Annotated in this window: 97 protein-coding genes, 1 tRNA gene and 6 pseudogenes (1 of these 104 only partly in view); 53 read left to right on the forward strand and 51 right to left on the reverse strand. The window is 72.9% G+C overall.

Features of this window, described 5'->3' with window-relative positions; genetic code table 11:
- Nucleotides 1-450: 450 nt before the first annotated feature.
- The 6 genes from ACZ60X_RS35295 (at nt 451) to ACZ60X_RS35320 (ending at nt 7,544) form a co-directional block, all read left to right on the forward strand.
- On the forward strand, nt 451-1,215 hold the full coding sequence (locus tag ACZ60X_RS35295; RefSeq protein WP_469607508.1) for an IclR family transcriptional regulator: 765 nt from the start codon (nt 451-453) through the stop codon (nt 1,213-1,215).
- Nucleotides 1,216-1,593: 378 nt separating this feature from the next.
- Nucleotides 1,594-2,388, forward strand: coding sequence for an MIP/aquaporin family protein (locus tag ACZ60X_RS35300; protein ID WP_469607511.1), 795 nt, complete (start codon nt 1,594-1,596; stop codon nt 2,386-2,388).
- Between the two features lie 87 nt (nt 2,389-2,475).
- Nucleotides 2,476-4,014, forward strand: coding sequence for a glycerol kinase GlpK (glpK, locus tag ACZ60X_RS35305; protein ID WP_469607514.1), 1,539 nt, complete (start codon nt 2,476-2,478; stop codon nt 4,012-4,014).
- A 41-nt stretch (nt 4,015-4,055) separates the two neighbouring features.
- The gene (locus ACZ60X_RS35310; RefSeq protein ID WP_469607516.1) at nt 4,056-5,672 is read left to right on the forward strand and encodes a glycerol-3-phosphate dehydrogenase/oxidase; all 1,617 of its coding nucleotides are present in this window, start codon (nt 4,056-4,058) and stop codon (nt 5,670-5,672) included.
- A 145-nt stretch (nt 5,673-5,817) separates the two neighbouring features.
- A complete protein-coding gene (locus ACZ60X_RS35315) occupies nt 5,818-6,489 on the forward strand; it encodes a FadR/GntR family transcriptional regulator (protein ID WP_469607520.1) in 672 nt (223 codons plus the stop codon).
- Between the two features lie 143 nt (nt 6,490-6,632).
- Nucleotides 6,633-7,544: a PAC2 family protein gene (locus ACZ60X_RS35320; RefSeq protein ID WP_469607523.1), complete on the forward strand. Its 912-nt coding sequence runs from the start codon at nt 6,633-6,635 to the stop codon at nt 7,542-7,544.
- A gap of 61 nt (nt 7,545-7,605) precedes the next feature.
- Here the strand turns inward: ACZ60X_RS35320 and mshC are convergent, their stop codons facing one another.
- The 4 genes from mshC to ACZ60X_RS35340 all read right to left on the reverse strand — a co-directional run bounded on the left by mshC (nt 7,606) and on the right by ACZ60X_RS35340 (nt 11,165).
- Entirely contained in the window at nt 7,606-8,835 is a 1,230-nt protein-coding gene (mshC, locus tag ACZ60X_RS35325; RefSeq protein WP_469607526.1) for a cysteine--1-D-myo-inosityl 2-amino-2-deoxy-alpha-D-glucopyranoside ligase, read from the reverse strand.
- Nucleotides 8,836-8,963: 128 nt separating this feature from the next.
- Complete coding sequence (locus tag ACZ60X_RS35330) at nt 8,964-9,803, reverse strand: SCO1664 family protein (RefSeq protein WP_469607528.1); 840 nt, start codon at nt 9,801-9,803, stop codon at nt 8,964-8,966.
- Nucleotides 9,767-10,357: a DUF3090 domain-containing protein gene (locus ACZ60X_RS35335; protein ID WP_469607531.1), complete on the reverse strand. Its 591-nt coding sequence runs from the start codon at nt 10,355-10,357 to the stop codon at nt 9,767-9,769. The genes ACZ60X_RS35330 and ACZ60X_RS35335 overlap by 37 nt, the downstream gene beginning before the upstream one ends.
- Nucleotides 10,358-10,466: 109 nt before the next feature.
- Nucleotides 10,467-11,165, reverse strand: coding sequence for a histidine phosphatase family protein (locus ACZ60X_RS35340; protein WP_469607534.1), 699 nt, complete (start codon nt 11,163-11,165; stop codon nt 10,467-10,469).
- A gap of 99 nt (nt 11,166-11,264) precedes the next feature.
- On the opposite strand from ACZ60X_RS35340, the pseudogene ACZ60X_RS35345 reads away from it, so the two are divergent.
- Nucleotides 11,265-11,694 (forward strand): annotated as a pseudogene (locus ACZ60X_RS35345) (magnesium transporter CorA family protein); the annotation flags it as partial.
- 7 nt (nt 11,695-11,701) lie between these two features.
- Here the strand turns inward: ACZ60X_RS35345 and ACZ60X_RS35350 are convergent.
- Both ACZ60X_RS35350 and ACZ60X_RS35355 read right to left on the reverse strand, forming a co-directional pair.
- Nucleotides 11,702-12,490 (reverse strand): annotated as a pseudogene (locus ACZ60X_RS35350) (ferritin-like domain-containing protein).
- A gap of 245 nt (nt 12,491-12,735) precedes the next feature.
- Nucleotides 12,736-13,791 carry an LLM class F420-dependent oxidoreductase gene (locus ACZ60X_RS35355; RefSeq protein WP_469607537.1) on the reverse strand — a complete coding sequence of 352 codons (1,056 nt, stop codon included), beginning with the start codon at nt 13,789-13,791 and terminating at the stop codon, nt 12,736-12,738.
- Between the two features lie 187 nt (nt 13,792-13,978).
- On the opposite strand from ACZ60X_RS35355, the gene ACZ60X_RS35360 reads away from it, so the two are divergent.
- Nucleotides 13,979-14,962 carry an aldo/keto reductase gene (locus ACZ60X_RS35360; protein ID WP_469607540.1) on the forward strand — a complete coding sequence of 328 codons (984 nt, stop codon included), beginning with the start codon at nt 13,979-13,981 and terminating at the stop codon, nt 14,960-14,962.
- Between the two features lie 263 nt (nt 14,963-15,225).
- On the forward strand, nt 15,226-17,619 hold the full coding sequence (locus ACZ60X_RS35365; RefSeq protein ID WP_469607543.1) for a helix-hairpin-helix domain-containing protein: 2,394 nt from the start codon (nt 15,226-15,228) through the stop codon (nt 17,617-17,619).
- A 90-nt stretch (nt 17,620-17,709) separates the two neighbouring features.
- Here ACZ60X_RS35365 and ACZ60X_RS35370 read toward each other — a convergent pair whose 3' ends face one another.
- Nucleotides 17,710-18,471: a hypothetical protein gene (locus ACZ60X_RS35370; protein WP_469607546.1), complete on the reverse strand. Its 762-nt coding sequence runs from the start codon at nt 18,469-18,471 to the stop codon at nt 17,710-17,712.
- Between the two features lie 47 nt (nt 18,472-18,518).
- Between ACZ60X_RS35370 and ACZ60X_RS35375 the strand changes: the two genes are divergently transcribed.
- Entirely contained in the window at nt 18,519-18,707 is a 189-nt protein-coding gene (locus tag ACZ60X_RS35375) for a DUF5703 family protein (RefSeq protein ID WP_067050609.1), read from the forward strand.
- A gap of 69 nt (nt 18,708-18,776) precedes the next feature.
- Here ACZ60X_RS35375 and ACZ60X_RS35380 read toward each other — a convergent pair whose 3' ends face one another.
- The 3 genes from ACZ60X_RS35380 to ACZ60X_RS35390 form a co-directional block, all read right to left on the reverse strand.
- On the reverse strand, nt 18,777-19,592 hold the full coding sequence (locus ACZ60X_RS35380; protein ID WP_469607549.1) for a chaplin: 816 nt from the start codon (nt 19,590-19,592) through the stop codon (nt 18,777-18,779).
- Between the two features lie 132 nt (nt 19,593-19,724).
- The gene (gene chpH / locus ACZ60X_RS35385; RefSeq protein WP_469607552.1) at nt 19,725-19,958 is read right to left on the reverse strand and encodes a chaplin ChpH; all 234 of its coding nucleotides are present in this window, start codon (nt 19,956-19,958) and stop codon (nt 19,725-19,727) included.
- Nucleotides 19,959-20,106: 148 nt separating this feature from the next.
- The gene (locus ACZ60X_RS35390) at nt 20,107-21,432 is read right to left on the reverse strand and encodes a M20/M25/M40 family metallo-hydrolase (protein WP_469607556.1); all 1,326 of its coding nucleotides are present in this window, start codon (nt 21,430-21,432) and stop codon (nt 20,107-20,109) included.
- 214 nt (nt 21,433-21,646) lie between these two features.
- Between ACZ60X_RS35390 and ACZ60X_RS35395 the strand changes: the two genes are divergently transcribed.
- From ACZ60X_RS35395 to polX, 4 genes are all read left to right on the forward strand, one after another.
- Nucleotides 21,647-21,734 (forward strand) — tRNA-Leu (locus ACZ60X_RS35395).
- Nucleotides 21,735-21,996: 262 nt separating this feature from the next.
- The gene (locus ACZ60X_RS35400) at nt 21,997-25,857 is read left to right on the forward strand and encodes a Pls/PosA family non-ribosomal peptide synthetase (protein WP_469607559.1); all 3,861 of its coding nucleotides are present in this window, start codon (nt 21,997-21,999) and stop codon (nt 25,855-25,857) included.
- Between the two features lie 65 nt (nt 25,858-25,922).
- Nucleotides 25,923-27,260 (forward strand): M1 family metallopeptidase, encoded by a 1,338-nt coding sequence (locus ACZ60X_RS35405; RefSeq protein ID WP_469607562.1) that lies wholly within the window; start codon nt 25,923-25,925, stop codon nt 27,258-27,260.
- Between the two features lie 10 nt (nt 27,261-27,270).
- Nucleotides 27,271-28,992: a DNA polymerase/3'-5' exonuclease PolX gene (gene polX, locus ACZ60X_RS35410; RefSeq protein WP_469607566.1), complete on the forward strand. Its 1,722-nt coding sequence runs from the start codon at nt 27,271-27,273 to the stop codon at nt 28,990-28,992.
- Between the two features lie 6 nt (nt 28,993-28,998).
- Here the strand turns inward: polX and ACZ60X_RS35415 are convergent, their stop codons facing one another.
- A complete protein-coding gene (locus ACZ60X_RS35415) occupies nt 28,999-29,310 on the reverse strand; it encodes a dsRBD fold-containing protein (protein ID WP_469607568.1) in 312 nt (103 codons plus the stop codon).
- A 91-nt stretch (nt 29,311-29,401) separates the two neighbouring features.
- Here ACZ60X_RS35415 and ACZ60X_RS35420 point away from each other — a divergent pair, with 91 nt between their 5' ends.
- A complete protein-coding gene (locus tag ACZ60X_RS35420; protein WP_469607570.1) occupies nt 29,402-29,776 on the forward strand; it encodes a YchJ family protein in 375 nt (124 codons plus the stop codon).
- 7 nt (nt 29,777-29,783) lie between these two features.
- On the opposite strand, the gene ACZ60X_RS35425 is transcribed toward ACZ60X_RS35420, so the two are convergent.
- Complete coding sequence (locus ACZ60X_RS35425) at nt 29,784-30,485, reverse strand: FadR/GntR family transcriptional regulator (RefSeq protein WP_469607573.1); 702 nt, start codon at nt 30,483-30,485, stop codon at nt 29,784-29,786.
- Nucleotides 30,486-30,625: 140 nt separating this feature from the next.
- Between ACZ60X_RS35425 and ACZ60X_RS35430 the strand changes: the two genes are divergently transcribed.
- The 4 genes from ACZ60X_RS35430 to ACZ60X_RS35445 all read left to right on the forward strand — a co-directional run bounded on the left by ACZ60X_RS35430 (nt 30,626) and on the right by ACZ60X_RS35445 (nt 34,444).
- On the forward strand, nt 30,626-31,141 hold the full coding sequence (locus tag ACZ60X_RS35430; RefSeq protein WP_469607576.1) for a gluconokinase: 516 nt from the start codon (nt 30,626-30,628) through the stop codon (nt 31,139-31,141).
- 73 nt (nt 31,142-31,214) lie between these two features.
- Complete coding sequence (locus ACZ60X_RS35435) at nt 31,215-32,612, forward strand: GntT/GntP/DsdX family permease (RefSeq protein WP_469607579.1); 1,398 nt, start codon at nt 31,215-31,217, stop codon at nt 32,610-32,612.
- Between the two features lie 10 nt (nt 32,613-32,622).
- The gene (locus tag ACZ60X_RS35440) at nt 32,623-33,387 is read left to right on the forward strand and encodes an SDR family oxidoreductase (RefSeq protein ID WP_469607582.1); all 765 of its coding nucleotides are present in this window, start codon (nt 32,623-32,625) and stop codon (nt 33,385-33,387) included.
- A 37-nt stretch (nt 33,388-33,424) separates the two neighbouring features.
- Nucleotides 33,425-34,444 carry an L-idonate 5-dehydrogenase gene (locus tag ACZ60X_RS35445; protein WP_469607584.1) on the forward strand — a complete coding sequence of 340 codons (1,020 nt, stop codon included), beginning with the start codon at nt 33,425-33,427 and terminating at the stop codon, nt 34,442-34,444.
- Between the two features lie 4 nt (nt 34,445-34,448).
- On the opposite strand, the gene ACZ60X_RS35450 is transcribed toward ACZ60X_RS35445, so the two are convergent.
- The 3 genes from ACZ60X_RS35450 to ACZ60X_RS35460 all read right to left on the reverse strand — a co-directional run bounded on the left by ACZ60X_RS35450 (nt 34,449) and on the right by ACZ60X_RS35460 (nt 36,887).
- Nucleotides 34,449-35,075 (reverse strand): cytochrome b/b6 domain-containing protein, encoded by a 627-nt coding sequence (locus ACZ60X_RS35450; RefSeq protein WP_469607587.1) that lies wholly within the window; start codon nt 35,073-35,075, stop codon nt 34,449-34,451.
- The gene (locus ACZ60X_RS35455; RefSeq protein ID WP_469607590.1) at nt 35,059-35,787 is read right to left on the reverse strand and encodes a molybdopterin-dependent oxidoreductase; all 729 of its coding nucleotides are present in this window, start codon (nt 35,785-35,787) and stop codon (nt 35,059-35,061) included. Before ACZ60X_RS35455 ends, ACZ60X_RS35450 begins: the two co-directional genes overlap by 17 nt.
- Nucleotides 35,788-35,888: 101 nt before the next feature.
- Nucleotides 35,889-36,887, reverse strand: a complete 999-nt coding sequence (locus tag ACZ60X_RS35460) for a hypothetical protein (protein ID WP_469607592.1) — start codon at nt 36,885-36,887, stop codon at nt 35,889-35,891.
- 329 nt (nt 36,888-37,216) lie between these two features.
- Between ACZ60X_RS35460 and ACZ60X_RS35465 the strand changes: the two genes are divergently transcribed.
- From ACZ60X_RS35465 to ACZ60X_RS35485, 5 genes and pseudogenes are all read left to right on the forward strand, one after another.
- Nucleotides 37,217-38,113 carry a DMT family transporter gene (locus tag ACZ60X_RS35465; protein ID WP_469607594.1) on the forward strand — a complete coding sequence of 299 codons (897 nt, stop codon included), beginning with the start codon at nt 37,217-37,219 and terminating at the stop codon, nt 38,111-38,113.
- 21 nt (nt 38,114-38,134) lie between these two features.
- Nucleotides 38,135-38,650: pseudogene (locus tag ACZ60X_RS35470) on the forward strand (NUDIX hydrolase).
- A gap of 98 nt (nt 38,651-38,748) precedes the next feature.
- Complete coding sequence (locus ACZ60X_RS35475) at nt 38,749-39,048, forward strand: hypothetical protein (RefSeq protein ID WP_469607598.1); 300 nt, start codon at nt 38,749-38,751, stop codon at nt 39,046-39,048.
- A gap of 132 nt (nt 39,049-39,180) precedes the next feature.
- A complete protein-coding gene (locus ACZ60X_RS35480; protein WP_469607600.1) occupies nt 39,181-40,203 on the forward strand; it encodes a phosphotransferase family protein in 1,023 nt (340 codons plus the stop codon).
- Between the two features lie 7 nt (nt 40,204-40,210).
- A complete protein-coding gene (locus ACZ60X_RS35485; RefSeq protein WP_469607603.1) occupies nt 40,211-41,425 on the forward strand; it encodes an acyl-CoA dehydrogenase family protein in 1,215 nt (404 codons plus the stop codon).
- Nucleotides 41,426-41,905: 480 nt separating this feature from the next.
- Here ACZ60X_RS35485 and ACZ60X_RS35490 read toward each other — a convergent pair whose 3' ends face one another.
- Genes ACZ60X_RS35490 through ACZ60X_RS35500 form a run of 3 tightly spaced genes read right to left on the reverse strand, consistent with a single transcriptional unit; the run spans nt 41,906 to nt 44,966 of the window.
- Nucleotides 41,906-42,499 (reverse strand): TetR/AcrR family transcriptional regulator, encoded by a 594-nt coding sequence (locus ACZ60X_RS35490; protein WP_469607859.1) that lies wholly within the window; start codon nt 42,497-42,499, stop codon nt 41,906-41,908.
- A gap of 26 nt (nt 42,500-42,525) precedes the next feature.
- The gene (locus ACZ60X_RS35495) at nt 42,526-44,196 is read right to left on the reverse strand and encodes a class I adenylate-forming enzyme family protein (RefSeq protein ID WP_469607607.1); all 1,671 of its coding nucleotides are present in this window, start codon (nt 44,194-44,196) and stop codon (nt 42,526-42,528) included.
- Nucleotides 44,193-44,966, reverse strand: coding sequence for an SDR family oxidoreductase (locus tag ACZ60X_RS35500; RefSeq protein WP_469607610.1), 774 nt, complete (start codon nt 44,964-44,966; stop codon nt 44,193-44,195). The genes ACZ60X_RS35495 and ACZ60X_RS35500 overlap by 4 nt, the downstream gene beginning before the upstream one ends.
- Before the next feature lie 105 nt (nt 44,967-45,071).
- Between ACZ60X_RS35500 and ACZ60X_RS35505 the strand changes: the two genes are divergently transcribed.
- Both ACZ60X_RS35505 and ACZ60X_RS35510 read left to right on the forward strand, forming a co-directional pair.
- Nucleotides 45,072-46,295, forward strand: coding sequence for an exo-beta-N-acetylmuramidase NamZ family protein (locus tag ACZ60X_RS35505; RefSeq protein ID WP_469607612.1), 1,224 nt, complete (start codon nt 45,072-45,074; stop codon nt 46,293-46,295).
- Between the two features lie 92 nt (nt 46,296-46,387).
- Entirely contained in the window at nt 46,388-47,680 is a 1,293-nt protein-coding gene (locus ACZ60X_RS35510; protein WP_469607615.1) for a serine-threonine protein kinase, read from the forward strand.
- A 202-nt stretch (nt 47,681-47,882) separates the two neighbouring features.
- Here the strand turns inward: ACZ60X_RS35510 and ACZ60X_RS35515 are convergent, their stop codons facing one another.
- Nucleotides 47,883-50,672: a penicillin acylase family protein gene (locus tag ACZ60X_RS35515; protein WP_469607619.1), complete on the reverse strand. Its 2,790-nt coding sequence runs from the start codon at nt 50,670-50,672 to the stop codon at nt 47,883-47,885.
- A 240-nt stretch (nt 50,673-50,912) separates the two neighbouring features.
- Here ACZ60X_RS35515 and ACZ60X_RS35520 point away from each other — a divergent pair, with 240 nt between their 5' ends.
- From ACZ60X_RS35520 to ACZ60X_RS35530, 3 genes are all read left to right on the forward strand, one after another.
- Entirely contained in the window at nt 50,913-51,515 is a 603-nt protein-coding gene (locus ACZ60X_RS35520; RefSeq protein WP_469607622.1) for a hypothetical protein, read from the forward strand.
- Between the two features lie 114 nt (nt 51,516-51,629).
- Nucleotides 51,630-52,343, forward strand: coding sequence for a 3-keto-5-aminohexanoate cleavage protein (locus tag ACZ60X_RS35525; RefSeq protein ID WP_469607625.1), 714 nt, complete (start codon nt 51,630-51,632; stop codon nt 52,341-52,343).
- 74 nt (nt 52,344-52,417) lie between these two features.
- The gene (locus ACZ60X_RS35530) at nt 52,418-53,485 is read left to right on the forward strand and encodes an RNA ligase (ATP) (protein ID WP_469607628.1); all 1,068 of its coding nucleotides are present in this window, start codon (nt 52,418-52,420) and stop codon (nt 53,483-53,485) included.
- Between the two features lie 43 nt (nt 53,486-53,528).
- Here ACZ60X_RS35530 and soxR read toward each other — a convergent pair whose 3' ends face one another.
- The gene (soxR, locus tag ACZ60X_RS35535) at nt 53,529-53,987 is read right to left on the reverse strand and encodes a redox-sensitive transcriptional activator SoxR (RefSeq protein ID WP_469607631.1); all 459 of its coding nucleotides are present in this window, start codon (nt 53,985-53,987) and stop codon (nt 53,529-53,531) included.
- Nucleotides 53,988-54,116: 129 nt separating this feature from the next.
- Between soxR and ACZ60X_RS35540 the strand changes: the two genes are divergently transcribed.
- Nucleotides 54,117-54,578: a MaoC family dehydratase gene (locus tag ACZ60X_RS35540; protein ID WP_469607634.1), complete on the forward strand. Its 462-nt coding sequence runs from the start codon at nt 54,117-54,119 to the stop codon at nt 54,576-54,578.
- A 12-nt stretch (nt 54,579-54,590) separates the two neighbouring features.
- Here the strand turns inward: ACZ60X_RS35540 and ACZ60X_RS35545 are convergent, their stop codons facing one another.
- The 3 genes from ACZ60X_RS35545 to ACZ60X_RS35555 all read right to left on the reverse strand — a co-directional run bounded on the left by ACZ60X_RS35545 (nt 54,591) and on the right by ACZ60X_RS35555 (nt 56,798).
- A complete protein-coding gene (locus ACZ60X_RS35545) occupies nt 54,591-55,214 on the reverse strand; it encodes a TetR/AcrR family transcriptional regulator (protein ID WP_469607636.1) in 624 nt (207 codons plus the stop codon).
- 83 nt (nt 55,215-55,297) lie between these two features.
- Nucleotides 55,298-55,585, reverse strand: a complete 288-nt coding sequence (locus ACZ60X_RS35550) for a YiaA/YiaB family inner membrane protein (RefSeq protein ID WP_469607639.1) — start codon at nt 55,583-55,585, stop codon at nt 55,298-55,300.
- A 61-nt stretch (nt 55,586-55,646) separates the two neighbouring features.
- A complete protein-coding gene (locus ACZ60X_RS35555) occupies nt 55,647-56,798 on the reverse strand; it encodes an acyl-CoA dehydrogenase family protein (protein ID WP_469607862.1) in 1,152 nt (383 codons plus the stop codon).
- Nucleotides 56,799-56,903: 105 nt separating this feature from the next.
- Here ACZ60X_RS35555 and ACZ60X_RS35560 point away from each other — a divergent pair, with 105 nt between their 5' ends.
- Nucleotides 56,904-57,560 carry a TetR/AcrR family transcriptional regulator gene (locus ACZ60X_RS35560; protein ID WP_469607643.1) on the forward strand — a complete coding sequence of 219 codons (657 nt, stop codon included), beginning with the start codon at nt 56,904-56,906 and terminating at the stop codon, nt 57,558-57,560.
- 41 nt (nt 57,561-57,601) lie between these two features.
- Nucleotides 57,602-58,315 (forward strand): ArsR/SmtB family transcription factor, encoded by a 714-nt coding sequence (locus ACZ60X_RS35565; RefSeq protein WP_469607645.1) that lies wholly within the window; start codon nt 57,602-57,604, stop codon nt 58,313-58,315.
- Nucleotides 58,316-58,503: 188 nt separating this feature from the next.
- Here ACZ60X_RS35565 and ACZ60X_RS35570 read toward each other — a convergent pair whose 3' ends face one another.
- From ACZ60X_RS35570 to ACZ60X_RS35600, 7 genes and pseudogenes are all read right to left on the reverse strand, one after another.
- Nucleotides 58,504-59,586, reverse strand: a complete 1,083-nt coding sequence (locus ACZ60X_RS35570; protein ID WP_469607647.1) for a Zn-dependent alcohol dehydrogenase — start codon at nt 59,584-59,586, stop codon at nt 58,504-58,506.
- A 16-nt stretch (nt 59,587-59,602) separates the two neighbouring features.
- Complete coding sequence (locus ACZ60X_RS35575; RefSeq protein WP_469607650.1) at nt 59,603-60,991, reverse strand: aldehyde dehydrogenase family protein; 1,389 nt, start codon at nt 60,989-60,991, stop codon at nt 59,603-59,605.
- A gap of 390 nt (nt 60,992-61,381) precedes the next feature.
- Nucleotides 61,382-62,095 (reverse strand): class F sortase, encoded by a 714-nt coding sequence (locus ACZ60X_RS35580; protein ID WP_469607654.1) that lies wholly within the window; start codon nt 62,093-62,095, stop codon nt 61,382-61,384.
- A pseudogene (locus ACZ60X_RS35585) lies at nt 62,082-63,488 on the reverse strand (SLC13 family permease); the annotation flags it as partial. The pseudogene ACZ60X_RS35585 and the gene ACZ60X_RS35580, both read right to left, overlap by 14 nt.
- A gap of 124 nt (nt 63,489-63,612) precedes the next feature.
- The gene (locus tag ACZ60X_RS35590; RefSeq protein WP_469607657.1) at nt 63,613-65,844 is read right to left on the reverse strand and encodes a molybdopterin oxidoreductase family protein; all 2,232 of its coding nucleotides are present in this window, start codon (nt 65,842-65,844) and stop codon (nt 63,613-63,615) included.
- A gap of 100 nt (nt 65,845-65,944) precedes the next feature.
- A complete protein-coding gene (locus ACZ60X_RS35595) occupies nt 65,945-66,562 on the reverse strand; it encodes a TetR/AcrR family transcriptional regulator (RefSeq protein ID WP_469607659.1) in 618 nt (205 codons plus the stop codon).
- Nucleotides 66,563-66,640: 78 nt separating this feature from the next.
- Nucleotides 66,641-67,258, reverse strand: coding sequence for a hypothetical protein (locus ACZ60X_RS35600; RefSeq protein ID WP_469607662.1), 618 nt, complete (start codon nt 67,256-67,258; stop codon nt 66,641-66,643).
- Nucleotides 67,259-67,442: 184 nt separating this feature from the next.
- Between ACZ60X_RS35600 and hmgA the strand changes: the two genes are divergently transcribed.
- The 3 genes from hmgA to ACZ60X_RS35615 are packed head-to-tail and all read left to right on the forward strand — an operon-like array spanning nt 67,443 to nt 70,729.
- Nucleotides 67,443-68,753 (forward strand): homogentisate 1,2-dioxygenase, encoded by a 1,311-nt coding sequence (gene hmgA, locus ACZ60X_RS35605; protein WP_469607664.1) that lies wholly within the window; start codon nt 67,443-67,445, stop codon nt 68,751-68,753.
- A 45-nt stretch (nt 68,754-68,798) separates the two neighbouring features.
- The gene (locus tag ACZ60X_RS35610) at nt 68,799-69,548 is read left to right on the forward strand and encodes a GntR family transcriptional regulator (RefSeq protein ID WP_469607667.1); all 750 of its coding nucleotides are present in this window, start codon (nt 68,799-68,801) and stop codon (nt 69,546-69,548) included.
- Between the two features lie 26 nt (nt 69,549-69,574).
- Complete coding sequence (locus ACZ60X_RS35615) at nt 69,575-70,729, forward strand: type ISP restriction/modification enzyme (RefSeq protein ID WP_469607670.1); 1,155 nt, start codon at nt 69,575-69,577, stop codon at nt 70,727-70,729.
- 188 nt (nt 70,730-70,917) lie between these two features.
- On the opposite strand, the gene ACZ60X_RS35620 is transcribed toward ACZ60X_RS35615, so the two are convergent.
- A complete protein-coding gene (locus ACZ60X_RS35620; protein ID WP_469607673.1) occupies nt 70,918-71,628 on the reverse strand; it encodes a TetR/AcrR family transcriptional regulator C-terminal domain-containing protein in 711 nt (236 codons plus the stop codon).
- A 63-nt stretch (nt 71,629-71,691) separates the two neighbouring features.
- On the opposite strand from ACZ60X_RS35620, the gene ACZ60X_RS35625 reads away from it, so the two are divergent.
- Both ACZ60X_RS35625 and ACZ60X_RS35630 read left to right on the forward strand, forming a co-directional pair.
- Nucleotides 71,692-72,648 carry an ATP-binding cassette domain-containing protein gene (locus tag ACZ60X_RS35625; protein ID WP_469607676.1) on the forward strand — a complete coding sequence of 319 codons (957 nt, stop codon included), beginning with the start codon at nt 71,692-71,694 and terminating at the stop codon, nt 72,646-72,648.
- Nucleotides 72,645-73,424 (forward strand): ABC transporter permease, encoded by a 780-nt coding sequence (locus ACZ60X_RS35630; RefSeq protein ID WP_469607679.1) that lies wholly within the window; start codon nt 72,645-72,647, stop codon nt 73,422-73,424. Before ACZ60X_RS35625 ends, ACZ60X_RS35630 begins: the two co-directional genes overlap by 4 nt.
- Before the next feature lie 302 nt (nt 73,425-73,726).
- Here the strand turns inward: ACZ60X_RS35630 and ACZ60X_RS35635 are convergent, their stop codons facing one another.
- The 3 genes from ACZ60X_RS35635 to ACZ60X_RS35645 form a co-directional block, all read right to left on the reverse strand.
- Nucleotides 73,727-74,008: a hypothetical protein gene (locus ACZ60X_RS35635; RefSeq protein ID WP_399072507.1), complete on the reverse strand. Its 282-nt coding sequence runs from the start codon at nt 74,006-74,008 to the stop codon at nt 73,727-73,729.
- Nucleotides 74,009-74,134: 126 nt separating this feature from the next.
- Nucleotides 74,135-74,962: an anti-sigma factor gene (locus ACZ60X_RS35640; protein WP_469607682.1), complete on the reverse strand. Its 828-nt coding sequence runs from the start codon at nt 74,960-74,962 to the stop codon at nt 74,135-74,137.
- Complete coding sequence (locus ACZ60X_RS35645; RefSeq protein WP_469607864.1) at nt 74,959-75,501, reverse strand: sigma-70 family RNA polymerase sigma factor; 543 nt, start codon at nt 75,499-75,501, stop codon at nt 74,959-74,961. Before ACZ60X_RS35645 ends, ACZ60X_RS35640 begins: the two co-directional genes overlap by 4 nt.
- Nucleotides 75,502-75,838: 337 nt before the next feature.
- Here ACZ60X_RS35645 and ACZ60X_RS35650 point away from each other — a divergent pair.
- Nucleotides 75,839-76,084, forward strand: a pseudogene (locus ACZ60X_RS35650) (serine/threonine protein kinase); the annotation flags it as partial.
- A gap of 290 nt (nt 76,085-76,374) precedes the next feature.
- On the opposite strand, the gene ACZ60X_RS35655 reads toward ACZ60X_RS35650, so the two are convergent.
- Nucleotides 76,375-77,178: an SGNH/GDSL hydrolase family protein gene (locus tag ACZ60X_RS35655; protein ID WP_469607684.1), complete on the reverse strand. Its 804-nt coding sequence runs from the start codon at nt 77,176-77,178 to the stop codon at nt 76,375-76,377.
- A gap of 266 nt (nt 77,179-77,444) precedes the next feature.
- On the opposite strand from ACZ60X_RS35655, the gene ACZ60X_RS35660 reads away from it, so the two are divergent.
- The 5 genes from ACZ60X_RS35660 (at nt 77,445) to ACZ60X_RS35680 (ending at nt 84,652) form a co-directional block, all read left to right on the forward strand.
- Nucleotides 77,445-77,879, forward strand: a complete 435-nt coding sequence (locus ACZ60X_RS35660; RefSeq protein ID WP_469607687.1) for a hypothetical protein — start codon at nt 77,445-77,447, stop codon at nt 77,877-77,879.
- Between the two features lie 391 nt (nt 77,880-78,270).
- The gene (locus ACZ60X_RS35665) at nt 78,271-79,092 is read left to right on the forward strand and encodes a glycosyltransferase family 2 protein (protein WP_469607690.1); all 822 of its coding nucleotides are present in this window, start codon (nt 78,271-78,273) and stop codon (nt 79,090-79,092) included.
- A complete protein-coding gene (locus tag ACZ60X_RS35670) occupies nt 79,089-80,078 on the forward strand; it encodes a glycosyltransferase family 2 protein (protein ID WP_469607692.1) in 990 nt (329 codons plus the stop codon). Before ACZ60X_RS35665 ends, ACZ60X_RS35670 begins: the two co-directional genes overlap by 4 nt.
- On the forward strand, nt 80,071-80,871 hold the full coding sequence (locus ACZ60X_RS35675) for a polysaccharide deacetylase family protein (protein ID WP_469607695.1): 801 nt from the start codon (nt 80,071-80,073) through the stop codon (nt 80,869-80,871). Before ACZ60X_RS35670 ends, ACZ60X_RS35675 begins: the two co-directional genes overlap by 8 nt.
- Nucleotides 80,864-84,652: a lipopolysaccharide biosynthesis protein gene (locus ACZ60X_RS35680; protein WP_469607699.1), complete on the forward strand. Its 3,789-nt coding sequence runs from the start codon at nt 80,864-80,866 to the stop codon at nt 84,650-84,652. The genes ACZ60X_RS35675 and ACZ60X_RS35680 overlap by 8 nt, the downstream gene beginning before the upstream one ends.
- Before the next feature lie 21 nt (nt 84,653-84,673).
- On the opposite strand, the gene ACZ60X_RS35685 is transcribed toward ACZ60X_RS35680, so the two are convergent.
- Nucleotides 84,674-86,092 (reverse strand): GH39 family glycosyl hydrolase, encoded by a 1,419-nt coding sequence (locus ACZ60X_RS35685; protein ID WP_469607702.1) that lies wholly within the window; start codon nt 86,090-86,092, stop codon nt 84,674-84,676.
- A gap of 132 nt (nt 86,093-86,224) precedes the next feature.
- On the opposite strand from ACZ60X_RS35685, the gene ACZ60X_RS35690 reads away from it, so the two are divergent.
- Both ACZ60X_RS35690 and ACZ60X_RS35695 read left to right on the forward strand, forming a co-directional pair.
- Entirely contained in the window at nt 86,225-87,334 is a 1,110-nt protein-coding gene (locus ACZ60X_RS35690; protein WP_469607704.1) for a DUF5925 domain-containing protein, read from the forward strand.
- Nucleotides 87,335-87,349: 15 nt separating this feature from the next.
- Nucleotides 87,350-88,120 (forward strand): DUF72 domain-containing protein, encoded by a 771-nt coding sequence (locus ACZ60X_RS35695; RefSeq protein ID WP_469607707.1) that lies wholly within the window; start codon nt 87,350-87,352, stop codon nt 88,118-88,120.
- A 46-nt stretch (nt 88,121-88,166) separates the two neighbouring features.
- On the opposite strand, the gene ACZ60X_RS35700 is transcribed toward ACZ60X_RS35695, so the two are convergent.
- Nucleotides 88,167-88,541: a GntR family transcriptional regulator gene (locus ACZ60X_RS35700; protein WP_469607710.1), complete on the reverse strand. Its 375-nt coding sequence runs from the start codon at nt 88,539-88,541 to the stop codon at nt 88,167-88,169.
- 70 nt (nt 88,542-88,611) lie between these two features.
- Between ACZ60X_RS35700 and ACZ60X_RS35705 the strand changes: the two genes are divergently transcribed.
- Entirely contained in the window at nt 88,612-89,535 is a 924-nt protein-coding gene (locus ACZ60X_RS35705; protein ID WP_469607713.1) for a GNAT family N-acetyltransferase, read from the forward strand.
- Nucleotides 89,516-90,016, forward strand: coding sequence for a ribonuclease FAU-1 family protein (locus tag ACZ60X_RS35710; RefSeq protein WP_469607715.1), 501 nt, complete (start codon nt 89,516-89,518; stop codon nt 90,014-90,016). The genes ACZ60X_RS35705 and ACZ60X_RS35710 overlap by 20 nt, the downstream gene beginning before the upstream one ends.
- 70 nt (nt 90,017-90,086) lie before the next feature.
- Here the strand turns inward: ACZ60X_RS35710 and ACZ60X_RS35715 are convergent, their stop codons facing one another.
- Complete coding sequence (locus ACZ60X_RS35715; protein ID WP_469607718.1) at nt 90,087-90,710, reverse strand: class I SAM-dependent methyltransferase; 624 nt, start codon at nt 90,708-90,710, stop codon at nt 90,087-90,089.
- Between the two features lie 111 nt (nt 90,711-90,821).
- Between ACZ60X_RS35715 and ACZ60X_RS35720 the strand changes: the two genes are divergently transcribed.
- Complete coding sequence (locus ACZ60X_RS35720) at nt 90,822-90,956, forward strand: hypothetical protein (protein WP_469607722.1); 135 nt, start codon at nt 90,822-90,824, stop codon at nt 90,954-90,956.
- Between the two features lie 13 nt (nt 90,957-90,969).
- Here the strand turns inward: ACZ60X_RS35720 and ACZ60X_RS35725 are convergent, their stop codons facing one another.
- Together ACZ60X_RS35725 and ACZ60X_RS35730 are read right to left on the reverse strand one after the other, a co-directional pair.
- Nucleotides 90,970-91,419: a GNAT family N-acetyltransferase gene (locus ACZ60X_RS35725; RefSeq protein ID WP_469607725.1), complete on the reverse strand. Its 450-nt coding sequence runs from the start codon at nt 91,417-91,419 to the stop codon at nt 90,970-90,972.
- Between the two features lie 169 nt (nt 91,420-91,588).
- A complete protein-coding gene (locus ACZ60X_RS35730; protein WP_469607728.1) occupies nt 91,589-92,452 on the reverse strand; it encodes an esterase/lipase family protein in 864 nt (287 codons plus the stop codon).
- 374 nt (nt 92,453-92,826) lie between these two features.
- Between ACZ60X_RS35730 and ACZ60X_RS35735 the strand changes: the two are divergent.
- Nucleotides 92,827-93,010: pseudogene (locus tag ACZ60X_RS35735) on the forward strand (cupin domain-containing protein); the annotation flags it as partial.
- Here ACZ60X_RS35735 and ACZ60X_RS35740 read toward each other — a convergent pair.
- The 8 genes from ACZ60X_RS35740 to ACZ60X_RS35775 all read right to left on the reverse strand — a co-directional run bounded on the left by ACZ60X_RS35740 (nt 92,994) and on the right by ACZ60X_RS35775 (nt 104,126).
- On the reverse strand, nt 92,994-94,007 hold the full coding sequence (locus ACZ60X_RS35740) for a DNA polymerase Y family protein (protein WP_469607731.1): 1,014 nt from the start codon (nt 94,005-94,007) through the stop codon (nt 92,994-92,996). The pseudogene ACZ60X_RS35735 and the gene ACZ60X_RS35740 sit on opposite strands and share 17 nt — an antisense overlap.
- Nucleotides 94,004-97,480, reverse strand: coding sequence for a DNA polymerase III subunit alpha (locus tag ACZ60X_RS35745; protein ID WP_469607734.1), 3,477 nt, complete (start codon nt 97,478-97,480; stop codon nt 94,004-94,006). Before ACZ60X_RS35745 ends, ACZ60X_RS35740 begins: the two co-directional genes overlap by 4 nt.
- 477 nt (nt 97,481-97,957) lie before the next feature.
- Nucleotides 97,958-98,857 (reverse strand): S1 family peptidase, encoded by a 900-nt coding sequence (locus tag ACZ60X_RS35750; protein WP_469607737.1) that lies wholly within the window; start codon nt 98,855-98,857, stop codon nt 97,958-97,960.
- A 168-nt stretch (nt 98,858-99,025) separates the two neighbouring features.
- Nucleotides 99,026-99,820 (reverse strand): DUF1684 domain-containing protein, encoded by a 795-nt coding sequence (locus ACZ60X_RS35755; RefSeq protein ID WP_469607740.1) that lies wholly within the window; start codon nt 99,818-99,820, stop codon nt 99,026-99,028.
- Nucleotides 99,821-99,844: 24 nt separating this feature from the next.
- Nucleotides 99,845-100,723 (reverse strand): LLM class oxidoreductase, encoded by an 879-nt coding sequence (locus ACZ60X_RS35760; RefSeq protein WP_469607743.1) that lies wholly within the window; start codon nt 100,721-100,723, stop codon nt 99,845-99,847.
- Entirely contained in the window at nt 100,720-101,481 is a 762-nt protein-coding gene (locus tag ACZ60X_RS35765) for an amino acid ABC transporter ATP-binding protein (RefSeq protein WP_469607745.1), read from the reverse strand. The genes ACZ60X_RS35760 and ACZ60X_RS35765 overlap by 4 nt, the downstream gene beginning before the upstream one ends.
- Before the next feature lie 33 nt (nt 101,482-101,514).
- Nucleotides 101,515-103,272 carry an FAD/NAD(P)-binding protein gene (locus ACZ60X_RS35770; protein WP_469607748.1) on the reverse strand — a complete coding sequence of 586 codons (1,758 nt, stop codon included), beginning with the start codon at nt 103,270-103,272 and terminating at the stop codon, nt 101,515-101,517.
- Nucleotides 103,269-104,126, reverse strand: coding sequence for an amino acid ABC transporter permease (locus ACZ60X_RS35775; protein ID WP_469607751.1), 858 nt, complete (start codon nt 104,124-104,126; stop codon nt 103,269-103,271). Before ACZ60X_RS35775 ends, ACZ60X_RS35770 begins: the two co-directional genes overlap by 4 nt.
- A 433-nt stretch (nt 104,127-104,559) precedes the next feature.
- Between ACZ60X_RS35775 and ACZ60X_RS35780 the strand changes: the two genes are divergently transcribed.
- Complete coding sequence (locus ACZ60X_RS35780; RefSeq protein ID WP_469607754.1) at nt 104,560-105,456, forward strand: ABC transporter substrate-binding protein; 897 nt, start codon at nt 104,560-104,562, stop codon at nt 105,454-105,456.
- Between the two features lie 185 nt (nt 105,457-105,641).
- On the opposite strand, the gene ACZ60X_RS35785 is transcribed toward ACZ60X_RS35780, so the two are convergent.
- Entirely contained in the window at nt 105,642-106,775 is a 1,134-nt protein-coding gene (locus ACZ60X_RS35785) for a DUF5685 family protein (protein WP_469607757.1), read from the reverse strand.
- Nucleotides 106,776-107,043: 268 nt separating this feature from the next.
- On the opposite strand from ACZ60X_RS35785, the gene ACZ60X_RS35790 reads away from it, so the two are divergent.
- Nucleotides 107,044-107,481, forward strand: coding sequence for a cell division protein SepF (locus ACZ60X_RS35790; RefSeq protein ID WP_469607760.1), 438 nt, complete (start codon nt 107,044-107,046; stop codon nt 107,479-107,481).
- A 36-nt stretch (nt 107,482-107,517) separates the two neighbouring features.
- On the opposite strand, the gene ACZ60X_RS35795 is transcribed toward ACZ60X_RS35790, so the two are convergent.
- Both ACZ60X_RS35795 and ACZ60X_RS35800 read right to left on the reverse strand, forming a co-directional pair.
- Nucleotides 107,518-108,708: an acyl-CoA dehydrogenase family protein gene (locus ACZ60X_RS35795; RefSeq protein WP_469607763.1), complete on the reverse strand. Its 1,191-nt coding sequence runs from the start codon at nt 108,706-108,708 to the stop codon at nt 107,518-107,520.
- Nucleotides 108,709-108,796: 88 nt separating this feature from the next.
- Nucleotides 108,797-110,416: an MFS transporter gene (locus ACZ60X_RS35800; RefSeq protein ID WP_469607765.1), complete on the reverse strand. Its 1,620-nt coding sequence runs from the start codon at nt 110,414-110,416 to the stop codon at nt 108,797-108,799.
- Between the two features lie 283 nt (nt 110,417-110,699).
- Between ACZ60X_RS35800 and ACZ60X_RS35805 the strand changes: the two genes are divergently transcribed.
- The gene (locus tag ACZ60X_RS35805) at nt 110,700-111,902 is read left to right on the forward strand and encodes a glycosyltransferase family 39 protein (RefSeq protein ID WP_469607767.1); all 1,203 of its coding nucleotides are present in this window, start codon (nt 110,700-110,702) and stop codon (nt 111,900-111,902) included.
- 238 nt (nt 111,903-112,140) lie between these two features.
- Nucleotides 112,141-112,872, forward strand: the 5' portion of a protein-coding gene (locus ACZ60X_RS35810) for a phosphatase PAP2 family protein (protein WP_469607769.1). It continues 300 nt past the right edge of the window; only the first 732 of its 1,032 coding nucleotides appear in the window; the start codon lies at nt 112,141-112,143; its stop codon lies beyond the right edge, outside the window.

The raw sequence follows: 112,872 nt of genomic DNA on the forward strand, positions 1-112,872 counted from the left end.
GGGCCTGGAGCATCGTGCCCATGGCCCCGTCGGCGACCACCACACGCGTGGCGAGCGCCTCTCGGAGCGCGGACGCACGGGTCCGGCTGTCGGCGGAAGGGGACGGCGGCAACGAGGCCATGAAGGGGCTCCCTAGATGCGACGGCTGTCGGCTATGCGGCGTCCTGCCGGGCAGGCGGGATGCCGCACGGCGCCAGCGTAGCCGGGAGTCGGCTTGGATGGGCAGCGGCGTCCACGAGGCGGACGGGGGTGGCCGCTGCGTCACGCTCCGGCCACGTGTGATGTAACAGGTGTCGACCGACCATTAGCGGGAGGTCGACATGGACCGGTAGTGTTCGACATTGCCGAACGATGGGTAGCACGATGCACAACGGTGTCCGACGCGGTCGGCACCGATGGACGGCTCGCCCGCGTTCGTCGGCAGTCGAAGGGGACGGAGGCAGGACGGCGATGGCACGGAACATCCAGTCGCTCGAACGGGCGGCCGCGATGCTGCGGCTGCTCGCGGGCGGCGAGCGCAGGCTCGGCCTGTCGGACATCGCCTCGTCACTGGGCCTCGCCAAAGGCACCGCCCACGGCATCCTGCGCACCCTCCAGCAGGAGGGGTTCGTCGAGCAGGACGACACCTCCGGGCGCTACCAGCTGGGCGCGGAGCTGCTGCGCCTCGGCACCACCTACCTGGACGTGCACGAGCTGCGCGCGCGGGCGCTGGTGTGGACCGACGACCTGGCACGCTCCAGCGGGGAGAGCGTCTATCTGGGGGTGCTGCACCAGCAGGGCGTGCTGATCGTGCACCACGTCTTCCGGCCGGACGACAGCCGGCAGGTGCTGGAGATCGGCGCCATGCAGCCACTGCACTCCACCGCGCTGGGCAAGGTGCTCTCGGCCTACGACCCGGTGGCGCACAGTGAGGCACTGGACACGGAGCGCAAGCCCTTCACGGACCGCACGGTGTGCGAGCACGAGGACTTCGAGCACCTCCTCGACATCACGCGCGCGCGTGGGTACGCGGCCGACGTGGAGGAGACCTGGGAGGGCGTGGCGTCCGTCGCCGCGCCCATCCACGACCGGCGCCGGATGCCCGTGGGCGCGGTGGGCATCACCGGCGCCGTGGAGCGGCTGTGCCGGGACGGCGAGCTGCGGCCGGAGCTGATCGCGGCGGTGCGCGACTGCGCCCGCGCGGTCTCCAGGGACCTGGGCGCGGGGCGCTTCTGAGGCACGCCCGCACCAGGGCAAGGCCAGTGCATCACCGCGGGTTGACCGGGGCGCCGGGCGGCGTTCCGGTTCTCGCCCTACCCTGAAACGAACATATCGGACGTAAGGGCCTGGTTGACGCCTCTATGGGGCGCACGATCAGCGATAACCGGAAACGATCAATAACGATCCGATTTTCGATAACGGAACTCTTGACGCATGTGTGGCGCCAAAGCAAGACTCCCGTCCATCGGTCGGCATTGTCGAACACCTACCGGCAATACGCGCTAGAGTGTGACAACGCCAAGGGCCGGCATCGCTCTCACCCCCGAGGGCGCCAGAACTCCCGGAGGGACCCGGGGTTCGGTTACCCCTGGACGAAGGACAAAGGAGTCGCGGGTGTCCAGCTCCGACATCTTCATCGGCGAGACCATCGGTACCGCCATACTCATCCTGCTCGGCGGCGGCGTCTGCGCGGCCGTCACGCTGAAGGCCTCCAAGGCCCGTAACGCCGGCTGGCTCGCCATCGCCTTCGGGTGGGGCTTCGCCGTCATGACGGCCGTCTACATCTCCGGACCGCTCTCCGGGGCGCACCTCAACCCGGCCGTCACCATCGCCCTCGCCATCAAGAACAGCGACTGGACCAACGTCCCGGTCTACCTCGCCGGCCAGCTGCTCGGCGCGATGATCGGCGCGGCCCTGGTGTGGGTCGCCTACTACGGCCAGTTCCACGCGCACCTGACCGACAAGGAGATCGTCGGCGGTCCGGGCGCGCAGGCCACCTCGGCCAAGGCCGTCGAGGCCCAGGAACAGGGCGCCGGCCCCGTCCTCGGCGTCTTCTCCACCGGTCCGGAGATCCGCAACGTGGCGCAGAACCTGGCCACGGAGATCATCGGCACCGTGGTGCTGATCCTCGCGGTGCTCACCCAGGGCCTGAACGACAAGGGCAACGGGCTCGGCGTCCTCGGCGGACTGGTCACCGCTCTCGTGGTGGTGTCGATCGGTCTGTCCCTCGGCGGCCCGACGGGCTACGCCATCAACCCTGCCCGTGACCTGGGTCCGCGCATCGTGCACGCCCTGCTGCCGCTGCCCAACAAGGGCGGTTCCGACTGGTCCTACGCCTGGATCCCGGTGGTCGGTCCGCTGATCGGCGGCGCGATCGCCGCCGGCATCTACAACGTCGCATTCGCTTAAGAAGCAGTCAGTTTCGCTGAAGAAGCAGCAGTCTTCCGGCACGCGCCGTACGGACAGCCCTCACCACGGATCTTCCAGGAGCACACAGTGACCGACGCCCACACCGCAGGCCCCTTCATCGCCGCGATCGACCAGGGCACGACCTCCTCGCGCTGCATCGTCTTCGACAAGGACGGCCGGATCGTCGCCGTCGACCAGAAGGAGCACGAGCAGATCTTCCCCAAGCCGGGCTGGGTCGAGCACAACGCCAACGAGATCTGGACCAACGTCCAGGAAGTCGTCGCCGGAGCCGTCTCCAAGGCCGGCATCACCCGCGACGACATCAAGGCCATCGGCATCACCAACCAGCGCGAGACGACCGTGCTGTGGGACAAGAACACCGGTGAGCCCGTCTACAACGCCATCGTCTGGCAGGACACCCGCACCGACGCCCTGTGCCGGGAGCTGGGCCGCAACGTCGGCCAGGACCGCTTCCGCCGCGAGACGGGCCTGCCGCTCGCCTCGTACTTCTCCGGGCCCAAGGCCCGCTGGCTGCTCGACAACGTCGACGGTCTGAAGGAGCGCGCCGAGGCCGGCGACATCCTCTTCGGCACCATGGACACCTGGGTCATCTGGAACCTGACCGGCGGTGCAGACGGCGGCAAGCACGTCACCGACGTCACCAACGCCTCCCGCACCCTGCTGATGAACCTGCACACCATGGAGTGGGACGAGCGCATCTGCGAGTCCATCGGCGTGCCGCAGCAGATCCTGCCCGAGATCCGCTCCTCCGCCGAGGTCTACGGCGAGATCAAGGGCGGCAAGCTCGGCGAGCTGCTCGGCGGCATCCCGGTCGCCTCCGCGCTCGGCGACCAGCAGGCGGCCCTGTTCGGCCAGTGCTGCTTCGCCGAGGGCGAGACCAAGTCCACCTACGGCACCGGCACCTTCATGGTGATGAACACCGGTGACAAGATCATCAACTCCTACGCCGGTCTGCTGACCACCGTCGGCTACAAGATCGGCGACCAGCCGACGGTGTACGCCCTGGAGGGGTCGATCGCCGTCACCGGCTCCCTGGTGCAGTGGATGCGCGACCAGATGGGCCTCATCTCCACCGCCGCCGAGATCGAGACGCTCGCGCTCTCGGTCGAGGACAACGGCGGCGCCTACTTCGTGCCGGCCTTCTCCGGTCTGTTCGCCCCGCACTGGCGCTCCGACGCCCGCGGTGTGATCGCCGGTCTGACCCGGTACGTCACCAAGGCGCACCTCGCGCGCGCCGTCCTGGAGGCCACCGCCTGGCAGACCCGGGAGATCGCCGACGCCATGGTGAAGGACTCCGGCGACGAGCTGGTGGCCCTGAAGGTGGACGGCGGCATGACCTCCAACAACCTGCTGATGCAGACGCTCGCCGACGTCCTGGACGCGCCGGTGGTGCGCCCGATGGTCGCCGAGACCACCTGCCTCGGCGCCGCCTACGCCGCCGGCCTGGCCGTCGGCTTCTGGTCCAGCACCGACGAACTGCGCGCCAACTGGCGCCGGGCCGCCGAATGGACCCCCCAGATGGACGCGGAGACCCGCGACCGTGAGTACAAGAACTGGCTCAAGGCCGTCGACCGGACCATGGGCTGGATCGAGGACGAGGACTGAGCTGCCCCCACGACAGCTCTGACGAGGAGTAAGTACCCGACATGACCAGTCAGTCCACCCTGAGTTCCGTGCCTGCCCTGGGGACGCACCCGGCCTCCGGCTCCAACCCGAGCCGCGCCGAGACCAGGGAGCAGCTCTCCAAGGCGTCGTACGACCTTCTGGTGATCGGCGGCGGCATCCTGGGCATCTCCACCGCCTGGCACGCCGCGCAGTCCGGCCTGAGGGTGGCTCTGGTCGACGCCGGCGACTTCGCCGGTGCCACGTCCTCCGCCTCCTCCAAGCTGCTCCACGGCGGCCTGCGCTACCTGCAGACCGGTGCGGTGAAGCTCGTGGCGGAGAACCACTTCGAGCGCCGTGCGGTCTCCCGTCAGGTGGCCCCCCACCTGGCGAACCCGCTCACCTTCTACCTCCCCGTGTACAAGGGCGGGCCGCACGGCGCGGCGAAGCTCGGCGCGGGCGTGTTCGCCTACTCGGCGCTCTCCGCGTTCGGCGACGGCGTCGGCCACCTGCTCTCCCCCGCCAAGGCGGCGCAGGACGTGCCCGAGCTGCGCACCGAGAACCTCAAGGCCGTGGCCGTGTACGGCGACGACCAGATGAACGACGCGCGCATGGCGCTGATGACGGTCCGCGCGGCCGTCGAGGCGGGCGCGGTCGTCATCAACCACGCCGAGGTCACCGGCCTGCGCTTCACCAAGGGCCGGGTGACCGGCGCCGACCTCAAGGACCGCCTGTCCGGCGACGAGTTCGGCGTGAGCGCCCGCCTGGTGCTCAACGCGACCGGCCCCTGGGTCGACCACCTGCGGAAGATGGAGGACCCGAACGCGGCCCCGTCCATCCGCCTCTCCAAGGGCGCGCACCTGGTCCTCAAGCGCACCTCCCCGTGGAAGGCCGCGCTCGCGACCCCGATCGACAAGTACCGGATCACCTTCGCCCTCCCCTGGGAGGACATGCTGCTGCTCGGCACCACCGACGAGGAGTTCGAGGGCGACCCGGCGGACGTCGCGGTCAACGACAAGGACATAGCCCAGATCCTGGACGAGGCCGCGTTCTCCGTCCGGGACCAGCAGCTGTCCCGCGATCTGATCACCTACGCCTTCGCCGGTCTGCGCGTGCTGCCGGGCGGCCCCGGCGACACCGCCAAGGCCAAGCGCGAGACCGTGGTGACCGAGGGCAAGGGCGGCATGCTATCCGTCGCGGGCGGCAAGTGGACCACCTTCCGGCACATCGGCCGCACGATCATGAAGAAGCTGGAGGCGTTGCCGGGCCACCCGCTCGGCGACGACTTCGAGCCGATCTCCTCGCTGCCGAAGAAGCTGCCGCTGCCGGGCGTCGCCAACCCGCGCGCCGTCGCCCACCGCCTGCTGGTGGACCACCCGGCGCCCGGCCCGCGCATGGCCGCCGACACGGCGAAGCACCTCGCCACCCACTACGGCTCCCTGGCCTTCGACATCGCCCGGCTGGCGAACGAGAACCCGGAGCTGGCCGAGCGCGTGCACCCCGAGGCGCCGGAGATCTGGGCGCAGGTGGTCTGGGCCCGTGACCACGAGTGGGCCGAGACGCCGGACGACGTGCTGCGCCGCCGTACGACGCTGACGATCCGCGGCCTGGCCACGGACGAGGTCCGCGGGAAGGTGCAGGACCTGCTCGACAGGAAGTAGGCCCGGCCCGGCGAGGGGCGGCTCCACCGTGGGTGGGGCCGCCCCTCTTCGTCCGGACGACCGCGGACAGGGCCCGCATAATGTGCCCTGAGACATCCGAGGTCTGAGCGCGTGCGCTCAGGGGGCGGGCGACAGGAGGCCGGTCATGGCAGTCACCGACGAGGCGATCGAGAAGATCAAGGACATGATCGTCTCCGGTGCGCTGCGCCCCGGCGACCGGCTGCCGAAGGAGAGCGAACTGGCCGCCGCGCTCGGCCTGTCCCGCAACTCGCTGCGGGAGGCGGTAAGAGCCCTGTCGCTGATCCGGATCCTCGACGTACGCCAGGGCGACGGCACCTACGTCACCAGCCTGGATCCGCAACTGCTGCTGGAGGCCATGAGTTTCGTCGTGGACTTCCACCGCGACGACACCGTACTGGAGTTCCTCGCGGTGCGCCGCATCCTGGAGCCGGCCGCGACGGCGATGGCGGCCTTCCGGATCAGCGAGCAGCAACTGGACGCGCTGTCCGCCCAGTTGGACGCGCTGGGCGCGGAGCCCTCGGTGGAGGAACTGGTCGCCGCCGACCTGGAGTTCCACCGCGGCATCGTGCGCGGCGCGGGCAACTCGGTGCTGTGCTCACTGCTGGACGGCCTGTCGGGCCCGACCACGCGGGCCAGGATCTGGCGGGGCCTCACCCAGGAGGACGCGGTCGGGCGCACGCTGCGCGAACACCGGGCGATCCTGGCGGCGCTGCGCGACCGCGACGCGGAGGCGGCCCGCTCCTGGGCGACCGTGCACATCGCGAGCGTGGAGCAGTGGCTGCGCTCCACGCTGTGAGGTCCCGGCCGACCGGGGGTGTTCCGCACAGGCGATCGGGGCAGTGATCCGTTCACTCCCCCGTGCAAGGGGGCTGCGGGCGCCCCCGCCGGACGCCGTAAGGTTGGTGGGTCAAGCGAGGGCACGTCGGAAGGAGGCACTGGGTGATCGAGCTGGAGGGGGTTCCCGAGCTGATCGACCCAGTCATGGTGGCCGCGTTCGAGGGCTGGAACGATGCCGGTGACGCCGCCTCCACGGCGGTCGCGCATCTGGAACGCGAGTTCAAGGGCGAGGTGTTCGCGGCGCTGGACGCCGAGGACTACTACGACTTCCAGGTGAACCGCCCCACGGTGTTCATGGACGGCGGCGTGCGCAAGATCACGTGGCCGACGACCCGGCTGTCGGTGGTCCGGGTCGGCGGCGAGAAGCCGCGCGATCTGGTGCTGGTGCGCGGCATCGAGCCGTCCATGCGCTGGCGTTCGTTCTGCAACGAGCTGCTGGGCTTCGCACACGAGCTGGGTGTGGAGCTGGTGGTCATCCTGGGCGCCCTGCTCGGTGACACCCCGCACACGCGTCCGGTGCCGGTCAGCGGGGTCACGTCCGACCCGGACCTGGCCCAGCGGATGGACCTGGAGGAGACCAAGTACGAGGGGCCGACGGGCATCGTCGGCGTGCTCCAGGAGGCGTGCACGCACGCGGGCGTCCCGGCGGTGTCGCTGTGGGCGGCCGTACCGCACTACGTCTCCCAGCCGCCGAACCCGAAGGCCACGCTGGCGCTGCTCAACCGCCTGGAGGACCTGCTGGACGTGCGCATCCCGCAGGGCGAGCTGCCTGAGGACGCACGCGCCTGGCAGGTGGGCGTGGACCAGCTGGCCGCCGAGGACAGCGAGGTCGCCGAGTACGTGCAGACGCTGGAGGAGGCCCGGGACACCGCCGAGCTGCCGGAGGCGTCGGGCGAGGCGATCGCCCGCGAGTTCGAGCGGTATCTGCGACGCCGGGACGTGGGCCCGCCGGGCGGCAAGCCGCGGCCTTCTCCCGGCGGCGCCAAGGACGACGAGGACGACGCGGAGGACTGAGGGTACGGAAAAGAGGCGGTCTCCCCGAGGGGAGCCGCCTCTTCGCCGTAGGTCGCGGGGTTTACAGGGCGACCCCGAGCAGTGCGTCCACCGCCCGTGTCACCAGGCCCGGCGCGCCCGTGTCCGTGCCGCTCTCCGACTCCTGGCGCTCGGCCCACCGGTCCACGGCGGCCAGCGCGGCCGGGGCGTCGAGGTCGTCGGCGAGTGCCTCGCGGATCTCCTCCACCAGCGCGTCGGCGGACGGGCCGTCGGGGCGGGAGACGGCGGCGCGCCAGCGGCCGAGGCGGGCCACGGCGTCCTGCAGGACCTGGTCGGTCCACTCCCAGTCGGCGCGGTAGTGGTGGGCCAGGAGGGCGAGCCGGATCGCGGCCGGGTCGACGCCGTCGCGGCGCAGCCGGGAGACGAAGACCAGGTTGCCCTTGGACTTCGACATCTTCTCGCCGTTCAGGGCGACCATGCCGGCGTGTACGTAGGCCCTGGCCATGGGGAACTCACCGGTGAGCACCTGGGCGTGCGAGGCGCCCATCTCGTGGTGCGGGAAGGCGAGGTCGGAGCCGCCGCCCTGGACGTCGAAGCCCATGCCGAGGTGGTCCAGGGCGATGGCCACGCACTCGATGTGCCAGCCGGGCCGGCCGGGGCCGAGGGAGCGGCCGTCCCAGCTGGGCTCGCCCTCGCGGGCCGCCATCCACAGCATCGGGTCCAGCGGGTTCTTCTTGCCCGGACGGTCCGGGTCGCCGCCGCGCTCGGCGGACAGCAGCCGCATCGCGGCCGCGTCGAGGTTCGAGACCTTGCCGAAGTGCGGGTCGGACTCGACGGAGAAGTAGATGTCGCCCTCCAGCTCGTAGGCCGCGCCGAGTTCGCGCAGCCGCTCCACGAGCGGGACGATGCCGGGTATCGCCTCGACGGCACCTATGTACTGCTGGGGCGGGAGCATCCTGAGGGCCGTCATGTCCTCGCGGAAGAGGGCCGTCTCCTTCTCGGCGAGGGCGACCCAGTCGACGCCGTCCCGCTCCGCGCGCTCCAGCAGCGGATCGTCGACGTCGGTGACGTTCTGGACGTAGTGGACCTGCCGCTTGGTGTCGAGCCACACGCGCTGAACGAGGTCGAACGCGTTGTAGGTCGCCGCGTGCCCCATGTGGGTGGCGTCGTACGGCGTGATGCCGCAGACGTAGAGACGGGCGACGGGACCGGGGTCGAGGGTGACCGGACCGCCGGTCGCGGTGTCGTGGATCCTCAGGTCGCGGCCCTGACCAGGCAGGGCGGGGACCTCGGAAGCGGGCCAGGCATGCATGTACATGAGCCTAACCGGCCACGAGCTGCGTATACGAACGGGATCGGCGTGGATGGCCGGTTAGACGGTCTTGTGCATCCGTGCCGCGTGTGCTTGCCGGCGCCGGCATCCGGCCCGCACGCGCCGGCTCACACCGGCGGCCACGGGATCGCCGGCCACTCCCCGCCGGGCTCGGGATGCACGCCGGAGGCGAGCAACGCCTCGACACGCGCGCGCGTGGCGTCGATCTCGGCCGGTGTGATCAGTGCGGCGAGCCGCTCGCCCAGCGGCCCGCCCAGCCCCTCGCGCAGGCTCTGAAGGACGTCGACCGCCTCGCCGGTCAGCGGCTCCCCGGCCCAGCCCCACAACAGGGTGCGGAGCTTGTTCTCGACGTGGAAGGCGACTCCGTGGTCGATGCCGTAGAGGCGGCCCTCGGGGGTGGGCAGCAGGTGTCCGCCCTTGCGGTCGGCGTTGTTGATCACCGCGTCGAGGACGGCGAGCCGGCGCAGCCGCTCGTCGTCGGCGTGCACCAGCAGCGCGGTGCGGCCCTCGCCGACCTCCGCGAGGCCGATCGCCTTCCAGCCCGGCTCCGGCTCCTCGGCGTCGACCAGGGCCAGCAGCTCGGCCTCGGCCTGGACGTCGATCCACAGCTGGCACATGCCCTCGCCGTACGGCCCCGCGCGCAACACGGTCGGCGGGACCAGGCCCCAGCCGGTGGCCTCGGAGACCTCGTAGGCGGCCGCCTCGCGGCCGGCCAGGGTGCCGTCGGGGAAGTCCCACAGGGGGCGCTCCCCGGCCACCGGCTTGTAGACGCAGGAGGCTTCCTGCCCGTCGAGGGCGATGGTGCAGAACAGCGCGGCGTTGGACGCCTCGCGGATCCGGCCGCGCACGGTCAGCTCACCGCGCGCGAGCAACTCGGCGACGGCCGAGTCCGCTGCGGCGTCGATGGGCGTCACGCTCCGCGGCGGTATCCGTTCTGGCGCGGACATACGTGTCCTTCCGGATCGAGCGGGAGGCTGCACAGCGGGCACGGCGGCCGCCCGGCGTTGACGACGTCCAGGGCGCGCTTGGCGAAGGCCCTGGCCTGCGCGCCGGTCAGCCGGACCCGCAGCATCGGGGGCCCGTTCTCCTCGTCCTGGAGCAGTCGCTCCTCGGCCTCGGCGAGGTCCTCCTCGGTGTCGGCGTCCAGCTCCACCAGGGCCTGCGCCTCGACGATCATGCGCTGCTCCTCGCCGTCCCAGGCGAGCGCCATGGTGCCGACGCGGAACTCCTCGTCGACGGGGGTCTCCAGCGGGGCGGTGTCGGCGATCTCGGTGGGCGCCATGGCGGGGACGGCGGCGCTGCCGCCACTGCGCCGGACCACCTCGTCGAGCAGTTCGTCCATGCGCTCGGCGAGCGCGGCCACCTGGGTCTTCTCCAGGGCCACACTGGTCACCCGGGAGCCTGCGGTGGCCTGGAGGAAGAACGTACGGCGCCCGGGCAGTCCTACCGTGCCGGCCACGAAGCGGTCCGGCGGGTCGTAGAGGAACACCTGACGGGACACGTCCTGATCTCCATTGGGTTCGAGAGCTTCAGCGGTGCGGGCCACGCGGGTGCGCGACTCCCGGTGGATCCGGTTGCGGTGGATCGCTTCACCCTACTGCGGCCGACGATCACGGTGCGCCCGCACCACCCCCGACCGGTGCGTCGCCCTCGCCGGTGTCCCCGCCGGGTTCCTCGCGCGGGGCGAGGGAAGCGAAGTCCCCGGTGTCGCCGAGCCGGATCAGGAAGGGCCGCAGGCGGGTGTAGCGGATCGCGGTGACGGAACAGGGCTCCACGGAGATCCGCTGGAAGAGGTCGAGGTGAAGTCCGAGGGCGTCGGCGACCAGGGACTTGATGATGTCCCCGTGCGAGCACATGAGGTAGACGGCGTCGGCGCCGTGGTCGCGCTCCACGCGCGCGTTCCACTCGCGTACGGCCTCGGCGGCGCGCGTCTGCATGGCGCGCAGGGACTCGCCGCCGGGGAAGGCGGCGGCCGACGGGTGGGCCTGGACGACCTCCATCAGCGGCTCGTCCTTCAGCTCGGCGAGCTTGCGGCCGGACCAGTCGCCGTAGTGGCACTCCCCGATCCGTTCGTCGGTGTGGGCGCGCAGGCCGGGGCGGGCCTCCAGCAGCGGCCGTACGGTCTCCTGGCAGCGCTGGAGCGGGCTGGCGACGACCTCGGAGATCGGCAGGCCCGCGAGCCGCGCGGGCAGCGCGGCGGCCTGGGCGGCCCCCCGCTCGTCCAGGGCCACCCCTGGCGTCCATCCGGCGAGCACGCCGGAGGTGTTGGCGGTGGAGCGTCCGTGCCTTACGAGGATCAGCGTGGGCATGCGGCCCAGGGTAGGCGTATCGGCGTGCGCGCCGCTGGGCGGGCGGAAGGAGAATGCGCTCCATGATCGTGGACTGCCCCGTCTGCCGGCACGGGCACCGCGGCGAGGGCCCGGGCCGGAGGAGGACCCGGAGATGCTCGACAAGGCCCCGCCTCGGTGCTGTACGCGATCTCGGACGCCGTCGTCGGCCGCTGCCTGGAGGTGGCGACGGAGCTGCAGACCGCTCCGGAGGAACTGGAGGCGGAGGTGTCCGAGCCGGAGCGGGGCGGCTCGCGCCACACCGCGTCCCGGATCTGCACTTTCAAGCGGCAGGTCCTGGCCGGCACCGGCGCGCCCGGCGGCCCGGTGCCCTTCGTGCACGACACGGCACGGCCCTTGTTCCGGGACGTCGGCGACCACCTGCTGCGCCATGAACTTCGACCACATGCCGGAGCTGCACCGGGTGTGGTCGTATCCGGCGGTGATCCTGCTGACGGCCGCGCTGGGGGTGCTGCTGCACCGCCTGTCCAGGCGGCGCGCGTGGCTGTGAGTCCCGCTCAGGCGAACTCCGCCGCGGGGGTGGCGGGCCCGCCGAGGGCGTCGCGCCGCTCGGGCATGCGCAGCGTGGTCATACGGCGCCGGCCGGCGAGGCGTTCGTAGCCGTACACGGCGCGGATGGCGGCCGCGAAGAGGGCGGATCGTGCCCGGGACCAGCCGAGGACGCGGCCCATGCGCGCCATGACGGCGAGGCTGACGTCCGGGTGGACCGCGATCTCGGCGAGCGCGCACGCGCGCAGGGTGCGCTGGATCCGCCGGCCGTGCCCGGCGGCGGCGAAGCCCAGCAGTTCCTCGTGGGTGTAGGCGAGGTGGCCGGCCTCGCCGGCGGAGATCATCCGCACGGCCTTGCCGACCTCCGGGTGGCCGGCGAAGTACCGGCGCAGCAGCGCCATCTGCTCGGCGGCGCGCTGCTCGGTGACGCGGCTGTGGGAGAGGTGGACGATGATGTCCCGCACGGTCAGCGGCTCGTCGCGCCGGCGTCTGTCGTGGGCGAGACCGATGCCGCGCCGTTCCAGGAGCATCGTGTAGTCGGTCTCGGGCGGTATGGGGGCGGGCGTGAGTCCGCGCTTGCGCAGCAGGGCGTGGAAGATGCGGCCGTGCTTGTCCTCGTCGGTACGTGGCGGGCGATCTTCGGGGCGAGGGCGCGTTGGCTCTCCGGGACCCAGCGCGGCGATCCTTCCGTTCTCCCAGCCGCCCTGGGACTCGCCGCCGGCGGCGGTGGAGCAGAACAGCCGGAAGGACTCGTCGTGGTCGAGGATCTCCTGGAACAGACTCCTGGCCGAGAGCATCGGCGCCACCTCTCCGCAAGATGCAAGACTTCGCAGCATGCGCGACATTCCGCAAAGGCCGAGTCACATGCGGACGCCGGGGAGTCGCGACACGGGTGCCCCGAGGCTCCGCCGAAAGAAGGAACGCCGGGGGTCGTAACCGGGCGGCGCCTGGCGCGTTGTTCCCTGTGCCGGCCGTGGCGGGGAAGACCCCCGAGCCCCCACCACGGCCGCTGAAATCCTCCTCCGCGCCCCCCTGAAGCCCCTTACGCCAGTCCGGCCCGCTCCAGGGCCTCGCTGCCGGCCCGCAGGGAGGCGAGCCGCTCCTCCAGCGTGAAGCCGGCCGGGGCGAGGCTGAGGGTGGTGACCCCGGCGGCGGCGTAGGCCTTCATCCGGTCGGCGATCCGGTCCACGGAGCCCAGCAGGGTCGTCTTGTCGATGAGTTCCTGCGGCACGGCGGCCGCGGCACCGGCCTTGTCCCCGGCCAGGTACTTCTCCTGGATCTCGGCGGCCTCCTTCTCGTACCCCATGCGCCGCGCGAGCTGGTTGTAGAAGTTCTGCTTGGCGCTGCCCATGCCGCCCACGTACAACGCGGTGTAGGGCCGGAAGGTGTCGGCGAGCCGGGCCACGTCCTTGTCGTCGCCGACGGCCAGCGGCAGGGTCGGGCAGACGTCGAAGCCGTCGAGGGTCTTGCCGGCCTTCGCGCGCCCCGCGCGCAGGTACGTGATCGTGGTCTCGTCCAGGTGCTCGGCGGAGGGGAAGATCAGCAGGGCGCCGTCGGCGATCTCACCCGTCTGCTCCAGGTTCTTCGGGCCGATCGCGGCGATGTACAGCGGGATGTGCTCGCGCTGCGGGTGCACGGTCAGCTTGATCGGCTTGCCCGGGCCGCCGGGCAGCGGCAGCGTCCAGTGCTCGCCTTCGAACGTCAGCCGTTCCCGGGTCATCGCCTTGCGCACGATCTCGACGTACTCACGCGTGCGTGCCAGCGGCTTGTCGAACCTGACGCCGTACCAGCCCTCGGAGACCTGGGGACCGGACACCCCGAGGCCGAGGCGGAAGCGCCCGCCGGAGAGCGAGTCGAGCGTCGCGGCCGTCATGGCCGTCATCGCGGGCTGCCGCGCCGGGATCTGGAAGATGGCGGAGCCGACGTCGATGCGCTCGGTCTGGGCGGCGACCCAGCTGAGCACCGTGGCCGCGTCGGATCCGTACGCCTCGGCGGCCCAGCACACGGAGAAGCCCAGCCGGTCGGCCTCCTGGGCCACGGCCAGATTGTCCCCGTCCATTCCGGCACCCCAGTAGCCGAGGTTGATCCCGAGTTGCATGGCCGAATCCCCTTACCCGTGAGTAACGTCGCTGTGGGGGCGACCTTAGCGCGGGGACGGGCGTCCGAGGCAGGGCACGACCGGGACAGGGGCCGGGATCACAGCGTCCGGGGCAGGTCCGGCGCGGGGCCGCCGAGTTATCCACAGGCCACCCACCGCATGGGTTCTGGCCAGTAATCTCGCGGACATGGAGCAGAGGCATCTCGGCCGTACCGGCCTTCGCGTGTCCCGGATCGGCCTCGGCACCCTCACCTGGGGCCGGGACACCGACCAGCACGACGCCGCGGACATGCTGAAGGCGTTCTGGGAAGCCGGCGGCACGCTCGTCGACACGGCGGACGTGTACGGCGACGGGGAGGCGGAGTATCTGCTCGGACAGCTGATGGAGGGCCTGGTGCCGCGGCGCGACCTGGTGATCTCCACGAAGGCGGGCAGCGTCCGTGACCCCGACCGCCGCTTCGACGGCTCCCGCGGCCATCTGCTCGCCGCGCTCGACGACTCCCTGGCCCGCCTGGGCACGGACTACGTCGACCTGTGGCACGTGCACGCCTACGACCCCGGCACGCCGTTGGAGGAGACCCTCCAGGCCCTCGACATAGCGGTGAGCAGCGGGCGCGCCCGCTACGCCGGCGTGTCCAACTTCTGCGGCTGGCAGCTCGCCAAGGCGGCCACCTGGCAGCTCGCGGCACCCGGCACCCGTACCCGGCTGGCCGCCACGCAGATGGAGTACTCGCTGCTCCAGCGGGGCGTCGAGCGCGAGGTGCTGCCCGCGGCCCTCGACCTCGGCGTCGGCCTGCTGCCCTCCTCCCCGCTCGGCCGGGGCGTGCTGACCGGCAAGTACCGGCACACCACTCCCGCGGACTCGCGCGGCGCCTCCGAGCATCTGGCGCCCTTCGTGGAGCCGTACCTCGACGACACGGCGACGCGCATCGTGGACGCGGTGACGACGGCCGCCGACGGGCTCGCCGTCACCCCGCTCCAGGTGGCCCTCGCCTGGGTCCGGGACCGGCCCGGCGTGGCCGCCCCGATCGTCGGCGCGCGCAACGCCCAGCAGCTCACGGCCGCGTTGTCAGTGGAGGCCCTTAGTCTTCCTGACGAGATCTGCCGGGCGCTGGACGATGTGTCGGCGCCTGTGCACCGCTATCCCGATCACGACTGGAGCACGCTGTGAGCACGGAGCCGGAGACCACGGAGGAAGCCGGGCCGGGGACGCCGGACACACCCGAGGGCCCGGGCGGCCGAAGCACCCCCACACCCGAGGCCGGCCGTGCCGACGCCCCAGGCGACGACGGGCCGGCATCCGGCACCGCCGCGAACGGCGCCGAAGCGGAGCACGAGAGCGCGAGCGGGAGCGGGAGCGGTCCGGCGGCGCGGGGGCCTCACGGCGACGCCGGCGCGGGCGAGTCCGACGGTGAGACCGGCACGCGAGAGGTCATGACTGAGGGCGGGAGCAGCCCGGCGGCGCACGGGCCCCACGGCGACACCGGCGGGGCAGGGAGTGGGGTTGGGGTCGGCGTCGGCTCGGGTGGGCGCGGCAGCGGCGCCGACGGCACAGCGGACCGTGCCGAGGACGCGTCGGACGCCGGCGCCGGCGGTGGCGGCGCGGAAGGCGGCGGGAGCGTCGAAGGCGCAGGCAGGAGCGGTGGCGCGGCCACAGACCATGCCGCGGACCTGCCGGACGCCGACGCCGACGGAAGCGGTGCGGGCGCCGGCGGTGGCGCGGAAGGCAGCGGGAGCGGCGCGGGCGAGGCCGAGGGCGGCGCGCGTGAGAACGGTGGCGGCGCCGAAGGCGGGGGCGGGTTGTCCGAGGCGGAGGCCGAGTTGGCCGCGCAGCGGGTGGAGCGGGAGCGGATCGAGCGGCGAAAGGCCGAGAAGAAGGCGCCGATCGAGAGCGGCACCAAGCTCAGCGGCACGGCGGCCGACCTGCTGGCGGCGGTCCGCGCCGTGGAGAGCGGCGCGAAGCCGGCGGCCACGGCGTTCGCCGAGCCCGCGCCGGCCCCGCGCCGGCCGGCCCCGGAGCCGGTGCGCCGGCCGCAGCCCGCCCCGGCCCCGGCCGCTGTCACTCCCGCCGCCCCCGCGGCACGGACCGTGGACGCCGTCCGCCAGGTGCTGGCAGAGGGCGGCGCGCCCGAAGCCCTGGCCCCACAGGTCGCGGCGGTGCTCGGCGAGGGGGCCGAGACCGTGCTGCGCGAGGACCCCTGGCAGCTGCTGCGCGTCGGCGGCGTACGGCCCGAGCAGGCCGACGGCTTCGCGCGAGCGCTGCTCGGCGCCGGCTGCGGGCCGGACGACGAGCGGCGGGCCCGCGCGGTGACCGTCTGGCTGCTGGAGCAGGCGGCGCTGGCCGGGCACACCGCGCTGGAACTGCCCACGCTCACGGCGGCCCTGGGCCGACAGGGCGTGCCCGACGCGGACACGGCCGTGCAGAGCACCCTCGCCGAGGGGGAGGCCCTGGCCTTCCAGGACGCGCTGGACGACCCGGCGGACGCCGCTCCTCGGGCGACGGACGAGGGGGGCGCCACCGCCGAGGCCGAGGACGCGGAGCGGCCGGTCCGCGTCCTCGTCGGCCTGGAGCGCTACGCACTGGCCGAGGAGAGCCTCGCCGACGGCCTGGCCCGGCTGGCCAACTCGCTGCCGAATGACGCCGAGGAGGCCTGGCGGGCGGCCGCCGACCGGACTGCCGGCGGCGCGGCCGAGCTGGCCCGCGCGGTCGCCGGGCACGGCCTGGTGCTGCACACCGGCGGGGAGGCCGCCGGGGCCGAACCGGCCGCCCTGCTCGACGCCTCCCGCGCCGCCGGCCTGCGCGCCTTCGCCGTCTGCCACACGCCCGACGGCCGCCGGCGCCTTACCGCGCTGCCGGGTCCGGACGCGGCCGAGCGCGGCGTGGGCACGGTGTCCGGTCTGCTGTCGGGCGCCGAGGGGCCGGGCCGGGACGCGGACGGTGCCCTGGAGCTGGACCTGCTGATCGTGCTGGACGCCCCCCAGCTCGACGTGGAGAGCGCCGCGATGCTCGTGGAGTCGCTGCCGGACGGGGCCCGGCTGGTGCTCAGCGGCGATCCGGCGGTGCTGTGGTCCGCCGGACCCGGCCGGGTCTTCGCTGATCTGCTCGCCGCCCGCGCCTGCCCGCAGATCGCCTCGCGCGTGCCCGACCCCGGCCCGATCGGCGAACTCGTCTCCGGCATCGGCATCGGCGAGCTGAACCAGGTCGACGCGCCCGGCAAGGAGATCGTCATCGTCCCCGTGCGGGACGCGGGCGAGGCCGTGCACCGCACGGTCCAGCTGGTCGCGGACTCGGTGCCGAGGGCGATCGGCGTTCCGGCCGAGCAGACCGTGGTGATCACCCCGGGGCACGGCGGCGCCGCGGGCACCCGCGCCCTCAACGCCGCCCTGAAGGAACGCCTCAACCCCGGTCCCGGCCGCTTCGGCGGCTTCGACCCCGGCGACCAGATCGCCTACGCCCCAGCTCCCGGCCGTACGGTGCCGGGCGTGGTCGTCAAGGCCGACGCCGACGGGCTGCACCTGTCGTGCGCGGGCGTCCCGGTCGTCGTGCCGCGCGAGCGCGTGGAGGGCGTCGTACGCCACGGCTGGGCGCTGACCGCGCATCAGGCGGTCGGGGCGCGCTGGCCGGCCGCGGTCGTGGTGCTGCCCGGCGACGCGGCACAGGCGCTCAGCAGGCCCTGGGTGTACACGGCGTTCGGCCGCGCGGAGCGGCATCTGTCCGTGGTCCACGGGGTGGAGCAGGCACTGCCGAAGGCGGTCGCGGAGGTCATGGCCAAGCCGCGCACGACCCGTCTGCAGACGCTGCTGCGCACGCAGGCGCCGAGCGAGTAGGCCGCGTTCCGCCGCGCCGGCGACCGGCCGGGCGGCGGGTCCCGGCGGTGCCGCACCGGCCTCGGGCCGGCCCGGCGCCGCCGGGGGACGTCACCTCCTGACGTCCTTCACCGCGTTGTCCTCTTCTTCGACCTCGTCGTCGGCCTCTTCTTCGACCTCGTCGTCGTCCCCGTGCTCGTCCTGGTGTTCGTCCTCGTCCTCGATGAACTCCAGATCGTCGCCGTCATCGTTCTCGTCGCCGTCCTCGTCGTCGAACACGGCGCTCACGTCGAACCGGCACACCACCCCTTGCCGGTCGATGTGCTCGAACGGCGTCTCCAGCCATTCCCCGGGCTCCGCGGGCTCCTCCGCCGCGGTGACCCAGAGCGTGGAGTCGCCCTCCTCCAGGCCGAACTCCTTGTGCCGGGAGGCGATCTCGTCGGGTTCGAACTCACCGAAGAGGACGCCCAGTGCGCCGGGCACCGTGCCGGCGGCGCCCTCGGCGAAGCCGCCGCTCTCGTCGTACTCCGCCGCCTCCACCCGCTGGGCCTGCGCGAGCAGCCGCTGGGGTTCCACGACGGCGTAGTCGCGGCGGATCAGCACGCTGATCGCGTGGGGTTCCTCGGGGCCCGCGTACGGCGGCAGCTCCTCCGCACCGGGGATCTCGAAGGGCGTGACCTCGTCGTAGCGGTCGTAGAGCAGCTCGTCGTACACCTCGGCGGCCGCGGCCAGCTGGTTGAACGCCTCGGAGACGGCCGGGTCGTCCTCCCCCGACCTGCGTTCGACCGCCGCCAGATGACGGTCGAGCGCGGTCTTGACCGCCTCGGCGGCCGCACGTACCTCGGCAGCGGTGGGCTGCGCAGCATCAGACATAGTGCAGACGCTATCCGTACCGGGCCCCAGCCCGCACAATAGATGCGATGCCGGAATACGAATTTGTCGACGTGTACGTACCTCGCGGGGTCTCCCGCAAGGAAGCCACACGTCTGCTGACGGACCATGCCGAGTACGGACACTGGGAGTTGGACCGACTGAGCCTGATGCGCGACGGCAGCCGCAAGGTCCGGCTGCGTCGGCGGATCATCCGCCAGGTGCGTGCGACGTGGTGATGCCGGGCACATGAAGGGAGCGGGCCCGCCGGCATGGCGGGGCCCGCTCCGTTCAGCCGCGGCCGCGACCTAGCCCATGGCCCGCGCCTTGCGGTAGAGCACCACGCCCGCGAGCAGCGCGCCCGCGCCGGCCGGCACCGCCAGGCCGAGCGGCACGTCGCTGCCGGTGTGGGCGAGTTCCGACGTGGCCGGGAGCTGGGCGCCCCGGCCGCCCTGTGCGACCTGGGCGGACGTCGGGGGCCGGTGTGCCTGCTGTGACCCCTGGGGCGTGTGAACGCCCTTACCCGGCGGGGTGGTTGGCCCTCCCGGATGACCCGGATGACCCGGCTGTCCGGGGTGACCCGGGTGACCAGGATGTCCTGGATGACCGGGATGGCCCGGGTGGCCGGGATGACCTGGCGGGTTTCCGTTCCCGTCGCCCGGCGGCTGGGTCGGGTGGTGACCGCCGCCGCCGTTGGCACAGTCGTTGCCCGTGGCGGTGTTGCCCACGCCGACGACGTTGACGCTGTTGCCGCAGACGTTCACCGGGACGTCGATCGGCACCTGCACGGTGTTGCCGGAGCCGACGCCGGGCGAGCCGCCGGTGTGACCGCCCGCGTGCGCACCGCCGGAACCACCGGAGCCGCCATGGCTCCCCGCACCGCCGTGGTTGGCGCACGAGTTGCCCACGGACGGGTTGAGCAGTCCGACGACGTTCACGGTGTTGCCGCAGACGTTCACCGGCACGTGCACCGGTGCCTGCACCGTGTTGCCGGACAGTACGCCGGGTGAGCCGGCGGCGGCGCCCAGGGCGCCGGAGTCCGCGTGGGCGTAGCCGCTCGCGGCGGCGATCACGCCGGTCGCGGCGGCCATCGTCATCAGACCTTTGCGCGTGGCCTGTCGCATGCTGAATCCCCCCTGCCTTCGCTTCTTGCACAAAGCGCTTCACTCGGAACGAAAGGCCGGTCGGCCCCGGAGCGCAGGGAGCGCGCTCCGGGGCCGACGGCTTGTCGCGCACGCCCCCTCAGGGGGCGTGCGTCACTTGTTGATGCAGGTGTTGCCGAAGGCGGGGTTCAGGAGCCCGATCACGTTGATCGTGTTGCCGCACACGTTCACCGGGACGTGGATGGGCACCTGGACGACGTTGCCGGAGACGACACCCGGGGAGTGCACGGCGGCACCCTGAGCACCGGAGTCGGCGACAGCCAGGCCCGCGCCCGCGAGAACCAGCCCACCGGTGGCAGCCGCAGCAGCGACGACCTTCTTGATCATTACTTCCTCCTCGTTGGCAATGCGATCCCAAGGTGCGGGGATCACGTCAGCTGTAACGAGGAGGGAGTAATGGAGCTACGAGCTTATGGTCCGATTCACTCTTCTCAGTCGGTGTCGTACGCGCGCCCGATTACTCCAGGGCAAAGCGTCACGACGCGTCGATGAAGCGGTCCAGCACCCGCACGCCGAACTGCAGGCCGTCGACCGGCACCCGCTCGTCCACGCCGTGGAACATGCCGGCGAAGTCCAGCTCCGGCGGGAGCTTCAGCGGGGCGAAGCCGAAGCCGCGGATGCCGAGGTCGTCGAAGGACTTGGCGTCGGTACCGCCGGAGAGCATGTAGGGGATGGCCTTGGCGGTGGGGTCCTCGGCGAGCAGCGCGGACTGCATGGCCTCCACGAGGGCCCCGTCGAAGCCGGTCTCGACGGCCTTGTCGGCGTGCACGTCCTCGCGCCGGACGTTCGGGCCGAGCAGCCGGTCGATGTCGCCGAGGAACTCCTCCTCGTAGCCGGGCAGGAACCGTCCGTCGATGTGCGCGGTGGCCTCGCCAGGGATGACGTTGACCTTGTAACCGGCGTTGAGCTGCGTGGGGTTGGCCGTGTTGCTGAGGGTCGCGCCGATCAGCTTGGCGATGCCGCCGAGCTTGGCGAGGGTGGCCTCCATGTTCTCCGGGTCCAGCTCGGTGCCGAGCGCGTCGCCCAGCTCGTCGAGGAAGGCCCGGGTGGTCTTGGTGACCCGCACGGGGAAGGTGTGCCGGCCGACCCGGGCGACGGCCTCGGACAGCTCGGTGATGGCGTTGTCCCGGTGGATCATGGAGCCGTGCCCGGCGGTGCCGGCCACGGTCAGCTTCATCCAGTGCATGCCCTTCTCGGCCGTCTGGATCAGGTACAGCCGCCGCTGCTCGTCCACGGTGAAGGAGAAGCCGCCGACCTCGCTGATGGCCTCGGTGACGCCCTCGAAGAGGTCCGGGTGGTGGTCGACCAGGTAGCGGGCGCCGTAGGTGCCGCCCGCCTCCTCGTCCGCGAGGAAGGCGACGACGACGTCGCGTGGCGGCCGGCGTCCGCTCCTGAGCCGGTCGCGCACGACCGCGAGGGTCATCGCGTCCATGTCCTTCATGTCGACGGCCCCGCGCCCCCACACGCACCCGTCGGTGACCTCGCCCGAGAACGGGTGGTGGGTCCAGTCGTCGGCGTTGGCCGGTACCACGTCGAGGTGGCCGTGGATCAGCAGCGCGGGCCGGGACGGGTCCTCGCCCTCGATCCGGGCCACCGTCGAGGCGCGGCCCGGGTGCGACTCGTAGATCTTCGGCTCCAGCCCGACCTCGGCGAGCTTCTCGGCGACCCATTCGGCGGCCGCCCGCTCGCCCGGACCCGAGTGGTCGCCGTAGTTGCTGGTGTCGAACCGGATCAGCTCGCGGCAGAGGTCCACGACCTCGTCCTCGCCGGTGACGCTCCTGGCCGTGTCCGTCTCGCTCACGTGCTTCCTCCCGCTGTCACTGCTGGTGGGTCCCCCTCATCCTCTCTCCGGCCCGGCCCGCGGCCCAAGACCGGTCCCGGCCCGTCACACGCCGTTCATGCGGGACGTCCCCCGGGCCGGGGGGTGATCAGCCACCTCCGAAAGCCTGGTAATGTTTGCTTCGTCGCCGCGAGGGAAAGCCCGCCGAAAGGGTCCCCCGCACGACAGACACCTTGTCCGGGTGGCGGAATGGCAGACGCGCTAGCTTGAGGTGCTAGTGCCCTTTATCGGGCGTGGGGGTTCAAGTCCCCCCTCGGACACCAGTTGGGGCCCCTGCTCATGCGGGGGCCCTTTCGTTTGCCCGCCGAGCAGGGACTCTCGCCCCAACTACCCCTGAATGTCCGCTCCTTGGCGGTGTGTGGGGCATGTCTCGTGCGGGACGGAGAACGGCAGCTCAGCCGCCTCGGGGCCGCCGCCCTCCGCCCGCCGACGCGGCCCTGCCGAGTGGCCGGACCCGAGGGCGGGACCTAGCGTCGTACTAAAATTTCCGGCTTGTGACTTCAGCCGGCCCGACGTGAGGACCCGATGGCAGCGATAGACGAGAGCGGTGCTCTCGGCCTGCTCGACGAAGAGATCCGCACGGAGTCCGGCGACCGGGCCCGCTTCCCGGCGGGGCCCGCCGCCTCGCCGCGGACCCTGGTCGACGTCTTCGAGGCGACCGTGCGGGCCCACCCGGACGAGCCGGCCCTGGACGACGGTACGGCGTGTCTGACCTATCGAGCGCTGGCCGTCGAGGTCGAGCGGCTCAGGCGGCGGCTCGCCGGGCACGGGGTCGGGCGCGGGGACCGGGTCGGGGTGCGGGTGCCCTCCGGGACCAACGAGCTGTACGTCGCGATTCTCGCCGTCCTGGCCGCCGGCGCCGCCTATGTGCCCGTGGACGCCGAGGATCCGGACGAGCGGGCCGAGTTGGTGTTCGGCGAGGCCGACGTGCGGGCCGTCGTCGGGGGCGGGCACACCGTCTGCGGGCGGGGCGGCGCCGGAGTACCCGCGGCGCCGCCGGGCACCGGGGACGACGCGTGGATCATCTTCACCTCCGGGTCCACCGGGAAACCCAAGGGCGTCGCCGTCACGCACCGCAGCGCCGCCGCGTTCGTCGACGCCGAGGCGGCCCTCTTCCTCACCGAGGAGCCGATCGGGCCCGGGGACCGGGTGATGGCCGGGCTGTCCGTCGCCTTCGACGCCTCCTGCGAGGAGATGTGGCTGGCCTGGCGATACGGCGCCTGTCTGGTGCCGGTGCCCCGCTCGCAGGTCAGGAGCGGTGCCGATCTCGGGCCGTGGCTGGTCGAGCAGGAGATCACGGTGGTGTCCACCGTACCGACGCTGGCGGCGCTGTGGGAGCCCGAGACCCTGAACGACGTACGCCTGCTGATCTTCGGCGGCGAGGCCTGCCCGCCGGAGCTGGCGCAGCGGCTGGTCACCGAGGGGCGCGAGGTGTGGAACACCTACGGGCCGACCGAGGCGACCGTCGTGGCCTGTGCCGCGCTGCTGACCGGTGCGGAGCCGATCCGGATCGGGCTGCCGTTGAACGGGTGGGAGCTGGCCGTCGTCGACGACGCCGGGGAGCCCGTGGCCATGGGCGGCAGCGGCGAGCTGGTGATCGGCGGGGTCGGGCTCGCCAGGTATCTCGACGCCGGAAAGGACGCGGAGAAGTACGCGCCGCTGGAATCCCTCGGCTGGGAACGGGCCTATCGCAGCGGTGACCTGGTCCGGGCCGAGCCCGAGGGGCTGGTCTTCCTCGGCCGGGCGGACGAGCAGATCAAGCTCGGCGGCCGGCGCATCGAGCTGGGCGAGGTGGATGCCGCGCTCCAGGCACTGCCCGGGGTCGCCGGGGCCGCCGCCGCCGTGCGCACCGCCCGCAGCGGCAACCAGCTCCTCGTCGGATACGTGGTCACCCAGGACGGCTGGGACCGGACGGCCGCCGTCGAGAAGCTGCGCGCCGAGCTGCCCGCCGCGCTCGTACCGCTGCTCGCGCCGGTCGCCGAGCTGCCGACCCGCACGTCCGGGAAGGTGGACAGGAACGCCCTGCCCTGGCCGCTGGAGGGTGTCGAGACGCCCAGGGCCGAGCTGTACGGCACCGAGGCGTGGCTCGCCGAGCAGTGGGCCGAGGTGCTGGGCGTCCCGGTGACCGGTGCCTTCGACGACTTCTTCGCGATCGGCGGCGGGAGTCTCGCCGCCGCCCAGCTCACCACCCGGCTGCGCACCCGCTACCCGAGCGCCGCCGTCCTCGACATCTACCAGCAGCCGACCCTGCGCAAGCTGGCCCGGCGGCTGGAGGAGTCGGCGCAGGACGACGGCGGCACGCGCACGGTCGCACCGGTTCCCGTCCGCGCCCAGGCCGTCCAGCTTCTGTTGCTGCTCCCGCTGTTCACGCTGCTCGGGCTGCGCTGGGCGCTGGTCCTGGCCGCGGCCGGGAACCTGCTGCCCGGGTACGCCTGGCTGCCGACCGCCCCCTGGTGGCTGGTCGTGGCCGGCGCGCTGGTGTTCTTCACCCCGCCCGGTCGGATCGCGCTCGCGGCGGGCGGGGCGCGGCTGCTGCTGCGGGGTCTTCAGCCCGGCCGGTATCCGCGCGGCGGGAGCGTGCACCTGCGGCTGTGGACGGCCGAGCGGCTGGCCGAGTTCAGCGGGGCGACCACGCTGACCGGCTCCTGGCTGGAGCGGTACGCGCGGGCGCTGGGCGCCAAGGTGGGCCAGGACGTGGACCTGCACTCGCTGCCGCCGGTCACCGGCCTGCTCAAGCTGGGCCGGGGCGCGGCCGTGGAGTCGGAGGTGGATCTGTCGGGGTACTGGCTGGACGGCGACCGGCTGGTGGTCGGCGCGGTCAAGGTCGGCGCGCACGCCACCGTCGGCACGCGCAGCGTGCTCTTCCCCGGCGCCCGGGTCGGCAAGCGGGCCGAGGTGGCCCCCGGCTCGGCGGTCGGCGGGCAGGTCCCGACCGGCCAGCGCTGGGCGGGCGCGCCCGCGGTCAAGCTGGGCAAGGCCAAGCGCAACTGGCCGAAGGAGCGGCCGCGGCGGGGCACGTGCTGGCGGGTGATGTACGGCGTGACCGGGCTCGCGCTGAGCGCCCTGCCGCTGGTGGCGGGCGTGGCCGCGCTGCTTTCGGCCCGGCTCTTCGTGGCGCCCGGCGCGTCAGCGGGCCAGGCCCTGCGCGGGGCGGCGCTCGGGCTGGTGCCGGCCACGCTGGCGTACGGGCTGGTGTTCGCGCTGCTGATCCTGGTCGCCGTGCGGACGCTGAGCCTGGGGCTGCGGGAGGGCACGCATCCGACGCACGGCCGGGTCGGCTGGCAGGCATGGACCGTGACGCAGCTGATGGACCGCTCCCGCGAGACGCTGTTCCCGCTGTACGCGGGGCTGGTCACGCCGGTGTGGCTGCGGCTGCTGGGGATGCGGATCGGACGCGGGGCGGAGGTGTCGACGGTGCTCGCGCTGCCGAGCCTGACCACCGTCGGCGACGGGGCGTTCCTCGCCGACGACACGCTGACCGCGCCGTACGAGCTGGGCGGCGGCTGGATGCGGATCGGGCGCGCGGAGATCGGGCGGCGGGCGTTCCTCGGGAACTCGGGGATGACCGCGCCGGGGCGCAGCGTGCCGGACGGGGGCCTGGTCGGGGTGCTGTCCGCGACGCCGAAGAAGGCGAAGAAGGGCAGCTCGTACCTGGGGCTGCCGCCGGTGAAGCTGCCCCGGGCCGCCGCCGGCGGGGACCAGAGCCGCACCTACGAGCCGCCCGCCCGGCTGCTGTGGGCGCGGGCCCTGGTGGAGGTGTGCCGGGTCGTGCCGGTGCTGTGCTCGGCGGCGCTGGCGGTGGCGACGGCGGCGGCGCTGTGTGCGCTGGGTCCGTGGGCCTGGGCGCTGTCGGGGCCGGTGCTGCTGGGGGCCGGCGGCGTCGCGGCGCTGGTGTCGGTCGTGGCGAAGTGGCTGCTCGTGGGCCGGCACCGGGCCGGGGAGCATCCGCTGTGGAGTTCCTTCGTGTGGCGCGACGAGCTGGCGGACACGTTCGTCGAGGTGCTGGCGGTGCCGTGGCTGGCCGGGGCCGTGCCGGGGACGCCGGTGATGACGGCGTGGCTGCGCGGGCTCGGGGCCCGCGTCGGGCGGGGCGTGTGGGTGGAGAGCTACTGGCTGCCGGAGGCGGACCTGGTGACGCTGGAGGACGCCGCCACCGTCAACCGCGGCTGTGTGCTGCAGACCCACCTCTTCCACGACCGGATCTTGCGGACGGATACTGTGGTCCTCCGTGAGGGCGCCACACTGGGCCCTGGCGGGATCGTGCTGCCCGGCAGCACGGTCGGGGCCCGTACGACCCTGGGTCCCGCGTCGCTCGTCATGGCCGCGGAGTCCGTCCCGGACGACACCCGCTGGCTCGGCAACCCGATCGAGGCATGGCGTCCGTGAGCGCGGGCCGCCCGGGTCCGGCGGCGGCACCCCGTGGTGGCACAGCGCAGGGAGCGGACACAGCAGTGGCAGTTCAGCAGCAGGCCGGGCCGGACCCGTACTTCCCGGACAACGGTGACCCCCGCTACCGGGTGCACCGCTACGAGCTGGCGCTGGACTACCGGCCGGGCCCGAACCGGCTGTCCGGCACGGCCCGGATCAACGCGATCGGGGGCCGGGCGCCGCTCACCGAGTTCCAGCTGAACCTGGCGGACTTCCGGATCGGACGGATCCGGGTGGACGGCCGGCAGCCGCACTACACGCACCGCGGCGGCAGGCTGCGGGTGAAGCCGGTCAAGCCGGTCCGCGCCGGGGCCGCGTTCACCGTCGAGGTGCACTGGTCCGGCAACCCCCGGCCGGTGGCGAGCCCGTACGGCGGGATCGGCTTCGAGGAGCTGGGGGACGGCGCGCTGGTGGCGAGCCAGCCGGTCGGGGCGCCGTCCTGGTACCCGTGCAACGACCGGCCCGCCGACAAGGCGTCCTACCTGATCTCGGTCACCGCGCCGTCGCCGTACGCGGTGGTCACGGGCGGGCGCCTGCTGACCCGGACGACGAAGGCGTCCACGACCACCTGGGTGTACGAGCAGTCCGCGCCCACCTCCAGCTATCTCGTCGGCCTCGCGATCGGCAGGCTCCAGACGGTGCTGCTGGGTGATCCGGGGCCGGGCGGGGTGCCGCAGCACGGGCACATCCCGGCGCACCTGCTCCCCCAGTTCTCCCGGGACTTCGCTCGGCAGCCCGCGATGATGGAGCTGTTCCAGGAGCTGTTCGGACCGTACCCCTTCGACAGCTACGCGGTCGCGGTGACCGAGGAGGAGCTGGACGTGCCGGTCGAGGCACAGGGGTTGTCGCTGTTCGGCTCCAACCACGTGGACGGCGCCCGGGGTTCGGAGCGGCTGGTGGCGCACGAGCTGGCGCACCAGTGGTTCGGCAACTGCGTGTCCGTCGCCGACTGGCGGCAGATCTGGCTGAACGAGGGCTTCGCCAAGTACGCCGAGTGGCTGTGGTCGGAAGCGTCGGGCGGCCGGAGCGCGCGGCAACTGGCCGCCGCCGCGCACCGGTTGCTGGCGACGCTGCCGCAGGACCTGCGGCTGGCCGATCCGGGGCGCGGGCAGATGTTCGACGACCGGCTCTACGAGCGCGGCGGTCTCACCCTGCACGCGGTGCGCTGCGCGCTGGGCGACGAGGCGTTCTTCCGCATGCTGCGCGAGTGGGTGCGGCTGCACCGGGGCGGCACGGTGACGACGGCGGTGTTCGCCGAGCACGTGGCCCGGTTCGCGGACGAGCCGACTGCCCCCCTGTTCGAGGCGTGGGTGTACGGGACGCGGCTGCCGGCGCTGCCGGTGCTCGGGGGCACTCCCTAGACTGGGGAGGGTGGCCCGGCCCAACGAGGAGGTCGAGGCGCTCCTGCGGGAGTACGCGGACCTCATCGCGATCACGGGAGGCGACGCCTTCAAGGCGCGCGCCTACGAGAAGGCCGCGCGTGCCGTCGGCGGGTTCCCGGCCGACATCGCGAAGCTGGACGAGGCGGGACTGCGGGAGATCCCGAACGTGGGCCGGTCGATCGCCGACAAGGTGATCGAGTACCTGCGCACGGGCCGGATGGCGGTGGTCGAGGAGCGCCGGGCGAAGATCCCCGCCGGGGTGCGGGAGCTGATCTCGATCCCCGGTCTGGGCCCGAAGAAGGCGCTGCGACTGTACGAGGACCTGCACATCGCGTCGGTGGCCGAGCTGGCCTCGGCGATCGAGGCGGACGCGCTGGCGGATCTGAAGGGCTTCGGCGAGCGGACGCAGGAGAACATCCGGCACGGCATCGAGCTGCTCCAGCAGGCCGGTGCCCGGGTGCCGCTGTCGCTGGCCCTGGAGACCGCCGAGGAGATCGTCGCCGAGCTGACCGGGCTGACCGGGTGCACGCGGTGCGCGTACGCCGGTTCGCTGCGCCGGATGCGGGAGACCGTCGGTGACCTGGACGTGCTGGTCGCGGCGAAGCGGTCGGAGCCGTTCATGGCGGCGCTGTGCGAACTGCCGGCCACGGCGGAGGTGATCGCCCGGGGCACCAAGAAGACGTCGGTGCGCACTGCCAAGGGGCTCCAGGTGGACCTGCGGGTGGTGCCGCCGCAGTCGTGGGGCGCGGCGCTGCAGTACTTCACCGGTGCCAAGGCGCACAACATCCGTACCCGGACCATCGCCGTGCACCAGGGGCTGAAGCTGTCCGAGTACGGCCTGTTCGACGCCGGGAGCGGGCAGTCGCTGGCCTCCCGCACCGAGGAGGAGGTGTACGCCCGGCTGGGGCTGCCCTGGATCCCGCCGACGCTGCGGGAGGACCGGGGGGAGATCGAGGCGGCGCTGCACGGCGAGCTGCCGGCGGTGGTGACCGAGAAGGACGTCCGGGGCGACCTGCACACCCACACCGACCTCACCGACGGTCTGGCCCCGCTGGAGGAGATGGTGGCGGCGGCCGCGCGGCGGGGCCACCGGTACTACGCGGTCACGGACCACGCTCCCCACCTGTACATGCAGCGCATGACCGACGAGAAGATCCTCGCCCAGCGGGAGCGGCTGCGGGAGCTGGACGGCGCTCACGGCAGGATGCGGCTGCTGCACGGCACCGAGCTGAACATCGGCCCGGACGGCGAGGTGGACTGGCCGGACGACTTCCTGGCGGGCTTCGACCTGTGCGTGGCCTCGCTGCACTCGCACTTCGACCTGGACCGCGCGGCGATGACGAAGCGGCTGGTGCGGGCCTGCGAGAACCCGTACGTCAACATCCTGGGGCATCCCACGACCCGGCTGATCGGCCGGCGGCCCGGGGTCGACGCCGACTGGGACGCGGTGTTCGCGGCCTGCGCGCGCACGGGAACGGCGTTGGAGGTCAACGCCCAGCCGGACCGGCTGGACCTGCGCGACGAGGACATCCTGCGCGCGCGGGAGCACGGGGTGCGGTTCGCCGTGAACACCGACGCGCACGCCGTCCCGCATCTCGCGCACCTGCGCTACGGCGTCGGTACCGCGCAGCGCGGCTGGCTGACCCCGGACGACGTGATCAACACCTGGCCGCTGACCCGGCTGCGCGCGTTCCTCCGCAAGGGCCGGTGACAGGCCTCACTCCCGGTCCAGCCACAGCGGCGCCGGGCCCTCGATCTCGTCCGCGCCCACGGCCCTGATGTCCCCGTCGGCGGCGCGCAGCAGGATCCGGCCCATGGCGATGAGGGCCCGCCCGGCCGCGAGTTCGTCGCCGATCTCCGGTACGTCGGGGTCGTACGGACTGCGCCGGGCCTCGGCGCGGCTCTCCAGCACGTTGTCCCCGGTGTCCAGCACGATCCGGGCGGTGGTGTCCGGGTCGTGCTCGGACAGGTACACGTTCAGCCGCCATTCCTTGACTTCCGCAGGACGGCCGCGCAGGGGATCGGTCATCGTCCGTCTCGCCTCCCGGTACCGCGATGCCCTTCCACTGTGCACCCGGCCGGCGGCGGGCGCCTCTCCTCCGCCGGGCAGAATGGGGCCCATGACCTCGCGCGCCTGCCCCTGCGGACTCCCCCAGCCCTACGAGGCCTGCTGCGGCCGTTTCCACACCGGTGCGGCGAGCGCGCCGACCGCCGAGGCGCTGATGCGCTCGCGCTACAGCGCGTTCGTCACGGGGGACGCGGGGTATCTGCTGCGCACGTGGCATCCGCGGACCCGGCCGGAGCGGCTGGAGCTGGACCGGCGGATGCGGTGGACGGGGCTGGAGATCCTGGACGGCACCGACGGGTCCGCGTTCCACGCGACGGGCATGGTGACCTTCCGCGCCTCCTACCGGGGCGGTTCGCTGCACGAGCGCAGCCGGTTCGAGCGGGTCGGCGGAGCGTGGGTGTACGTCGACGGGGAGTTCCTGGACTGAGGGCGCGTCAGGGCGCCAGGATGTCCAGTTCCTGGAGGGCGCCCACGGTGATCTGACGGGTCAGTTCCTCGGCGCGGGCGGCGTCGCCGGCGCGGACCGCCTCGGCCACCCGCACGTGCAGGGTGACGGCGGCCGGGTCGGGGTCCTCGAACATGACCTCGTGGTGGGTGCGGCCGGCCAGCACCTCGGCGACGACGTCGCCGAGCCGGGCGAACATCTCGTTGCCGGAGGCGGTGAGGATGACGCGGTGGAAGGCCACGTCGTGGATCAGGTACTGCTCCAGCTTGTGGCCGCGTGAGTTGGCCACCATGCCGAGCGCGCACTCGGTGAGTTCGGCGCACTGCCCGGCCGTCGCGTGCCGTGCGGCGAGGCCGGCCGCGACCGGCTCGACCGCGGAGCGCAGCACGGTCAGCGAGCGCAGCTGGTGGGGGCGGTCGGCGCCGGCGAGGCGCCAGCGGATGACCTGCGGGTCGTAGACGTTCCACTCGCACTTGGGGCGGACGGTCACGCCCACCCGGCGGCGGGACTCGACCAGGTGCATCGATTCGAGCACGCGCACCGCTTCACGCATCACCGAGCGTGACACCTCGAAGTGCTGGGCGAGTTCGTCGGTCCGCAGGACGCTGCCCGGAGGGTACTCGCCCGCTGTGATCGCGGGGCCGAGGGTGTCCAGTACACGGCCGTGCAGCCCCCGGCCCGGTGTGCTCATGCACTCAGCGTACGGCGTGGATCACCGAGGGAAAAAGTCAGACTTATATGTCACAGACTCTTGAATTAGTCGTACCTAATGGGTTTCAGTGTGGCGACGCCGATGTGGCGTCGGATGTCGAGGAAGACAGCGAGGCAGTGATGCGTACCCCCCAGGTCGTCGTCGTGATGGGCGTCGCGGGGACGGGCAAGACCACGATCGGTCCCTTGCTCGCCGCGCGGCTGGGCGTCCCGTACGCCGAGGGCGACGACTTCCATCCGCCGGCCAACATCGCCAGGATGTCGGCCGGGATCCCGCTGGACGACGCCGACCGGTGGCCGTGGCTGGACGCCATCGGGCACTGGGCGCACGGGCGGGCCGGACTGGGCGGGGTGGTCAGCAGCTCGGCGCTGAAGCGGTCCTACCGCGACCGGCTCAGGGCCGCCGCCCCCGGGATCGTGTTCGTGCACCTCACGGGCGACCGGAAGCTGATCGAGGACCGGATGACGCAGCGGCAGGGGCACTTCATGCCGACCGCGCTGCTGGACTCCCAGTTCGCCACGCTCCAGCCCCTGGAGCCGGACGAGTCCGGTGTCGCCGTCGACGTCAGCGGCAGCCCCGAGGAGATCGCCGAGCGCGCCGCACAGGCGCTGGCCGCGCTTCCCGCCGCCGCGTGACTCCCGCATCCGCGTTACCCCTCTCCCCCGTGGGACACCCCCGAACCGTCCCCGTAACCGCAAGGGAACCCCCGTGACCAGACTCAGCGTCGAGATGCTGGCAGCGGACGCGCCTCCGCCGATCACCTCCGCCGGACACCCCCAGCTGGGCTTGGCCGTCCTGGTGGGCATCGCCGTGATCGTCCTGCTCATCACCAAGTTCAGGCTCCACGCCTTCCTGGCGCTGACCATCGGGTCACTGGCGCTCGGGGCGGCCGCCGGGGCACCGCTCGACAAGGCGATCACCAGTTTCACCAGCGGTCTCGGCTCGACCGTGGCCGGCGTCGGCGTCCTGATCGCGCTCGGGGCGATCCTGGGCAAGCTGCTCGCCGACTCCGGCGGCGCCGACCAGATCGTGGACACGATCCTCGCGAAGGCGGGAGGGCGGGCGATGCCGTGGGCGATGGTGCTCATCGCCTCCGTGATCGGCCTGCCGCTGTTCTTCGAGGTCGGCATCGTGCTGCTGATCCCGGTCGTGCTCATGGTCGCCAAGCGCGGCAACTACTCCCTCATGCGCATCGGCGTCCCGGCCCTCGCCGGCCTGTCCGTGATGCACGGCCTGATCCCGCCGCACCCCGGCCCGCTGGTCGCGATCGACGCGGTCAAGGCCAACCTGGGCGTGACCCTGGCGCTCGGCATACTCGTCGCCGTCCCGACCGTGATCATCGCCGGTCCGCTCTTCTCGAAGGTCGCGGCCCGCTGGGTCGACGTCCAGGCGCCCGACCGCATGCTGCCGCAGCGCGCCTCGGACGAGTTGGAGCGCCGTCCCGGCTTCGGCGCGACGCTCGCCACCGTGCTGCTGCCCGTGGTGCTGATGCTGGCCAAGGCGCTGGTGGACATCGTCGTGGACAACCCGGCCAACCGCACCCAGCGTGTCTTCGACGTCATCGGCTCCCCGCTGATCGCGCTGCTCGCGGCCGTGATCGTGGGCTTCTTCACGCTGGGCCGGCCCGCCGGGTTCAGCAAGGACCGGCTGCAGCAGACGGTCGAGAAGGGCCTCATGCCGATCGCCGGCATCCTGCTGATCGTCGGCGCGGGGGGCGGCTTCAAGCAGACGCTGATCGACTCCGGCGTTGGCCGGATGATCCTGGACATCTCCAAGAGCTGGTCGATCCCGGCGCTGCTGCTGGCCTGGCTGATCGCGGTCGTGATCCGGCTGGCCACCGGCTCCGCGACGGTCGCGACGGTCTCGGCGGCGGGCCTGGCCGCTCCCCTCGCGGCGAACATGTCGACCACCCACACCGCCCTGCTGGTCCTCGCCATCGGCGCCGGCTCCCTCTTCTTCAGCCATGTCAACGACGCCGGCTTCTGGCTGGTGAAGGAGTACTTCGGGCTGGACGTCGGACAGACCGTCAAGACCTGGTCGGCGATGGAGACCATCCTCTCGGTCGTCGCCGGCGGCCTGGTCCTGCTGCTCTCACTGATCATCTAGGGGTACGGCGATGACGGCTCACCCGCTCTTCGACATCGGCGGCCGTACCGCGCTGGTCACGGGCTCCAGCCGGGGCATCGGCCTCGCGCTGGCCCGGGGCCTCGCCGAGGCCGGCTGCACGGTCGTGCTCAACGGACGCGACGGCGGCCGGCTCGCCGAGGCGGCGGCGGACCTGCCCGGGGACCGGATCCACACGGCGGTGTTCGACGTCACCGAGGGCGCCTCGGTGGCGGCCGGGATCGCGGACGTCGAGGAGCGGGTGGGCCCGCTCGACATCCTGGTGAACAACGCGGGCATGCAACTGCGCGCCCCGCTGCTGGAGTTCACCGACGCCGACTGGCACCGGATCCTGGACACCAACCTGACCAGCGCGTTCCTGGTCGGCCGGGAAGCCGCCCGGCGGATGACGGCACGCGGCCACGGCAAGATCATCAACATCTGCTCGCTGCAGAGCGAGGTCGTCCGCCCCGGCATCGCGCCGTACGCGGCGACCAAGGGCGCGCTGAAGATGCTCACCAAGGGCATGTGCGCGGACTGGGGGCCGCACGGCGTCCAGGTCAACGGGCTCGGCCCCGGCTACATCGAGACCGAGCTGACCGGCCCCCTGGTGGCGGACGAGGAGTTCAGCGCGTGGGTGCGCCGCCGCACCCCGGCCGGCCGCTGGGGCCGCACCGAGGACCTCGTCGGCGGCCTCCTCTTCCTCGCCTCGTCGGCCTCGGACTTCATGGGCGGCCAGATCCTGTACGTCGACGGCGGCATGACGAGCGTGCTCTGACACCTCCGACCTGATCCGAACCGAAAGGTCCGTGGCCATGCTGGGTTGTGTGATCCACGGCGCGGGCGACCTGCGGGTCGCGGAGCTCACCGCGCCCGTCCCCGGGCCCGGCGAGGCCCTGGTCGCCGTCCGCTACGGCGGTATCTGCGGCTCCGACCTGCACTACTGGCGGCACGGCGGGGTCGGCGACTTCCGGCTGCGCGAGCCGATGGTGCTCGGGCACGAGGTGGTGGGCACGGTGGTGTCCTACGGCGCCGGGGCCTCGGGCCCCGCACCGGGTACGGCGGTCGCCGTCCACCCCGCCACCCCGTGCGGGCGCTGCCCGGAGTGCGCCGGTGGCCGCGCGAACCTCTGCCGCGACACCCGGTACCTGGGCAGCGCGGCCCGCTTCCCGCACGTCCAGGGCGCCTTCGCCGGGCACATCGCCGTACCCGCGGGGCAGTTGAGGGCGCTGCCGGACGGTCTCGCGCCGCGCCGGGCCGCGCTCGCCGAGCCGCTGTCGGTGGCGCTGCACGCGGTGCGGCGGGCCGGGGACGTCTTTGGCCGGCATGTGCTGGTGACCGGGGCCGGGCCGATCGGGTGCCTGGTGGTCGCGGCGGCGAAGGCGGCCGGGGCGGCGCGGGTGACGGTGACCGACCTGGTGCCGCGGGCGCTGCGGTACGCGGCCGGCGCCGGGGCCGACGCCCTCGTGCGCGCCGACGACCCGGACGACGCCGGGTGGCCCGAGGAGGTGGACGTGGCCGTCGAGGCCTCGGGCGTCGCGGCCGGGCTCGACACCTGCCTGCGGCGCGTACGGCGCGGTGGGGTGGTCGTCCAGCTCGGGATGCTGCCGCCGGGACAGAGCCCCTTCGCCGGGAACCTGCTGGTCAGCCGGGAGATCGAGCTGCGGGGGGCGTTCCGGTTCGGCGCGGAGTTCGACGACGCGCTGCGCCTGCTGGCCGGGCGCGGTCAGTTCGACGGGCTGATCAGCCGGGTGGTTCCGGTGCGGGACGCCGCCGCCGGGTTCGAGCTGGCCGCCGATCGCGGACGGTCCTGCAAGGTCCTGCTGGAGTTCTGAACGGCTAGCCCCGCCACAGCGGATGCTCCCGTTTCGCCCACTGGCTGCTCACCGTTCCCGTGCGCAGGCCCCGTCGCGCCTCCGGGTCGCCCAGGGCCATGCCGATGTGGCCCGCCAGGACCACGCCGATCGTCAGGGCCAGCCAGTCGTGGACGAAGGTCGCCGAGGTGCGCCACATCAGCGGGGCGAGGTGGGTGAACCACATCAGCAGGCCGGTGCCCAGCATGACCAGCGTGGCGCCGGCGATCCAGGCCGCGTAGATCTTCTGCCCGGCGTTGAACTTGCCGGCCGGGCGGGAGCCGTGGCGCTTGTCGCGGACCAGCGCGGCCCGCAGCCACACCTTGTCGTGCGGGCCGAAGCGGTTGAGGAACCGCAGGTCGGCGCGGAAGGCTCGGGAGGCGAGGCCGAGCAGGACCGGTACGGGCAGGGCCAGACCGGCGCACTCGTGGACCCGGACGACCAGTTCGCGCCGGCCCACCATGACCGCCAGCTGCGGGATGTAGAGGATCGCCGCCGTCACCACGCACACGCCCATCAGCGCGGCCGTCGTCCGGTGCACCCAGCGCTCGGCCGGGCTGAAGCGGCGGATCCGCGCGGCCGGCGGGGCCGGGGTGTCAGCTCGTAGGCTCATCGGTCCGTCCGTTCGACTTGCCGACCCAGGCGTCGACGTCGTAGCCGAGGCGCTCCCAGTAGCCGGGCTGGACATGGTCGGTGACCGTGATGCCGGAGAGCCACTTGGCGGACTTGTAGAAGTACATGGGGGCGACGTAGAGGCGGACCGGTCCGCCGTGGTCGTGGCCGATGTCCTTGTCCTGCATGCGCAGCGCCACCAGGACGTCCGGGCGGCGGGCCTGGTCGAGGGTGAGGCTCTCGGTGTAGGTGCCGTCGAAGCAGGTGAAGCGGATCGCCCGGGCCGAGGAGCGGACCCCGGCCGCGTCCAGCAGGGAGGAGAGGCGGACGCCCTCGAAGGGGGTGCCCGGCACCCGCCAGCCGGTGACGCACTGGACGTCCTTGACCACCCGGGTCTGCGGCAGGGCGCGCAGGTCCGCGAGGCCGTAGGCGCGGGGGCGGTCGACCAGGCCGTCGACGGTCAGCCGGTAGTCCGTGGCGATCCTGTTCGGCACCGACGCGGCCACGGAGTAGTAGCGGAAGCCGCCGCCGTTGGGCAGCAGGCCGGTCAGCCCCGTGGGGTCCTGGCCGGCGATGCCCTCCAGGCCGCGCTGGAGCGTGGGCGCGGCGACCACGCCGAGCACGCCCAGGCCGAGGGTGCCGAGGAAGACCCGGCGGCCGACGGGGGTGCCGGCCCGCTCGCCGTGCTGTTCCTCGGACGGTTCGGATTTCACGTTCCCATTCGAGCACTGGGAGCTGTGCGGAACCAGGGACCCGGGTCACCGGTCAGACTTTCGTCATCTCTTCTTACGTACGTCACACGAAGCCGTACGGCTCAGCGCACCGTGCCGTTCAGCGCGCGGGCGCGGGCCTCGCGGAAGGAGCCGCGCGGGTCACGGCGGGCGTAGCACCAGGGGGCGGGGGTGGCGTGCCGTCCGATGCGCCGGAACAGGGCCGCCGCCTCGGCGTGCCGCCCGGCGCAGGACAGCGCGAACGCGAGGTGGTTGAGGTCGACGTGCCGGCGGGGGTGTTCGTCGTGCTCCCACTCCAGCCACCAGTCGAAGCAGGCCCTGAGGATCCGGCGGGCCCGGGGGCCGGACCAGTGCCCGCAGGCGGCGGGGTCGGCGGGGGCCAGGCCGGTGGCGGCGAGGACGCGGTAGCGCTCGGTGTAGGCGACGACCGGCAGGACCGCGAGCGGGGAGTCGGCCGGGGCCCTCGCGGCGGTCAGTTCGGCCAGGTCGTAGACCTCGTGGGTCTCGGCGCCCCGGCCGCCCGCGGGCCGTTCGGCGAGCCGGGCGAGGAGCAGGTGGTGGGCGTGGTGGTGCTCCGGGTGGCGGCGGCTCAGCTCGGCGAAGACGCCGAGCACCTCGCGTTCGGGGCCGAGGGCGCGGGCGAGCTGGAGCAGGCCGAGCCAGGGGGTGGGGTCGGCGGGGGCGAGCCCGGCGGCCGCGGTGCAGGCCTCGCGGGCCCGGTCGGGCTCCTCCTCGCCGCGCAGGGCGCGACGGACCAGGGCGAGGGCGGTCAGCGCGGCGGCGTCGGCGGAGCCGGGCTCGGCGCGTCGCCAGTCCCGGGCCCGGGCGAGGGCGCGGGGCTCGCGGGCGAGCACGGTGAGGCGGTGGCCCCGGCGGTCCCAGTCGTCGCCCGTGTGCAGCAGCAGGGAGCGGGCGGCCTGGTAGCGGCCCTGGGCCAACGCGGCGCGCGCGGCGCGCAGCCCGGCGTCGCCCAGGGCGTCGTCGTAGCCCCCCGGGCCGGGCGGGGCGCAGGCCTGCCGGGCGGCGCCGGACGGGTCCGTGGGGGCACGGCTCGCGCCGAGCAGAGGGGGAAGAGGGGGCACCGCGGAGCTTCCTGTTTCTCGGGCTGCCATCGACCGATCACGCACAGCAAACCCCCCGCCAAGGATCGCGTCAAGCGGAACGTTGGTGATACCCGCTTCAACTTCCGTTGACCCGGCGGTACTTGACGACCTCCGCGCAGGCGGGCCCGCGGTCGGCGGGGACGGGCGGCGCACGGCTGTGGTGTACGCCATGGCGTGAACGGGCGGGACCACGCAGCATGGCGAGCCGACCACCCGGGTGCGGGCACTTCCGGGTCAATACCGCCCCGGGGACGCTACAGTCGGCCATTACACGCCCGTGGTCCGGCCGGATGATCGAGGTACGCAGCGTGTCCGTTCTGGTTCTCCTGCTCGCCGTGAGCGCCGCCTGCTGTCTGGGTTTCGGATTCGTGCTCCAGCAGAACGCCGCCGAGAAGGCACCGCTCAGCGACTTCCTGTCGTTCCGGCTGCTGGTCGATCTGATGCGGGTGCCGCGCTGGCTCGGCGGGCTCGCCCTGATGGTGGCCGGCATGGTGCTGGGCGCGGTCGCCCTCGGCGAGGGCGAGATCTCCCTGGTGGAACCGCTGCTCGCGACCAACCTGCTGTTCGCGCTCGCCCTCTCCCGGTACCAGACGCGCCAATCCCTCGGCCGGCAGGGCTGGGCGGGGCTGCTGCTGCTCGCGGGCGGGGTGAGCGCGTTCATCACGGCGGGCGAGCCACGGGCCGGCCACGCCGTCACCGATCCGCTGCGGCACTGGCTGATCATCGGCGCGATGGTGGGCGCGGCCCTGGTGCTCACGACGTACGGCAAGCGCTCCCGGCTGAGCTGGGGGCCGGTCCTGCTGGCCACGGCGGCCGGGCTGCTGTACGGCGTGCAGGACGCGCTGACCCGGGTCAGCGGCATCCGCTTCTCCGCCGGCGGCTTCCCGGAACTGCTCACCGGCTGGCAGCCCTACGGCGTGCTGGTCTGCGGCGTCACCGGGCTGGTCCTGGTGCAGAGCGCGTTCGAGACGGCCCCGCTGCGCATGTCGCTGCCCGCGCTCACCGCCGCCGAACCGCTCGCCGGGATCCTGTGCGGGGTGGGCTTCCTCGGCGACCGGCTGCGCACCGACACCGGGGCGCTGGCCTGGGAGGCGGCCGGGCTCGCCGCCGTCGTCGCGGGCATCGTGCTGCTCGGGCTGCACCCGGCGCTGCCCTGTGGCGCGGCCGACGCGCAACCCGCGGCCCGCGACCTCCAGCGCCGCTGAGGCCCCTGCTTGGATGGGGGCATGAACCCTGCTGACGAGATCCTCGACATCGTCGACGACAACGACCGGGTCATCGGCCAGGCCCCGCGCGGCGAGGCGTACGCCCGGGGCCTCACGCACCGCTGCGCGTTCATCGAGGTCCGGGACGCGGCCGGCCGGCTCTTCGTGCACCGGCGCACGGCCACCAAGCTGGTCTTCCCCTCGCTGTACGACATGTTCGTCGGCGGGGTCGTCGGGGCGGGCGAGTCCTACGACGAGGCCGCGCTGCGCGAGGTCGAGGAGGAGCTGGGGGTGAGCGGGCTGCCGCAGCCGGAGTTCCTCTTCAAGTTCCTGTACGGCGGCGGGACCGGGCCCAGCTGGTGGTCGGCGGTGTACCAGGTGCGCTGCTAGCTGCCCGTACGGCCCCAGGTGGAGGAGGTCCAGTGGCACGGCTTCCTGCCCGAGGAGGAGGTGGCGCGGCGCCTGGGCGAGTGGGAGTGGGTGCCGGACGGGCTGGCGGCGTACGAGCGGCTGCAGGCGTTCCGCTCGGGCGGGTGAGACGCCGGCGCCGCCGCCTTCCGTACGGCGTCCGTCACCTTCGTACCGGGGTACCCGTGCGCCAGGCAGCGAAGAGACCCTGCCCGAAGGTGAGCACCATGACCACCCTTCACCGCGAACACACCGACCACGGCACACACCGCCACGGTCCGGACTGCGGGCACAGCGCCGTGCCGCACGGCGACCACCTGGACTACGTGCACGACGGACATCTGCACCGCGAGCACGAGGGCCACTGGGACGAGTGCGAACCGGCCGGGCACACCCCGCACGAGGGCCATGAGCACGTCCACCACGACGAGTGCGGGCACGCCCAGGTCCCGCACGGCGACCACGTCGACTACCTGCACCACGGACACCGGCACGCCGAGCACGAGGGCCACTGGGACGACCACTGACCCCGCCGGGGAGCCGTCGGCCTATCGTGGCTCCGGTCACGTTTGCGTGTGTCTCCGCCCTGCGCACTGGACGGCATACCGACCGGTCGGCATCATGAACGGGACCTGTTCACCCGTTCGTAGGAGTGCCGTATGAGCGCCGACCACCCGCCCGGACTCGACCTGGACCGGCTGCGCGCCCTGCTCGACCGCGAGCGCCCGGGTCTCGTCACCGGCCCGCTGACCGGCAGGCTGATCGAGGGCGGACGGTCGAACCTCACCTACGCGCTCGGCGACGGCGCCTCGAAGTGGGTCGTCCGCAGGCCCCCGCTCGGCCATGTGCTGGCCACCGCGCACGACATGAAGCGCGAACACCGCGTGATCAGCGCCCTGCACCCGACCCGGGTGCCGGTCCCGCGCCCGGTGCTGCTGTGCGAGAACCCCGAGGTGCTCGGGGCGCCGTTCTACGTCATGGAGTTCGTCGAGGGCACCCCGTACCGCACGGCGGAGCAGCTCGCCCCGCTGGGCCCCGAGCGCACCCGCGAGGCGGTGCTGTCCCTGGTGGACACGCTGGTCGAGCTGCACGCGGTGGACCCCGCCGAGGTGGGCCTCGCCGACTTCGGCCGGCCCGAGGGCTTCCTGGACCGCCAGCTGCGCCGCTGGGGCAAGCAGCTCGACGCCTCCCGCAACCGCGAACTGGCCGGCATCGACGAGCTGCACGCGGCCCTCGGCCGCTCCCTGCCCGCCTCCCCCGCCCCGGCCGTCGTCCACGGCGACTACCGCCTCGACAACGTACTCATCGGCGACGACGACCGGATCACGGCCATCCTCGACTGGGAGATGTCCACCCTCGGCGACCCGCTCACCGACCTGGGCCTGCTGGTGATGTACAGCCAGCCGCTGGAGCTGCCGGACTCCCCCATCTCCACGACCGCCACGGCCGCCGGGCACCCCTCGCCGCAGGAGCTGATCGAGCGGTACGCCGCGCGCTCGGGCCGGGACGTCCGCGCCGTCTCCTGGTACACCGCGTTCGCCTGGTTCAAGCTCGCCGTGATCCTGGAGGGCATCCACTACCGCTACACGCTGGGCCAGACGGTCGGGCGCGGCTTCGACCGGATCGGCGATCTCGTGCCCGTCTTCATCGACCACGGACTGACGACTCTTCAGGAAGGCTGATCCAGAGATGGACTTCGCGTTCGACGCGCGCACCGAGGAACTGCGTGCCAAGCTGCTCGCCTTCATGGACGAGTACGTCTACCCCGCCGAGGCGGTCGCCGAAGAGCAGCGGGCCGCCCTGGCCTCCCCCTGGGACACCCCCGCCGTCGTGGAGGAGCTGAAGGCCGAGGCCCGCAGGCAGGGCCTGTGGAACCTGTTCCTGCCCGACGCCGAGTACGGCGCGGGCCTGACGAACCTCCAGTACGCGCCGCTCGCCGAGATCACCGGCCGCTCCCCGCATCTCGCGCCCACGGCGACGAACTGTGCCGCGCCCGACACCGGCAACATGGAGGTGCTGGCCCAGTTCGGCGACGAGCGGCAGCAAAAGCAGTGGCTGGAGCCGCTGCTGGCCGGTGAGATCCGCTCCGCGTTCGCGATGACCGAGCCGGAGGTGGCCTCCTCCGACGCCACCAACATCACCACGCACATCGAGCGGGACGGCGACGAGTACGTCATCACCGGCCGCAAGTGGTACATCTCCGGGGCGATGAACCCGGACTGCAGGATCTTCATCGTGATGGGCAAGACGGACCCGGACGGCGCGGACATCCGCCGCCAGCAGTCGATGGTCCTGGTGCCGCGCGACACCCCGGGCGTGACCGTCAAGCGCGCGATGCAGGTCTTCGGCTACGAGGACCACTCCCACGGCGGCCACGCCGAGGTCGTCTTCGACCACGCGCGCGTGCCGGTCTCGAACCTCGTCGGCGAGGAGGGCGGCGGCTTCGCCATCGCCCAGGCCCGGCTCGGCCCGGGCCGGATCCACCACTGCATGCGGCTGATCGGCATGGCCGAGCGGGCGATCGAGCTGATGTGCCGCCGGGCGGTGTCCCGTACGGCGTTCGGCAAGGCGCTGGCCCAGCAGGGGGTCGTCCAGAACTGGATCGCCGACGCCCGGGTGACGGTGGAGCAGCTGCGGCTGCTGGTCCTGAAGACGGCCTGGCTGATGGACACCGTCGGCAACAAGGGCGCGCACACGGAGATCCAGGCCATCAAGATCGCCACCCCGCGCGCGGTGGTCGGCATCCTCGACCGGGCCATCCAGCTGCACGGCGCGGGCGGCGTGAGCCAGGACTTCCCGCTGGCCGAGCTGTACGCGAGCGCGCGCACCCTGATGCTGGCCGACGGCCCGGACGAGGTGCACCAGCGGTCGCTGGCGCGCCGGGAGTTGAAGAAGTACCTCTGAGCCGCCTGCTCGGCGGGAGCCGCGTACGACCTGTGGCTGTGGGGCACGCCGCCTGGAGCGCCCCACGGCCACAGGGCCCTGCCGCAGGCCCGCGCCCTGCCGGGTGTCCGTCGGTGTCCAGGTCTCCGTACGGGACGGGACCGTCACCGAGCCGACCGAGGCACTCCGGGCCGGCGAGCCGGACCCGGCGTCCGTCGCCCCGGTCGTGCGCTCCCCGCCCGAGGGGCCGCACGCTCGTCGAGGACCCGCCGCGAGCCCTTCGTGGACGTCCGCCGGAACGGCCCCGGAGACGGCCGTACGGCGCCTCGCCGCACCCTGCGGAACGGAGCGCCGTATCACCTGTGAGGTCACCCGGATCGGGGGCGTTCGTTCCCCGGACCGGACTCCGGTTGCCGGCTCCGCAGGCGCGGCAGCCCGGCCCGCGCCGTTGGCGGGGCGGGCGGCCGCGGCATCCGGCGGCCGCCGCCCTCGTGGGTCATCTCACGGCCGCAGTGCCCGCACCAGCAGGTCGGCGAGGTGGTCGGCGACCTGCTGCGGGGTGAGGGGGCCGTTCGGGCGGTACCAGGTCGACAGGTGGTGGACCGAGCCGAAGTGGTAGTCCACGACCAGGTCGGCCGGGGTCGCCGTGGAGAAGACGCCCTCCTTCTGGCCCTCCTCGATCAGCGCGCGGAACCGCTCGTGGTAGCGCCGGCGCTCGGCGCGGACCTGCTTGCTCTTCTCCGGGCTCAGGTGGTGCATCGAGCGGAAGAAGATCATCGCGTCGTCGAGGTTCTCGATCGTCGTGACGACCACGTCCGCGGCGGCGCCCCGCAGGCGCTGCTCGACCGGGGCGTCCATGTCGGCGAAGTGGTCGAGCCGCTCCTGCTGCAGGCGCAGCACGCGCGCGTACACCTCGTGCAGCAGGTCGTCCTTGGAGCCGAAGTAGTGGTACAGCGCCCCCTTGGTGACGCCCGCCGCCTCCACGATCTCCTGCACCGAGGTGCGGTCGTAGCCCTGCTCCGCGAAGAGCCGGGTGGCGGCGGCCAGCAGCCGCTGCGGGACGGGTGTCCCGTCCCCGTCCGTCGTCCTGGGCACTGCCGCCACCTGCCTCTCCCTGATGTTCAGTCGTCGCCGTGCGTACGGGAACGCAGTTCCCGACGGAGGATCTTCCCACTCGCCGTCTTGGGCAGCTCGGGCAGGATCTCCACCTGGCGCGGGTACTTGTAGGCCGCCAGTCTCTCCTTGCAGTACACCGCGAGTTCGTCCGGGTCCGTCCGCGCGCCCGGACGCAGGCTGATGTACGCCTTGACCGTCTCGCCACGATAGCCGTCGGGCACCCCGACGACGGCCGCCTCGCGCACCGCCGGGTGGGTGTACAGCACGTCCTCGACCTCGCGCGGCCACACCTTGAAGCCGGAGGCGTTGATCATGTCCTTCTTGCGGTCGACGACGTACAGCCAGCCCTGCTCGTCCATGAAGCCGATGTCACCGGTGCGCAGCTCGCCGCCGGGGAAGGTCTCGGCGGTGGCCTCCGGGCGCCGCCAGTAGCCGGGGACGACCTGCGGGCCGCGCACCACGATCTCGCCCTGCTCCCCGAAGGGCACCTCCTCGCCCCGGTCGTCCAGGATCCGCACGAGCGTGTCGGCGCCGGGCACACCGACCGACAGCGTGCCGGAGACGGGGTCCACGGGCGCCTCCAGGCCGGGCGGGACGGAGGCGCAGGGGGCGGTGCACTCGGTGAGGCCGTAGCCGACCCGGATGTACGGCCCGAAGCGCTCCCGGAACCCCTCCACCAGCGCGGGCGGCACGGGGGCGCCGCCGGAGGAGATGTTCACGAAGGAGGCGAAGTGCTCCCGGGTGGCGTCCGGGCGGGCGCCCAGCGCCATGAACGCGGTGGCGGGGCCGACCGTGTAGTGCGGGCGGTGCTCGGCGAACGCCTCCAGGACGACACCGGGCTCGAAGCGGTAGGTGAGCACCAGGGTGCCCGCGCTGTTCAGACAGGCGCCGAACTGGCAGACCATGCCGGTGATGTGGAACAGGGGCGCGAGCGCGTAGTAGACCGGAGCTTCGGGCAGCCCGAGCCCGCTGCTCTGGCGCTCGGCGTTGTGCATGATGTTGGCGTGCGTGTTGGTGGCGCCCTTGGGCGTGCCGCTGGTGCCCGAGGTGTAACTGATCAGGGCGGTGTCACCGGGACGCGGATCGCGGCCCGCCGGCGCCCTACCGCCCTGCCGCGCCACGGTCACGAGGTCGTCGGCGTCGGGGGCCTGCGGCAGCCGCTCGAAGGCGAGCACGCGCGCGTCGTTACGCGTTTGGAAGTCCAACTCGCATCCGGTGAGCACGATCCGCACCGGCGAGTCCGCCGCCGTGTCCCGCAGGTACGACTCCCAGGCCCGGTCGGAGCAGACCAGCGCGGCCACCTCGCCGTCCCGCAGGACGTGCCCCACCTCGGCCGACTTGTACATCGGGTTGACCGGGACGACGGTCGCGCCCGCCTTCCAGGCGCCGAGGACGGCGAGGACGAAGTGCGGGGAGTTCTGCAGCAGCACGGCGACCCGGTCGCCGCGCTCCAGCCCGCGCGCGGCGAGGTGGGCGGCGACGGCGTCGCTCAGCTCGTCCACCTCGCGGTAGCTCAGCCGGGCGTCGAAGTAGGCGAGGAAAGTGCGCTCCGGGGCCTCGGCCACGGCGGTGCGCAGCGCGTGCACCAGCGAGTCGGCCGGGTCCACTGGTCCGCGCTGGGCGTCGTCGAGCAGCGCCAGCCAGGGCCGGTCGGCGTAGCGGGAGGGACGGCTCACCGGGCCTCCTCCCACTTCTGCTGGAGGTGGTTCATGCCGGCCAGCCAGCGGTCGGGCTCGGTGGCCCGCGCCTGGTAGTACTCGGCGACCTCGGGGTGCGGCAGGATCAGGAAGCGGTCCTCCTCGATCCCCCGGAACAGGGCGTCGGCGACGGCCTCCGGCTCGATCGCGGTCGGCTGGAGCACCAGGTCGCCGGCGCTGCCGGTCGCGGCCAGCATGTCGGTGCGCACGCCCTGCGGACAGACCGCGTGCACCTTCAGGCCCCGGTGGCGGTACGTCAGGGACAGCCACTCGGCGAAGGCGTAGGCGCCGTGCTTGGTGACGCTGTAGGACGGGGCGCCGATCATGGTGAGCAGCCCGGCGGCCGACACGGTGGCCACGAACCGCCCGCGGCCGCGCTCCAGCCAGTCCGGCAGCAGCTCATGGGCCGCGCGGACGTGCGCCATGACGTTGACGTCCCAGGACAGCGCCCACGACTTCTCGTCGAGCGGCCCGCGCGCACCGCCGTCCTCGAAGGCGATCCCGGCGTTCGCGCAGTACACGTCGACGGTGCCGCCGAGCGCGTCCCGGGCGTCGCCGACGATCGCGGAGGCGTCACCGGGTACGGCGATCGCGCCGATCTCCTCGGCCACCGCCTTGGCCTTCTCGGCGTCGAGGTCGTTCACGACGACCCGCGCCCCCTCGGCGGCGAACCGCCGGGCCAACGCGGCCCCGATCCCCCCGCCCGCCCCCGTGACGACCACTCCCGCATCCTGCACGGCTTCCACCATCGGTCTCCTTCGACGCGACTCAGCGCGGCGCGCATCGGCTCCGGCCGTGCCAGACTAACCAGTCGGTATGTGTAAAGGAAGGGGGGACCGCGCCACCCTCAGGGCATGCGCCTGTCCCGACGGAGACTCCTCGCCTCGGCCCCGCTGGCCGCCGTACCCGCCACCGCACCCCGCCCCCGCGACCCCCTGCGCACCGGCTTCGAGCGGCTCGCGGCCGACGGCTACCGCCTGCTGCGGGACCAGCGCGTGGGGATCGTCACCAACCCCACCGGTGTCACCAGGGACACCTCCCACATCGTCGACGTGATGCACCGCGACCCCCGGGTGCGGCTGACGGCGGTCTTTGGCCCCGAACACGGCTTCCGGGGCACCGCGCAGGCGGGTGGCTCCGAGGGCCGCGCCACCGATCCGGCGACCGGCCTGCCGGTCTACGACACGTACCTCAAGAACGGCCGGCCCCTCGCCGACGTCTTCACCGCCGCCGGCGTCGACACGGTCGTCTTCGACATCCAGGACGTCGGCGCGCGCTTCTACACCTACATCTGGACGCTCTACGACTGCATGGAGGCGGCCCGGCTCGCGGGCAAGCGGTTCGTCGTCCTCGACCGGCCCAACCCGGTGACCGGCCGCGAGGCCCTGGGGCCGGTGCTGCACGGGGAGTTCGCGACCTTCGTCGGACGGCAGCCGATCGCCCAGGCGCACGGGATGACCGTCGCGGAGCTGGCGCGGCTGTTCAACGGGGAGTTCCTGGGCGAGGCGGTCGCCCTGGAGACCGCCCTGATGAGCGGCTGGCGGCGGTCGGACTGGTACGACGCCTCCGCGCTGCCGTGGGTGCCGCCGAGCCCGAACATGCCGACCCCGGACACGGCTCTCGTCTACTGCGGCACCTGCCTGTTCGAGGGGACCAACCTCTCCGAGGGCAGGGGCACGACCCGCCCCTTCGAACTGCTCGGCGCCGAGGGCCTCGACGGCCGGTGGGCCGCCGCCGCGAACCGGCTCGGGCTCCCCGGTGTGCGCTTCCGGGAGGCGTACTTCGTGCCCGCCTTCTCCAAGTTCGCGGGCAGGACGGCCGGCGGGGTGCAGATCCATGTGACGGACCGGGCCGCTTACGACCCCGTGCGCACCGGGATCGCGCTGCTGGTGACGGCGAAGCGACTCTGGCCGGGCTTCGCCTGGCGGCCGGACCGGTGGATCGACAGCCTCACCGGCTCGGCCCGGGTGCGCACGATGATCGACGCCGGTGCGGACACCGACGAGGTGACCGGCGCCTGGCAGGACGAACTGGCCGGGTTCCGGCGGACCCGGAAGCGGTATCTCCTCTACAGGTGAGGCACGGTGCGTGGCCGACGTCGGCCCGGAGCAGGACGATGTGCCCGTGACGGGTCGTCACGCACCGTTTCCTCGGGACGAGGGAGCCTGACATGACGGATCCTGGGATGAGTGTGTCTCCCTACTGGGAGCTGACCTTCGACGCGGACGGGGACGTGGACGCCCCGGAACGCGACCGGTTGGTGGCGCAGGTCGCGCGGCGCGGCGTCCGCGACCTGATCGTCTTCGCCCACGGCTGGAACGACGACCGTACGACCGCGACCGCGCTGTACCGCCGCTTCTTCGCCCCGGTCCCGGGGCTCGCGCCACGAGCCCGCATCGGGTACGTGGGCGTGATCTGGCCGTCGATGCGGTTCAGCGACGAGCCGATCCCCGACTTCCCGAAGTCGGCCGCGGCCGCCCCCGCCCAGGCGGCCGCGCTGGATCCGGACACCCGGCGCGCACTGGTGGCGGTCTTCCCGGACCGGGCGGAGCTGGTCGGCCGGCTGGCGGGCATGCTGGACGAACGGCCGGACACCGCCGGGGCGTTGACGGAGTTCGGGCGGCTGGTGCGGCAGCTGATCGACGGGGAGCGGCGGCCCGGCGTGGCCGACACGGAGGAGGAGGGCGAGCCGTGCGTGTTCACGCAGGACCCGGTGACCGCGTGCGCGGAGTTCGCCGACGCGCTCGCGGCGGTCCGGTCCTCCGGGACGCCGGCCGGGTTCAGCATCCCCAATCCCTGGGAGGGCGCCAAGGAACTGCTGCGGCAGGCGGCCTACTACACGATGAAGCGCCGCGCCGGGACGGTCGGCGAGCACGGGCTCGGGCCCGCGATCGGCGCTCTGGCCGGCGCGGCGCCCGGGGTGCGGGTGCATCTGGCGGGGCACAGCTTCGGCGGCCGGCTGGTGTCGTTCGCGCTGCGCGGACTGCCGGACGGGGTGCGCGCGGTGGCGTCGGTGACGCTGCTGCAGGGTGCCTTCTCGCACTACGCGTTCGCGGACCGGCTGCCGCAGGACTCGGAGCGGGCGGGGGCGTTGAAAGACCTCCAGCGCCGGATCGACGGGCCGCTGGTGGCCTGCTACTCCCACTTCGACTCCGCGCTCGGCACGTTCTATCCGCTGGCCTCCCGGCTGTCCGGGGACGACCGCTCGTGCGTGGGCAGCGAGATCGCGTCCGTGCTGGGGCCGCGGTGGGGGGCCATGGGGCACGACGGGGTGCAGGCGGTGCCGGGAGCCGTGCGGCTGGACCTGGCGACGGCGCTGGCGTCGGGGCTGCCCGCGACGGGCTGCGTGAACGTGGACGCCGCCTCGGTCGTGTGCCGGGGCGGCCCGCCGGCCGGGGCGCACAGCGACATCGTGCACCCCGAACTGGCGCGAGTGGTCCTGGCGGCGGGCCGGATCGCCTGAGCGGCTCGACCCGGCCGGGCGGACGGCACGCCCGGATCGCCCGTGCGGACCGCCCGGCGCCCGGAACCGGCGGCCGTTGACCCGCCGACGCCGGTCGACGGCCGCCGGCGCGCCGGTGGTGGCCACGCAGGCGGTCCGCCGGTGCCGGGGAACCGGCGGCGGCCGACGCGCGTGTGCCGCCACCGGCTCGCCGGCGCTCGGGTCACCGGTGCGAGGTGTACTCCACGACCTGCTGGAAGGTCGGCCGGTTCTGCCAGCTGATCCTGCCGTGCTTGATGCCGCCCAGGGTGCGCTGCACGATCGAGTCGGCGCACCACTGGTCGCCCGCCGAGCACTGGTCGTCGCCCGGGTAGACCTGCGCGGCGGTCATCCCGGCGGCCTGGTCCAGGGTGGTGAGCAGGATGGTGCGGCAGGAGCCGAGGTCACCGCCGCCGCAGTACTTCTCGGCGAGGCCGCCCTGCACGCTCTCCCCGAGCACCGCCCGGATGTCCTTGTCGACATAGCTCCACCAGCCGTACTGGAAGGAGCTGCCGGCGTGCGAGCCGGTCGGGCCGTGTCCGGCGGACGGGGCCTCGTCGATGCTCAGGTTGGCGGTGAGGTCGGTGTACAGGTCGCTGCCGAGGCCGGGTTGGAACTCCGCCTTCACCAGCAGCGGCCACCAGGCGTCCAGGATGCGGATGGCGTCGGCGTTCGCGTAGGTGTGCGAACCCGCCGAGGTCTCCGTGCGCTGGGCGCCGGCCGTGATCCAGGCCTGGAGCTTGTTCACCGCGCCGGCGGCCGCGGGGTCGGTCACCGCCGAGGAGTTGATCACCTTGAGCAGTTTCGGCAGCACGTCCTCGGCGCGCAGGTCGGCGAGGGCCGCGTCCGCCATGGCCCGCACCAGCTGCGTGCGGGTCACCCCGCCGGCCGCGACCAGCTTCTTCACCCGGTCGTCCAGCAGGTTGCCGCGGTGCACCGAGCCGTCGCCCCAGGACGCGGTCGTGTAGTCCTTGGCCTGCTTGTTGTTCCAGGAGACGTAGTAGTCCTGGTCGACGGAGTCAGGGTGGGCGGAGGCCGGGGTGTAGTCCGCCGTGTTGGTGTCCGGGTCCCAGTTCCGCCACTCGTACGCCGCCTGCGCCCAGACCGGGAACTCGGCGTCGACACCGGCGGCCCGGACCGGGTTGTCACCGCTGTTGTAGTACGCGGTGTGCCGGGAGTCGGCGTAGAACCAGTTGAAGGTGAAGTTGATGTGCTGGGCGGCGCTCTGGAAGTCCTGCGGGCCCTTGACGAAGTCCGGGTCGTTCAGCATCTGGAAGCCGATGATCGAGTCGGCCTCGTGCAGGTACGACGAGCGCAGCGTGGTGTAGGCGACCTTCTTGCCGCCGACGGTCGCCCGGTACTCCACCGGTCCGTACTTCGTGCGCCAGACCTTCATCGTGTACGACCCGGCAGCCGTGCTGTCGGCGGTGGTCGGTGACCAGGAGTTCTTCTGCTCGACCTCGTCCATGGCCGTGCAGGTGCCGTGGTACAGGTAGTGGTAGTCGTCCTGGCACAGCTCGACGGCGTAGGTGTCGATGATGTCCTGGCCGGAGGTCGTGGCGGACCACGAGTAGTCCTGGCCGCGGCCGAGTTCCACGTACATGCTCAGGCCCGCGAAGGAAGCGCCGCGGGCGCTGATGCCCGGGCCCTGGATCTCCTGGAGCATGAGCAGCTGCGGGGCGAAGTAGCCGGTCTGCGGCCCGAACACGGCGATCGGATGCCCGCTGGCGGTGTACTTGCCGCTGACCACGAGCGCGTTGGACATGCCCCGGTGGGCGGAGCTGAGCGTGGTCTTCGCCGCGCTCGTCGAGGCGCTCTTGGCGGCCGCGGTGGCCGCGCTGCCCGTGCGGTCGTAGACGAGGGGTTCCTGGGTGACCGATCCGGCATCGGGCAGGGCCTCGCCCTGGGCGGTGGCCGGCTTGCCGCCGTACGGGAAGCTCTGGCCCTCGTGGACGGTCAGGACGGCCTCGGGGTCGTTGCGCTCGCGGAAGGACTCCCAGACCTTGGTGCCCTCCTCGACGCCGTACTTGGCCTGCGCGGCGAGCAGCGAGACGGCGTTGTTGACCTCGCCGCCCCCGCCGGAGCCGAAGAGCGTGCCGATGACGGAGGCCAGCGCCACCAGGTCGGTGATCTTGAAGTGGTCGATCGTGCCGGCGTTGGTGATCGCGTCCTTGTGGCCGGTCAGAACGTATTCGCCGGGGAAGTAGCGGCCGCTGTCGGAGGCGTCGATGTAGGCGTTGATGCCGGCCAGATAGGCGTTCGCGTCGGCGAGGGCCTGCTGCCCGCGGGCGCCGTTCCTCGCCACCGCGTTGTCGATCTGCGCCTGCAGGTCGGCCTCGGTGTACGGCGCGTTGCGGTAGAACTCCTGCTCCAGGCCCTGGTTGGCGGCCGCGCCGCCGGCGAAGGAGGTCAGCTGGCCGCGGCCGACGTGCCGGAAGACGTCCATCAGCCACAACCGGTCCTCGGCCGCCGCGTATCCGGCGCCGAACTCGGTGCCGTACCGGGTGGTGCCCGTGATGTGCGGCACACCGGTCTTCTTGTCGCGGACGATCGTCACGTCACCGCGGCCGGCCGGCTGCTCGGTGGAGGCGACCTGGTCGGAGGGGACGCCGAAGGAGGAGTCGTTGAAGAAGTTGTCGATCGTCGCGTCGGTCAGGCCCTGGTAGCCGGTGGCCAGGTTCGCGTAGGGGCCGAGCTGGTCCTCGGCGTGCGAAGGCTGGGTGCCGAAGGCCTGGTTGAGCAGGATCTGGGCGAGGGTCGCGTTGCCGTTCTCGCCGGGCGGCAGGATGTCCGAGCACTGCCCGCCGCAGTAGTCGTTCGACGCGGCGGCCGTGGCCGCGGACGCCGTCGTCTGGGTGAGGGGAGAGAGAAGACCCCCGACGAGGACGCATATCGAGGCGGACTTCAGGAACCTGGTGAAGGGGCGGGACGTTCTCAGTCTGTCAAGGGCGGTACGTGGGGTTCGCCGTGGCATGGCAGCTCCTCGCGACAGGGGTGCGCGAACGTTACCGCCGGTATCCCCGTGTTTGAAGATGAACATGCGTCACTTTTTGGGGCCGACGCGAACGACCAAGAGGAACGCAACGGAAGAGCACGAGAAGAGATGGAGCCGAATCGCCTGTCGATACGTCTATTCGGCGACGTCGCGTGAAGTCCGCGCGGCAACGCCGAAGTGACCGAAGTACAGGTGCAGGTGTGACGGAGGTGCAGGGCGATGGCCGGTTTCCGGAGTCTGGCGAGACAGGTACGCGATCCGGGCTGCGATCTGGCACTGCGGCGGTACTCACTGCGCAAGTGCCTTGAGAAGTTCGCCCCTTACGGGCATCGGGCGACCTGGGACCATCTGTGCTCCCGGGCGGGCTTCGGCCCGGAGGACCGCTCCCCCGACCCGGCGCGGCTCGTGGCCGCACTGGAGGAGCTGGAGGAGGCCCGGTCCGTCTGGCTCGCCTACGAGACCGACTTCACCGAGCGGCGCAGGAAGGAGAAGCACGACGGGCTGCGCCGGCCGGGCAGCGTGGACGACTGGCACCGGCTGACCTGGGGGGGCTTCGGCGTCGCCTGGTGCGACGATCCTCGGGTGCACCCGGACGGGCCGCTGGCGGAGGTACTGCGCCGCCTCATCTCGGCCCTGGAGCGCGCACCGGGCTCCTGCTGCCCGGTGTGCGGCGGTCATCGCCTGGTCTGGCGCTACGGCCTGGACCACGAGCCGTCCTCCGGCCCGGTCTGCACGGACTGCGGCATCCTCGTGCCGCGCCCCGTACTCACCGCGCAGGCGCTGGAGTACGCCAGGCGGGGGCGGCTGCTGATGTCGGCCTGAGCGACGGGGCGCAACGGGGGGCGATTGTTTTTCTGGGGGGTGCGCAGGGGATGCCGCGCCCCCTGCCGTGCGGGGGCCGGGGCCGTTGTCAGTCGTGGGTGGCACCATCGGGACATGGTGCAGGTGTGTCTCAACGGACGCCGTTCGGCCGCCGACGGCGCGCAGGTTCCGATGTCCCCCGGAGAGATGGCCCGTTGCGCGGCGCAGGCCGTGGCGGCCGGGGCCACCTCGGTCCACGTCCACCCCAAGACGCCGTGCGGCCACGACAGCCTCTCCGCGCGCGTGCTCGCTCCGGTGCTCCAGGCGATACGGGCGCGGGTGCGGGTGCCGGTCGGGGTGACGACCGGCGCCTGGGCGGAGCCCGATCCCGAGGCCCGGCTCGCCCGGGTGCGCAGCTGGTCCGTGCTGCCCGACTTCGCCTCGGTCAACTGGCATGAACCGGGCGCCGAGGCGGTGGCCGGACAGCTCCTCGCCCGGGGCGTGGGCGTCGAGGCGGGCATCTGGTCCGGCACCGAGGGAGCGGCCCGGTTCGCGTCCTCCCCGCTCGGGCCGCGGGTGCTGCGTGTGCTGGCGGAGGTGACCGACCCGGGCCCGGCGACCGCCGAGGCCTCCGCGCGGGCCCTGCTGGCCGAGCTGGGCACCGCCCACGGCCGACCCGTGCTGCTGCACGGCGAGGAGGGCGGCACCTGGCCGGTGCTGCGGCTGGCCGGACGCCTCGGTCTGGCCACCCGGATCGGGCTGGAGGACACCCTGTTCCTGCCCGACGGTCAACGGGCTTCCGGGAACGCCCAGTTGGTCGCCGAGGGGCTCCGACGCTACCAGCCGTAAATCGGCTCGCTCCACCCTATTCCCGCCCGGACAGTGGAGCCGATGAAACCGAACCGATGACCAGGGGGAGTCCCATGTCCACGCTGCGGGTCACCGCCGAAGTGCTGACCGTCCACGAGCATCCGAACGCCGACGCGCTCGAACTGGCCCAGGTGGGCCTGTACCGGGCCGTCGTCGCCAAGGGCTCGTATCGCACCGGCGAGGCCGCCGTCTACATCCCCGAGCAGTCGGTGCTCCCGTCCGGGCTGATCGAGGAGCTGGGGCTGACCGGACGGCTGGCGGGCGGCGAGGCCAACCGCGTCAAGGCGGTGCGGCTGCGCGGCGAGCTGTCGCAGGGCATCGTGTGCCGGCCGAAGGCGCTGGCGGACGTGGACCTCGCGCGAGCCGCGGCCGAGGGCACGGACTTCGCGGAGCGGCTGGGCATCACCAAGTGGGTGCCGCCGGTCCCGCCGACCATGAACGGCGAGGTGGAGCCCGCTCCCGAGCTGCTGCCCTGGGTCGACATCGAGAACATCCAGCGCTATCCCGGCCTCTTCACCCCGGGCGAGCCGGTCGTCCTGACGGAGAAGCTGCACGGCTCGGCGTGCCTGCTGACGTACGTCGCGAAGGAGGGGAGGGTGTACGTCTCCTCCAAGGGGTTCGGCGCCAAGTCGCTGGCGCTGCAGGAGGATCCGCGCAACCTGTACTGGCGGGCGGTCCGGGGTCACGGCGTCGCCGAGGCGGCGGCCCGGCTGGCCGAGCGGCTCGGGGCGCGTCGGGTCGGCATCTTCGGTGAGGTGTACGGCGCGGGCGTGCAGGACCTGTCGTACGGCGCGGACGGACGGCGGGACACGCTGGGGTACGCGGCGTTCGACGTCTCGGCGGACGTGGACGGCGCCGTGCGCTGGCTGGACGCGGCACAGCTGCTGGAGGGGGAACTGCCGGTGGTGCCCCGGTTGTACGCGGGGCCGTACGACGTCGAGCGGGTGCTGGAGTTCGCGAGCGGTCGGGAGACGGCGTCCGGGCGGGGACTGCATCTGCGCGAGGGCGTGGTGATACGGCCGGCGGTGGAGCGGTACAGCGCGGTGACCGGGGGCCGGGCCATCGCGAAGGCGGTGAGCCCGGCGTACCTGACGCGCAAGGGCGGCACCGAGTACGAGTGAGCCGGTGCCGGGCGGGGCGCGGTCGCCCGCGGGCAGGGGGGCGTCAGCGCCCCTCCGCGAACAGCCGCGACCCCGTCAGCCGCTCGCCGAACACGTCGTCCGGGTTGGACAGGACGCAGTTCTCCAGCGACAGGCACCCGCATCCGATGCAGTCGGTGAGATGGTCGCGCAGGCGGTTGAGCTGTGTGATGCGCTCGTCCAGCTCCGAGCGCCATTTCTCCGACAGCCGCGCCCAGTCCTCGCGGGTCGGCGTCCGCCCCTCGGGGAGTTCCGCCAGGGCGTCCCGGATCGTGGCCAGCGGGATGCCGACCCGCTGGGCCGCGCGGACGAAGGCGACCCGGCGCAGGGTGTCACGGCCGTAGCGCCGCTGGTTGCCGGAGGTGCGGCGGCTGCTGATCAGGCCCTTGGACTCGTAGAAGTGCAGGGCGGAGACCGCGGCGCCGCTGCGCGCGGCCAGCTGCCCGACGGTCAGCTCGTGGATCTTCTCGGGAATCTGTGGCACTCCGCAGAGCCTAGGCGCTCCGCCGGACGTGCCGCGATACGCCGTCGGGCTGCCGCGGTCCGTTGACAGAGGCCGCCGAGCCGACCATGCTAAGCAGTTGCTTAGAGACGCGAGCGAGAGGCCGGGAACATGGCAGAACCGAGGACCTTCACCTCCCCCGACGAGTTGAGGGCCGCCGTGGGCGAGCAGCTGGGCTACACCGACTGGCTGGAGATCGACCAGAAGCGGATCGACCTGTTCGCCGAGGCCACGGGCGACCACCAGTGGATCCACGTGGACCCGGAGAAGGCCGCGGCGGGACCATTCCGGACGACCATCGCCCACGGGTACCTGACCCTCTCGCTGCTGCCGCTGTTCGGCCCGCAGCTGATCCGGGTCGAGGGCGTGAAGATGGGCGTCAACTACGGGACGAACAAGGTCCGCTTCCCCGCCCCCGTCCCGGTCGGCTCCCGGCTGCGTGCCACGGCGAAGATCGCCGACGTGGCGGACGTCACCGGCGGTGTGCAGGTGACCGTCGCCTTCACCGTGGAGCGCGAGGGCGGCGACAAGCCGGTGTGCGTGGCGGAGTCGGTGTCCCGGTACTACCTGTAGCCGTACCTGTGGCTATTTCGCGCCCACCATCCGGAGCACGAGGTCGGCGTAGAGCGCGCCGACCTCCTCGGGGGTGCGCGGGCCGTTCACGTTGAACCAGCGGGCCACGTCGATGCACAGCGAGAGCACGGCGAGCGTGGTGCCCTTGACGTCCAGCACGTCGAACTCGCCCGCGGCCACGCCGTCCTCGATGATCCCGCGGATCTCCGCGTCGACCTGGTGGCGCAGCGCGAGGATCTCGGCGCGGGCCTCGGGGCCGAGGGCGTCGAGTTCGTACTGCACGACCCGCGCGGTGGTGCGCCGGCCGGCGTGCCAGCGCACAAAGGAGCCGACCGCGTCGGCCAGCCGCTGCGTGGCCGTCCCCTCGCGCCGGGCCGCCGTGCGCAGGATGTCCAGGGCCTTGTCGTGGCCGATCCGGCTGATCCGGTGGAGCAGCTCTTCCTTGGTCTTGTAGTGGATGTAGAGCGCGGCCGGGCTCATGCCCGCGCGGCCCGCGATGTCGCGGGTCGTCGTCGCGTGGTAGCCGCGCTCGGCGAAGGCCTCGACGGCGGCGACGAGCAGCCGCCGGGCCGCGTCCGGGGTGACCTCTTCCCACGGCTCCATCTCGCCGCCGGTCGTCTCCTCCGCCGTACTCATCGCTCGCTCGCCCCTCTCGATGACAGGGGCACCACCATACCGCCGAAGGTGAGCGGGCGCTTAGTGTGCCTGCTCAGATCCGCTCAGATCTTCTCGAAGGGGTCGTGCTCGGCGAGGAGCTTCTCCAGCCGGGCCTGGTCGACGCGGCTGACGATCCGCCCGGCCTCCTGGCGGTCCCGGATCACCTTGGCCAGCGTGAAGGCGGAGGTGACGAGGTAGAGGACCGCGATCGCGAGGAAGGCCCGGACCCAGGCGTTGGTGTCGAGCTGGTAGATGCCGATCGCCGTGGCCGCCATGGCGATGGCGAAGGAGGCGACGGACTGGCCGTAGAAGGCGGCCGTGCTCTGCTGCTTGACCGGTGTGTCACTCATGGCCACGAGCATCGGCGGACGTGGCCCGCGCCACATCCGCGCTCCTACTCAGATCCGCTACTCAGAACGCCGAAACCCCGGTGAGGGAACGGCCGATGAGGAGCTTCTGGATCTGGCTGGTGCCCTCGTAGAGGGTCATCACGCGGGCGTCGCGCAGGAGTTTGCCGACCGGGTACTCGTCGATGTAGCCGTAACCGCCGAAGACCTGAAGGGCGTTGTTGGCGGCACGGACGGCGGCCTCGGAGGCGAACAGCTTGGCCTTGGAGGACTCGACGGCGAAGGGCCGCCCGCGGTCGATCAGATCGGCGACCCGCCAGGTCAGCAGCCGGGCCGCGTCGACGTCGACGGCGATGTCGCTGATCAGCTCCTGGACCAGCTGGTGGCCGGCGATGGGCGTGCCGAACTGCTCGCGCTCGCCCGCGTACCGGACGGCCGCGTCGAGCGCCGCCTGGGCTATGCCGACGCATCCGGCCGCCACCGACATCCGCCCCTTGGCGAGCGCCGACATGGCGACGGAGAACCCCTTGCCCTCCTCGCCGAGCAGGGCGGAGGCGGGCACCCGGACGTCCTCGAAGGCGAGTTCGGCGGTGGCCTGGCCGCGCAGGCCGAGCTTGCCGTGGACGGTGCGGCGGGCCAGACCGGGGGTGCTGGTGGGCACGAGGAAGGCGCTGACCCCCTTGTGACCGGGGGCGTCGGTGGAGCGGGCGAAGAGCAGCACGACGTCCGCCCAGGTCCCGTTGGTGATGAACATCTTGGTGCCGTTGATGACGTAGTCGTCGCCGTCACGGACGGCCCGGGTGGTGAGGCTGCCCGCGTCGGAACCGGTGCCGGGCTCGGTGAGGCCGAAGCAGCCGACGTACTCCCCGGAGGTCAGCCCCGGCAGCCAGCGGTGCCGCTGCTCCTCGCTCCCCCAGGCGGCGATCGTCTTGGCGACCAGCCCGAGGGAGACGGAGACGATCCCGCGCACGGAGGAATCGCCGCGGCCCAGCTCCTCCGTCACCAGGCAGTACGACAGATGGTCGCCGCCACAGCCGCCGTACTCCTCGGGGACGGTCAGCCCGAGGAAGCCGACCTCGCCGAGCTTCTCCACGATGCCCCGGTCGACCTCCTCGGCCCGGTCCCAGGCCACGACGTGCGGGGCGATCTCGCGCGCCACGAAGTCCCGGGCGAGCTGCCGTACGGCGGCCTGTTCCTCGCTCAGCTCCAGGTTCACCACGCGATCACCCCACACCAGACGGATCCACACCGGATGGATCTTGAAAGCCGTACATTTAAATTAGCACTGCTAGTTTCAATCCGCAGCCCTACTATGTGCGCCATGGCCCGACCGCGCAAGCCCCTCCTCAGCACCGACCGGATCGTCGCGACGGCCCGGGAACTCGTGGACCGCGAGGGACTGGCGGCCGTCTCCACCCGCCGGCTCGCCGCCGAACTCGGGGTGAGCGGGCCCTCGCTCTACAACCACTTCCGCACCAAGGACGAGATCCTGGAGGCGGTCGCGGACTCGGTGAGTGCCCTGGTGGACCTGGCGATGTTCGAGGACGGCCGCGACTGGCGCACCGCGCTGCACGACTGGGCCGTCTCCTACCGGGCCGCTCTGCGCGACCACCCGAACATCGTCCCCGTGTTGGCCAGGGGACCGGGGCGGCGCCCGGCCGCGCTCCGCCTCGCCGACGCGGTCTACGGCGCGATGGTCGACGCCGGCTGGCCGCCGGCCCAGGCGACCTCGATCGGCGCGCTGATGCGGTACTTCATCATGGGCTCGGCGCTCGGCTCGTTCGCCGGGGGCTTCGTGGACGACGCGAGCGCGTACGACCCGGCCGACTATCCCCATCTCGGCCAGGCCCACCTCCTCGCCGAGCAGCAGGAGAAGATCGACGAGCGCGCCTTCGAGGCCGGACTGGCGGCGCTGCTGGACGGGCTCGCGCTCCAGTACGAGCAGGCCGGTCTCGGGGTGCGGGGCGCGCAGCGATAGTTCGGCGGCGGCCGAAGTGTGCGTGCCGCATGCTGGGAGGCATGACCGCCAAGGATCCGCAGGCCGCCGCGTTGGCCTCGCTCGCCTCGCTGATCGCCGACGAGACCCGGGCCGACTGCCTGCTGGCGCTGCTCGACGGGCGGGCCTGGACGGCCGGAGAGCTGGCCCGGCACGCCGGGGTCGCGGCGTCCACGCTCAGCGAGCACCTGGGCAAGCTGGTGGCGGGCGGCCTGCTCGCCGAGGAACGGCAGGGCCGGCACCGGTACGTCCGGCTGGCCGACGCGCGCGTGGCGCAGTTGGTGGAGGACCTCGCCGCGTGCGTGCCCCCGGCGGCGGTACGGCGCACGCCGCGCACCCTGCGCGAGTCGAGCGCGGGCTCGGCCATGGCCCGGGGCCGCACCTGCTACGACCATCTCGCCGGGCGGCTGGGGATCGCGGTCACGGACGCGCTGACCGTGCGGGGCCTGCTGCGGCAGGACACCGGGTTCGCGCTCACGGACGCGGGGGTGCGGTGGTTCGGGGAGGCGGGAATCGCCCTCGATCTGTCGGGCCGGCGCCCGCTGGCCCGGGCGTGCCTGGACTGGACCGAACGCCGGCCCCATCTGGCCGGGGCGGCGGGGGCCGCGCTGTGCCGGCACGCGCTGGCGACGGGGTGGTGCGCGCGGATCGGCTCGGAGCGGGCGGTGAAGGTGACGCCGTCGGGAGAACGGGAGTTGGCGGCCCTGCTGGGGATCACCGCTGAAGCACTGCGCTGAAGTCGGCTCCCGGGACGCGGTGTCGCGTGGCCCGCCGGGTGCGGGGCGCGGGGGTGTCTCGCGCCCACGCGGCGGCACCCGACGTCGGTACGGCCCCGGCTGTTCGCGGCCGCTGACTCCGGCGAGACTGCTCACCCGTTCTCCGCCGGCGGCGTGGCCACCCCGGCCGACGCGGGGTGACAGGCGCGTCAGAACACCACCAGCGCGCGGCCGCCCTTGCCCGCGAGCATGTTCTCGAAGGCGGCCGGGATGCCCTCCAGGGCAATGCGTTCGGTGACCAGGGCGGACAGGTCCAGGCGGCCCGCCCGCACGTGTTCGGCGAGCACCGGCACATCGCGGGCGGGGTCGGTGTTGCCGTAGACGCAGCCGGACAGGGTGCGGCCCCAGTGGAAGATCTCCAGGGCGTTGAAGGTGACCTGCTCGTCCTTCCCGCCGATGCCGACCACCGTCGTCCGGCCGCCCCGGCGGGTCGAGTCCCAGGCGGCGCGGATGCTGACCGCCCGGCCCGCGCACTCCACGGCGACGTCGGCGCCCTGCTTGCCGGTCAGTGCGCGGATCTCCCGCGGGGTCGTGTCCGAGGCGAGGACGAAGTCCGTGGCGCCCGCGGCGCGCGCCAGCTCCTCCTTCGCCGGGGACACGTCGACGGCGATGATCCGCGGCGCTCCCGCGATGCGGGCCGACTGCAAGGTGGCGAGGCCCACTCCGCCGGCGCCGAAGACCGCCACCGTCTCGCCGGGGCGGACCTTCGCCGCGTGGTGGACGGCGCCGTAGCCGGTGAGGACGGCGCAGCCGAGGAGGGCCGCGTCCACCAGTGGTACGCCCTCGGGCAGGGGAAGCACACAGGAGGCCGGTACGACCGTCTCCTCGGCGAACGCGGCCACGTTCAGCCCGGGGTGGAGGTCGGTGCCGTCGGCGGTGCGGGCGTAGACGTCGGCGGCGCCGGCCAGGGCGTTGGCGCACAGCCAGACCTCGCCGAGGCCGCAGGCGTGGCACGCTCCGCAGGACGGAGCCCAGTTGAGGACCACGGGGCTGCCCGGCGTGACGTGGGTGACGCCCTCGCCCACCGCCACGACGGTGCCCGCGCCCTCGTGGCCGAGGACCGCCGGGACCGGCACCCGCATGGTGCCGTTGGACAGGGACAGGTCGGAGTGGCAGACACCGGCGGCGGCGAGGCGGACGCGGACCTGCCCGGGGCCCGGGTCGGGCAGGTCGATGCCGGTGATCTCCAGGGGGGCGCCGATGGCGGGCAGGACGGCGGCTCGTACGGCCATGGGTTCGCGTACTCCCTTAGAACTGGAGGGACTTGGTCTGGAGGTACTCGGCGAGTCCGTGCGCGCCGAGTTCCCGGCCGACCCCGGACTGCTTGTAACCGCCGAAGGGGGCCAGGGGGTTGAACCGGCCGCCGTTGATGTCGACCTGGCCGGTGTCCATGCGGCGGGCGAAGGCGACCGCCTCGGCCTCGTCACCGGCCCAGACGGCGCCCGCCAGGCCGTACACCGTGCCGTTGGCGATGCGCAGGGCGTCCTCCTCGTCGTCGTAGGGCAGGATCGCGAGGACGGGACCGAAGATCTCCTCCTGGGCGATGGTCATCTCCGGTGTGACGTCGGCGAAGACGGTCGGGCTGACGAAGTAGCCCTTCTCGCGCGGGGATTCGGGTCCACCGGCGACGAGCCGGGCACCCTCGGCGATGCCCTTCTCGATGTATCCGCGCACGCGTTCCCGCTGCCCCGCGTTGACGAGGGGGCCGATCCGGTCGCCGTACTTGGCGGCGGCGGTCCCGGCCAGCTCGACCGCCTCGGCGTACCGGTCGCGGTGGACCAGCATGCGGGTCCAGGCGCTGCACGTCTGGCCGGAGTTGGACATCACGTTGGCCACGCCGACCTTCACCGCCTTGGCGAGGTCGGCGCTCGGCAGGATGACGTTGGCGGACTTGCCGCCGAGTTCGAGGGCGACGTTCTTCACGGCCGCCCCGGCGGTGGCGCCGATCCGCCTGCCGACGGCCGTGGAGCCGGTGAAGGAGACCAGGTCGACGTCCGGGTGTTCGGCGAGGGCCTGGCCCGCGACCGGGCCGAGGCCGGTGACCAGGTTGAAGGCACCGGCCGGTACGCCCGCCTCGTGCACGGCCCCGGCGAACAGCTGGGCGGTGAGCGGGGTGTCCTCGGCGGGCTTGAGGACGACCGTGCAGCCGGCGGCGAGGGCCGGGGCGACCTTGGCGACGATCTGGTGGAGGGGGTAGTTCCAGGGGGTGATCGCGCCGACGACGCCGACCGGCTCGTACAGGACGGTGGAGTTGCCGACCTTCTCCTCGAAGGGGTGGGTGGCGGCCAGCTCGGCATAGGTGCCGGCGACCGCGATCGGCAGGCCGGCGTGCACCTCCCGGGCGAGCTTCTCGGGTGCGCCCAGCTCTGCGGTGACCGTCTCGGCGATCTCGTCCGCGCGGGCGGCGAGGGCGTCGCGCAGGGCGGCCAGGCGCGCGGCGCGCTCGGCGGGGGGTGTGGCGGCCCAGCCGGGCAGGGCGGCCCGGGCCGCGCGCACGGCCGCGTCGACGTCCGTCGCGCCACCGGCCGGCACCCGGCCGATGACCTCTTCGTCGGCCGGGTTCACGACGTCGATCACGTCCCCGCTCGCGGCGGGGCGCCAGGCGCCGTCGATGTACAGGCCGTCGTGTGCCTTCATGATGCTGCTTCCTCCCGGCGGGTCGGCATCGTCCGGCACACAAACTAGCGGCGTTAGTTTTCTGGCGCCATACAGCACCGGCGTCCGCCGGACGTTGCCGGACATCATGCCGGGCCGCACGGCGTTCGCGTCCTTCAGGCCGGGCCGCCGTCGCGGGACGCCGGTGCTGTATGGCGCGGGTCAGGACCGGCCACCGGACCGCCGGGCGGACCGCCCCCGCGACCTCGCCCGCTCCCGCAGCGGGCCCGGCATCCCGGGCCGAGAACGGCGGGGCGGCGGCCCGGGCGGGGCGGAAACGGCCACCCGGATTCAGCGGGCGACCCCGACCCGGTGGGCATGGCGGACGTGGGGCGTACGGACTCTCGGCGGGCGGGTTCGCGGGCGCCGGGCTCAGTGGGCGACCACCGCGTTGCCGGGTTCGCGTACGGCGGCGAGATGGGCGAAGACGACCGCGTTGCTGGTGTAGCCCGTCCTGCGGCTGTAGTAGCCGCCGCAGGTGAGGACGCGGAGTTCCGGTCGCCCGGCCGGAGCGTAGACCTCCTTGTCCGGGAAGCCCGCCCTGTCGAAGACCTTCATCCTGTCCACGCTGTAGACGGCGGTGCGGCCGTCGGCGCGCGTGACCTCGATGAGCTTGCAGGGTTTGATCTGGGCGAGCGCGGCGAAGACGGCCGGGCCGGTCGCGGTGTCCCGGTGGCCGACGGCGATCGCGGTGCCGGACTCGCCCGGCGTGGGGCCGCCCTCGTACCAGCCGACCAGCCTGGGCTTGTCCACGGGCGGACTCTCCAGCCGTCGGTCCTTGTCGAGCCGGAGGGCCATGACCGGTGCGTCGACACCGAGGAAGGGGATCCGGAAGGTCTTCGGCCGGGACCGGGGCAGCGGACGGGGCGGGGGTCCGGGAGGGGGCTCGCAGGACTGCCGTCCGCTCCCGTCCGTACGGCCGGCGGCCACCGCCGTGTCCGGTACACCCGCACGGCCGGGCCCCGCCTGCCCGTCGCCGCACCGGCTCCCCACCGTCACCAGGACGGCCACCAGCAGGGCCGTCCTGGTGAGACGGTAGGCGCGGGTCCGGTACCAGGGCCTGCGCTGACGCCTACGCGGCGCCATGAGGCCGCCGGCGGCTGCGCCGGAGATACATCACACCACCGACCGCGCTCAGCCCCACGGCGCCCGCGGCGGCCACCGGCGAGTACGCCGCGGCCGTGTCGATGAGACCGCCCCCACCCGCGTGGACGGCGCCCCTCGGCGGATCGTTGTGGTCCCTCCCGCCCCAACCCGCACCGTCCTGCTGATGGTGGTCCTGGTGGTCCTCGGACTGCCCGTTCGGACCGTGCCCCTCGTCGTGCCGGTCGTCGCGCCGGTCGTCGTGCCGGTCGTGGCAGTTGACGCGGAAGAGCTTCTCCTTGACGGCACCCGCCGCGACCCAGGTGAGCTTGTACTGCCCGTCGGTCAGGCCGATCACGTCCGTGTGGCCTGCGCCGCCCGCGAGCTGGATGACGCCGGTGAGGGTGGCGGCGCTGGGCAGCGGGGGCTGCGCCTGGATGATGTAGGGGATATTGGGCAGGATGTCGAAGTTGACGGCGTCGAGGTAGAACTTGCAGACCGTCGGCTCATCCTTCGTCACACCGTACGGTACGCCTACGCTGTGCACCCTGATGTCGCCGTTCTCCCCTTGGGCAGCCACATTCGGCGCCGCCACCCACGACGCACCCACCGCGGCGAGGGCGGCGATGACGACAGTGGCGCCCGCGCGGGAGCCGAGAGCGCGTGGTGAGGTCTGAGTGGGCATGCACATCCTCCGAGTCAGACGATTTTCATACAAATCCGTCTTTCGTCTGGACTCTGCGCGATGGCCGCCGCGACCCACGGCAGCGGCGCCCGACGCGCCGTCAGAGATCGCTCGTGCGGCGCAATCCCGGGCGCTTCGCCCGCTCCCCCGGAGGGTGGGCAGGCCGAGCCGCGCACGCTCGCGGCGGCCGAGGACGTAGGCGAGGACCAGGACGAACAGCAGACCCACGGCCAGGGCCGGGATCATCGGCACGAAGATGTCGGAGGCGTCGACCTTCAGCGCGGTGGCGGCGCGGGCCGTCGGACCGCCCCACGGCAGCGTGTCCATCACGCCGTTGGCCATGGCGGCCACACCGCTCATCACGACCAGGGACATCTTCAGGCGCTTGTACAGCGGGTACATCGCCGAGACAGTGACCATGAAGGTGGTGGAGCCGTCGCCGTCGAGGGAGACGATCGCGGCGAGGAGCGCCGTACCGAGGACGATGCGCAGCGGGTCGGCCCTGCAGAACTTCAGGATGCCCCGCACGACCGGGTCGAAGAGGCCGACGTCGATCATCACACCGAGGTAGACGATCGCGAACATGAGCATCGCGGCGGTGGGCGCGAGCCCGGTGACGCCGTCGATGACGTAGTCGCCCAGCTCGGCGCCCTTGCCGACGAACACGCAGAAGAGTGCGGGGATCAGCACGAGCGCCGCGATCGGCGACATGAGTGGATACCTGACGTTCGCCCTTGAACATCCCACCTGGGGGTCGGCGATGCGATGACGTTAGGTGCGTCCAGATGGCGTCAACAAGACGTTGACGTGCGAGCAATAAGCGCGAAAGTCCCGGTCACAGGCTTGCGGTGAGCTGGACGGGGATACCGTTCAGGACAGCGTTGCCCGACAGCGGGTCGAGCGCACTGCCGTCGAGGAGCTGGTTGACGTTGACGCCCGGGTTCCGGACGGCGTGGTTCATCCGGCTGCCGGGGCGGTCGTGGCCCCAGCCGTGCGGCAGGCTCACCACCCCGGGCCGGACCTCGTCGGTGATCTCGGCGGGAGCCACCACCTCTCCCCCCGCGCCCCGGACGCGTACGTGCGCCCCGTCCCGCACCCCCAGCCGGGCCGCGTCCTGCGGGTGGATGTGCAGGGTGCAGCGGTTGGAACCGCCGGTGAGGGCGGGGATGTTGTGCATCCAGCTGTTGTTGGAGCGCAGATGGCGGCGGCCGACGAGCACCAGTGCGTCCGGCCGCTCCCGCAGCGCCCGGCGCAGCCGGGGCAGGTCGGCGGCGACCGGTTCGGGCAGCAGTTCCACCCTGCCGCTGCGGGTCCTGAGCGGCTGCGGCAGCCGCGGGCGCAGCGGGCCGAGGTCGATGCCGTGCGGACGGTCGAGCAACCGGGCGAGGGTCAGACCCCCGGGCCGTGCTCCGAAACCGTCGCCGTACGGGCCGAGGCGCAGCATCATGTCCAGGCGCCGCTCGGGGCCGCCCTCGCCGGTGAGCCGGGCGGCGAGTTCCTTCGGGTCGCGGCCGTGCACCGGGGAGTGCTCCTCGGTCACGGCCCTGCCCAGGGTCTGGTCGATGACCATGTCGTCGACGGCGGCCGGGTCGGTCCCGTGCATGCCGGTCGCGGCCAGGATCAGCCGGGCGAGGATCTCGCTCTCGGCCATGCGGCCGGGCTCCAGCGGGACGGCCGGGCGGGTGTAGCGGACCTGGTTGCGGACGGCCAGGGTGTTGAAGGCGAAGTCGTGGTGCGGGCTCTGCGACGGCGGGGGCGGGGGCAGCACGACGTGGGCGTGGCGCGAGGTCTCGTTGAGGTACGGGTCGACGCTCACCATGAAGTCGAGGCGGTCCAGGGCCTTGTCGAGGCGGTCGCCGTCGGGCGCGGACAGCACCGGGTTGGCGGCTACGGCGATCAGGGCCCGCACCGGTGCGCCGTGCCCGGTGGCGGTGTCGATCTCCTCGGCGAGCGCCGACAGCGGCAACTCCCCCTTGGCCTCGGGCAGTTGGCGGACGCGGGAGCGCCAGCGGCCGAGGGTGAAGCCGCGTCCGGGGCCGGCCGGGCGCGGGGCCTTCCCGGTGGCGGCCTGCGGGAAGAGGGCACCGCCGGGCCGGTCCAGGTTGCCGGTGAGGACGTTGAGGACGTCGACCAGCCAGCTGGCCAGGGTGCCGTGCGGGACGGTGCAGGTGCCGATGCGGGCGTAGACGGCGGCGGTCGGGGCGGCGGCCAGTTCGCGGGCGAGGGTGCGGATGAGGTCCGCGTCGACGTCACAGGCGGCGGACACGGCTTCGGGGGTGAAGTCGACGAGTTCCGCCCGCAGTTCGGCCACGCCCTGGACGTGCGGGGCGAGGTCCTTCAGGTCGGCCAGGTCCTCTTCGAGGAGGGTGTGCGCCATCGCGGCGAGGAGCAGGGCGTCGGTACCGGGGCGGATCGCCAGGTGCCGGTCGGCCAGTCGCGCGGTGCGGGTACGGCGGGGGTCCACGACGGTGAGCCGGCCGCCGCGGGCCCTGAGCGCCTTCAGACGGCCGGGGAAGTCGGGGGCGGTGCACAGACTGCCGTTGGATTCCAGGGGGTTGGCGCCGATGAGGAGCAGATGGTCGGTGTGGTCCAGGTCCGGGACGGGGATGGCGTTCGCGTCGCCGAAGAGCAGTCCGCTGGAGACGTGCTTGGGCATCTGGTCGAGCGTGGAGGCGGTGAAGACGCTGCGGGTGCGCAGGGCGCCGAGCAGGACGGGGGGATAGAGGGCGCCCGCGACGGTGTGCACGTTGGGGTTGCCGAGGACCACGCCGACGGCGTCGGGGCCGTACCGCTCCACGACCGGGCGCAGGCCTGCCGCGATCGCGTCGAAGGCCTCGCCCCAACCGGCCTCGCGCAGGCGGCCGTTCTCCCTGAGGAGCGGGGTGCGCAGCCGGTCGGGGTCGGCGTCGAGCGCGGGGAAGGCGGCTCCCTTGGGGCAGATGAAGCCCTTGCTGAAGACGTCCTCGCGGTCGCCGCGGGCGCCGGTGACCCGGGTGCCGTCGACGGTGAGGGCCAGCCCGCAGGTGGCTTCGCACAGCGGACAGATACGCAGGGCGGTGCGGGGCATGGGTCCTCCCGGTGCGGGGCGACGGCGGCGGGTGCGCGAGCCGAGCATACCGACCGGTACGCATGGCGGGGAGTCCCCGGGGTGAACGCGGTGGGACCCGTCAGTCGAGCACGCGTCCCAGGTACGCCCGCAGCAGCTCGCGCGTCTCCGCGATGATCGCCTCGTCTCCCCGCGGGTCCGTGCGGAAGGCCAGCTGGACGAGGGTGTCCGCGCTCTCCACGGCGACCAGGAAGACCCGGCGCAGGTCGTCGTCCGGGGCGCGGCCGACGTATCCGGAGAGCAGGTGGACGAGCCGGTCGGCGACCCGGGTGTTGGGCTCGGCCTTCCGCACGCCCACCGGTATCTGGTTGCCGAAGTCGACCAGGGAGAAGCCGGGCGCGGTGCGCTTCATGGCCAGGTACTCGTCGAGGACGGCGTCCATCGCGGCCCGCCAGTCCCCCGCGGGGGCCTGCCTCAGCCGCTCGGTGACGCGCTCGGTGTAGCGCTCCAGGTTGCGCTGGGCCAGGGCGTCGGCCATCTGCCGTTTGTTGCCGAAGAAACGGTAGACGGAGCCGATGGGCACGCCGGCCCGCAGCGCGACCGCGCGGGTGCTCAGATCGTCGTAGCCGACCTCGTCGAGGAGTTCGGCACAGGCGTCGAGGATCCTGGTCAGCCGTTCGGCACTGCGCCGCTGGACGGGCGCACGGCGGAGCGATGTCGCGTGGGGCACGGGCTTCATGATGCCTCTCCGCCTCGGGTCAGGTGAACCTCGCCCTCCCCTACGGAGAACGGTGGGCGGTGCACTCATCGCCCGCGCTCATCGCACCGGGGAGCCGCCCATGGTGGGCGCGGTCGGCCCACCGGGGGTTCGCACGGGTGTCGCCGGGGAGGCCGGCGTCGGGGCTGACGTGGGGGTCCGCGAAGGCTCCGGGTCCGACACCGTGATGTCGGCGGTGCTCTGGACCGGCTCGCCGTGGACGGCCCACGCCGTGCCGTCGTCGGCGTACAGGCGGGCCATGACGTGGTGGGTGCCGTGCGGGACGAGCCGGCCGGGCAGATGGTAGTCGGGCGAGCGCAGCCGGGCGGCCTCGCGGCCGTCGACGAAGAGGTACGCGAGCCCGTGTCCGGGGACCGCCGTGTGCCCGGCTCCGGGCGCGGAGCAGCGGAAGCGGCGGAAGGCCAGGCGTACGTCCCAGCCGCCCCGCGGGTCCGGGGTGACCTCGACGCCGACGTCGGGCGCGCCCTTCGCGTCGACCTCGCGCAGGTGGCGGCCGGCCCCGTCGGTGCCGTCCAGGACCTTGCCGACCGGTGCGGTCGACGGCGCGCCGGAGCCCGCCCGGGCGTGGCCGCCCGCGCAGCCCGCCGCGCCGAGCGGCAGCAGGACGCACGCCGCGAGCGCGGCGAGGGTTCTGCGGGGCGTCGGCGTCCAGGGCATGACCGGGAGGGTAGAGCAGTGCTCCGGACTTCTGAATCCACCTGAGGTCTGGTTCCAGCCGCCCTTTGTGGTCCCCCGGACGCAGTGGCGGGATCCCCTTGCGTCCGCCCCCGCTCATTCCTACGGTGTTACATAGGAATCGCGGGTCGCGGCAGACGCGCCGCGGGAGCGCAAGGGAGCGATCATGAACGGGGACGCGCGGAAGACCGCCGCGGGACTGTCGTACCTGACGGGGTTCGGCAACGAACACGCCTCCGAGGCGGTGCCGGGTGCCCTGCCCGAGGGCCGCAACTCGCCGCAGCGCGCGCCGCTCGGCCTGTACGCGGAGCAGCTGAGCGGCTCGGCCTTCACCGAGCCCCGGGCGCACAACCGCCGCTCCTGGCTCTACCGCATCCGCCCCTCGGCCGCCCACCCGGCGTTCACACGCACGGACAACGGCGCGATCCGTACGGCTCCTTTCACCGAGTCCGTGCCCGACCCCAACCGGCTGCGCTGGAACCCGCTGCCCGAGCCGCCCGCCGGCACCGACTTCCTCGCCGGGCTGTGGACGCTCGGCGGCAACGGCGACGCGGCCCAGCGCACCGGCATGGCCGTGCACCTGTACCACGCCAACGCCTCGATGGAGCGGGTCTTCTCCGACGCCGACGGGGAGTTGCTGGTCGTTCCCGAGCGCGGCGGGCTGCTGCTGCACACGGAGTTCGGCCGGCTGCATGTGGAGCCCGCCCATGTGGCGCTGATCCCCCGCGGGGTGCGCTTCCGTGTGGAGCTGCTCGACGATTCCGCCCGGGGGTATGTGTGCGAGAACTACGGGGCACCGTTCCGCCTGCCCGACCTCGGCCCGATCGGCGCCAACGGCCTCGCCAACGCCCGGGACTTCCGCGCGCCGGTCGCCGCGTACGAGGAGGTGGCGGGCCCGGTGGAGGTGGTGAACAAGTTCTGCGGCAACCTCTGGACGGCCACCTACGACCACTCCCCGCTCGACGTGGTCGCCTGGCACGGCAACCATGTGCCCTACGTCTATGACCTTCGCCGTTTCAATGTGATCGGCACCATCTCCTACGACCACCCCGACCCGTCCATCTTCACGGTCCTGACGTCGCCGTCGGACACGCCGGGCCTGGCCTGTGTCGACTTCGTCCTCTTCGCCCCGCGCTGGCTGGTGGGCGAGGACACCTTCCGGCCGCCGTACTTCCACCGGAACGTGATGAGCGAGTACATGGGCCTGATCGAGGGCGCCTACGACGCGAAGGCCGAGGGCTTCGTGCCGGGCGGCGGCTCGCTGCACAACATGATGTCGGCGCACGGCCCGGACCGTGAGACGTTCGACCGGGCGAGCGCGGCCGAGCTGAGGCCGCAGAAGGTCGACGACGGGCTGGCGTTCATGTTCGAGACCCGCTGGCCGGTGACCCTCACCGCGCACGCGGCGAGCGCCGGCCACCTCCAGCGGCACTACGACGACGTGTGGCGGGGCCTGGAGCCCCACTTCCGGGCGTGACACCTGTGTTGCGCCTGATGTTCCCCGACAGGTACGGATAACCGTGTGACCTCCTTCGCCCCGGACTCGATCGTCCTGAACCGCAAGCTGCCGCTCTGGTACCAGGTGTCGCAGTCCCTGCGCGCCTCGATACTCGGCCGCTCGCCCGAGGCCCCGCTGCGGCTGCCCACCGAGGAGCAGCTGGCGGAGCACTACGGGGTGAGCGTGCTGACGATGCGGCAGGCGCTGAAGGAGCTGGAGGACGAGGGCCTGATCAGCCGGCACCGGCGGCGCGGCACGTTCATCGAGCCCGGCGTGCAGCGGGGCGCCCCGGTGCGGCTGCTGGGCTCGGTGGACGCGATCGTGGCCCAGCAGTCCGGGATGACGACCGAGCTGCTGGACCACGGCATCGTGCCCGTGCCGCCGGCGCTCGCCGAGTACTTCCCGGACCTCGACGCGGTGGCGGCGTACCACCGGCTGCGCAGCGACGAGAAGACCGGCGAGCCGACGAACCACGCCGTCAACCACATCCGCCCCGAACTGGCCGCGCGCGTCGACCTGCAGGACCTGATCCGCTGGCCGATGACGAAGGTGCTGCGGGACGTCGTCGGCGCGGACATCAGCCGCATCACGGACACGGTGGAGGCCCGCCTCGCCGACCCGGAGACCGCGCGCCTCCTCCAGGTCCCGCTGCTCAGCCCGATCCTGCACTACACGGGCGTGACGTACGACAGCGCGGGGCGGGTGCTGGACGTGGCGGTGATCCACTACCGGGGGGACCGGTTCTCGTTCACGGTGACGCTGGAGGCGACCTGATCCCGGCGGCGCGGGCAGGCCGTACCATGCCGTGCGTGACGTACGACGACGCTCCGCTGCTGGCGGACCTCATGCCGTGGTCCGTCGCACCGCCGAGGCCGGGCCGCGCCTGGCCGGCGGCGCCCGACCCGGCCTCGCTGAAGGCCCGCTGGGACGCGCTGCTGAAGGCCGAAGGAGCGGACCGCCGGGCCCTGTTCGAGCCGAGCCGCGCCCGCACCCTCGACTCGGCGGTGGGCCAGTTGCCGGGCCAGACGACCGGCACGGAGCGACTGGCCCGCGCCGAGGGTCCCTGCGCGGAGCCGGTACGGGTGCTGGCCGCCCCCTTCGACGAGCAGTGGCTGATCCCCGACCACCGGCTGCTGGACGCGGCCCGCCCGGAGCTGTGGCGGGTGGCGGACGCCCACCAGGTGTTCACGGCCGAGACGGCCGACCCCGGCGCTCCGCTGCTGGCGACCTCCCTCCTGCCCGTGCTCCGCACGGCCCGCGTCCGCCCCCTCTACCGCCGTCCCGGCGGCACGGAACCCAACCTGGCACCGGGCCTGCTGGACCATCTCGCGGACCGGCTCGGCACCCGCCCCACGGCCGCGGACCTGCTCGCCTGGATCCTGGCGGCGGTCCGCCCGGACCTCACCGTGCCGCTCACCGGCGACTCCGTCATGTGGCACGAGGGAGTGGAGCTGGGCCGGCGCACACTGTGGCTGATGCGCCGCGACGGCGAACGCCCCCGGCTGCCGGGCGGCCGCCGCCCGTACGTCCGCGCGCCCCTGCCGAGCCGCCCCGCGACGCTCCACTACGACCCCGACGAGGAGGCCCTCCACCTCGGCGAGGGCCGCATCTCACCCGTGCCGCCGCAGGCCTGGGAGTACGAGGTGGCCGGGGTCCGGGTGCTGGAGTCCTGGTTCACGGCCCGTACGGCCCCGGCCGCACCCGGCACCCTGGCCGCGATCCGCCCCGCGACCTGGCCGCAGACCTGGACGTCGGAGCTGCTGGAACTCATCACCGTCCTGACCCTGCTGGCCGAACTGCGGCCGGTGCGAGCCGGGTTCACGGTGGCCTCACCGCTCACCGCCGCCGAGCTGCGCGAGGCGGGCGTCCTGCCGGCACCGGAGGCGTGCCGCCGCCCGGCCTCGGTCCTGGACCACCACGAGGAGGGCCCGGAGGGCCAGTTCGCCCTTCTCTAGCGGCACTTCGGGGACGGGTCCCGGACGGGCGGCCTCAGGAAGTCGAGCCGGCGGCCGGGGCGGGGGTCCGGGCACGGGGGTGCGCCCGAGCCGGATCAGCACGCCGCGAGGGGCTCGCGTCCCAGCTCGAGGGCGCGGAGAACCGCGCGACCAGCCGACAACGACCCGCACCCGCCGGACCGCCCCGGCTAGCGCGGCGCGTACCCGTCCAGCACCCTTCCCAGCGCCCGCTCGAAGACCCCCTCCAGATCCGCCGGGCCCGCGTCCTCCGCGAGCGCCTCCGCCAGCCTCGGAAACGCGCCGGAGGCGAGCTGCCGGACCAGATGGGCACCGCGCGCGGCGTTCTCCTCGGCCTCCGACCACGGCAGCGCCCGGACCCGCTCGGCGGTGTCGAGTTCGTTGCGGACGTACGTCGTGACCACGCCGTTCACCATGGCGACGAGTTCCAGCTTCGTGCCGTAGCGCGCCTCCAGCGGTTCCAGGCAGGCCAGGCAGTGCTCCAGATAGCGCAGGGCGTTCGGGCTGAAGCCGTAGACCGGGGACATCAGGCGCGGCATCCACGGGTGCCGGCGCATCAGCGCGCGCGTCTCGCGGGCCACCCGGAGCAGATCGGCACGCCAGTCGCCGCTCGGCTCCCAGAGCACGTGCTCCGCGCTCGCCGCGTCCATCATCAGCTCGTACAGGTCCTCCTTGCGGGGGACGTAGTTGTACAGCGACATGGTGCCGCACCCCAGTTCGGCCGCGACGTGCCGCATCGACACCGCGTCGAGCCCCTGCGCGTCGGCGATCCGGACGGCGGCGGCCGCGATGTCGTCGCGCGTGTACGCCGGCTTCGGCCCCCGCCCGGTGCGCTCGGGGCGCGCCCAGATCACCTCGGGGACGGCCCCTCGGACTGCCATCGCTCATCACCTCGGCCTCCATCCTAGTTACGTACATCGTACGTAGTGCGCTATGGTCAAGGCATGACCATTACGTACGCTGTACTTAGTGAGGGTCTGGAGAAGCGCTTCGGCGCCGTCCACGCCCTGCGGGGGCTGGATCTGGCCGTCGCCGAGGGCTCCGTCTGCGGGCTGCTCGGACCGAACGGCGCGGGGAAGACGACGGCCGTACGGCTGCTGACGACGCTGCTGCGGCCGGACGGCGGATCCGCCCGGGTGGCGGGGCACGATCTCGCGCGGGAGCCCGCGGCCGTGCGGAGCCGGATCTCGGTCACGGGGCAGTACGCCTCGGTCGACGGCGACCTCACCGGCCGGGAGAACCTGCGGCTGTTCGCCCGGCTGCACCGGGTGCGCGGCGCGGCCGCCCGGGCCGACGAGCTGCTGGAGCGCTTCGGGCTCGCCGGGGCCGCCGGCCGCAAGGCCTCCACCTACTCCGGCGGCATGCGGCGCCGGCTGGACCTCGCGGCGAGCCTCATCCGGCGCCCGGACGTGCTGTTCCTCGACGAGCCGACCACCGGGCTCGACCCGGCCAGCCGCAACCACGTCTGGCAGGCGGTGCGCGAGCTGAAGACGGAGGGTACGACCGTGCTGCTGACCACGCAGTACCTGGAGGAGGCCGACCGGCTCGCGGACGACATCGCCCTGATGGGCGACGGAAGGGTCGCGCACACCGGCTCGCCCGCCGAACTCAAGGCGCTCATCGGTTCGTACGCCGAGGCCGTCGTCGCCCACGCCGACGCGCTCGCGCGGGCGGCGGCCGTTCTCGATCAACTCACCGGAAGGGAGCCCGTGTTCGACCGCGAGCGCAACGCCGTCGGAGCGGTCACCACCGATCCGTCACTGACCCTGCCGCGCCTGGTGCGCGAACTCGACGGCGCGGGCGTGCCACTGCTCGACGCGAGCCTGCGCCCGCCCACCCTCGACGACGTCTTCCTGCGGCTCACCGCGGGTCCCTCCGGCCACAAGGAGCGTGCCGCGTGAACACGTTGGCGTACGACGGGCTGGCGATGACGGGCCGGCAGCTGCGCCGGGTCCGCAACAGTCCGGGGCTGGCGATCCTGACCCAGATGATGCCGATCAACATGCTGCTGTTCTTCGGCTACGTCTTCGGCAGCGCGCTGGCGATGCCCGGCCGCGAGTACCGTGCCTTCCTGGTGCCCGGGCTGCTGGTCGCGACCGCCGCCGGCGGACTGATGAACGGCATGTTCCAGGCCGCGGCGGACACCCACCGCGGGGTGATGGACCGGTTCCGGACCATGCCGGTGAGCCGGGCCGCCGTACCGCTCGGGCAGGCCGTGGCGGATCTCGTGGTGACGGCCGTCGGCACGGTGCCGCTGCTGCTGGTGGGGCTCGCGGTGGGATGGCGGATCGAGGGGTCCGCGGCCGACGCCGCCGGTGCCGTGGGGGTGCTGCTGCTCTTCCGGTTCGCCTGCACGTGTGCCGGCATCCACTTCGGGCTGCTCACGCGCAGCGAGGACGCGGCCGGGCAGCTCGGCGCCTCCTCCTTCGTGCTGCCGCTGCTGTCCAACGCGTACATCCCGACGGACAACCTGCCGGGCTGGCTGCGCGCGGTCGCCGAGTGGAATCCGATCAGCGCGGTGACGACCGCCCTGCGGAACCTCTTCGGCAACTCGCCCGTCCCGCGGGGCGCCGCCTGGCCGGTGGCGCATCCGGTCGCCGGCGCGCTCGCGTGGAGCCTCGTGCTCATCGCCGTGTTCCTGCCGCTGGCCGTGCGCCAGTACGGCCGGCGCCGCTGATCCGGCACCGCGGACACGGCGCGCCGGCGCCTTCGGCAGGGTGGGACGGGCCGGTGGAGGTGTCCGTGCTGGGCGAATACGGGCGAGTCGGCGGCCCGGGTGCCGGGCGGGGACGGGGCACGGGCGGGCGACGTGCCCGCGCTCGGACCGCACACCGGGGCGCTGCTGCGTGCCGTGGGGATGACGGACGACGAGGTCGCAACGGTGCGCCGGGACGGGGTGGCGGCCGGAGCGCGGGCACCCCGGAAGGACTCAGGGGCCGCCCGCCCGGTCAGCGGCGGCTCGCCGCCGGCTCGGCGCGCTCAGTGCCCGCGTCCGTGGCCGCCGAACAGCGAGCGGCGCAGCCGGCGCAGCGGCGCGAACAGGGAGACGCGGCTGACCCGCTTGCCCCGGTCGCTGCGCTGGTGCGCGGTGTCACGCGCCGTCAGCTCACGCATCAGGGACGTCGCCTCGGCCGTCTTCTGCTGCGGTATGGCGGGACCCGCCAGCACCGACAGATGGCGGTCCAGACGCGAACTGGTCGCGCTGCTCCCGCAGGTGATCGCAGGGACCCTGGCCCTGCTGCGCACTGTTATCTGCTCCATGTCACTCCCCACCCGTACGAGTCCACCCGGCCCGGGCAGGGTAACCCTATCGCCCCAGGGCGGCACGCGTGTATCTCGCCCGCAGGATTCACCTTCCCCGCAAGGCGGTTGACCATCCCTCTTTGACTACTCTCCGAATCCGACCGATTTCAGGGTGAGTTGGACAATGGGCTGGCCGGTTGGCTGCACCGAACCACCCTCGGGCTCGACGGTTACGGCGAGTGACGTCGACGAGGTGTCGAGTCCCCCGGCGACCAAGGGCGTGTCGCCCGCGAGGAGCCCGAGGGAGCGCGGTTGCGCGCGCGAGCGCATGAGCCAGAGCTGGTGGACGCGCCCTCCGGTCGGGGTGCCGTATCCGCTCAGGGTGACGACGGCCTCCCGGCGCGAGGCGGAAGCGATCACTCCGATCCGTCGGCCCTGTGGGTCCTCGCGGCTCGTGGCGCGGGCGTCGGGCGCCGCGAGAACGTGGGCGATCTCACGTGCCCTGGCCTGGGCGGCGTCGAGACGGCCTTGCGTGCGGTGCGCCTGGACCCCGAAGAGGGAGGCGACGACGAGGGCCGCGGCGGCGGTGGCCGTGGCGAACGGCACGAAGACGGGGCGCGCGCGGGGGGTACGGACGCGTCGCGGCGGCGGCTGGGCGCCCCAGACGTGCGGCGGCAGCCGGCTCGGGCGCTGCGCGGCCGGGGCCCCGGACACCGGGGCCGGGTCCTGCGGGGTCGCGCGGACGGCGGCCAGCACCCGGTCCCGCAGCGCGGCCGGGGCCGGGGCCGCCGCGGACCAGGCGAGGCGCACCGCGTCCTCGGCCAGCGCCCGGGTCTCGGCGGCACACCGCTCGCAGCCCAGCAGGTGCTTCTCGAACCGGCGCCGCTCGCCCGCTTCGAGGGCGTCGAGGACGTACGGCGCCGCGAGGGAGTGCCGGTCGCCGCGGCGCCCCGGCCCGCCGAGGATGCTCATGCGACGCCTCCCAGGCACTGGCGCAACCGGGTGAGTCCGTCGCGCATCCGCGTCTTGACCGTGCCGAGCGGCAGCGAGAGCCGCTCCGCCACCTCGCGATAGGTGTAGCCGTCGTAGTAGGCGAGGGTCACGGACTGGCGCTGCAGGTCCGTGAGCCGCCTCAGACAGCGGCGCACCCATTCGCGCTCCAGCCCGGCCTCGACCTCCTCGGCGACCTGGTCGAACGCGGGCTCCCCGGCGCGCAGGGCCTCCCGCTGCTCGCGCTCGCCGGCCGCGCGGGCGCTGCGCACCCGGTCGACGGCGCGGCGGTGCGCGAGGGTGAGGATCCACGACAGGGCACTGCCCCGGCCGGGGTCGAACCGGGCCGCGGACCGCCAGGTCTCCAACAGCACCTCCTGGGCCACCTCCTCGGACTGGGCGGGGTCGCGCACGACCCGCCGGACGAGTCCGTACACCGGACCGGACACCAGGGCGTAGAGGTCCTCGAACGCCCTGTGGTCGCCGCCCGCGACGAGCACCAGCAGCTCGTCCGCCTGTATGCGGGCACCTTCTCCGTGGCCGCAGCCGGCCCCTCCCCGTGCTCCACGCATCCGCACGAACGCCCACCTCCCGCCGGTGATACGGATCGGCGGGCCGAAAACGCGGGTCGGGCGGCACCCGGAATTTTTTTCCCGTCCGGCCAATCCGGTCGGGAGCCGCGCTCCGAATGAGCGTCGTTCCCGGCACCACCCCACCCCCCGGACCGGCGCGGCCCGTTACTCCCCCTCCCCCCACGGCGGGCCGCGCCACCTCCCGGATCGGTGCTGGAGGGAGCCGCAACCGCCTCCGCCTGAGCTACGTTTGTGGGGGAATCACGCGACATGCGTGGGGGCGCTCGTGTCCGAAGACCCGGGCCGCGACCGTGTGATCGCGGGCCGCTACCGTCTGCTGTCCCCGCTGGGCGAGGGTGGCATGGGCACCGTGTGGCGCGCCCGGGACGAGGTGCTGCGGCGGGAGGTCGCCGCCAAGGAGGTGCGGGCCCCGGCCGGGATGCCCGCCGCCGACGTCGAGCGGATGTACGCCCGCCTGGAGCGGGAGGCGTGGGCGGCGGCCCGGGTCGCGAACCGCAACGTGGTCACCGTCGCCGGCACCCGCCCCACCGTGAACGTCGCCGTTCGGGACCGGTGGCGGCTTGATTCAGCGGGTGCGGGTGACCCTGACGGCGTACTCGGGAAGCGGGTCGGCCGAGAACGCGATCAGCGTCGGGGTCCGGAGCCCGTCGCGGTCGGCGTCCAACGCCGTGCCGTCTCGGTGACGTGCCCGACGGCGACGGAGACCCCGTCGGGCGGGGCCTCCGCTTCCGCGTCGGGCTCGTCCGGCACGTCACCCTGGCGGGCGAGCCCGTACGGGTGAGGTGTTGACGCTCGCGCGTGTCACGCGTTGTTCGTGAACACGGGCAGGTAGCCGCCGGAGTGGCCGGACGCGGTGGGGTGGTACGACTCGCTGATGTCGAGCCAGTTCACGCTGTGCAGCCACGAGTCGCCGGAGCAGATCTCGTGGGTGGAGAAGGCGGAGCGGACGTCGGCGAAGACGAATCCGTGCGCCGCGGCGCGCGCCTGGATGGCGTTGTCGATGTAGTCGGCGGCACCGTTGATCGCGGAGCGCTTGGTGTCGGACAGGCCGAGGCAGGTCTGTCCGAGCAGGTAGAAGCGGGGGTAACTGAGCACGACCACCCGGGCGCCCGGGGCCTTGGCGCTGATCGCGTTGTAGACGTTGTCGAGCTTGCCGGGGAGCGTGGAGTCGACGTACGCCTTGGCGGTGTTGATCCGGTTGATGCAGTCGCTGTCGGACTGGAGCACGCACGTCGTCATGACGTTGGAGAACCCGGCGTCGTTGCCGCCGATCGTGATGGACACCAGCGACGTGCCGGAGTTGAGGGAGCCGAGCTGGTTGCCGAGGACGTCGTCCGTGGTGGCGCCCGAGCAGGCGTTGAAGGCGAACGACGACGGGGAGTGGGCCGCGTTCCACAGGTACGGGTACGCGTTGGTGCTGCGGTCGCAGCTGCCGCTGGAGCTGATGTAGCTGCCCGCTCCCACCCCGGAGGAGTAGGAGTCACCGAGCGCCACATAGCCGCCGGTCGCCGCTGTCGAGGCCTGGGCCGCCGCGGCGCCGCCGAGTCCGAGGCCGGCGGCGAGGAGGAGTGAGGTCACGAATCGGGTAAGTCTGGAACGACTCATAGTGCCTCCCTTTAGCAGGATCTCTGCTCTCCAACCGTGGTAGCTCCTACGCGCGTTGACCGGAAGTGTTCATGCCAAGACTTTTTAAGCCTGAACCAGAACACCCGGAGAAATTCACCGCCCGACGCCTTGCGCGTGCATGCCGGTTGTGTTGACCGCAAGTCAACTCGGCCGCCCGACGGCGTCTTGACGCCCCGCCCCGGCCTGCGCCACATTGAAGCGCGACATCCCGCGCGTCGGGGTCAAATCGGGGGGCACAGTAGCCAATGCAGACCTTACGCACCAAGTCACGTTCATCGGACGGCGCCACCGACGACCCCCAAGGGGTGCGGCCGGGTCCGGGGAGGGACCTGTCGCCGCTGCTCACGGGGGCCGCGACCGCCGTCGCGGCGGTCGGCGCGCTGCTGGCGCTCACCGGCTCCGGCTCACCGCTGCGCGGCCCGTGCACGCTGTTCTTCCTGCTCGCCGCGCCGGCCGCGGCCGTCGCCGCCGCGCTGCGCGGGCTGGATCCGTACGCCCGGACGCTCGTCGCCCTCGCGGGCTCGGTCGTCCTCGACATGCTGGTCGCCCAGGTCATGCTGGCCGTGCACCGCTGGTCCGTGCGCGGTGGCGTGATCGCGGTGACGGCTCTGAGCCTGCTGCTCCTCCTGTCGGTCATCGTCCGGGGAAAAGCGAGTTCGGGTAAACGAACAGAAGAGTGAACGACGCAGGCCAAAGTTGTGTAACGGCCAAACCAACAAAAACGTGAGGCAGCCGTCCAGGCCTTGCCTTTCGGGTTCAATCGTCAATACCGTCGTACATCTCACCCGCACCGGCACGTCGGCACACGGCTCCAGGGGAGGGCTCAGGGCCGCGGCGTCACCGGCGCGGGGCGCGGTAGGGGGGTGCCGTGCTCGGTGACCGCAACTGTGACCGAGTCGTGCCGCGCGACCGGCTGCCGTATTTCCCGGCCAGACCGGCCAGCTTTGCCAGCTCATCGGCGTGCACGGAGATCGATTCGCCGTACCGAAGATGAGAACCCCCCTTTCGAACCGGACACACAACGGGGCCGCCCGGGGGCGGGCGGTCCACCGGACGAGAGGGAAAAGAATCATGAGTTCCGTTCTGCGCCCGCCGGCTTCGGGGCAAGATCCGTTAATCGCCACGCACTACCGGCCGATCTCCTCTCATCTGGCGATCACTCCCCCGGTGAGCGTGGTGATTCCCGCGATGAACGAGGCGGAGAATCTCCCGTACGTCTTCAAGACCCTTCCGGAGTGGATACACGAAGTCGTTCTGGTGGACGGCAATTCCACGGACGACACGGTCGAGGTGGCCCGGTCCCTGTGGCCCGGCGTCCGGGTCGTCGAACAGCGCGGCAAGGGCAAGGGGGACGCCCTGATCACCGGGTTCGAGGCCTGCCGCGGCGACATCATCGTGATGGTCGACGCGGACGGCTCGGCCGACGGCGGCGAGATCGTCAGCTACGTCTCCGCGCTCGTCTCCGGCGCCGACTTCGCCAAGGGCTCCCGCTTCGCCAACGGCGGCGGCACCGACGACATGACCTTCGTCCGCAAGCTCGGCAACTGGGCGCTGTGCACGGTCGTCAACCGCAAGTTCGGCGCCCGCTACACCGACCTGTGCTACGGCTACAACGCCTTCTGGCGGCACTGCCTCGACAAGATCGACCTCGACTGCACCGGCTTCGAGGTCGAGACGCTGATGAACATAAGAGTGGTCAAGGCCGGTCTGAAGGTCCAGGAGATCCCGAGCCACGAGTACCTCCGCATCCACGGCACCAGCAATCTGCGGGCCGTGCGCGACGGGCTCCGGGTACTCAGGGTCATCCTCAAGGAGCGCTCCAACCGGCGTGAGCTGCGCCGCCAGGAGCACCCCTCGCCGATGCTCGACGCGGTCCGGGGAGAGGTGTCTTGACAGATCCCGGCATCTCCGTCGTGATCTGCGTGTACACCGAGGACCGCTGGGAGGACATCCTCGCGGCGGTCTCCTCGGTGCGCGCGCAGTCGTATCCGGCGCTGGAGACACTCCTGGTCGTGGACCACAACCCGGCCCTGGGGGACCGGCTGGAGCGCGAGTACAAGGAGACCGAGGGCGTCCGCGTCCTCGCCAACGCGGGCCCGCGCGGGTTGTCCGCCGGCCGCAACACCGGCATCGCCGCCTCGCACGGCGACGTGATCGCCTTCCTCGACGACGACGCCGTGGCCGAACGCGACTGGCTGCGCCGCTTCGCCGAGTCCTACGCCGACCCGCGCGTCATGGCGGTCGGCGGCCGCACGGTGCCCGTCTGGGCGTCGGGCCGGCGGCCCGTCTGGTTCCCGGAGGAGTTCGACTGGGTGGTCGGCTGCACCTACAAGGGGCTGCCGCCCGGCCGGGTCCGGGTACGCAACGTGCTCGGCGGGAACGCCTCGTTCCGGCGCACGGCGTTCGACGCGGCGGGCGGCTTCGCCACGGGCATCGGCCGCGACGGCGACCGCCGCCCGCTCGGCTGCGAGGAGACCGAGCTGTGCATCCGCCTCACCCGCGCCCGCCCCGACGCCGTCCTGCTCATCGACGACCGGGCGGTCATCCACCACCGGGTGCCCGAGCCCCGCGAACACTTCGCCTACTTCCGCACCCGCGCCTACGCCGAGGGCCTGTCCAAGGCGCTGGTCGCCCGGAGCGTGGGCGCGGACAAGGGGCTCGAGTCCGAGCGCCGTTACGCGACGCGGGTGCTGCCCGCCGGGGTCGCCCGCGGCCTGCGGGACGCCCTGCTGGCCCGGCCGGGCGGCGCGGGCCGCGCGGGCGCCATCGTCGCGGGGGTGCTCACCGCGGCGGGCGGCTACGTCGTGGGCAGCGTGCGGGCACGGCAGGGCGGTACGACGTTCAGGGCGGCGCCGATCGAAGGAGGCACAGGTGAGTGACACTCCCGTACCGGTCCTCATGTACCACTCCGTCGCCACCGCCCCCAACGACGCCACCCGGGCCCTGTCGGTGGCGCCCGAGGCGTTCGCCGAGCAGATGGCGCTCGTCGGCGGCCTGGGCCTGACCCCGCTGACCACCGCCGAACTCGCCGCGCGCTGGCGCACCGGCCGCCCGCTGCCCGACCGGCCGGTGCTGATCACCTTCGACGACGGCTACGCGGGCGTGCACCGGCACGCGCTGCCCGTGCTCGCCCAGCACGGCTTCCCGGCCACGCTGTTCGTCTCCACCGGCTGGATCAGGGGCGCGCACGACACCGGAGGCGGCCTCGACACCATGCTCGACTGGCCGCAGGTGCGCGAACTGGCGTCGGCCGGCGTCGAGATCGGCGGCCACAGCCACACCCACCCGCAACTCGACCAGCTCGGCGACGACGCGCTGCGCACGGAACTGAGCCGCTGCACGGAGATCGTCGCGGCCGAACTCGGCGACCGGCCGGTGTCGTTCGCCTACCCCTACGGCTACTCCGACCGCAGGGTCCGCCGGGCCGTGCGCGCGGACGGGTACCTCCAGGCCCTCGCCGTCGGCAACGCCCTCGCCCGCCGCCGGCAGGGGCCGTACGCGCTGCGGCGGGTCACGGTCCGCCGCTCCACCGGCGCGGCCGAGTTCGAGCGGCTGCTCCAGGGCCGGGCCGTCGCCCGCGCCTTCGTCAGGGACCGCGCCCTCACCAAGGGCTACGCCCTCGTCCGCAGAGCCCGTCAGGTCCGCCGGAAGGCCATCCGTTCCCGTGTCTGACACGACCACCACGACCGAGTCCACGACGGCCGGCGCCGAGGCGCCCCGCAAGTCCGGGCGCCGCCTGCGGCTGCCCGGCACCGGCCGGTCCCCCGGCGGCAGCCCGCTGTTCCGCAACGCCTACGCGCTGATGCTCAACACCGGCATCAGCGCCGTCCTCGGGCTCGGCTTCTGGCTGGCCGCCGCCCGCTACTACTCCGAGTCGGCGGTCGGGCAGGGCTCGGCCGCCATCGCCGCGATGAAGTTCCTCGCCGGACTGACCGCGGTCACCCTGACCGGCGCCCTGGCCCGGTTCATCCCGGTCGCCGGACGGCGCACCGGCACGCTCATCTTCCGTACGTACGCGGGCAGTTCGCTGGTGGTGGCGCTGGCGGCGGGCGTCTTCCTGCTCACCCTGGACACCTGGGGACCGTCGTACCGCTTCCTGCACGGCACACTCAACGGCGTCGGCTTCGTCGTGGCCGTCATGGCCTGGAACCTGCTCACCCTCCAGGACGGGGTGCTGACCGGGCTGCGCAGCGCGACCTGGGTCCCGGTGGGCAACACCGTGTTCTCGGCGGTGAAGCTGGCCCTGCTCGCCGCGTTCGCCGTCGCCCTCCCCACCATCGGCGTCTTCGTCTCCTGGGTCGCCGCGATCGCCACCTCGGTGGTGCCGCTGGGCTGGCTGGTGTTCCGGCGGCTGGTGCCCCGGCACGTCACGGCGACCGAGGGCCACACCGACCCGCCGACGCTGAGGCAGGTCGGCAGGTTCCTGGCCGGGGACTACACCGGCTCGCTGTTCTCCCTCGCGGTGATCTACCTGGTCCCCGTGATCGTCGCCTCGCAGGTCAGCTCGGAGCAGAACGCGTACTTCTACATCGCCACCACCATCGGCGGAACGACCGACCTGCTCGCCATCAACATGGGCGCGTCCCTCACCGTCGAGGGCTCGCACGACCCGGAGCGGCTGGCCGCCAACACCCGCGCCGCGCTGAAGCGGATGGCCCGGATCATGCTGCCCATCGCCGCGGTGCTGGTCCTCGGCGCGCCCTGGATCCTCGGCGTGTTCGGCCCGGGCTACGCGGACGCGGCGACCCCGCTGCTGCGCTGGCTGGCGGTGGGCTCGGTGCTGCGGGTGGTGATCGAGACCTACTTCGCCGTGCTGCGTGCCCGCAGCCGCACGGGCGGACTGGCCGTGTTCCAGGGGCTGTTGTGCGTGTGCGTACTGGGCTCGACCCTGCTGCTCCTGCCCCGGATGGGACTGACCGGCGCGGGCGTCGCCGAGGCCGGCAGCCTCGCGGTGGTCGCCGCGATCGCCGCGCCGAGGCTGTGGCGGACGCTCCGCACCGCTCCCGCCGCCGCGGCCGCGGCCGCGGCCGAGGACACGGCGCCCGACGGGGACCTCGCCGACCTGGGGGCGGGGGGTACGACGCGCCGGCCCGGGCCGGCCTGGGCGCTGGACTCCGACACCCTCGCCCTCGGCATCCACGTCGACTTCGACCACGCCGAACGCCGCCCGGACGTCCGCCCGGGCCCCGGCACACCGCCCGCCGGCACCCCGGTGCCCGCGCTGGGACTCCCCGTCGAGACGCGGGCGCCCGGCAGCGAGGTGTCGCTGAGCCCGGCCGAGGCGGCGCTAATGCGGGAGGCCGAGGCGGCGGAGGTCGACGCGCCGTTCACGACGGGGGAACTGGACGCCTCCCTCGCCGGGAGCGGCGCGCCCGCGCCCGCCGCCGATCCCGCCGCGCCGAGCGGGACCACGCCCCCGGCCTCGTTGCGCCGGCACCCGGCCCCCACCCGCTGCGGAGTCGTCCTCGGCTGTCTGCTGGTCGCCGCGCTGCTGCTGTACTGGGTGCCCGCGCTGCGCCTCGGCGAGGCCGATCTGGACCGCATGGGCGGGCTCGGGCTGGTCTCGGTGCTGCCGCTGCCCACGCTGGCCGGGGCCGGGCTGCTGGTCACGGTCTTCGCCGCGCTGCTGTGGCTGCGCCGTGAGCACCGGGCACTGCTGCTGGTCACCCTGCTGGCGACGGTCGTGTCACTGCACGCGCTGCCCGCGGTGATCGAGACCGAGCCGCGCTTTCCGACGGCCTGGCAGCATCTCGGCTTCCTCGACTACATCGACCGCACCGGCTCCGCCGTACCGGACCTGGACGCGCGCTGGAGCTGGCCGGGCTTCTTCGCGGTGGCCGCGTTCGTCGGCCGGGCGTGCGGGGTCGGCGACTTCACCGAGGTCATCCGCTGGTGGCCGACGGCGATCCAACTCGCCTACCTCGCCCCGCTGTTCCTGCTCACCCGGTCGCTGCGGGCGAGCTGGCGGGCGAAGTGGACCGGCGTGTGGCTGTTCGTGCTGTGCGGCTGGGTCGGGCAGGACTACTTCTCCCCGCAGGGCTTCACCTATCTGCTGTACCTGGTGTTCGTGGCGATCCTGCTGGTCTGGTTCCGTCCGCCGCGCCTGATCTGGACGCGGTTCCGCCCGGGCGAGGCCGAACCGGCACCGGCCGGCCGCCGCCAACGGGCGGTGCTGCTACTGGTGTTGCTGGGCCTGTACGCGGCGAGCGTGCCCGCGCACCAGCTCACTCCGTTCGTCATGCTCGGCGTGCTCGCTGCCCTGGTCCTGCTGGGCCGGTCCGAACTGCGCGGCCTGCCCCTGCTGTTCGCCGTCGTGGTCGCGGTGTGGATCGGCTTCATGGCGGAGCCGTACTGGTCCGGGCACTTCAACGACCTGTTCGGCGGGGTCGGCGGGGTCGGCAGCAATGTCTCGACCTCCGTCTCGGGCCGGATCCAGGGCGGCAGTTCGACCCACAAGCTGGTGCTGTACGTCCGGGTGCTGCTGGCCGGCTCGATGATGGCGTTCGCCTGCTGGGGCTGGTGGCGCCGGCGCTTCCACCGCTACCGCGAACGCTCCCTGCTGGTGCTGACCTTCGTGCCGTTCCTGGGCTTCGGCATGCAGTCGTACGGCGGTGAGATGGCGCTGCGCGTCTTCATGTTCGCGGTGCCGGGCGCGGCCCTGCTCGGCGCACTCGCCCTGTTCCCGCGCACCGGGGCCACCGCGAAGGAGCGCGAGAAGGACCGCGTCAGCCTCGCCCCGCTGGCCGCGCTGCTCGCCGGGCTGCTGCTGATGGGCGGCTTCCTGGTGGCCCGCTGGGGCAACGAGACGTTCGAGCGGACCCGGCCCGGCGAGGTCGCGGCGATGGACTGGGTGTACGCCCACGACAAGCCGACGGTGCGGCTGCTGTGGCTGACCCAGGACACCGTCAACGACGTCACCCCGGCGCTGCCGTGGGGCGCGAGGGACATGGAGCGGGTGAACTACGTGCCCACCCTGGCCCCGACCGACCCGGTGCTGGTGTCGGGCCTGGTCAAGTCGCTGAAGGACGCCGGCCCGAACTCCTATCTCATGATCGACCGCAGCCAGGCGACGTACCTCCGGCTGGACGCGGGCTACTCCGCGACCTGGGAGCACCGGCTGATCGAGAACCTCGACGGCCGGCGCGACCTGACGAAGGCCTTCGCCAACGACGACGTCACCGTGTACGCGCTCGGCAAGCGGCCGGCGGGCGCGGTGCCGCAGCCGGCTCCGGGGCCGATCGGGCCGCTGGTGACCTGGACCCCGTGGTCGGTGGTCGGCGCCTTGGCCGCCGTGGTGCTGGTCCTGCTGCTGGCCGCACGCGAGGTCGTGCGTGTCGCCGCCCGCCCGGGTGTACGCCAGCTGCGACTGCTCCAGGGCATGTTCTGGTTCGCACTGCCGCTGCTGGCGGTGGTGCTGGCCTCGCTGGTGCAGCGGTTCATGACGATGAAGTGAGGGGTGGCGCGGTGGGGTGGCTCAGCGGTCGAGCCACTTCACCTCGTACGGCCGCATGTCGAACCGCTTGCCGTCGACCTGTGCGCTGATCGTCCGGTTCCGCGTGTTGACCACGAGGACGGTCCTGGCGGTGGCCAGCACGCGCACGTCCGGGACGTCGTCGGGCGCGACCTGGAGCGTCTCGTACGCCGTCCCCGGCGGGAACGCCCGGGCGAACCGGGACACCAGGTCGTACAGGGGCAGGGGCGTGCCGCCGTCACCGGTGTCGGTCGGTGTCCACAGGCAGCCGGCGCAGCCGGTGCCGGCCTTCTCCTCCGGGTTCCAGTAGAAGCCCGAGTCGGCGCCGCCCTCCACCATCGCGATCATGCCGGTGGCCTGTACGGCGACGCGGTGGGCTTCGGTCCAGCCGGTGCGGTTGCCGTCGCCGTCGCCGGGCTCGACGTAGTACTCGGCCCACCACAGCGGCAGACCGCGCGTCCGGTGCCGGATCCACCGGCCGACGGCGGTGAGCTTGTCGGTGGCCGCGAACTCGTCGGGCAGGAGTTCGTCGCCGCGGGTGTAGCTGGAGCCGTCGACCACGGTGAAGTCGGCGCCGGCCCTGTGGGCGTTCCAGTAGGAGAAGGCGTCCAGCACCCGCTGGTCCATGGCGCCCCACGGGCCCTTCACCGAGCCGGAGGCGTTCGGGTCGCGCGGGTCCACACTGTCCATGACCAGGTACGGCCCGCCGACCATGATGTTCTTGTCGACCTTCTTCAGCGCCGTGTACACGAGGTTGTACAGCCGGGTGTATCCCTCGTAGTCCCAGCGGGAGCCGGCGTCGTTCCAGAAGCCCTTGAACTCGTTCCAGACGATGAAGTGCCTGACGTCCGGATAGCGCCGGGCGACGGTCGCGGCGAGGTCGGCGAAGTCCTGGTAGTGGTCGGGGGTGGGGGCGGTCTCCAGGGCGGCCCGGCTCCAGTCGGTGCGGTCCGCGCCGGCCTTGCCGCCCTTCATCCAGTCCGGGGCGCAGCACAGGGTGATCACCGGGGTGCCGCCGGAGGCCCGCATGAAGTCGATGCGGCGGTCCAGGGCGCCGAAGTCGTAGTGACCCTTGACCGGTTCGGGGTTGTCGGCGCCCCAGCCCATGATGTGCTGGTTCTGCGCCAGCCCGCCGTCCTGCCTGAGCCGCTGGGCCACCCGGCCCGTGGCGGCCCGCGCCCCCTCGTCGGCGCTGTACTGCGTGTGCGTGAGGCCCCAGCCGACGTACGGCCTCGGTGTCCCGCCGGGGACGGCCGGGGTGCCGTGCACCGTGGCGCCGTCGCGGGTGGTGCCGGCCGTGCTGGGGCCGCCGGACAGCGTGCCGAACAGGGTCACCACCAGGGCCAGCGCGGCCGCGCCGACACCGAGCAGGGCGGTGAGCCGCCACCGCCGAGTATCCGAATCCCACCCATGACGTCCCATCAAGGACAACAGTAAGGGCGGAGGGGGAGCGTCCGGCGGGTTTCCGGGACACCGGGAACAGGTCCCGGGAACACCACGGACAAGGGGAGGAAATGCCGTGCGCGGAGGGCATCGGTGGCGGATCATGGCGGCATGTCTGCGAACCCACACGACGCTCTGCCGATCCGGCTCCACGTCGACGACTCCGACTCGCCGTCCGACGTCGTCGACGCGCTGTTCCTCGGCCGCTTCGCGACGGGCGAGCAGCCGTACTCGCACGCCGCGAACATCGACCGCGTCCGCTCGGGCGCGACCCTTCTGCCCGACGGCGCCCGGGTGCTGCGCGCCGCCCGCGACGACGACCGCAGCGCCACCCTCGCCGAGGGCGACGGCTGGACCCTGCTGGTCTCCCGCTGGAACCGCGGCGCGGACATCACGGTCACCGCGACCAGCGCCGAACTCGCCCAGCGGATCCTGGACCAGGCCACGGACGGCGCGGCCGACGAGCCCGAGCCGCAGCCCGAGAACGTGACGATGGGCTTCTGGTACGTCTCCCCCCGGCGCGGTCCGCACCGCACCACCCGCCAGATCTCCGCGGGCACCTGGGACGAGATCCGGCCGAACTACTCGGCGCCGGTGGCAAACGCCATGGACCGCCTGATGAGGACGACACCGCAGGACATCGCCGGGCGTCTGCTGCTGCTGCACGGCCCGCCCGGCACCGGCAAGACCTCCGCGCTGCGCACCCTGGCCCGCTCCTGGCGGGAGTGGTGCCAGGTCGACTGCGTCCTGGACCCCGAGCGGCTCTTCTCCGACGTCGGCTACCTGATGGACATCGCGATCGGGGAGGAGGACGGCGCGGGCAAGGGCCGCTGGCGCCTGCTCCTGCTGGAGGACTGCGACGAGCTGATCCGCGGCGAGGCCAAGCACACGGCGGGCCAGGCCCTGTCCCGGCTGCTGAACCTCACCGACGGCCTGCTCGGCCAGGGCCGCAACGTCCTGGTCGGCGTCACCACCAACGAGGACCTGGAGCGCCTGCACCCGGCCGTGGTCCGCCCCGGCCGCTGTCTGGCCCGGATCGAGGTGGGCCCGCTCAGCCGCCGGGAGGCGGTGGACTGGCTCGGTGTCGAGGCCCACGGCCGGGAGGACGCCGTCGGCCGCGAGGGCGCCACCCTGGCCGAGCTGTACGCGCTGCGCCGGGGCACGGCCCCGACGTCGGTGCCGGGGGCCCGGGAGGGCGCGGACGCGGGCCTGTACCTGTAGTGCTTTGATGGTGCTGTGACCTTGTGGGTCGGCACCTCCGGGTGGCAGTACAAGGACTGGCGGGACCGCGTCTATCCGGCCGGCGTCCCGGCACGGCTGTGGCTGGAGGAGTACACCCGCCTCTTCGCGACGGTCGAGATCAACAACGCCTTCTACCGGCTCCCCTCGTTCGAGAACTTCGCGGCCTGGCGTGACCGCGTCCCGCCGGACTTCGTCGTCGCCGTCAAGGCCAGTCGCTTCCTCACCCACATCAAGCGCCTGAAGGAGCCCGACGAGCCGGTCCAGCGTCTGATGACCCACGCCGCGGGCCTCGGTGACCGCCTGGGCCCGGTCCTCCTCCAGCTCCCGCCGACCCTGCGCGCCGATCCCGCCCTGCTGGACGCCTGCCTGGCCCGCTTCCCGTCCGGTACGAGGGTGGCGGTGGAGCCCCGGCACGAGTCCTGGTGGACGGCCGAGGTGCGCGAGGTGCTGTCGGCCCGGGGCGCGGCCCTGTGCTGGGCGGACGTGCTGGCCCGCCCGGTCACCCCGCTGTGGCGCACCACCGACTGGGGCTACGTCCGCTTCCACCAGGGCCGCGCCCTGCCCTGGCCGCGCTACGGCCGCCGCTCGCTGGAGACGTGGGTGGACCGGATCGCGACGACATGGTCCGACGCGTGTGACGTGTACGCCTATTTCAACAACGATCCCGGCGGGGCGGCGGTGGAGGACGCGGTGGCGTTCGGCCGGGCGGCGAGGCGGGCGGGCCTGACGGTGACCCGGGTGCCGGAGCCGGCGAAGCACCGGTGACCTCCCCTCCCCCGCGACGGCGCCGGCCGGCGGTGCCGGGCCCTGTTCAGCCGCCGTCCGCGTAACCGGCCCGCAGGGCGTCGCGCACGGCGGCCAGCGCCTGCGCCTGACCCAGTCCCAGCCGCCGTACCCGCTCGGCGTAGGCCTGCGCGGCCAGGGACGCCTCCCGCTCCGCGGCCGAGCCGGCTGCCGCCACGAACGTACCGTTGCGCCCCCGCGTCTCGATCACCCCGTCGCTCTCCAGCGTCCGGTACGCCTTGGCCACCGTGTTCACGGCGAGCCCCAGCGACTCGGCCAGCCCCCGCACGGTCGGCAGCCGGTACCCCACCGGCAGCACGCCCGACCGCGCCTGTTCGGAGATCTGCGCCCGCACCTGCTCGTACGGGGGCGCGCTGTCATCGATGCGGATCTTCAGGCTCACGGCCCGATTCTCCCGCACGCGCGGGAAAATGAGAGGCACGTCGGTGCGTCGGCCCGTACGGTCCCCTGTCATGACTGTGATCGTGCGCGATCTGCGCCCGGACGACCGCCGCGACGTCGAGGACTTCGCGCGGGTACGGCATGTCGCGCTCCCGTACGTCCTGTGGACCCCGCAGGCCATGCTCCACCACCTCACCCGTACACCGCCCGAGGCCCGGTTCCGGTCCCTCGTGGTGGAGGAGGACGGCGAGGTGACGGGCACCGCCCAGGTGTCCCTCGCGTACGACAGCCCGGAGCCGGGCCAGGGGATGCTCAACGTCTATGTGCACCCGGAGCGGACACGGCGCGGCGCGGGCGGACTGCTGGTCCGTGCGGCCGAGGAGCACCTGTCCGCGCACGGGGCGACCAGGCTGTTCGCGTGGGTCCTGGACGAGCCCGAGAACCGCTCCTTCGCCGAGCGGCACGGCTATCGCCCCGGCCGCTCCGCCCATTTCCTCCGGCTGGACCTGGCCGGCGCCGCGCTGCCGGCGCCGCGCACGCCGCCGGGCGTCGAACTGCGCACAGCGGCGGACTTCGCGGACGATCCGCGCCCGCTGTTCCGGCTGGACGCGGAGACGACGTCGGACGAGCCGGGTGATGTCGACACCGAGCTGACCGACTACCAGACCTGGCTCGACATGACCTGGGGGCACCCGCTGCTCGACCGGCGGCTGACCACGGTGGTGCTGGCGCGGGGCCGCCCGGTCGCCTTCAGCGTGGCCTTCACCGACGGCGCGCGCTATGTCACTGCGATGACGGGCACGGCGCGTGCCTTCCGCGGGCGCGGTCTGGCGAGGCTGGCCAAGACGGCCGCGCTGCACCGCGCCCGCGCCGCCGGCTGTACGGAGGCGCTCACGGGCAACGACGCCGGCAACGCCCCGATGCTCGCGATCAACAGGTCCCTCGGCTACCAGGTCTGCGCGACGGAGGTCCGCTATGTCCGTGAACTCGACTGACCCGGCGACCGAGTTGGAGGTCGTGCTGGTCAAGGCGGGCCGTACGAAGATCCGTTATCCGGCCACGCTGCTCCACGACGACGGCACCCGCGTCGTCGTACGCGCGCGGTGGGCGGGTGCGGGGGTCCGCGACTTCGGGTTCGTCCGCTTCGAGCCGGGTGACGTCTTCACCGAGTACTACTGGCGGGACCGCTGGTACGCGGTGAAGGAGGTCCGCGCCGGGGACGGCACCGTGAAGGGCTGGTACTGCGACATCACGCGCCCGGCGGTGCGCACCGGCGCCCAACTGGTCGTGGAGGACCTCGACCTGGACCTGTGGCGCTCCGCCGACGGCGGTGACGTACGGCGGCTGGACGAGGACGAGTTCGCCGCGAGCGGGCTGGCGGTGACGGACCCCGGGGCCGCGTCCGCCGCCGTGGCGGCACTGGACGCGCTGGAGACGCTGGCCCGCGCCGGCGGCTTCGCCGGCCTGCTGGCCTGACATTTTCGAGGGCCCGGGGGCGGCGGCCCCGCAGGCCCCGGCTGCTTCGGCCGCCTGCCGCCGGCTCGGCTCACCCGGTCGCCACCACCGCGTACCGCTCGTCGGTCACGGTCTTGCCCCACAGCACGGGGTCACCGGACAGTCGCTCCACGCGTATGTCCATGCCCAGCGGCGCGAGCAGGGCGGTGAGGGCGTCGGCGGGTATGCCGACGGGGTCCAGGGTCCCCCAGACGCCTTCCACCAGCACGAACCGGCCGCCGGGCCGCAGCAGTGTCCGCCAGTGCCGCAGCACCCGGTCGGGTGCGGGCAGGGCCCACAGCACATGCCGTACGAGGACCGTGTCGAAGCGCCGGTCGCCGACCGGCGGGCTCGCGGCGTCCCCGCACAGCACCGCCGCGTCGCGCCCGGCGAGCTTGGCGCGGGCCCGCTCGGCCATCGCCGGGGACGAGTCGACCGCCGTCACCGAGTGCCCCTGCTCGACGGCGAGGAGCGACAGGCTGCCGGTGCCGCAGCCGAGGTCGAGGACGTCGGCGGGGTGCCCGGGCAGCCAGGTCCGCAGCCGGGCGGCCCAGGCGGCGCGGACCTCGGGGTCGCGCAGACCGTGGTCGGGCTCGTCGTCGAAACCGGCGGCCTCGGCCTCCCAGTCGAGGCCGCCGGCGCCAGGCCGGGCCGGATGGTGCATCGCGTTCGTCATGGCCCCAGAGTGACACCCGCCACTGACAATCAGGCTCGGATGAGGAACTCTCCCCGAAAGCGCCTATCTCCGCGCCACCGCGGAACCCGGTAGGTCGTGAAGGAGGCAGCCATGCGCCGTACAACCGTGCAGAAGCCCCTCAAGAGGACGGACAGCCGCCGGACCCGCGACGAGGCGGAGGAGCGCCCCGCGGCACGGCCGGAGGTGCGCAGGGACATCGCCCGCACCTGGTGGCCCGACAGCTGAGCCGCGCGAGCGGTCAGTCCAGCCGCTTGCGGTAGTGGATGCGGTCGTAGGGCCCGTCGACCCGCCGCTCCACGACCTCGTAGCCGTACTTCGGATAGATCTCCTGGTTCTCCCACATCATCGCGTTGGTGTAGAGCCTGACCTCGGGCAGAGCGAGGTCACGCGCGCGTGCGTCCACGAACTCCAGCAGGCGCCGTCCCGTGCCCCGGCGGTGCGCGTCGGGGTGCACGGCGATGCTGCCGAGGAAGAGGTGGTCGTCGCGGGCCTCGATGACGACGAGCCCGGTCACCGGCTCCCCGAGGACGAACACCCTGCCCGCGGCCACGTCCGCCGCGTGGTCCGCCTCCATGGGCTGGGGCACCACCCCGATGCGCTCGACGTAGGGGCGGTACGCCGCGTCGGTCACGGCCTTGACCGCGGTTGCGTCCGCGGCCCGTGCGGGACGGATCTCGTCGTTCGTCATGGCGCGGAGGCTAGCTTCCTCAGCGCAGTCTCAGCACGTCCTTAACGCCACCATAAGGATCTCCGTCTTCCGCCGCCGACGGGCGATTTCACGGTTCCTCGGGGCTAGCTTCTGAGCAACTTCCGGGGCCTGTGCGGCGGCTCAGGCCGGACAGGCCCCGGACGGCACGTCAGCTCAGGGCCGACGCGCAGGTGGTGGCGCTCGCGTGGGCGGGGTCCAGCGCGTTCGCCACCTCGTGGAAGGCGATGCGGTCGAACAGGCCGATCGCGACGTGCTCGGTGAGGTCGAGCGGGCACAGGTCCTGGAGCAGGACGTTGTGGACGTCCGAGCCGCTCAGGTACTGGCTCTGCCAGGGCGTGGCCACCTCGTCGTACCGGGTGGCGATGACCGTGTAGTGCACGCCGGGGACGGTGTCGCCGTCCGCGTTGAGCTTGGCGAGGAAGGCGGAGCCGGGGATCTGGTCGGCGAGGCCGGGGGTGGTGGCCTTGATCAGGTCCGCGGCGCCGGTGAAGTAGGGCAGCAGGTTGGTCAGCCCGCTGAGGGTGGCGCCGTGGCTGTCGGGGGCGAGGCCGACGAGGGAGTTCACCTTGGCGGCGCCGCCGAGGAACTTCAGGTAGTAGCGGGGCATCATGCCGCCTTGCGAGTGGCCGACGAGGTCGGTCTTGGCGGCGCCGGTCGCGGCGAGCACCTTGTCGACGAAGGCGGACAGCTGGCCTGCGGACTGGTCGATGGGGCCGAGGCCGTAGAAGACGGGGACGCCGACGAGTTGGCCGTAGTCGAGGGAGAAGACGCAGTATCCGCGGGCCTGCAGGTAGGGGGCGAGGGAGAGCCAGTTGTCGACCGAGTTGCCCAGGGTGCCGTGGACGAGGACGACCGGGCGGGGGTGGACGGCGGAGGGCTTGCAGGACCAGTCGTTCCAGCCGGAGCTGGGGGCGTCGTCGGCGGCGTGGGCGGTGGCGGCGGGGACGGCGGCGACGGCGGCGGTGAGCAGGAGCGCGGCCAGGGGTCTGAGCGCTCGCTTCCAGGGCAGCATCGGGTGATCTCCTTGCGGCTCAAGGGAGGTGGGGGCCTTACCCTGTGATCCGGATCACGAGGATGCTGTTCACTCGTCAAGTTACGGGCGAGTAGCGCAAGTGTGAAGTTACGCGCCAGTAAAAAGTTCCCGTGTCGGCAGAGCCGTGCCGGAGCCCCGCAGCCCGTCACCAGGCGGGTCGGATCGGGCCGTACGGCGCGACGCGAGCCAACTGCTCGCCCGGCGCGCGCACTTCACCCTCGGCCAGCGGATCCCGCCTCGACGAGCCGGGCCCGCGCGTCCTTCGGGTACGGCCGGCGCCCGGCGTACCCCTCGCGCACGATCTCGTCCACCAGCCGGCTCACCGCGAGGTACCGACCCGAGCGGAGCGGTGCGGCAGCGAGGGGCTGTGCGCCTGGCGCGGGGAGATTCCGGCGGGCGACAGCGGTGATCGTCGACGCCCACGCCGGCCTCGCCGTGGAGAACCCGACCGATCACACCGCGCTCTCCTGGGTCACCACCCCCGTCGGCCTGGAGGCGGAGCCGGCCGACGGCACACGCGTCACGCCGCCCTGGGCCGGTGGACGGCCGTGGAGCCGCCGCCACGGCCCAGCGTCCCCGGCATCACCGCCCGCGGCCCGAACTTCGCCCGTGCGCGGTCGGCCACCTCCTCGACGCGGCGGAGCTTGTCGTCCACGGGGTCGAAGGAGAGCTGGTGGGAGGCCTGGTCGGCGGGGGCCAGACCCTCGGCGCGCAGGGCGATCGCGCGGACCCGGGCGCGCTGGAGGCCGAGTGCCTCGTACATGCCGTAGGCCGCCTTGGTCAGGGCCGCCGAGTGCGCGGTCGGCTCCTTCAGGGTGCGGCTGCGGGTGGTCGAGGACCGGTCGGCGTAGCGCACGGTGAGGGTCAGGGTGCGGCAGACCTTCTCCAGCGCGCGCAGCCGGGTGCCCAGCTCCTCGACGGCCGACAGCAGCGCCCGGCGGTGCCGGTCGGCGTCCAGCTCGTCGATCCCGAAGGGCCGTTCGGCGACCAGCGACCGTGAGACGGCGTTCGGCACGACCCGGCCGCGGTCGACGCCGCTCGCCTTCTCCCGCAGCTCGCGGCCCGCCTTCGCGCCGATCAGCCGCTGGAGCGTGGACAGCGGCGCGGCGGCGACCAGCCCCAGGGTGTCCAGGCCGTACTCGCACAGGGTGCGCGCGGTCGCCGCGCCGACGCCGGGCAGCGCGGACACCGGCCGCCCGGCGAGGAACTCCGCGAGGGCGTCCGGCTCCTGCGGCACGGCACACGTCACCCCGGGCCGGGCGTCACGCAGCGCCACGCGGGCCAGCATCGGCCCGGGACCGGCGCCGATCACACAGTCGACGCCGTACCGCGCGAGGGCCCGCACCCGGATCACGGAGGCCAGCTCGACCGCGCTGCGCCCGAAGTACCGCTCGGCGCCGCGCAGATCGGCCAGCGCCCCGTCCGGGGGCAGCGCCTCGACCACCGGAGTGAAGTCCTCCAGCAGTCCGAGCAGCCCCGGCAGGGCCGCCTCGTACATCGGCGGCAGCTGGAAACGTACGCAGAGAATGGTCATCCCGCACTTCCCGGACTCTGGTGCCACAACTTCCGTACCGTCGAAGGCCCTTGTGCGGCCTCCTGTCCCGCGGGCCGCAGATCGGCCCACGGATGCATCGCGTATCCGGTGGGCAGGTGGATCCGCCGCCCACCGGTGGCATCGCCCCCGTCCCCGCCCCCGTCCGGCACCGGCTCCGCGAGCCGGGCCGCCACCACGTCCAGCCCGCCCTCGGCGCGCAGTTCGACCAGCTCGGCGAGGTTCCAAGCGGCCGAACCCACCACGCTCAGGCTGCGCGGGCCGCGCCGCTGCACCACGCCCCGCACCAGCAGTAGCCACGAGTGGAAGACGGTGTGGGCGCAGGCGTCGTGCGAGTCGTCGAAGAAGGCCAGGTCGACCAGTCCCGTGCCGTCGTCCAGCGTGGAGAAGATGACCCGCTTGCCGGACCGGATCGGCGGGGTCTGCGTGGCCGCCTTGGCGCCCGCCACCAGCACGGTCTCCCCGTGCCGCGCCTCGCGCAACCGGCGCGCGGAGACCACGCCCAGCTCCCCCAGGAACTCCCGGTGGTCGTCCATGAGATGGCGCGAGGCGTCCATGGACAGCACCCCCAGCTCGGCACTGAGCCGCTCGGCCGGCGAGAGATCCGGCAGCCCGGCCGCGGCGGTCCCCCGCCCACCGGCCAGGGGGAGTTGACCACCGCCACCACCCCGGGCGCCCCGGTGCAGCTCGGTCACGTGCAGTTGCAGATCCCTCCGGTTGGCCCCGAAGGCGTCCAACGCCCCCACCTGGGCGAGCCGCTGGGCCAACGGCCGGCTGGGCCGGGCCCGCTCCCAGAAATCCACCAGGGAGGAGTACGGCTGCCCGTCCTCGATCCGCTTCGCCTCGGCCTCGCTGATCCCGTGTACGTCGCTCAGCGCGAGCCGCAGCCCCCACACCCCTTGCTCGGACACCAGTTCGATCCGATGGGCGGCCCCGGACACGTTCACGTCCAACGGCAGGATCGGCACCCCCCGTCGCCGGGCGTCGGCCAGCAGCAGCCGCTTCGGGTACATGCCCGGGTCGTGCGTGAGCAGCCCGGCGTAGAAGGCGGCCGGGTGATGGGCCTTCAGCCAGGCCGACTGGTACGTCGGCACGGCGAAGGCGACGGCGTGCGCCTTGCAGAACCCGTACGACCCGAACGCCTCCACGATCTCCCACGTCCGCTTGATCGTTTCCGCGCTGTACCCGTTCGCCGCCGCCCGCTGCGCGAACCACACCCGGATCCGCCCCTGCGACTCCGGGTCGGACAGCCCCCGCCGCACCCGGTCGGCCTCGCCGCGCCCGCACCCGGTCAGGATGGCGACGATGTCGATGACCTGCTCGTGGAAGACGACGACGCCGTACGTCCCCCTCAACGGGCGCTCCAGGTCGCGGTGCGGGTAGCGCACCGGCGCCCGCCCGTGCCGCGCCTCGATGAACGGCCGCACCATGTCGGCGGCGACGGGCCCGGGCCGGAACAGTGAGATGTCCACGACCAGATCGTGAAAGGTGCTCGGCTGGAGCCGCCCCACCAGATCCCGCTGCCCCGGCGACTCGATCTGGAAGCATCCCAGCGTCTCGGTGGACCGGATCAGCGCATAGGTCCGCGCGTCCCCCGCCGGCACCGCGTCCAGGTCGATCCGCTCCCCCGTGACCCGTTCCACCTCGGCGACGGCATGCGCCATGGCCGACTGCATCCGCACCCCCAGCACATCGAGCTTGAGCAGCCCGAGATCCTCCACGTCGTCCTTGTCGAACTGCGACATCGGCAGCCCCTCGCCACTGGTCGGCACCACCGGCGTGCGGGCGAGCAGCGAGGCGTCGGACAGCAGCACCCCGCACGGATGCATGGCGACCCCGCGGGGCAGGGCGTCGAGCGCCTCGACCAGCTCCCACAGCCGCCCGTACCGCTCCCGCTCCCGCGCCAGCTGCCGCAGCTCGGGCAGCTCGTCCAGCGCGGCCCGCGCGTCCCGGGCCCGGATGTGCGGAAAGGACTTGGCGACCCGGTCGATCTCACCGGGATCCATCGACAGGGCGGCACCCACGTCCCGGACGGCATGCCGCACCCGGTAGGTCTCGGGCATCGCGACCGTCGCGACCCGCTCGGCCCCGAACCGCTCGATGATCGCCCGGTACACCTCGATCCGCCGGGCGGACTCCACATCGATGTCGATGTCGGGCAGCACCACGCGCTCCTTGGACAGGAAGCGCTCCATCAGCAGCCCGTGCTCGACCGGGTCGGCGTGCGCGATCCCCAGGAGGTGGTTGACCAGGGATCCGGCCCCGGACCCCCGGGCGGCCACCCGGATCCCCATCTCCCGCACGTCGTCGACGACCTGAGCGACCGTCAGGAAGTACGAGGCGAACCCGTGGTGGGCGATGATGTCCAGCTCGTGGTGCATCCGCTCCCAGTACGCGCGCCGCCCGCCGTACCCGAGCCGCATCATCCCCGCCGCCGCCCGCGAGGCCAGCGCCCGCTGAGCGTCGCGCCGCCCGGCGCCCACCAGGTGGGCCTCGGGGAAATGGACCGTACCGATGCCGAGGTCGTCCTCGGGGTCGACCACGCACGCGGCGGCGGTGGCCACGGTCTGCTCCAGCAGCCGGTGACCGGCGTCGCGCCGGTACCCGGCGGCCTCCGCCACCCGCTCGGCGACCCGCCGCATGTCCTGCGCACCCTTGAGCCAGGCCTCCCCGGAGTCCAGCTCCTTCCCGGGGTCGATCGGGACCAGCCGCCGGGCGGCGTCCAGCACGTCGGCGACGGACCCCATACCGGGATCGGCGTACCGGACGGCGTTGGTCAGCACCGGCCGCACCCCCTGCTCGGCGGCGAAGCCGACGGTACGGGCGGCCAGCCGCAGGGAACCGTCGCCCGTCCCCGCGCGCCCGTGCCAGACGGCCTCCAGCCGCAGCGCGCCGCCGTAGACCTCGCGCCACGCCGCCAGCAACCTGGCGGCCCGGTCGGGACGCCCCGCGGCGAGGGCCCGCCCCACATCGGAACCGGGCCCGAGCAACACCGCGACCCCCTCGCCGCCCAGGGCGGCCCAGGGAAGCAGCGGCGCGCCGGGAACCTCGTGCGCGACGGTGACGAGCCGGCACAGCTGCGCCCACCCGCGCGCCCCGTCCCGTGCGAGGAAGGTCACCCGGGGAGCCGACTCGTCGACGAAGGCCCCGCCCCGCACCGGCGCCCGCCGCCTGCCCCGCCCGAGCGCGGGGTCCCCCGCCGGCCGCCCGGCCCCGGCCGCCTCCGCCACGGCGAGGTTCACGCCGAAGACCGGCCGCACCCCCGCACCCGCGCAGGCCTTGGCGAAGCGCACGGCCCCCGCGACGGTGTCGCGGTCCGTCAGGGCGAGCACGTCCACCCCCCGCTCCGAGGCGCGCTCGGCCAGCCGCTCCGGATGGGATGCCCCGTACCTCAGGGAGAACCCGGAGACGGTGTGCAGATGCGCGAAGCCCGGCACACCCACCTCCTCGAACATCAGTTCCCTACTTCCACCTCCACCATACCCTCATTCCCGAACACATGTGCGATCCCCGTTCGAGCGCCTCCCACCTGCGCAAACACCCGGCCGGACGAACCGGTCAGCCGATCCGCACCCCCGTGACGGACAGCCGGGCGGCCCCGCCCCGGTAGTTCGCTCGGATGGGGCACATCCGCCGTGCACCGTGGAGAGGGACAGGGCGCGCGCCCACTCGGCCGGCTGTACCGGTTCACCGGCGCCAGCGTGCCGCCCGGTGACCCCGGCGGCGACCGGCGCGGCGATTCCCGCTCCGGCCGCGGCGGCCCGCCGCCCGGGTACGCGTCGGTGCTCCCACGCACTCCCCCGGGGGAAGGGCGACCCGCGCAGGGTAGGACTCCGGCGGGCCCGCGCCACGGCGAGGCCCCCGCGGGCGACCTGCCCGCGGGGGCCTCGAAGGAGTCGGCGCCGGTTGCGGCCCCGGGGCGGAGGGAACCGCTAGGGCAGCGTGACCCCGTAGTAGCTCAGCGCCTCGGTCACCGGCTGGAAGAACGTCGTACCGCCGGAGGTGCAGTCACCGCTGCCGCCGGACGTCAGGCCGTACGCAACGGTCCCGGCGTACAGCGGGCCGCCGCTGTCGCCGCCCTCGGCGCAGACCGTGGTCTGGATGAGCCCGGAGACGATGTCCCCGCTGCCGTAGTTCACGGTGGCGTTCAGCGCGGTGACCCGCCCGCTGTGCGTGCCCGTCGTGGAGCCCCGACGGTAGACGGTCGTCCCCACGGACGGCGTGGCCGCGCTCGTGATGGACTGGCTGCCCACCGAACTCGGGTGTGCGACCGAGGAGTTGGTGTAGCGGACGAGCGCGAAGTCGTTGCCCGGGAAGCTGTAGCCGACGTTGGTGCCGAGCACCGTGCTGTGGCTGGAGTTGCTGTACCAGGCGGAGGCCACCTGGCCGCAGTGCCCGGCGGTGAGGAAGTAGTACGTACTGCCGCTGTGCACGTTGAACCCGAGCGAGCAGCGGTAGGAGCCGCCGTAGATGGCGTCACCGCCGGTGATCAGCTTGTTGAACTTTCCCGGGGTGTGCCTGATGGTGAGCGCGTCCGCCCGGGCACCGGCCTGCCGCTTGATCTTGGCGATCTCGGCCCGGGACACGGTGCTGTCGACGGTGACCACGACACGCCCGGTCTTGCTGTCGACCGCCCAGGCCGTGCCGGGTACGTCGGCCTGGCGGACGGAGTCGCTCGCCTTGGTGAGCTGGGTGGCGCTGAACGTGTGGGCGTCGCTGGCGTTCGCGGTGGGGGCGGCGAACGCCGCCGCGGCCAGAAAACCGGTGGCCACGGCGATCATCCGGGTCGGTCTCGCCGTGCCGCTGCGGGGAGTGGTGCGCTTGATCCTCACGTGTCGTTCCCTCCAAGGGAAGTCGGGGGCCCGCGTGGGGTCGGGGCCCGTGAGGCGCAGCCAGGGGCAGGGTCGGGAGACCGAACACACATGCCCCTGACAAGCGCTGAGGGGGAGTATTCGGCCGAACGACCGGTCGCCACAAGGGCGCCTTTCGGCCGTAGAACTTTAGACCCCCTTTACGCGACGCACCGCGCGCTCCCCCGCGGCGACGGCCACGTCGAGCGTGTTGCCGGGCGGCGGGAAGGGGCAGATGAAGTGGTCGGCGAAGGCGCACGGCGGGAGTTGGGCACGGTTGAAGTCCACGGTCGTACGCCCCTCGGCGTCCGGCGCGGCCGGGTGGAGGAAGCGGAAGCGGAAACTGCTGTCACCGCTGGTGGCGTCGGCGAAGACCGCCCACAGCCCGCCGTCGCCCTGCCGCGCGACCTGAAGCGTCGACTCCCGCCCCTCCAGACGGAAGGCCAGCTCCCCGGCCAGGGCGAACCCCCGCTCACGCCCGTCCGCGTTCTCGACCCGCACGGTGCGCGGGTCACCGTACGGCGTGAACCGCCCCGGCACCGACCACCGAGGCTCGTAGGGGGTGGCCTCGATGCCCGTGAAAGCGCGCCGGCGCGCCGCCGCGGGATCGAAGACGCGTACCCCCCAGACTCCCTCGCGGACCAGCACGACCAGCCGCTTCTCGCCGTACGCCACCCGGGACCCGGCCACGGGTCCGAGGTCGGCGGCGAGCCGGACCTCGCCCGCGAAGGGCCGCCCGTCCACGCTCAGGCCGTCGGCGTCGGTGGCCGTGAGCACAATCCCCTCGGCGTCCGCCACCCAGTTCCCCGGAATGTCCGGAAGTCGACCCTCCGAATAGTCCTCGGCCCAGTGGGTACCGGTCAGCGCGAGCGGCCCGTAGGGCGCCGAAACCGTCTCCACCCGCTGCTCGTGCCACTGCTTCCACGCGTCGGAGGCGTCGGTCATACCGTCCATCCCTTTCATCGGATATCAGCCCCCGGAGGGGACGGAAGAGCGGTGCCCGGGTATTGCCCGCCGCACGGACGGGGCCAGCCCGAGGTGGTCGCGCAAAGTGGTGCCCGGATAGAAGGTGCGGAACAGCCCGCGGTGCTGGAGCAGCGCCACCGTGCCGTTGACGAGCCGCTCCAGGTCACGGCGCGGCTCGACGGGAACGAGGTGGAAGCCGTCGGCCGCCCCGTCGGCGTGCCAGCCCGCGACCAGTTCCGCGAGGTCGACCGGACCGCCCCGGTACAGCGGGCCCCGTACGGTCGGCCGGGGCCCGCCCCCGCCGTAGCCGGGCTCCGCCGCGTACTCCCCGTCACCGAGGTCGATCAGCAGGCTCACCAGGACCCGTAACGCGTCCGGCCCACGCCCCGACGCGGCGGCCAGCTCGCGCAGTTCACCGCGTACGGCGGCGGCCTGCGCCGGGGTGGTGACGTGGACCAGGGCCACGTCGGCGACCCGGGCGGCGACGGCGCGGCCGTGTCCCTCGGTGGCGTCGACCACCCGGACAGGACCCCCCTGCGACGGGCCTCCCTCCTCCTCCCCGGACGCGTCGATCCGCCACCCGGCCCGTCCGCCGCTCACCCGGTCCAGCGTCGCCACGGCGTCCCGCCCCCGGACCGAGCCGGCGTCGGTCGCGGCGACCGTCGCCACCAGACCGATCCGCCGTGTCGCGGGCGCCACCCGGCACAGCGCGTCCACCGCTGCCTCCCCGGGCCGGTCGCCGGGACCGTCCAGGCTCATGAAGTCCAGCCGGCCCCGCTCGGCGAGCAGGGCCAGTTCGCCGCACGCCCCGGGGTCGAACGGGCCGGTCCGGTCGATACCGGCGGCGAGATGCAGCAGCCCCCGGGCATACCGGGCGCTCACAGCACCTTCGCCAGAAAGGCCCGGGTCCGTTCCTCACGCGGAGCGCCCAGCACCTCGCCCGGTGGCCCCTGCTCGACGATCCTGCCGTCGGCCATGAACACGACCGTGTCGGCGACCTCCCGCGCGAACGCGATCTCATGTGTCACCACGATCATCGTCGTGCCCCGCGCGGCCAGGTCCCGGATGACATCGAGGACTTCGCCGACCAGCTCGGGATCGAGCGCCGAGGTCGGCTCGTCGAACAGCAGCAGTTTCGGCTCCAGCGCGAGCGCCCGCGCGATGGCCACCCGCTGCTGCTGCCCGCCGGACAACTGCCTCGGATAGGCGTCGGCCTTGTCGCCGAGCCCCACCCGCGCCAGCAGCCGGCGCGCCTGCTCCACCGCCTCCTTCCGGGGTCGTCCCAGCGCGGACACCGGCGCCTCGACGACGTTGTCCAGGACCGTGAGATGCGGGAAGAGGTTGAAACCCTGGAAGACGAACCCGATCCGGGTGCGCTGCCGGAGCACCGCGCGCTCGGGCAGCTCGTACAGCCTGTCCCCGGCGCGCCGGTATCCCATCAGCGTGCCGTCCACGCTGATCTCACCCCGGTCGGCCTTCTCCAGGTGGTTGATGGTGCGCAGCAGCGTCGACTTGCCGGAGCCGGAGGGGCCGAGCACGACGGTGACCTCACCGGCGCGCACCGTCAGGTCGATGCCCTTGAGGACGTCGAGCGAGCCGAAGCTCTTGTGCACGGACCGGATGTCGACCATGACACTCATAGAGGAATTCCCTTGCTGATCGAGGAGGGTGGCTCAGGCGGCGGCGCGGCCGGTCAGGGTGCGCAGGAAGGCCAGCGCCGCCCGGGCGGTTGCGTCGTTCTGCCGGAACGCGGGCCCGCCGGTGCGCGGCCGGGTGAAGGCGCCGGAGGTACGGGCCTCGGTGTACGGGCCGAGCGCGAAGCGCCGGGGATGCGGGCGCCCGGCCGTGTCGAGGACTCGGCCGTCCTCACGGTCGACCCGGAGCAGCCCGTGCGGGGTCTCGGCGGCACCGTCGGCGTGCAGTTCGCGCAGCAGGCGGTCGCGGGCCCGCCCGACGGTGGGTTCGGGCAGCCGGGCCTCGACCAGCGCGCGGGCCTCGACGCGGAAGCCCGGCACGGTGGGGCTGGCGGCCCGGAACACCCCGTCCTCGGCGCTCACGGTCATGTCGGCGCCGACGAACTTCAGCAGCCCGGCCCGGGACAGCGCGAGCATCTGCCGCAGCCGGGGCCCGGGCGGCCCGGACGCCAGATAGCTGAAGAACCCGTGCCACCAGGGCCCGGTGGTCCCGAGCCGGGCGATCTGTCCGTACACGGAGAGCAGCCCGAGGAACACCGCCAGGTCCGCGCTGTGCGCGGGGTCGTGACGCCGGGTCAGGTCGTCCTCGACGTGGCGGCGCAGCCCCTCCTGGAGCGCCTCGGGCGAGGCGTACCGCACCCCGTCCAGCGGGCGGTCGAGCGCGCTGAGGTCGAGCCGGTCGGCGGGGTCCGGTACGGCGGCGGCGATCAGCGCCCGGACCTCGGCCGGGCCGGCCGCGGCCGCGTACTTCTCCTCGAAGTCGTTCCAGGCCATCGCCGTCCGCCCGGCGTGGGCGGTGAACAGCCGGTGGTAGTGGGCGAAGCCCAGCTCCTTCTCCACCAGCGGCCACACGTCGCGCCGGAAGTCGAAGCCCTCCGGCCCCTTCAGCAGCTCCTCGACCTCGGGGGGCCCGAGGAAGCGGGGCAGCGGGGGCCGGTCGCCGGTCCACTCGTAACCGATCTTCGAGTGGTACGGCACTCCGCGCCGGGAGCCGACGTACAGCACCGGCTCCTGTCCCGAGGGGAGGTAGGCGTCCCCCGCGTACCGTCCGCCGCGGCCCTCGGTGACCAGGACCATCAGGTCGACGAAGGCCAGCCCGAAGCCGCGTACCAGCACGGGTTCGCCGGGCCGCAGCCGGGACAGGTCGGTGTCGGCGGTGAAGTCGGGCGGCAGGTGCACCAGGCCGTGCTCGCGGGCGTACGCCGCCAGGCCCGCCTGCTCGCCGTCGAGTTCGGCGTCGAGGTGGCCGAGGGCCAGGACCACCAGGTCGGCGAGGAGGGGCCGCTGCCGGCCCTCCAGCCACACCTGCTGGCGGCCCTCGCGCGGGCCGCTGACCCGCACCGCGCGCCGGGGGTGGTGGTGGACGGTGATGCCCTCGGGCAGGTCGGCCAGCACGCGCTCGTACACCCACGCCAGATAGCGGCCCTGGAGCCGGCGGTCGGCGAAGGTGCTGCCGTCGAGGCCGGCCCACTGGTGCAGGGTGGGGCCCTCGCGCACCGGGCCCTCCATGGTCACGGTGTCGTCGGTGAACATGGTGATGTCCTCGGCGTGCGAGTTCATCCACAGCAGCGGCGACTGCTCCTGGCGCCAGATGCGGCCGCCGCCCGGCGGGTGGGGGTCGACCAGGTGGATGTCCAGGCCCGTGCCGGCGTACAGCTCGGGGGCGTTGGCGGCGATGCGTTCCAGCAGACCGGTCCCCCGCGGCCCGGCTCCCACGATCACCAGCTGCGGCCTCATCGGGCGCTCTCCGTGCCGCGCGCGTAGTGCCTCTCCACGTAGGCCTGGACGATGCCGAGCAGCGAGGTGACGACGGCGTACCAGAGGGTCGCGACCATCAGCAGCGGGATGACCTGGTAGGTGCGGTGGTAGATCAACTGGGCGGAGAACAGCAGGTCGTTGACGGCGATGACGCTGACGATCGAGGTGCCCTTGAGGGTGCCGATCAGCATGTTGCCGGCGGGCGGCACGATGGAGCGCATCGCCTGCGGCAGCACGATCCGCCGCCAGCGCCGCCACCGGCTCAGGCCGAGCGCCTGGGCGGCCTCGATCTGCCCGCGCTCCACGGAGAGGATGCCGGCGCGGACGACCTCGGCGGCGAAGGCGGCCTCGTGCAGGGTGAGCCCGACGATCGCGACGGCGGCCGGGGTGAGCAGGTTGACGGTCTTCACGCCGAACACCTGCGGGTAAAGGGCGCCGATGTTGAACCACAGCAGCAGCTGGACCAGGATCGGGATCGACCGGAACAGCCAGACGTAACCCCAGCTCACCGCTCTGAGTACGGGGTTGGCGGACAGCCGGAAGGCGGCGAGCAGGGCGCCGAGGGCGAAGCCGAGGACCATGACCACGGCGGTCAGCCACAGCGTGAGCCACAGTCCGCGCAGGATGGCGTCCGAGGTGAGGTACTCGGCGACGACGTCCCACTGGAACGCCTGGTTGCGCACGACGGAGTCGACCGCGAGCGCGAGCAGCGCGAGGACGGCGACGGCCGCGGCCCACTGTCCGTACCGGCGCCGCGGGACGATCCGGGGGACGTCCGCGGGTTCGGGTATGCCGGGTGCGGTGGGGGTCTTGGCGAGGGTGTCGGATGACATGTGAAGGCTCCATGACGCGTCGAAGTCGTCGGAACGGGTGGTGCCTTCACACGGCCGAGCCCCTCAGCAGGGCCGTCCGTCGAGAGTACGTGGGCGTTTACCCGCGCTGTCAAGGCTGTCCGAACTGTGAGCCGTACGTCTCACGTCAGTTGACGCGGAACCGGATGCCTGTTCCACTTGGCCCATGCATCCACAGCAGTGGCTGGTCACCCGCTCCCACATCGACTTCGGTCGCGTGTGGTCCTGTTCCTGTTGAGCTGACCCCCTGCGCGCGCCCGCCCGGAGCGGGCTCCCTCGCGTTCTCCCTCTCACCACGTCACCACGCCTTCACACGCGCACCCCCCTCGCGCTTCTCGCACCCTCGTGCCCTCGTGCCCTCGTGCCCACAGGAGATCGCTGTCTGATGCGTTCGCGTCTTTTGCTGCCTTTTGCCATGATCACGTCGGCCACCCTCTTCCTCACCGCCTGCGGCTCGGGCAGCGGGACGGACGCCTCCGGGGCGGCGGCCAGGACCGGCGCGATACCCACCACGGACGTCGTCTCGGCCGAGAAGAAGGACGAGGCGGCGGCGAGACTGCTGCCGGCCGGAACGACGCACCTGACCGTCGCCGTCAGCGTCGGCGGCACACCGCCCGGCACCGCCTATCTCCCCGACGGCACCACACTGACCGGCCAGGACGTCGACTTCACCAAGGCGGTCGCCAAGGTGCTCGGCGTCGGCCTGGAGGTGGAGCAGGCGAGCTTCGAGGCGATCCTGCCCGCCCTGGACAGCGGGAAGTACGACTTCGGCGCGAGCAACTTCGGTGTCACGGAAGAGCGTCGCAGGACCATCGACTTCGTCACCTACATCAACGACGGCCAGGGCTTCGCCACCCGCAAGGACAGCAAGCTGACCCGGATCACCGACCTGCGGCAGCTGTGCGGCCTGAACGTCGCGACCACCGCCGGCACGACGTTCGAGGCCACGCTGGAGGCGAAGCGGCACGTGTGCGCCGACGCGGGCGAGAAGGCGTACCAGGTGCAGACGTACGCCGACCCGAGCGCGATGTGGTCGTCGGTGGAGCAGGGCCGCAGCGACGTGGTGATGTCCACGATCAACGGCCTGCGCTACGCCGTGGCCCACCAGCCCGGCGTGCGGTTCCTGAACGAGTACCACCGCCTGGACGTGGGCTTCGCCTTCAAGAAGGGCAGCAGGCTGGCCCCTGCCTTCCAGGCGGCGGTGAACAGGCTCCTGGCCGACGGCACCTACGCCAGGATCCTCAGGAAGTGGGGCACGACGGGCTCGGCGATCAAGGAGTCCCGGATCAGCCCGCCGGAGCTGAAGAGCTAGTGCCCGGGCAGGCAGCGTTCGCCCCGTCGCGACGCCCGGCACGCTCCCCCGCTGCGCGGGAGGTGCCCCCACTCGCCGCACCGGCCGAAAGCCCACGTACGCCCAGTACGAGGACTTCCGGCCGGCACACCGACAGCACGCACCGGACGCCGCTCCCTGACGGGCAAACGTTGCCTGCCGGGGCACTAGCAACCGTCGCAGGGGCAGCAGCAGTCGCAGTCGCAGCCGTCGCAGCCGTCGCAGGGGCAGTCGCAGTCGTCGCAGTCCGAACAGCACCCTTCCCGCTTCTTCCGCGACCAGGGCCCCTCGTACTCGTCCGCGCAGCACATCTGGCAGGTGCAGCAGACCAGGAGGAACGCCCCGCATCCGGGAAGGAACCCGCGCGGCTCCCTGGGGACGTGGGGGTGCGGGTGCCCGGCGCCCTGGTACGGGTACCGGGGATCCTGGTACGGGTGCCGGGGCTGGTGCGGGGTGAACGCCCGGTCCACCGACCGCCGTAGCTCGTGCACGAGCAGCCGGTGCACCAGCGCACCGTCGGCGAACTCGGCGTCGCCCAGGGCGAGCCGGATGCCGTGCAGGGCGTCGTCGGCGAGCCGGCGGGCCTCCTCGCGCGAGGTGCCCGTGGCGGTGAGGGGGTTCCAGGCACCCGTCAGGGCGTCCGTCTGCTGGTCCTCCACGGCGTCCAGCAGATGCGCGAGCCGGCCGAAGAGCCGGCCGGCCTCCGCGAGGGGGCGCGCGTTGCCCGGCCGCCCGGCCAGCACCGCGGTATGGGCGAAGGCGGCCGCCGTCGCGGTCTCGGTCGGCTCGGTGACCGTCAGGATCGGCGTGCCGTACCCGGCGAGGGTCTCCAGGCCGAGCTGGCGGTCGACGGCCTCGACGAGGACGCCGGTGTCGAAGCCGACCGCCGCCCCGCCGCGGGCCCCGGCCCGGCCCCAGCCGGCGGCGACCCGGCGGGCCGCGGCGGCCACGGGCCTGCGGGCCAGCAGCCCGTCCCGGTCGGCGACATGGTCGCGGACCTTCGCGGCGGCGAGCACCAGCGAGACGGCGGCGGCGAGCCGCGCGCCCTCGCCCTGGGCGACGGACGCGGTCCGCATCCCGCGCAGCGCGCACGGCCCCGCCGTACGGCGGGAGGCCTCGGCCGGCCCGGCCTGAGCATCCGTCAACACCGATATCAGCAGGCCGTCGTAGTTCGTCACGATGCGCGCGAACTGTCCGTGGTCGCGACGCAGCGCGAGGCACAGCCCGCACAAGTGCGCCATCCACTCGGTCTTGAGCCGGTCCCCGAGCCGGTGCGAGCAGGGCCTGACGATTCCGAACACGTTCCGATCCCCCGTGATGTGGTGCGGCGTTGGCTTCACCCGTACGCAGTGACGATCACCCGTCCGCCGCCGACGATCATATTTCACTCACAGTCAGCAGCCATACGCGTCATGCCCCTTGGGGGACAAGGGCTCTCGACGGATCGGCTGTGCACCAGTACCGTCACAAACCCCCCGCGCGGCGTCTATCCACTTGGCGCACCGTCCGCATCATGGATGACCATAGGGGTGCGGAAAGCAAGAATGACCGCTGTGAGAGGAGGCGTCCATGGGATCGGTACGCAAGGCGAGTGCGTGGCTCGGCCTCGTCGACGACAACGATGACGAGCGTTACTACGACGACGAGTACTCCGAGGGCACCGAGGCCGGGGGCGCCTGGGTGACCGACCCCCGGGTCAAGGTGGCCTCGGACACGGCCGAGGAGAAGGGCCGCCGGATCGGCACGGTGACCCCGGACAGCTTCCGGGACGCCCGCGCCATCGGCGAGCTGTTCCGGGACGGCGTCCCGGTCATCATGAACCTCACGGCGATGGAGCCCGCCGACGCCAAGCGCGTGGTGGACTTCGCGGCGGGGCTGATCTTCGGCCTGCGGGGCACGATCGAGCGGGTGGCGACCCGGGTCTTCCTGCTGACCCCGGCCGACACCGAGATCATCAGCGGTGAGCCGGCCGCGCGCCGCGAGGACGGCTTCTTCAACCAGAGCTGAGGCAGGGCCGCCCGTCGGCCCTGCCTGCTCGCGGGCTCACCGGAAGGCGTCGAGCCCGGTGAGCGCCTTGCCCAGCACGAGCTGGTGCATCTCGACGGTGCCCTCGTAGGTGAGCACCGATTCGAGGTTCGTCGCGTGCCGCATCACGGGGTATTCGAGGGAGATCCCGTTGGCACCGAGGATCGTCCGCGCCGTACGGCAGATCTCGACGGCCTCGCGGACGTTGTTGAGTTTGCCGAAGCTGACCTGCTCCGGACGCAGGCGGCCGGCGTCCATCCGCCGCCCGAGATGGTGGGCGAGCAGGATTCCCTTGTGCAGTTCGACCGCCATGTCGGCGAGCTTGGCCTGGGTGAGCTGGAAGCCGCCGATGGGCCGCCCGAACTGCTCCCGCGACCTCGCGTAGTCGAGGGCCGCCTCGAAGCTGCTGCGCGCCGCGCCCATCGCGCCCCAGACGATGCCGTAGCGGGCGTGCGACAGACAGCTGAGCGGTCCGCGCAGGCCGGTGACCTCCGGCAGGACGGCGTCCGCGGGCAGCCGTACGTCGTCCAGGACGAGTTCGCTGGTGACGGAGGCGCGCAGCGACCACTTGTGCTTGATCTCGGGCGCCGAGAAACCAGGGGTGCCGGTCGGGACGACGAAGCCCCGGATGCCCTCCTCGGTCTGCGCCCAGACGACGGCCACCCCGGCGACGGAGCCGTTGGTGATCCACATCTTGCGGCCGTTCAGCACCCAGTCGGTGCCGTCGCGCTTGGCGCGGGTGCGCATCGAGGCGGGGTCGGAACCGTGGTCGGGCTCGGTCAGCCCGAAGCAGCCGATCACCTCGCCGGCCGCCATGCGGGGCAGCCACCGCCCCTTCTGCTCCTCGCTGCCGAACCGGTGGATCGCGTACATGGCGAGCGAGCCCTGCACGGAGACCAGGGAGCGGATGCCGGAGTCGGCGGCCTCCAGCTCCAGGCAGGCCAGGCCGTACTGCACGGCCGTGGCGCCCGCGCAGCCGTATCCGGTCAGGGACATGCCGAGGGCGCCGATCGAGCCCAGTTCGCGCGCGAGTTCCCGGATGCCGGGCAGCTCACCCCGCTCGTACCAGTCGGCGACGTACGGCAGCACCCGGTCCGCCGCCCAGGCCCGCACCGTGTCCCGCACGGCCAGGTCTTCCGGTTCCAGCAGGTCGTCGATCCCGAGCGGGTCGGCGGGATCGAAGGCGGGCAACGTCGAGGACGCGGACATGGGACACCCTCCGGCACAATGAAAACTAGCACCGCTAGTCACAGTTCGGGGCCGACGTTACGGCGCGGTGCCGCACACGTCCAGTACGTCAGGCGGTACGGCCGGCCGAGACGCGGGACTCCGTCACTTCCCTCGGGCCCGGCAGCTCCACCGCCGCCGCGGGCTCCACGCACTGCATGGTCCGCGGCAGCCGCAGCGCGATCACCGCGCCCAGCAGCAACAGCCCCGCGCTCACGAGCAGCGTCACATGCAGCCCGTGCACGAAGGAGTCCCGCGCGGCCTGCCGCAGCGCGGCCCCGGCGTCACCGCCGAGCCGGCCGGCCATGTCGTAGGCCTCGCCGAGCGAGTGCCCGGCCGCGCGCGAGGCGTGCCGCGGCACGCCCGGCACCGACCGCAGCCCCGGCGCGTAGGCGGCGTTCATCACAGTGCCGAGCAGGGCGATGCCGATGCCGGCGCCGAGCTGGTACGACGTCTCGCCGATCGCGGCGGCCCCGCCGGCCTGGTCCGCCGGGGCCTCGCTGAGCATCGACTCGTACGCCCCGAAGAGCGTGGTCTCCAGCCCGAAGCCGAGCAGCACGAAACCGCAGAGCAGCAGCGGCACGTCGTCGCTGCCGCCCATCGCGGTGAGCGTCAGGACGGCGGCGGCGGTCAGCACGAAGCCGGCGCACACCATCCGGCGCGGTCCGAAGCGGCGCAGCAGCCGCGCGCCCGCCAGGCCCGCCGCCATCGCGGCGACGGTCAGCGGCAGCAGCCTCAGGCCCGTCCGGAGCGGCGACAGCCCGAGGACCAGTTGCAGATACTGCGCGGCGATCAGCTCCAGGCCGACCAGTGCGAGCATCGCCAGCACGATGCAGCCGACCGCGGTCGTGAACGCGGGCCGGCGGAACATCCGCAGATCGACCAGCGGATGCGGCAGCCGCCGCTGGCGTCGTACGAACAGGACGAGGAGGGCGGCGCCGGCCAGCAGCGGCAGCACGGTGAAGGGGCTCGCCGGAGCCTCGCCGCCGCCCAGCCGCTTCACGCCGAGGACGACGCCGGACAGACCGCCGGCCGCCATCAGGGCGCCGGTCACGTCCCAGGGGCCGTCGCGGTCGCCCCGGGACTCGGGCAACAGGATCCGGCCGACCGGAAGGCAGACCAGCATCAGCGGGATGTTGACGAGGAAGACCGCGCCCCACCAGAAGTGCTCCAGCAGGAAGCCGCCGAGCAGCGGGCCGACCGCCGCGCCGACGGCGGCGACCGCGCTCCAGATGCCGATGGCGAGCGCGCGCTCGCGCCGGTCGGGGAAGACCTGGCGCAGGATCGACAGCGTCGCCGGCATGATCATGGCTCCGCCGACGCCGAGCAGCGCGCGGGCGAGGATCAGCGTCTCGGCGGTCGGCGCGAAGGCGGCCCCGGCCGACGCGACGCCGAAGAGGCCGTAGCCGAGGAGCAGGACGCGTCTGCGGCCGATCCGGTCGCCGAGCGTGCCGAAGAGGATCAGCAGCGAGGCGCAGACCAGCGGGTAGACGTCGACGATCCAGAGCAGCTCTATGGCGCTCGGCCTGAGGTCCGCGGTGACGGCGGGGACCGCCACGTGCAGCACGGTCGCGTCGAGGGCGACGAGCAGCAGGCTGGCGCACAGGACGACGAGGACGACCCAGCGGCCCGCACCTGCTCCGGCGTCCCGACGGCGCGGCCGCACGGCAGCCGTGCTCGTCCCGGACATGCGCGTACCTCCCAGCTGATCCCTCGCGTGCGGCGACCGACGGGTGGGGACTCCCTGTCGTACGGCCGGAGAGGAGCGGTGTCTCCGGCCCGCTCGACACCACGCGGGTGACTCGTCAGCGTACGCGAGTCCGCCCCGCGTTCACGTGGCGGACCTCTCACACCCCCCCCCGAAAGCCGTGTGGTTTACGTCACTTCGCCCCTTTTCAGGTGAATTGTCGGCCTGCTTCCCGTCCCCGCCCCGGGGGCCAGGCCGGTTCGCCGGCCGTCCGATAATCGAGCCCGTGACCGTTCTTGACGTGCGCGCGACCGCGCCCCGCGCCTCTCTTCTCCGCCGCGCCGCCCCGGCCCTGCTGGGCTGTGCGGCGGTGCGCGCGCTGGGGCTGGTGGTGCTGGCGGTATGGAGCGCCGCGCGCGGCACGAGCGCGTACACCCTGCTCACCGCGCGCTGGGACGCGCTGTGGTACACGCGGGTCGCCGAGCTGGGCTACGGCTACGAGGTGCGCCTGCCGAACGGCGACGTCCACTCCAACCTGGCGTTCTTCCCGCTGCTGCCGTGGCTGGAGCGGCTGGGGCACGCGAATGCGCCACTGTCGTACGCGGACGCGGGCTTCGCGGTCAGCCTGCTCGCCTCCCTGGCCGCCGCCGCGGGGATCTACGCGGTCGCGGAGCGGCTGTACGACGCCCGGGCCGGGGTCTGCGCGGCCGTGCTGTGGGCGGCGCTGCCCGTGGGGATCGTGCAGTCGATGGCCTACAGCGAGTCGCTGTTCACGGCGCTGGCGGCCTGGTCGCTGTACGCGCTGCTGACCCGGCGCTGGGTCAGCGCCGGGCTGCTGGCGGCGCTGGCGGGGCTGACCCGGCCGGTGGGGGCGGCGGTGGTCGCGGCGGTGTGGGTGGCGGCGGCTGTGTCGTTCGCGCGGAGCAGCGCACCCGAGGGGTGCGGGGAGCCGCGCGACCAGCCACGGCGAACCCTCAGGCGGCCGGCGGCCCTGATCGGCCCGATCAGCGGGGCGCTGCTCGCCCCGCTCGGGGCCGCCGGCTACGTCCTCTGGGTGGGACGGCGCACCGGCGCGGGCCCGCTCGGCTACCTGGACGTACAGGCCGGCTGGCGCAACGGCTTCGACGGCGGCTACGCCTTCGCTTGTTTCGTGGCCGCCAAGTTCACGTCGTTTCCGTCCGCGTTGGCGGGCGCCGGACTGATCGTCGGGGTCGCCCTGCTGCTGTGGCTCTACCTCACCGGCGTCCGGCAGCGGCAGCCCGTCGAACTGCTGGTGTACACGGGCGTCGTCCTCGCCCTCGCCCTGTGCGCGTCGAGCTACTTCGGCTCCAAGCCCCGGCTGCTGCTGCCCGCGTTCCCGGTGCTGCTCCCGCTCGCCCGCGCCCTGGCCCGGCCGCGCACGGGCAGGTCCGTGCCGGTCATCGTGTGCCTGGCCGTCGCCTCGGCGGTCTATGGGGCGTTCTGGTTGAACGGCTCCGGCCCGCCATGATCGACTTCTGGGGGGCGGTGACGCTCCGGAGAATTCCGCGCCAGGGCCGGGTTAACGCATTCATAAGCGCCATATAAACAACATCCGGCATGATCAAAGGAATTGAAGGCGACCGCATCACCGGATTGCGGAATCCCCGGAATTCAAGCCACCCTTGAGAGGTTTGCCACATCACATCGTCATCACAAAGACGCTGTTTCGACGGGGTTCACAGCTCACTCGCTGTAACGTCGATTGGGTGCGTACCGAACGAAACCTCACCCGGCGTCTGGACCGGGTGTTCGCCAGGCTGGACCGCGAGCCGGAACGGCCGGCCCACATCGATGTGCCGAAGATGAGCCGGCACCGGGTCGTTCTGTTCACGGCGACCCTGGCCTTCTACCTGGCGATCGTGTGGGCCGTGGTGATCACGTCCTGGCTGGTGCGGCTCGACTGGCAGGTCATGTTCTTCCGGCCCTACCAGCAGTGGCCGCAGATCCACGCCTTCCTCGACTACTACGTGGTGCTCGGCCAGCGCGGCCCCACCGCCGTGATGGTCGCGGCGTGGCTCGGCTGGCGCTCCTGGCGGCAGCACACGCTGCGCCCGCTGCTGACCCTGGCCGCCTCACTGCTGCTGCTGAACATCACGGTCGGCGCCGCCAAGTACGGGATGGGGCGCCTCGGTCCGCACTACGCGACCGTGATCGGCTCGAACGAGATGATGCGGGGCGGCGATATATTTCCCAGCGGCCACACCGCCAACGCGGTCGTGACCTGGGGAATCCTGGCGTATCTGGCCTCCACCCCGCGGGCGCGCCGCTGGCTGTCGGCGCTGTCGGCGATCACCGCGCTCGGCGTCGGCATGACCACCGTCTACCTCGGTACGCACTGGCTGAGCGACGTGCTGCTGGGCTGGGCCGCGGGCCTGCTGATCCTGCTCGCCATGCCCTGGTTCGAGCCGCTGATCGCCAGGACCGAGGACTGGCTGTTC

The organism is Streptomyces sp. NPDC104106, assembly GCF_055584345.1.

Bases quoted from the DNA above. Each gene is read 5' to 3' on its own strand.
- ACZ60X_RS35295 (WP_469607508.1), top strand. From the start codon at position 451: ATGGCACGGAACATCCAGTCGCTCGAACGGGCGGCCGCGATGCTGCGG.
- ACZ60X_RS35310 (WP_469607516.1), top strand. From the start codon at position 4,056: ATGACCAGTCAGTCCACCCTGAGTTCCGTGCCTGCCCTGGGGACGCAC.
- ACZ60X_RS35315 (WP_469607520.1), top strand. From the start codon at position 5,818: ATGGCAGTCACCGACGAGGCGATCGAGAAGATCAAGGACATGATCGTC.
- mshC (WP_469607526.1), bottom strand. From the start codon at position 8,835: ATGCATGCCTGGCCCGCTTCCGAGGTCCCCGCCCTGCCTGGTCAGGGC.
- ACZ60X_RS35330 (WP_469607528.1), bottom strand. From the start codon at position 9,803: ATGTCCGCGCCAGAACGGATACCGCCGCGGAGCGTGACGCCCATCGAC.
- ACZ60X_RS35340 (WP_469607534.1), bottom strand. From the start codon at position 11,165: ATGCCCACGCTGATCCTCGTAAGGCACGGACGCTCCACCGCCAACACC.
- ACZ60X_RS35355 (WP_469607537.1), bottom strand. From the start codon at position 13,791: ATGCAACTCGGGATCAACCTCGGCTACTGGGGTGCCGGAATGGACGGG.
- ACZ60X_RS35360 (WP_469607540.1), top strand. From the start codon at position 13,979: ATGGAGCAGAGGCATCTCGGCCGTACCGGCCTTCGCGTGTCCCGGATC.
- ACZ60X_RS35365 (WP_469607543.1), top strand. From the start codon at position 15,226: ATGACTGAGGGCGGGAGCAGCCCGGCGGCGCACGGGCCCCACGGCGAC.
- ACZ60X_RS35370 (WP_469607546.1), bottom strand. From the start codon at position 18,471: ATGTCTGATGCTGCGCAGCCCACCGCTGCCGAGGTACGTGCGGCCGCC.
- ACZ60X_RS35375 (WP_067050609.1), top strand. From the start codon at position 18,519: ATGCCGGAATACGAATTTGTCGACGTGTACGTACCTCGCGGGGTCTCC.
- ACZ60X_RS35380 (WP_469607549.1), bottom strand. From the start codon at position 19,592: ATGCGACAGGCCACGCGCAAAGGTCTGATGACGATGGCCGCCGCGACC.
- chpH (WP_469607552.1), bottom strand. From the start codon at position 19,958: ATGATCAAGAAGGTCGTCGCTGCTGCGGCTGCCACCGGTGGGCTGGTT.
- ACZ60X_RS35400 (WP_469607559.1), top strand. From the start codon at position 21,997: ATGGCAGCGATAGACGAGAGCGGTGCTCTCGGCCTGCTCGACGAAGAG.
- ACZ60X_RS35415 (WP_469607568.1), bottom strand. From the start codon at position 29,310: ATGACCGATCCCCTGCGCGGCCGTCCTGCGGAAGTCAAGGAATGGCGG.
- ACZ60X_RS35420 (WP_469607570.1), top strand. From the start codon at position 29,402: ATGACCTCGCGCGCCTGCCCCTGCGGACTCCCCCAGCCCTACGAGGCC.
- ACZ60X_RS35425 (WP_469607573.1), bottom strand. From the start codon at position 30,485: ATGAGCACACCGGGCCGGGGGCTGCACGGCCGTGTACTGGACACCCTC.
- ACZ60X_RS35430 (WP_469607576.1), top strand. From the start codon at position 30,626: ATGCGTACCCCCCAGGTCGTCGTCGTGATGGGCGTCGCGGGGACGGGC.
- ACZ60X_RS35440 (WP_469607582.1), top strand. From the start codon at position 32,623: ATGACGGCTCACCCGCTCTTCGACATCGGCGGCCGTACCGCGCTGGTC.
- ACZ60X_RS35445 (WP_469607584.1), top strand. From the start codon at position 33,425: ATGCTGGGTTGTGTGATCCACGGCGCGGGCGACCTGCGGGTCGCGGAG.
- ACZ60X_RS35450 (WP_469607587.1), bottom strand. From the start codon at position 35,075: ATGAGCCTACGAGCTGACACCCCGGCCCCGCCGGCCGCGCGGATCCGC.
- ACZ60X_RS35475 (WP_469607598.1), top strand. From the start codon at position 38,749: ATGACCACCCTTCACCGCGAACACACCGACCACGGCACACACCGCCAC.
- ACZ60X_RS35480 (WP_469607600.1), top strand. From the start codon at position 39,181: ATGAGCGCCGACCACCCGCCCGGACTCGACCTGGACCGGCTGCGCGCC.
- ACZ60X_RS35485 (WP_469607603.1), top strand. From the start codon at position 40,211: ATGGACTTCGCGTTCGACGCGCGCACCGAGGAACTGCGTGCCAAGCTG.
- ACZ60X_RS35500 (WP_469607610.1), bottom strand. From the start codon at position 44,966: ATGGTGGAAGCCGTGCAGGATGCGGGAGTGGTCGTCACGGGGGCGGGC.
- ACZ60X_RS35505 (WP_469607612.1), top strand. From the start codon at position 45,072: ATGCGCCTGTCCCGACGGAGACTCCTCGCCTCGGCCCCGCTGGCCGCC.
- ACZ60X_RS35510 (WP_469607615.1), top strand. From the start codon at position 46,388: ATGACGGATCCTGGGATGAGTGTGTCTCCCTACTGGGAGCTGACCTTC.
- ACZ60X_RS35515 (WP_469607619.1), bottom strand. From the start codon at position 50,672: ATGCCACGGCGAACCCCACGTACCGCCCTTGACAGACTGAGAACGTCC.
- ACZ60X_RS35520 (WP_469607622.1), top strand. From the start codon at position 50,913: ATGGCCGGTTTCCGGAGTCTGGCGAGACAGGTACGCGATCCGGGCTGC.
- ACZ60X_RS35525 (WP_469607625.1), top strand. From the start codon at position 51,630: ATGGTGCAGGTGTGTCTCAACGGACGCCGTTCGGCCGCCGACGGCGCG.
- ACZ60X_RS35530 (WP_469607628.1), top strand. From the start codon at position 52,418: ATGTCCACGCTGCGGGTCACCGCCGAAGTGCTGACCGTCCACGAGCAT.
- ACZ60X_RS35540 (WP_469607634.1), top strand. From the start codon at position 54,117: ATGGCAGAACCGAGGACCTTCACCTCCCCCGACGAGTTGAGGGCCGCC.
- ACZ60X_RS35545 (WP_469607636.1), bottom strand. From the start codon at position 55,214: ATGAGTACGGCGGAGGAGACGACCGGCGGCGAGATGGAGCCGTGGGAA.
- ACZ60X_RS35550 (WP_469607639.1), bottom strand. From the start codon at position 55,585: ATGAGTGACACACCGGTCAAGCAGCAGAGCACGGCCGCCTTCTACGGC.
- ACZ60X_RS35560 (WP_469607643.1), top strand. From the start codon at position 56,904: ATGGCCCGACCGCGCAAGCCCCTCCTCAGCACCGACCGGATCGTCGCG.
- ACZ60X_RS35565 (WP_469607645.1), top strand. From the start codon at position 57,602: ATGACCGCCAAGGATCCGCAGGCCGCCGCGTTGGCCTCGCTCGCCTCG.
- ACZ60X_RS35570 (WP_469607647.1), bottom strand. From the start codon at position 59,586: ATGGCCGTACGAGCCGCCGTCCTGCCCGCCATCGGCGCCCCCCTGGAG.
- ACZ60X_RS35575 (WP_469607650.1), bottom strand. From the start codon at position 60,991: ATGAAGGCACACGACGGCCTGTACATCGACGGCGCCTGGCGCCCCGCC.
- ACZ60X_RS35580 (WP_469607654.1), bottom strand. From the start codon at position 62,095: ATGGCGCCGCGTAGGCGTCAGCGCAGGCCCTGGTACCGGACCCGCGCC.
- ACZ60X_RS35590 (WP_469607657.1), bottom strand. From the start codon at position 65,844: ATGCCCCGCACCGCCCTGCGTATCTGTCCGCTGTGCGAAGCCACCTGC.
- ACZ60X_RS35595 (WP_469607659.1), bottom strand. From the start codon at position 66,562: ATGAAGCCCGTGCCCCACGCGACATCGCTCCGCCGTGCGCCCGTCCAG.
- ACZ60X_RS35600 (WP_469607662.1), bottom strand. From the start codon at position 67,258: ATGCCCTGGACGCCGACGCCCCGCAGAACCCTCGCCGCGCTCGCGGCG.
- hmgA (WP_469607664.1), top strand. From the start codon at position 67,443: ATGAACGGGGACGCGCGGAAGACCGCCGCGGGACTGTCGTACCTGACG.
- ACZ60X_RS35615 (WP_469607670.1), top strand. From the start codon at position 69,575: ATGCCGTGCGTGACGTACGACGACGCTCCGCTGCTGGCGGACCTCATG.
- ACZ60X_RS35620 (WP_469607673.1), bottom strand. From the start codon at position 71,628: ATGGCAGTCCGAGGGGCCGTCCCCGAGGTGATCTGGGCGCGCCCCGAG.
- ACZ60X_RS35625 (WP_469607676.1), top strand. From the start codon at position 71,692: ATGACCATTACGTACGCTGTACTTAGTGAGGGTCTGGAGAAGCGCTTC.
- ACZ60X_RS35635 (WP_399072507.1), bottom strand. From the start codon at position 74,008: ATGGAGCAGATAACAGTGCGCAGCAGGGCCAGGGTCCCTGCGATCACC.
- ACZ60X_RS35640 (WP_469607682.1), bottom strand. From the start codon at position 74,962: ATGAGCATCCTCGGCGGGCCGGGGCGCCGCGGCGACCGGCACTCCCTC.
- ACZ60X_RS35655 (WP_469607684.1), bottom strand. From the start codon at position 77,178: ATGAGTCGTTCCAGACTTACCCGATTCGTGACCTCACTCCTCCTCGCC.
- ACZ60X_RS35660 (WP_469607687.1), top strand. From the start codon at position 77,445: ATGCAGACCTTACGCACCAAGTCACGTTCATCGGACGGCGCCACCGAC.
- ACZ60X_RS35665 (WP_469607690.1), top strand. From the start codon at position 78,271: ATGAGTTCCGTTCTGCGCCCGCCGGCTTCGGGGCAAGATCCGTTAATC.
- ACZ60X_RS35685 (WP_469607702.1), bottom strand. From the start codon at position 86,092: ATGGGACGTCATGGGTGGGATTCGGATACTCGGCGGTGGCGGCTCACC.
- ACZ60X_RS35690 (WP_469607704.1), top strand. From the start codon at position 86,225: ATGTCTGCGAACCCACACGACGCTCTGCCGATCCGGCTCCACGTCGAC.
- ACZ60X_RS35705 (WP_469607713.1), top strand. From the start codon at position 88,612: ATGACTGTGATCGTGCGCGATCTGCGCCCGGACGACCGCCGCGACGTC.
- ACZ60X_RS35710 (WP_469607715.1), top strand. From the start codon at position 89,516: ATGTCCGTGAACTCGACTGACCCGGCGACCGAGTTGGAGGTCGTGCTG.
- ACZ60X_RS35715 (WP_469607718.1), bottom strand. From the start codon at position 90,710: ATGACGAACGCGATGCACCATCCGGCCCGGCCTGGCGCCGGCGGCCTC.
- ACZ60X_RS35720 (WP_469607722.1), top strand. From the start codon at position 90,822: ATGCGCCGTACAACCGTGCAGAAGCCCCTCAAGAGGACGGACAGCCGC.
- ACZ60X_RS35725 (WP_469607725.1), bottom strand. From the start codon at position 91,419: ATGACGAACGACGAGATCCGTCCCGCACGGGCCGCGGACGCAACCGCG.
- ACZ60X_RS35730 (WP_469607728.1), bottom strand. From the start codon at position 92,452: ATGCTGCCCTGGAAGCGAGCGCTCAGACCCCTGGCCGCGCTCCTGCTC.
- ACZ60X_RS35740 (WP_469607731.1), bottom strand. From the start codon at position 94,007: ATGACCATTCTCTGCGTACGTTTCCAGCTGCCGCCGATGTACGAGGCG.
- ACZ60X_RS35745 (WP_469607734.1), bottom strand. From the start codon at position 97,480: ATGTTCGAGGAGGTGGGTGTGCCGGGCTTCGCGCATCTGCACACCGTC.
- ACZ60X_RS35755 (WP_469607740.1), bottom strand. From the start codon at position 99,820: ATGACCGACGCCTCCGACGCGTGGAAGCAGTGGCACGAGCAGCGGGTG.
- ACZ60X_RS35765 (WP_469607745.1), bottom strand. From the start codon at position 101,481: ATGAGTGTCATGGTCGACATCCGGTCCGTGCACAAGAGCTTCGGCTCG.
- ACZ60X_RS35770 (WP_469607748.1), bottom strand. From the start codon at position 103,272: ATGAGGCCGCAGCTGGTGATCGTGGGAGCCGGGCCGCGGGGGACCGGT.
- ACZ60X_RS35775 (WP_469607751.1), bottom strand. From the start codon at position 104,126: ATGTCATCCGACACCCTCGCCAAGACCCCCACCGCACCCGGCATACCC.
- ACZ60X_RS35780 (WP_469607754.1), top strand. From the start codon at position 104,560: ATGATCACGTCGGCCACCCTCTTCCTCACCGCCTGCGGCTCGGGCAGC.
- ACZ60X_RS35790 (WP_469607760.1), top strand. From the start codon at position 107,044: ATGGGATCGGTACGCAAGGCGAGTGCGTGGCTCGGCCTCGTCGACGAC.
- ACZ60X_RS35795 (WP_469607763.1), bottom strand. From the start codon at position 108,708: ATGTCCGCGTCCTCGACGTTGCCCGCCTTCGATCCCGCCGACCCGCTC.
- ACZ60X_RS35800 (WP_469607765.1), bottom strand. From the start codon at position 110,416: ATGTCCGGGACGAGCACGGCTGCCGTGCGGCCGCGCCGTCGGGACGCC.